Source organism: Rahnella sp. WP5, from assembly GCF_000745615.1.
Lineage (GTDB): Bacteria > Pseudomonadota > Gammaproteobacteria > Enterobacterales > Enterobacteriaceae > Rahnella > Rahnella aceris.
On record NZ_JQJR01000005.1, the window covers coordinates 115,344 to 230,686 of the forward strand.

General features: G+C 52.2%; 105 protein-coding genes and 2 pseudogenes (2 of these 107 cut by a window edge). 58 read left to right on the top strand and 49 right to left on the bottom strand.

Features of this window, described 5'->3' with window-relative positions; genetic code table 11:
* A protein-coding gene (locus EX31_RS00530; RefSeq protein ID WP_013578096.1) for a ParD-like family protein crosses the window boundary here: on the bottom strand, nucleotides 1–225 show its 5' portion. Its footprint begins 30 nt before the window's first position; 225 of the gene's 255 nt are visible here — the first part of the coding sequence; it begins with the start codon at nucleotides 223–225; the stop codon falls past the left edge of the window.
* Nucleotides 226–384: 159 nt separating this feature from the next.
* Between EX31_RS00530 and EX31_RS00535 the strand changes: the two genes are divergently transcribed.
* On the top strand, nucleotides 385–774 hold the full coding sequence (locus EX31_RS00535; protein ID WP_013578097.1) for a hypothetical protein: 390 nt from the start codon (nucleotides 385–387) through the stop codon (nucleotides 772–774).
* 100 nt (nucleotides 775–874) lie between these two features.
* On the opposite strand, the gene EX31_RS00540 is transcribed toward EX31_RS00535, so the two are convergent.
* Genes EX31_RS00540 through EX31_RS00550 form a run of 3 tightly spaced genes read right to left on the bottom strand, consistent with a single transcriptional unit; the run spans nucleotide 875 to nucleotide 2,633 of the window.
* A complete protein-coding gene (locus EX31_RS00540) occupies nucleotides 875–1,141 on the bottom strand; it encodes a pentapeptide MXKDX repeat protein (protein WP_013578098.1) in 267 nt (88 codons plus the stop codon).
* A 51-nt stretch (nucleotides 1,142–1,192) separates the two neighbouring features.
* A complete protein-coding gene (locus EX31_RS00545; RefSeq protein ID WP_051930968.1) occupies nucleotides 1,193–1,996 on the bottom strand; it encodes a molybdopterin-dependent oxidoreductase in 804 nt (267 codons plus the stop codon).
* Nucleotides 1,997–2,006: 10 nt separating this feature from the next.
* Entirely contained in the window at nucleotides 2,007–2,633 is a 627-nt protein-coding gene (locus EX31_RS00550) for a cytochrome b/b6 domain-containing protein (protein ID WP_037032786.1), read from the bottom strand.
* A gap of 153 nt (nucleotides 2,634–2,786) precedes the next feature.
* Here EX31_RS00550 and EX31_RS00555 point away from each other — a divergent pair, with 153 nt between their 5' ends.
* The 7 genes from EX31_RS00555 to EX31_RS00585 all read left to right on the top strand — a co-directional run bounded on the left by EX31_RS00555 (nucleotide 2,787) and on the right by EX31_RS00585 (nucleotide 9,486).
* The gene (locus tag EX31_RS00555) at nucleotides 2,787–3,509 is read left to right on the top strand and encodes a response regulator transcription factor (protein ID WP_013578101.1); all 723 of its coding nucleotides are present in this window, start codon (nucleotides 2,787–2,789) and stop codon (nucleotides 3,507–3,509) included.
* Nucleotides 3,510–3,512: 3 nt separating this feature from the next.
* Nucleotides 3,513–4,979, top strand: a complete 1,467-nt coding sequence (locus tag EX31_RS00560) for a sensor histidine kinase (RefSeq protein ID WP_014416645.1) — start codon at nucleotides 3,513–3,515, stop codon at nucleotides 4,977–4,979.
* Nucleotides 4,980–5,226: 247 nt separating this feature from the next.
* On the top strand, nucleotides 5,227–6,726 hold the full coding sequence (locus EX31_RS00565) for a UbiD family decarboxylase (RefSeq protein WP_037032787.1): 1,500 nt from the start codon (nucleotides 5,227–5,229) through the stop codon (nucleotides 6,724–6,726).
* Between the two features lie 59 nt (nucleotides 6,727–6,785).
* Entirely contained in the window at nucleotides 6,786–7,355 is a 570-nt protein-coding gene (locus tag EX31_RS00570) for a UbiX family flavin prenyltransferase (RefSeq protein ID WP_037032789.1), read from the top strand.
* A 39-nt stretch (nucleotides 7,356–7,394) separates the two neighbouring features.
* Nucleotides 7,395–8,108 (top strand): DUF554 domain-containing protein, encoded by a 714-nt coding sequence (locus tag EX31_RS00575; RefSeq protein WP_037032790.1) that lies wholly within the window; start codon nucleotides 7,395–7,397, stop codon nucleotides 8,106–8,108.
* 87 nt (nucleotides 8,109–8,195) lie between these two features.
* Nucleotides 8,196–9,050, top strand: a complete 855-nt coding sequence (locus EX31_RS00580; RefSeq protein WP_037032792.1) for a LysR family transcriptional regulator — start codon at nucleotides 8,196–8,198, stop codon at nucleotides 9,048–9,050.
* Nucleotides 9,051–9,165: 115 nt separating this feature from the next.
* Nucleotides 9,166–9,486 carry a DMT family transporter gene (locus EX31_RS00585; RefSeq protein ID WP_037032793.1) on the top strand — a complete coding sequence of 107 codons (321 nt, stop codon included), beginning with the start codon at nucleotides 9,166–9,168 and terminating at the stop codon, nucleotides 9,484–9,486.
* Between the two features lie 60 nt (nucleotides 9,487–9,546).
* Here the strand turns inward: EX31_RS00585 and EX31_RS00590 are convergent, their stop codons facing one another.
* The 7 genes from EX31_RS00590 to EX31_RS24915 all read right to left on the bottom strand — a co-directional run bounded on the left by EX31_RS00590 (nucleotide 9,547) and on the right by EX31_RS24915 (nucleotide 14,882).
* Nucleotides 9,547–10,020 (bottom strand): helix-turn-helix transcriptional regulator, encoded by a 474-nt coding sequence (locus EX31_RS00590; RefSeq protein ID WP_013578106.1) that lies wholly within the window; start codon nucleotides 10,018–10,020, stop codon nucleotides 9,547–9,549.
* Nucleotides 10,017–11,366: a type II toxin-antitoxin system HipA family toxin gene (locus EX31_RS00595; RefSeq protein WP_013578107.1), complete on the bottom strand. Its 1,350-nt coding sequence runs from the start codon at nucleotides 11,364–11,366 to the stop codon at nucleotides 10,017–10,019. Before EX31_RS00595 ends, EX31_RS00590 begins: the two co-directional genes overlap by 4 nt.
* A 195-nt stretch (nucleotides 11,367–11,561) precedes the next feature.
* The gene (locus tag EX31_RS00600) at nucleotides 11,562–11,783 is read right to left on the bottom strand and encodes a YdgH/BhsA/McbA-like domain containing protein (protein WP_014416648.1); all 222 of its coding nucleotides are present in this window, start codon (nucleotides 11,781–11,783) and stop codon (nucleotides 11,562–11,564) included.
* Nucleotides 11,784–11,950: 167 nt separating this feature from the next.
* Nucleotides 11,951–12,574, bottom strand: a complete 624-nt coding sequence (locus tag EX31_RS00605; RefSeq protein ID WP_134705339.1) for an NAD(P)H-binding protein — start codon at nucleotides 12,572–12,574, stop codon at nucleotides 11,951–11,953.
* Nucleotides 12,571–13,083, bottom strand: coding sequence for a heme utilization cystosolic carrier protein HutX (gene hutX / locus EX31_RS00610; protein ID WP_156106948.1), 513 nt, complete (start codon nucleotides 13,081–13,083; stop codon nucleotides 12,571–12,573). Before hutX ends, EX31_RS00605 begins: the two co-directional genes overlap by 4 nt.
* Nucleotides 13,070–14,395: a heme anaerobic degradation radical SAM methyltransferase ChuW/HutW gene (gene hutW / locus EX31_RS00615; RefSeq protein ID WP_037032795.1), complete on the bottom strand. Its 1,326-nt coding sequence runs from the start codon at nucleotides 14,393–14,395 to the stop codon at nucleotides 13,070–13,072. Before hutW ends, hutX begins: the two co-directional genes overlap by 14 nt.
* A 112-nt stretch (nucleotides 14,396–14,507) precedes the next feature.
* Nucleotides 14,508–14,882 carry a hypothetical protein gene (locus tag EX31_RS24915; RefSeq protein WP_051930969.1) on the bottom strand — a complete coding sequence of 125 codons (375 nt, stop codon included), beginning with the start codon at nucleotides 14,880–14,882 and terminating at the stop codon, nucleotides 14,508–14,510.
* A 378-nt stretch (nucleotides 14,883–15,260) separates the two neighbouring features.
* On the opposite strand from EX31_RS24915, the gene EX31_RS00625 reads away from it, so the two are divergent.
* The 5 genes and pseudogenes from EX31_RS00625 to lldD all read left to right on the top strand — a co-directional run bounded on the left by EX31_RS00625 (nucleotide 15,261) and on the right by lldD (nucleotide 17,878).
* A complete protein-coding gene (locus EX31_RS00625; protein ID WP_013578112.1) occupies nucleotides 15,261–15,479 on the top strand; it encodes a YgdI/YgdR family lipoprotein in 219 nt (72 codons plus the stop codon).
* 274 nt (nucleotides 15,480–15,753) lie between these two features.
* Nucleotides 15,754–15,963 (top strand): annotated as a pseudogene (locus EX31_RS00630) (iron dicitrate ABC transporter ATP-binding protein); the annotation flags it as partial.
* Nucleotides 15,964–16,058: 95 nt separating this feature from the next.
* Nucleotides 16,059–16,277, top strand: coding sequence for a hypothetical protein (locus tag EX31_RS00635; RefSeq protein ID WP_037032799.1), 219 nt, complete (start codon nucleotides 16,059–16,061; stop codon nucleotides 16,275–16,277).
* The gene (locus tag EX31_RS25035; protein ID WP_072012245.1) at nucleotides 16,246–16,512 is read left to right on the top strand and encodes a hypothetical protein; all 267 of its coding nucleotides are present in this window, start codon (nucleotides 16,246–16,248) and stop codon (nucleotides 16,510–16,512) included. The genes EX31_RS00635 and EX31_RS25035 overlap by 32 nt, the downstream gene beginning before the upstream one ends.
* Nucleotides 16,513–16,714: 202 nt before the next feature.
* Nucleotides 16,715–17,878: an FMN-dependent L-lactate dehydrogenase LldD gene (lldD, locus tag EX31_RS00640; protein ID WP_013578113.1), complete on the top strand. Its 1,164-nt coding sequence runs from the start codon at nucleotides 16,715–16,717 to the stop codon at nucleotides 17,876–17,878.
* A 44-nt stretch (nucleotides 17,879–17,922) separates the two neighbouring features.
* Here the strand turns inward: lldD and EX31_RS00645 are convergent, their stop codons facing one another.
* From EX31_RS00645 to fhuE, 9 genes are all read right to left on the bottom strand, one after another.
* A complete protein-coding gene (locus tag EX31_RS00645; protein ID WP_037032800.1) occupies nucleotides 17,923–19,050 on the bottom strand; it encodes a GGDEF domain-containing protein in 1,128 nt (375 codons plus the stop codon).
* 112 nt (nucleotides 19,051–19,162) lie between these two features.
* Nucleotides 19,163–21,355: a pyrroloquinoline quinone biosynthesis protein PqqF gene (gene pqqF, locus EX31_RS00650; protein WP_037032801.1), complete on the bottom strand. Its 2,193-nt coding sequence runs from the start codon at nucleotides 21,353–21,355 to the stop codon at nucleotides 19,163–19,165.
* Nucleotides 21,356–21,362: 7 nt separating this feature from the next.
* Nucleotides 21,363–22,496, bottom strand: coding sequence for a pyrroloquinoline quinone biosynthesis protein PqqE (gene pqqE, locus EX31_RS00655; protein ID WP_037032803.1), 1,134 nt, complete (start codon nucleotides 22,494–22,496; stop codon nucleotides 21,363–21,365).
* Nucleotides 22,483–22,740, bottom strand: coding sequence for a pyrroloquinoline quinone biosynthesis peptide chaperone PqqD (gene pqqD, locus EX31_RS00660; RefSeq protein WP_037033221.1), 258 nt, complete (start codon nucleotides 22,738–22,740; stop codon nucleotides 22,483–22,485). Before pqqD ends, pqqE begins: the two co-directional genes overlap by 14 nt.
* 26 nt (nucleotides 22,741–22,766) lie before the next feature.
* Nucleotides 22,767–23,534, bottom strand: coding sequence for a pyrroloquinoline-quinone synthase PqqC (gene pqqC / locus EX31_RS00665; RefSeq protein ID WP_037032804.1), 768 nt, complete (start codon nucleotides 23,532–23,534; stop codon nucleotides 22,767–22,769).
* Nucleotides 23,535–23,545: 11 nt separating this feature from the next.
* Nucleotides 23,546–24,457: a pyrroloquinoline quinone biosynthesis protein PqqB gene (pqqB, locus tag EX31_RS00670; protein ID WP_037032805.1), complete on the bottom strand. Its 912-nt coding sequence runs from the start codon at nucleotides 24,455–24,457 to the stop codon at nucleotides 23,546–23,548.
* A gap of 58 nt (nucleotides 24,458–24,515) precedes the next feature.
* Entirely contained in the window at nucleotides 24,516–24,587 is a 72-nt protein-coding gene (gene pqqA / locus EX31_RS25040) for a pyrroloquinoline quinone precursor peptide PqqA (protein ID WP_013578120.1), read from the bottom strand.
* A gap of 170 nt (nucleotides 24,588–24,757) precedes the next feature.
* The gene (locus tag EX31_RS00675; protein ID WP_081925096.1) at nucleotides 24,758–25,795 is read right to left on the bottom strand and encodes a dipeptidase; all 1,038 of its coding nucleotides are present in this window, start codon (nucleotides 25,793–25,795) and stop codon (nucleotides 24,758–24,760) included.
* A gap of 746 nt (nucleotides 25,796–26,541) precedes the next feature.
* Nucleotides 26,542–28,767, bottom strand: a complete 2,226-nt coding sequence (fhuE, locus tag EX31_RS00680) for a ferric-rhodotorulic acid/ferric-coprogen receptor FhuE (protein ID WP_156106949.1) — start codon at nucleotides 28,765–28,767, stop codon at nucleotides 26,542–26,544.
* 645 nt (nucleotides 28,768–29,412) lie between these two features.
* Between fhuE and EX31_RS00685 the strand changes: the two genes are divergently transcribed.
* From EX31_RS00685 to EX31_RS00735, 11 genes are all read left to right on the top strand, one after another.
* Nucleotides 29,413–30,315 carry a homocysteine S-methyltransferase family protein gene (locus tag EX31_RS00685; RefSeq protein ID WP_014416664.1) on the top strand — a complete coding sequence of 301 codons (903 nt, stop codon included), beginning with the start codon at nucleotides 29,413–29,415 and terminating at the stop codon, nucleotides 30,313–30,315.
* A 69-nt stretch (nucleotides 30,316–30,384) separates the two neighbouring features.
* Nucleotides 30,385–31,926, top strand: a complete 1,542-nt coding sequence (locus EX31_RS00690; protein ID WP_173362124.1) for an ABC transporter substrate-binding protein — start codon at nucleotides 30,385–30,387, stop codon at nucleotides 31,924–31,926.
* Between the two features lie 94 nt (nucleotides 31,927–32,020).
* Nucleotides 32,021–32,959, top strand: a complete 939-nt coding sequence (locus EX31_RS00695; RefSeq protein WP_051930984.1) for an ABC transporter permease — start codon at nucleotides 32,021–32,023, stop codon at nucleotides 32,957–32,959.
* Nucleotides 32,960–32,977: 18 nt separating this feature from the next.
* Nucleotides 32,978–33,793 (top strand): ABC transporter permease, encoded by an 816-nt coding sequence (locus tag EX31_RS00700; protein WP_013578126.1) that lies wholly within the window; start codon nucleotides 32,978–32,980, stop codon nucleotides 33,791–33,793.
* Nucleotides 33,790–35,379 (top strand): ABC transporter ATP-binding protein, encoded by a 1,590-nt coding sequence (locus tag EX31_RS00705; RefSeq protein WP_037032809.1) that lies wholly within the window; start codon nucleotides 33,790–33,792, stop codon nucleotides 35,377–35,379. The genes EX31_RS00700 and EX31_RS00705 overlap by 4 nt, the downstream gene beginning before the upstream one ends.
* A gap of 236 nt (nucleotides 35,380–35,615) precedes the next feature.
* Nucleotides 35,616–37,280: a methyl-accepting chemotaxis protein gene (locus EX31_RS00710; protein ID WP_013578128.1), complete on the top strand. Its 1,665-nt coding sequence runs from the start codon at nucleotides 35,616–35,618 to the stop codon at nucleotides 37,278–37,280.
* Between the two features lie 125 nt (nucleotides 37,281–37,405).
* Complete coding sequence (gene blaRAHN / locus EX31_RS00715) at nucleotides 37,406–38,293, top strand: RAHN family extended-spectrum class A beta-lactamase (RefSeq protein WP_037032810.1); 888 nt, start codon at nucleotides 37,406–37,408, stop codon at nucleotides 38,291–38,293.
* Nucleotides 38,294–38,434: 141 nt separating this feature from the next.
* Complete coding sequence (locus tag EX31_RS00720; RefSeq protein WP_231576009.1) at nucleotides 38,435–38,809, top strand: hypothetical protein; 375 nt, start codon at nucleotides 38,435–38,437, stop codon at nucleotides 38,807–38,809.
* Nucleotides 38,810–39,363: 554 nt separating this feature from the next.
* On the top strand, nucleotides 39,364–40,749 hold the full coding sequence (locus EX31_RS00725) for a diaminobutyrate--2-oxoglutarate transaminase (protein WP_037032812.1): 1,386 nt from the start codon (nucleotides 39,364–39,366) through the stop codon (nucleotides 40,747–40,749).
* Between the two features lie 18 nt (nucleotides 40,750–40,767).
* Nucleotides 40,768–42,240 (top strand): pyridoxal phosphate-dependent decarboxylase family protein, encoded by a 1,473-nt coding sequence (locus EX31_RS00730; RefSeq protein ID WP_037032813.1) that lies wholly within the window; start codon nucleotides 40,768–40,770, stop codon nucleotides 42,238–42,240.
* A 655-nt stretch (nucleotides 42,241–42,895) separates the two neighbouring features.
* The gene (locus tag EX31_RS00735) at nucleotides 42,896–43,972 is read left to right on the top strand and encodes a mechanosensitive ion channel family protein (RefSeq protein ID WP_037032814.1); all 1,077 of its coding nucleotides are present in this window, start codon (nucleotides 42,896–42,898) and stop codon (nucleotides 43,970–43,972) included.
* Here the strand turns inward: EX31_RS00735 and treY are convergent.
* A complete protein-coding gene (gene treY / locus EX31_RS00740; RefSeq protein WP_037032815.1) occupies nucleotides 43,969–46,479 on the bottom strand; it encodes a malto-oligosyltrehalose synthase in 2,511 nt (836 codons plus the stop codon). The two genes, EX31_RS00735 and treY, sit on opposite strands and share 4 nt — an antisense overlap.
* Complete coding sequence (gene treZ / locus EX31_RS00745; protein WP_037032817.1) at nucleotides 46,476–48,263, bottom strand: malto-oligosyltrehalose trehalohydrolase; 1,788 nt, start codon at nucleotides 48,261–48,263, stop codon at nucleotides 46,476–46,478. Before treZ ends, treY begins: the two co-directional genes overlap by 4 nt.
* 135 nt (nucleotides 48,264–48,398) lie before the next feature.
* Here treZ and EX31_RS26490 point away from each other — a divergent pair, with 135 nt between their 5' ends.
* Together EX31_RS26490 and EX31_RS00755 are read left to right on the top strand one after the other, a co-directional pair.
* Nucleotides 48,399–48,530 (top strand): hypothetical protein, encoded by a 132-nt coding sequence (locus EX31_RS26490; protein ID WP_255347777.1) that lies wholly within the window; start codon nucleotides 48,399–48,401, stop codon nucleotides 48,528–48,530.
* A 372-nt stretch (nucleotides 48,531–48,902) separates the two neighbouring features.
* Nucleotides 48,903–50,009, top strand: coding sequence for an ABC transporter substrate-binding protein (locus EX31_RS00755; RefSeq protein ID WP_013578137.1), 1,107 nt, complete (start codon nucleotides 48,903–48,905; stop codon nucleotides 50,007–50,009).
* Nucleotides 50,010–50,075: 66 nt separating this feature from the next.
* Here the strand turns inward: EX31_RS00755 and EX31_RS00760 are convergent, their stop codons facing one another.
* Together EX31_RS00760 and EX31_RS00765 are read right to left on the bottom strand one after the other, a co-directional pair.
* Nucleotides 50,076–50,678 carry a glutathione S-transferase gene (locus EX31_RS00760; RefSeq protein WP_037032819.1) on the bottom strand — a complete coding sequence of 201 codons (603 nt, stop codon included), beginning with the start codon at nucleotides 50,676–50,678 and terminating at the stop codon, nucleotides 50,076–50,078.
* 4 nt (nucleotides 50,679–50,682) lie between these two features.
* Nucleotides 50,683–51,534 carry an alpha/beta fold hydrolase gene (locus tag EX31_RS00765; RefSeq protein ID WP_037032822.1) on the bottom strand — a complete coding sequence of 284 codons (852 nt, stop codon included), beginning with the start codon at nucleotides 51,532–51,534 and terminating at the stop codon, nucleotides 50,683–50,685.
* A gap of 101 nt (nucleotides 51,535–51,635) precedes the next feature.
* Between EX31_RS00765 and EX31_RS00770 the strand changes: the two genes are divergently transcribed.
* The 3 genes from EX31_RS00770 to btsR all read left to right on the top strand — a co-directional run bounded on the left by EX31_RS00770 (nucleotide 51,636) and on the right by btsR (nucleotide 55,167).
* Nucleotides 51,636–52,532, top strand: a complete 897-nt coding sequence (locus EX31_RS00770; protein ID WP_037032824.1) for a LysR family transcriptional regulator — start codon at nucleotides 51,636–51,638, stop codon at nucleotides 52,530–52,532.
* A 233-nt stretch (nucleotides 52,533–52,765) separates the two neighbouring features.
* A complete protein-coding gene (locus tag EX31_RS00775; protein WP_037032826.1) occupies nucleotides 52,766–54,454 on the top strand; it encodes a sensor histidine kinase in 1,689 nt (562 codons plus the stop codon).
* Nucleotides 54,448–55,167, top strand: a complete 720-nt coding sequence (gene btsR / locus EX31_RS00780) for a two-component system response regulator BtsR (protein ID WP_013578142.1) — start codon at nucleotides 54,448–54,450, stop codon at nucleotides 55,165–55,167. The genes EX31_RS00775 and btsR overlap by 7 nt, the downstream gene beginning before the upstream one ends.
* 30 nt (nucleotides 55,168–55,197) lie before the next feature.
* On the opposite strand, the gene yjiA is transcribed toward btsR, so the two are convergent.
* The 3 genes from yjiA to EX31_RS00795 are packed head-to-tail and all read right to left on the bottom strand — an operon-like array spanning nucleotide 55,198 to nucleotide 58,600.
* On the bottom strand, nucleotides 55,198–56,169 hold the full coding sequence (gene yjiA / locus EX31_RS00785; protein WP_037032827.1) for a GTPase: 972 nt from the start codon (nucleotides 56,167–56,169) through the stop codon (nucleotides 55,198–55,200).
* Nucleotides 56,170–56,182: 13 nt separating this feature from the next.
* Complete coding sequence (locus tag EX31_RS00790) at nucleotides 56,183–56,386, bottom strand: YbdD/YjiX family protein (RefSeq protein WP_013578144.1); 204 nt, start codon at nucleotides 56,384–56,386, stop codon at nucleotides 56,183–56,185.
* 60 nt (nucleotides 56,387–56,446) lie between these two features.
* Nucleotides 56,447–58,600: a carbon starvation CstA family protein gene (locus EX31_RS00795; RefSeq protein WP_014416675.1), complete on the bottom strand. Its 2,154-nt coding sequence runs from the start codon at nucleotides 58,598–58,600 to the stop codon at nucleotides 56,447–56,449.
* Nucleotides 58,601–58,967: 367 nt separating this feature from the next.
* Here EX31_RS00795 and EX31_RS00800 point away from each other — a divergent pair, with 367 nt between their 5' ends.
* Nucleotides 58,968–60,404, top strand: coding sequence for a glycoside hydrolase family 1 protein (locus tag EX31_RS00800; protein ID WP_037032829.1), 1,437 nt, complete (start codon nucleotides 58,968–58,970; stop codon nucleotides 60,402–60,404).
* A gap of 168 nt (nucleotides 60,405–60,572) precedes the next feature.
* Here the strand turns inward: EX31_RS00800 and umuC are convergent, their stop codons facing one another.
* The 9 genes from umuC to EX31_RS00845 form a co-directional block, all read right to left on the bottom strand.
* Nucleotides 60,573–61,835: a translesion error-prone DNA polymerase V subunit UmuC gene (gene umuC, locus EX31_RS00805; RefSeq protein WP_037032831.1), complete on the bottom strand. Its 1,263-nt coding sequence runs from the start codon at nucleotides 61,833–61,835 to the stop codon at nucleotides 60,573–60,575.
* A 2-nt stretch (nucleotides 61,836–61,837) separates the two neighbouring features.
* On the bottom strand, nucleotides 61,838–62,257 hold the full coding sequence (umuD, locus tag EX31_RS00810; protein ID WP_013578148.1) for a translesion error-prone DNA polymerase V autoproteolytic subunit: 420 nt from the start codon (nucleotides 62,255–62,257) through the stop codon (nucleotides 61,838–61,840).
* Between the two features lie 246 nt (nucleotides 62,258–62,503).
* A complete protein-coding gene (locus EX31_RS00815) occupies nucleotides 62,504–63,517 on the bottom strand; it encodes an alpha/beta hydrolase family protein (RefSeq protein ID WP_037032833.1) in 1,014 nt (337 codons plus the stop codon).
* 199 nt (nucleotides 63,518–63,716) lie between these two features.
* Nucleotides 63,717–64,556, bottom strand: coding sequence for a VOC family protein (locus EX31_RS00820; RefSeq protein WP_014416678.1), 840 nt, complete (start codon nucleotides 64,554–64,556; stop codon nucleotides 63,717–63,719).
* Nucleotides 64,557–64,589: 33 nt separating this feature from the next.
* Nucleotides 64,590–65,309, bottom strand: a complete 720-nt coding sequence (locus EX31_RS00825) for an ABC transporter ATP-binding protein (protein ID WP_014416679.1) — start codon at nucleotides 65,307–65,309, stop codon at nucleotides 64,590–64,592.
* Nucleotides 65,306–66,085: an ABC transporter ATP-binding protein gene (locus tag EX31_RS00830; RefSeq protein WP_014416680.1), complete on the bottom strand. Its 780-nt coding sequence runs from the start codon at nucleotides 66,083–66,085 to the stop codon at nucleotides 65,306–65,308. The genes EX31_RS00825 and EX31_RS00830 overlap by 4 nt, the downstream gene beginning before the upstream one ends.
* On the bottom strand, nucleotides 66,082–66,969 hold the full coding sequence (locus EX31_RS00835) for a branched-chain amino acid ABC transporter permease (protein WP_037032835.1): 888 nt from the start codon (nucleotides 66,967–66,969) through the stop codon (nucleotides 66,082–66,084). Before EX31_RS00835 ends, EX31_RS00830 begins: the two co-directional genes overlap by 4 nt.
* A complete protein-coding gene (locus EX31_RS00840; protein WP_013578154.1) occupies nucleotides 66,962–67,855 on the bottom strand; it encodes a branched-chain amino acid ABC transporter permease in 894 nt (297 codons plus the stop codon). Before EX31_RS00840 ends, EX31_RS00835 begins: the two co-directional genes overlap by 8 nt.
* Before the next feature lie 48 nt (nucleotides 67,856–67,903).
* A complete protein-coding gene (locus EX31_RS00845; protein ID WP_037032837.1) occupies nucleotides 67,904–69,031 on the bottom strand; it encodes an ABC transporter substrate-binding protein in 1,128 nt (375 codons plus the stop codon).
* Nucleotides 69,032–69,565: 534 nt separating this feature from the next.
* Here EX31_RS00845 and EX31_RS00850 point away from each other — a divergent pair.
* The 3 genes from EX31_RS00850 to EX31_RS00860 all read left to right on the top strand — a co-directional run bounded on the left by EX31_RS00850 (nucleotide 69,566) and on the right by EX31_RS00860 (nucleotide 72,373).
* The gene (locus tag EX31_RS00850; protein ID WP_013578156.1) at nucleotides 69,566–70,267 is read left to right on the top strand and encodes a GntR family transcriptional regulator; all 702 of its coding nucleotides are present in this window, start codon (nucleotides 69,566–69,568) and stop codon (nucleotides 70,265–70,267) included.
* Between the two features lie 121 nt (nucleotides 70,268–70,388).
* Nucleotides 70,389–71,567, top strand: coding sequence for a M20 aminoacylase family protein (locus EX31_RS00855; RefSeq protein ID WP_037032838.1), 1,179 nt, complete (start codon nucleotides 70,389–70,391; stop codon nucleotides 71,565–71,567).
* A 2-nt stretch (nucleotides 71,568–71,569) separates the two neighbouring features.
* Nucleotides 71,570–72,373: a pyrroline-5-carboxylate reductase family protein gene (locus EX31_RS00860; RefSeq protein WP_037032840.1), complete on the top strand. Its 804-nt coding sequence runs from the start codon at nucleotides 71,570–71,572 to the stop codon at nucleotides 72,371–72,373.
* A 136-nt stretch (nucleotides 72,374–72,509) separates the two neighbouring features.
* On the opposite strand, the gene EX31_RS00865 is transcribed toward EX31_RS00860, so the two are convergent.
* The 5 genes from EX31_RS00865 to cecR are packed head-to-tail and all read right to left on the bottom strand — an operon-like array spanning nucleotide 72,510 to nucleotide 78,176.
* Complete coding sequence (locus EX31_RS00865; RefSeq protein WP_037032842.1) at nucleotides 72,510–73,616, bottom strand: ABC transporter permease; 1,107 nt, start codon at nucleotides 73,614–73,616, stop codon at nucleotides 72,510–72,512.
* 9 nt (nucleotides 73,617–73,625) lie between these two features.
* Nucleotides 73,626–74,762, bottom strand: a complete 1,137-nt coding sequence (locus EX31_RS00870; protein WP_037032844.1) for an ABC transporter permease — start codon at nucleotides 74,760–74,762, stop codon at nucleotides 73,626–73,628.
* The gene (locus EX31_RS00875) at nucleotides 74,755–76,500 is read right to left on the bottom strand and encodes an ATP-binding cassette domain-containing protein (protein ID WP_037033222.1); all 1,746 of its coding nucleotides are present in this window, start codon (nucleotides 76,498–76,500) and stop codon (nucleotides 74,755–74,757) included. The genes EX31_RS00870 and EX31_RS00875 overlap by 8 nt, the downstream gene beginning before the upstream one ends.
* Nucleotides 76,487–77,491 (bottom strand): secretion protein HlyD, encoded by a 1,005-nt coding sequence (gene hlyD, locus EX31_RS00880; RefSeq protein ID WP_037032846.1) that lies wholly within the window; start codon nucleotides 77,489–77,491, stop codon nucleotides 76,487–76,489. Before hlyD ends, EX31_RS00875 begins: the two co-directional genes overlap by 14 nt.
* 13 nt (nucleotides 77,492–77,504) lie before the next feature.
* Nucleotides 77,505–78,176, bottom strand: coding sequence for a transcriptional regulator CecR (cecR, locus tag EX31_RS00885; RefSeq protein ID WP_037032847.1), 672 nt, complete (start codon nucleotides 78,174–78,176; stop codon nucleotides 77,505–77,507).
* 523 nt (nucleotides 78,177–78,699) lie between these two features.
* Between cecR and EX31_RS00895 the strand changes: the two genes are divergently transcribed.
* From EX31_RS00895 to EX31_RS00900, 3 genes and pseudogenes are all read left to right on the top strand, one after another.
* On the top strand, nucleotides 78,700–79,860 hold the full coding sequence (locus EX31_RS00895) for an iron-containing alcohol dehydrogenase (protein ID WP_037032850.1): 1,161 nt from the start codon (nucleotides 78,700–78,702) through the stop codon (nucleotides 79,858–79,860).
* Between the two features lie 141 nt (nucleotides 79,861–80,001).
* A pseudogene (locus EX31_RS25045) lies at nucleotides 80,002–80,439 on the top strand (IS5 family transposase); the annotation flags it as partial.
* A 304-nt stretch (nucleotides 80,440–80,743) separates the two neighbouring features.
* Nucleotides 80,744–82,366 carry a mechanosensitive ion channel family protein gene (locus tag EX31_RS00900; RefSeq protein ID WP_037032851.1) on the top strand — a complete coding sequence of 541 codons (1,623 nt, stop codon included), beginning with the start codon at nucleotides 80,744–80,746 and terminating at the stop codon, nucleotides 82,364–82,366.
* 46 nt (nucleotides 82,367–82,412) lie between these two features.
* Here the strand turns inward: EX31_RS00900 and EX31_RS00905 are convergent, their stop codons facing one another.
* The gene (locus tag EX31_RS00905) at nucleotides 82,413–82,859 is read right to left on the bottom strand and encodes an ester cyclase (RefSeq protein ID WP_037032852.1); all 447 of its coding nucleotides are present in this window, start codon (nucleotides 82,857–82,859) and stop codon (nucleotides 82,413–82,415) included.
* Nucleotides 82,860–82,977: 118 nt separating this feature from the next.
* Here EX31_RS00905 and EX31_RS00910 point away from each other — a divergent pair, with 118 nt between their 5' ends.
* Nucleotides 82,978–83,892, top strand: a complete 915-nt coding sequence (locus EX31_RS00910) for a LysR family transcriptional regulator (RefSeq protein WP_037032853.1) — start codon at nucleotides 82,978–82,980, stop codon at nucleotides 83,890–83,892.
* Nucleotides 83,893–83,981: 89 nt separating this feature from the next.
* Here the strand turns inward: EX31_RS00910 and EX31_RS00915 are convergent, their stop codons facing one another.
* The 4 genes from EX31_RS00915 to EX31_RS00930 all read right to left on the bottom strand — a co-directional run bounded on the left by EX31_RS00915 (nucleotide 83,982) and on the right by EX31_RS00930 (nucleotide 87,501).
* A complete protein-coding gene (locus tag EX31_RS00915; protein WP_037032854.1) occupies nucleotides 83,982–84,842 on the bottom strand; it encodes an aldo/keto reductase family oxidoreductase in 861 nt (286 codons plus the stop codon).
* 136 nt (nucleotides 84,843–84,978) lie between these two features.
* Nucleotides 84,979–85,335 carry a DUF1493 family protein gene (locus EX31_RS00920; RefSeq protein WP_037032855.1) on the bottom strand — a complete coding sequence of 119 codons (357 nt, stop codon included), beginning with the start codon at nucleotides 85,333–85,335 and terminating at the stop codon, nucleotides 84,979–84,981.
* The gene (locus tag EX31_RS00925) at nucleotides 85,322–86,404 is read right to left on the bottom strand and encodes a glycosyltransferase family 9 protein (protein WP_037032857.1); all 1,083 of its coding nucleotides are present in this window, start codon (nucleotides 86,402–86,404) and stop codon (nucleotides 85,322–85,324) included. The genes EX31_RS00920 and EX31_RS00925 overlap by 14 nt, the downstream gene beginning before the upstream one ends.
* Nucleotides 86,405–86,481: 77 nt before the next feature.
* A complete protein-coding gene (locus EX31_RS00930) occupies nucleotides 86,482–87,501 on the bottom strand; it encodes a glycosyltransferase family 9 protein (RefSeq protein ID WP_037032860.1) in 1,020 nt (339 codons plus the stop codon).
* Between the two features lie 351 nt (nucleotides 87,502–87,852).
* Between EX31_RS00930 and EX31_RS00935 the strand changes: the two genes are divergently transcribed.
* Complete coding sequence (locus EX31_RS00935; RefSeq protein WP_013578171.1) at nucleotides 87,853–88,824, top strand: LysR family transcriptional regulator; 972 nt, start codon at nucleotides 87,853–87,855, stop codon at nucleotides 88,822–88,824.
* 4 nt (nucleotides 88,825–88,828) lie between these two features.
* Here EX31_RS00935 and mntP read toward each other — a convergent pair whose 3' ends face one another.
* Nucleotides 88,829–89,404, bottom strand: a complete 576-nt coding sequence (mntP, locus tag EX31_RS00940; protein WP_013578172.1) for a manganese efflux pump MntP — start codon at nucleotides 89,402–89,404, stop codon at nucleotides 88,829–88,831.
* Between the two features lie 724 nt (nucleotides 89,405–90,128).
* Between mntP and tssB the strand changes: the two genes are divergently transcribed.
* From tssB to kup, 18 genes are all read left to right on the top strand, one after another.
* Complete coding sequence (gene tssB / locus EX31_RS00945) at nucleotides 90,129–90,608, top strand: type VI secretion system contractile sheath small subunit (RefSeq protein WP_013578173.1); 480 nt, start codon at nucleotides 90,129–90,131, stop codon at nucleotides 90,606–90,608.
* Nucleotides 90,605–92,086 carry a type VI secretion system contractile sheath large subunit gene (gene tssC / locus EX31_RS00950; RefSeq protein WP_013578174.1) on the top strand — a complete coding sequence of 494 codons (1,482 nt, stop codon included), beginning with the start codon at nucleotides 90,605–90,607 and terminating at the stop codon, nucleotides 92,084–92,086. Before tssB ends, tssC begins: the two co-directional genes overlap by 4 nt.
* Before the next feature lie 29 nt (nucleotides 92,087–92,115).
* Nucleotides 92,116–92,607, top strand: coding sequence for an Hcp family type VI secretion system effector (locus EX31_RS00955; protein WP_013578175.1), 492 nt, complete (start codon nucleotides 92,116–92,118; stop codon nucleotides 92,605–92,607).
* Between the two features lie 52 nt (nucleotides 92,608–92,659).
* On the top strand, nucleotides 92,660–93,076 hold the full coding sequence (locus EX31_RS00960; protein ID WP_013578176.1) for a GPW/gp25 family protein: 417 nt from the start codon (nucleotides 92,660–92,662) through the stop codon (nucleotides 93,074–93,076).
* A gap of 12 nt (nucleotides 93,077–93,088) precedes the next feature.
* Complete coding sequence (gene tssF, locus EX31_RS00965) at nucleotides 93,089–94,891, top strand: type VI secretion system baseplate subunit TssF (protein ID WP_037032864.1); 1,803 nt, start codon at nucleotides 93,089–93,091, stop codon at nucleotides 94,889–94,891.
* Complete coding sequence (gene tssG / locus EX31_RS00970) at nucleotides 94,882–95,829, top strand: type VI secretion system baseplate subunit TssG (RefSeq protein WP_037032866.1); 948 nt, start codon at nucleotides 94,882–94,884, stop codon at nucleotides 95,827–95,829. The genes tssF and tssG overlap by 10 nt, the downstream gene beginning before the upstream one ends.
* A 3-nt stretch (nucleotides 95,830–95,832) precedes the next feature.
* Nucleotides 95,833–97,746, top strand: coding sequence for a type VI secretion system Vgr family protein (locus EX31_RS00975; protein ID WP_037032869.1), 1,914 nt, complete (start codon nucleotides 95,833–95,835; stop codon nucleotides 97,744–97,746).
* Nucleotides 97,747–97,759: 13 nt separating this feature from the next.
* A complete protein-coding gene (locus EX31_RS00980; protein WP_037032872.1) occupies nucleotides 97,760–98,275 on the top strand; it encodes a DUF6931 family protein in 516 nt (171 codons plus the stop codon).
* Nucleotides 98,275–98,574, top strand: coding sequence for a PAAR domain-containing protein (locus tag EX31_RS00985; protein ID WP_013578181.1), 300 nt, complete (start codon nucleotides 98,275–98,277; stop codon nucleotides 98,572–98,574). Before EX31_RS00980 ends, EX31_RS00985 begins: the two co-directional genes overlap by 1 nt.
* A gap of 11 nt (nucleotides 98,575–98,585) precedes the next feature.
* Nucleotides 98,586–99,650, top strand: a complete 1,065-nt coding sequence (tssA, locus tag EX31_RS00990; protein WP_037032874.1) for a type VI secretion system protein TssA — start codon at nucleotides 98,586–98,588, stop codon at nucleotides 99,648–99,650.
* Nucleotides 99,647–100,222 carry a type VI secretion lipoprotein TssJ gene (locus tag EX31_RS00995; protein WP_037032877.1) on the top strand — a complete coding sequence of 192 codons (576 nt, stop codon included), beginning with the start codon at nucleotides 99,647–99,649 and terminating at the stop codon, nucleotides 100,220–100,222. Before tssA ends, EX31_RS00995 begins: the two co-directional genes overlap by 4 nt.
* Complete coding sequence (gene tssK, locus EX31_RS01000; RefSeq protein WP_037032883.1) at nucleotides 100,222–101,616, top strand: type VI secretion system baseplate subunit TssK; 1,395 nt, start codon at nucleotides 100,222–100,224, stop codon at nucleotides 101,614–101,616. Before EX31_RS00995 ends, tssK begins: the two co-directional genes overlap by 1 nt.
* On the top strand, nucleotides 101,613–102,239 hold the full coding sequence (locus EX31_RS01005) for a DotU family type IV/VI secretion system protein (RefSeq protein ID WP_013578185.1): 627 nt from the start codon (nucleotides 101,613–101,615) through the stop codon (nucleotides 102,237–102,239). The genes tssK and EX31_RS01005 overlap by 4 nt, the downstream gene beginning before the upstream one ends.
* Before the next feature lie 6 nt (nucleotides 102,240–102,245).
* Nucleotides 102,246–105,683: a type VI secretion protein IcmF/TssM N-terminal domain-containing protein gene (locus EX31_RS01010; protein ID WP_037032885.1), complete on the top strand. Its 3,438-nt coding sequence runs from the start codon at nucleotides 102,246–102,248 to the stop codon at nucleotides 105,681–105,683.
* Nucleotides 105,684–105,728: 45 nt separating this feature from the next.
* The gene (gene tssH, locus EX31_RS01015; RefSeq protein ID WP_037032886.1) at nucleotides 105,729–108,299 is read left to right on the top strand and encodes a type VI secretion system ATPase TssH; all 2,571 of its coding nucleotides are present in this window, start codon (nucleotides 105,729–105,731) and stop codon (nucleotides 108,297–108,299) included.
* 31 nt (nucleotides 108,300–108,330) lie between these two features.
* Nucleotides 108,331–109,668 (top strand): VasL domain-containing protein, encoded by a 1,338-nt coding sequence (locus EX31_RS01020; RefSeq protein WP_037032887.1) that lies wholly within the window; start codon nucleotides 108,331–108,333, stop codon nucleotides 109,666–109,668.
* A gap of 38 nt (nucleotides 109,669–109,706) precedes the next feature.
* On the top strand, nucleotides 109,707–110,420 hold the full coding sequence (locus EX31_RS01025; RefSeq protein ID WP_037032888.1) for a hypothetical protein: 714 nt from the start codon (nucleotides 109,707–109,709) through the stop codon (nucleotides 110,418–110,420).
* Nucleotides 110,421–110,615: 195 nt separating this feature from the next.
* Nucleotides 110,616–112,490, top strand: a complete 1,875-nt coding sequence (gene kup / locus EX31_RS01030) for a low affinity potassium transporter Kup (protein WP_037032889.1) — start codon at nucleotides 110,616–110,618, stop codon at nucleotides 112,488–112,490.
* Nucleotides 112,491–112,542: 52 nt separating this feature from the next.
* Here the strand turns inward: kup and EX31_RS01035 are convergent, their stop codons facing one another.
* Entirely contained in the window at nucleotides 112,543–113,352 is an 810-nt protein-coding gene (locus tag EX31_RS01035; RefSeq protein ID WP_037032890.1) for a hypothetical protein, read from the bottom strand.
* 154 nt (nucleotides 113,353–113,506) lie between these two features.
* On the opposite strand from EX31_RS01035, the gene EX31_RS01040 reads away from it, so the two are divergent.
* On the top strand, nucleotides 113,507–114,394 hold the full coding sequence (locus EX31_RS01040; RefSeq protein ID WP_037032892.1) for a serine hydrolase domain-containing protein: 888 nt from the start codon (nucleotides 113,507–113,509) through the stop codon (nucleotides 114,392–114,394).
* A 13-nt stretch (nucleotides 114,395–114,407) separates the two neighbouring features.
* On the opposite strand, the gene EX31_RS01045 is transcribed toward EX31_RS01040, so the two are convergent.
* Nucleotides 114,408–114,803, bottom strand: a complete 396-nt coding sequence (locus EX31_RS01045; RefSeq protein ID WP_037032896.1) for a VOC family protein — start codon at nucleotides 114,801–114,803, stop codon at nucleotides 114,408–114,410.
* A 138-nt stretch (nucleotides 114,804–114,941) separates the two neighbouring features.
* Between EX31_RS01045 and EX31_RS01050 the strand changes: the two genes are divergently transcribed.
* Nucleotides 114,942–115,343: the beginning of an ROK family protein gene (locus EX31_RS01050; RefSeq protein ID WP_037032899.1), read on the top strand. It continues 597 nt past the right edge of the window; the window shows 402 of its 999 coding nt (coding positions 1–402); it begins with the start codon at nucleotides 114,942–114,944; its stop codon lies beyond the right edge, outside the window.

Below are 115,343 nucleotides of genomic sequence, written 5' to 3' on the forward strand. Positions count from 1 at the left end.
ACCCACGTTTAACAGCGTGCGGATACTTCCGGTGTTTTCTTCAGATTCCATGCTGCACTGCACCAGCAATTGCGAAATCTGGCTGTGCGTCATATCAGGATGGGTTTCCATCAGCATGCCAATCTTCATCCAGTGCTCGGCCTGTGCGTTCATCGAACGCGTATAAGCCATGCTGGCAATACGCAAATTCTCGTGCATCAGTTCTGAAATCTTAATGATACCCATGGGCTTGCCTCGGCAGTATACGAATCATATATGTTTTATATACTACGCAAAGCGAAAACGAAACTCAACCGGCGAGTTTCATGACACCTTTCGGAAAATGGCGTATATTGTGTTGATTTTTCAAGCTCTTATCCCAAATTTTAAATCCAAAAGGTTCACATGAAATCTACAAGTAAGTTACTTATCGGCCTTGTCTGTGTCATGGCGCTTTCTGGCTGCGCGCGTACCGAGCCGGTAACGACGCCGCATACCACGCTGGCAACCCATAATTCAGAAAGTCAGATCAGAACCGCTATTATCGACGCAGGGCAAAAACGTGGCTGGATAATGACGGATGGCGCACCGGGCGTGATTAACGGTCATCTGAATAACCGTGAACACAAAGCAGATATCCGTATTACCTATGACACCCGCGGCTACACCATTAATTATGTCGGCAGCACCAATCTGCTGGCCGGGAAAGGCGAGATTCACCGCAGTTACAACCATTGGGTGAATAATCTCGACAATGATATTCAGATTCGCCTGGCGTCCAGTGCCACAAAATAATTAAGTGTTAAGGGGCGGGTTATTGGCTCTTAACAGAAAGTAAAACGCCCCCGCTGAACAGACGGGGGCGTTTTCGCTATATGGCCGGGTTTAGTGGCGCTTACTGGCCCGAGGACTCTTTTTTCATCGCGTCTTTGGACATGGAATCTTTCGACATGCTGTCTTTCTTCATGTGATCTTTCGACATGCAGTCTTTGCCCATACTGTCTTTCGCCATGGTGTCTTTGCTCATACTGTCTTTTTTCATGCAGTCTTTTGACATATGGCCCATGGTGTCTTTCTTCGCCATTGCGTCAGCGGCATAGGTGGTGCTCACTGCGCCCATCATCAGACAAGCAGACATCATCATTATGGTTAACTTTTTCATGGTAAATCCTTCTCTATAGGTTTGATGTACAAAGGGTGTTGTGGAGAGTGTTCAGCTTCCGCCGAACCAGTTGTAGCCCTGATCTTCCCAGTAGCCACCGGTAAATTTATTGGTAATTTCAATCACTTCGATGTGTTTCGGATTCTTGTAGCCGAGTTTGGTCGGCATTCTCAGCTTCATCGGGAAGCCGTATTGTCGCGGCAAAATCTGGCCGTCGTAGGTCAGCGCCAGCAGGGTTTGCGGATGCAGTGCCGTCGCCATATCGATACTGGTGTAATACGCGTCGGCGCATTTAAAACTGACATATTCCGCCGTGAGATCTGCCCCGATCAGGCGCAGAAAATCACCGAACGGCACACCGCCCCATTTACCAATCGCGCTCCAGCCTTCGACACAAATGTGTCGCGTCACCTGACTGACCTGCGCCATTTTGTACAGCGTCGGCAATGACCATTCGCGTTTATCCAGTGCCAGACCGGCGATTTTCAGGCGGTAAGCGTCGCCGTCGACTTGTGGCGCGTCGTCTTCGGCGTAAAAAGCGTTAAACGGAAACGGACGGGTGATCATCGATTCGGCATACACCGGCGCGAGGCGTGTTGAACCGAACAGCCAGCCCTGCACGCGGTCATTGAAACCGGAGATTTTGCCCAGCGCATTTTCCACGCTGGCGTTATCGCTGATATCGCAACCGGTCAGCATCGCCACGCCGCCGAGTGTCAGTCCGCGTTGTAAAAACAGGCGGCGGGAGGGCGCATCCAGTTCGCGAATAATCTGTTTTTTCGCTTCCTGTAAAATCGCTTCGCTGTCGGAAGGACTGAAAATCTGGCTGAGGGTTCTTTTAACGATGTTTTTCATCATGTCTTCCTTAACGCCCGCGGATCATGGCAATCAGGGTTTTCGGCACCAGCGCCACCATCACGATATGCAGCACCACGAATCCCACCAGTGAAGCCATCGCCAGAAAATGCACATAACGCGCGGTATCAAAGCCGCCCATCAGTTCGCGCAGCAGCGGGAATTGCACCGATTTCCACACCACCAGCCCGGAAAGCACCAGCACGATGCCGTCGAACATCACGAACACATACGCCGCACGTTGCACCATGTTGTAGTGCCGTAAATCGTCGTGTTTCAGCTTGCCACGCAGGGCAGCCCGCAAATCATTGAAGATGCCGCGTGGCGTCAGCGGCCAGAATTTCTGTTTCATCCGGCCGGTAAAAATGTTCATCAGCAGATAAAACAGACCGTTAAAACCGAACAACCACATACCGGCGAAATGCCACTGAATACCACCGCCGAGCCAGCCACCCAGTGTCACCGCTGGCGGGAAATCAAAATCAAACAGGGGTGATGCGTTATAAATCTGCCAGCCGCTGGTCACCATAATCAGCACCGCCAGCGCATTCAGCCAGTGGGTCAGCCGCAGCCACAAAGGGTGCACCGTGGCCGGTTTGGATTTTGCCTGATGAGGTAATTCCGTGTGTATTGTCATAATGAAGTCCGGCTGTCCGCCCTGTGAGGTAGCGAGTATTGAGCGGATTTGTTCCCCGAGACCTCACGCAAAGTTAAATAAAATGTGATAACTCGCAGACGGTTGCTTGTGTAGACTCAAACCATTAGGAAACGCCACGTTTTGGGATAACACATGGATAAGACGAAGAAGATCCTGATCGTTGAAGATGACGGGGATATCGCAGAACTGCTCAGCCTGCATCTGCGTGATGAAGGTTATGAGATTACCCACGCCGCCGACGGCAATCTGGGGGTGGCACATCTGGAGAAGGGCGGCTGGGACGCGCTGATCCTCGATCTGATGCTGCCGGGCGTCGATGGTCTGGAAATCTGCCGCCGCGCACGCAACATGACGCGGTATACGCCGATCATTATTATCAGCGCGCGTTCCAGCGAAGTGCATCGCGTGCTCGGGCTGGAACTGGGGGCGGACGATTATCTGGCGAAACCGTTCTCTATGCTGGAACTGGTGGCGCGGGTCAAGGCGCTGTTCCGGCGGCAGGAAGCGATGAGCCGTAATCTGAAAATGGATGCCGGAACGCTGAGCTTTTCCGGGCTGGTGATCGACCCGATTGCGCGTGACGTGATGCTCAATCATCAGTCTGTCGAGCTGACGCCCCGCGAGTTTGACCTGTTGTATTTCTTTGCCAAAAATCCCGGCAAAGTGTTCTCGCGACTCAGCCTGTTAAATCAGGTCTGGGGCTATGAACACGAAGGGTATGAACATACGGTGAACACCCATATCAACCGGCTGCGCATCAAGATAGAAACCAATCCGGCCGAGCCGGAACGGATTCTGACCGTGTGGGGAAAAGGCTATAAATTCGTGTCCTCTTCTGAGGCGTCACAAGGGTAAATCATGAAAAATCTCACGCTGGCGCAAAGACTGACTCTGGTGTTTATGGTGCTGCTGATCGCCTGCTGCGCGCTTTCCGGCTATATGCAGGTGCGTTCCAGCAACCAGTACAGCCAGTCGGTGATCCAGCGTCTGTCGGCCAATCTGGCGACGCAGATCGCGGCGAATAATCCGCTGCTCAGCCAGGGCGACTGGGATCCGAAAGCGGTCCATACGCTGTTTGATCAGCTGATGGCGGTGAATCCGAGCGTTGAGGTGTATCTGCTCGACAAAGACGGCAATATCGTCGGCAATGCGGCGCCTCCGGGACGCTTGCAACAGCAGAAAATCGATTTAGCACCGGTGAATGCGCTGCTACACGGCGCGAAAATGCCGGTATATGGCGACAATCCGCGTGACCCGCAAACCCCTCAGGTATTCAGCGCCGCGCCGTTGCAGGTAGACGGTGTGACCAAAGGCTATGTGTATATCGTGCTTCTCGGTGATGAATACACCGCACTGACCAGCGACGCGCAGTATCAGTCGGCGATTTCTCTGGCGCTGCGGTCTATGGGGCTGGTGGCACTGTTTGGCCTGCTGGCCGGTGCGCTGGCGTTCCGTTGGGTGACGCGCCCGGTGCGTAAACTCACGGCGCAGATTGCACAACTCGATTCCGGCGGCATGGACGCAATTCAGGCGCTGGCGAAAACGGATACACCGGCCGGTGCCGCCCGCGATGAAGTCACGCAGTTACAGCAGGCGTTTGTCGCGCTGGCAAAACGTATCGACCAGCAATGGCAAAGTCTGATGGTGCAGGATCAACAGCGGCGGGAATTTATCGCCAATATTTCTCATGACCTGCGCACGCCGCTGACCTCCCTGCATGGCTATCTGGAAACCTTGTCGGTGAAAGCTGAACATCTGACCAACGAAGACCGGCAGCGTTATCTGAATATTGCCCTGACGCAAAGTAAAAAAGTCGGGCGGCTGGCGCAGGAGTTATTTGAACTGGCGCGGCTGGAATATGGCGTGGTGAAACCGCAGAAAGAACCGTTCTCGCTGAGTGAACTGGTGCAGGATGTTTTCCAGAAATTTGAACTGGCGACTGAAACGCGCGGGCAAAAATTACTGGCGGATATCACACCGGGTATTCCGCTGGTGAATGCCGATTTAGGCATGATTGAACGGGTGCTGACCAATCTGCTGGATAATGCGATTCGTTTTACCCCGGAAGGCGGCGTAATCGAAATAAAACTGTGGAAACAGGAAGGGCAGGTGATGGTACAACTGAAAGACAGCGGACCGGGCATTGCGCCGGAGCTGAAAGACAGCCTGTTTGTGCGTCCGTCAATCCTCAGTACCAATAAACACCGTGCCGGCGGGCTGGGGCTGATGATCGTGCGCCGCATTCTGCAACTCCACGGCAGCGATATCCGGCTGATTGAACAACCGAAACACGGTGCCTGTTTTCAGTTTTCCGTACCTGTTTAAATTCCTGATTTTTAATTTCCGTCAGGGTATGAATGCCGTGGCGGAAATAACGTAATGTTTCGTCATTAAGTTATTGTGATGTATTCATTAGTGTTAAATAATTATTATTTTTTTTGATATAAACCAAAAAGGTTTAGCGCGTGAATTTAAACGGTACTTTTTGATCTTCGGCAGTAAATATATATTCAATCCGGCGATGAAAATAATTTTCTCATTATGTGGAATATTTATTTACCTGGATAAAAATATGTCTAAGAAAGAAAGCCACCCTCAAAATAATAACGTGCATGACCTCCGGTCTGCGATTGCATTTTTAGAAAGCCTGCCAGGCGAAATGGTCAGTACCGATGTGGAAGTGGATCCGCATGCGGAACTCTCCGGCGTGTACCGCTATGTCGGTGCCGGGGGAACCTGTGAACGTCCGACCCGTAAAGGCCCGGCGATGATGTTTAACACCATCAAAGGTTTTCCGGGGGTGCGTGTGGTCACCGGTCTGATGTCTACCCGCGAACGTGTGGGCTATCTGCTGAACTGTGCGCCGGAAAAACTCGGTTTCCTGCTGAAAGATTCGGTGAAAAACGCCATCGCGCCCGTGGTTGTGGATCGCGGCACGGCACCCTGTCAGGAAGTGACGTACCTGGCGGATGATCCGAATTTTGACCTGCGCACCTTGCTGCCTGCACCGACCAATACCGAAGAAGATGCCGGTCCGTATTTCACCATGGGCATGTGCTATGCCTCTGATCCTGAAACCAAAGAATCCGACATTACCATTCACCGCCTGTGCATTCAGAGCCGCGACGAACTGTCGATGTGGCTGACCCCGGGTCGCCATATTGATGCTTTCCGCGAAAAAGCCGAGCGTGCGGGTAAACCGCTGCCGATTTCCATCAGCATCGGCGTTGATCCGGCGATTGAGATTGCCGCCTGCTTCGAGCCACCAACCACGCCGCTGGGCTTCAACGAACTGAGCATTGCCGGTGCATTGCGCGGGAAAGCGGTGGAACTGACGCACTGTGTTTCCATCGACGAAAAAGCCATTGCCCACGCCGAAATCGTGATTGAAGGCGAACTGCTGCCGGACGTGCGTGTCCGTGAAGATCAGAACACCAACACCGGCAAAGCGATGCCTGAATTCCCGGGCTATACCGGTGAAGCCAAAGCTGCGCTGCCGGTGATTAAGGTGAAAGCGGTGACGCATCGCCGCAATCCTATCCTGCAAACCACGCTTGGCCCGAGCGGTGAACACGTCAGCATGGCCGGTATTCCGACCGAAGCCAGTATTCTGGATATGATCGACCGCGCCATGCCGGGACGTGTGCTGAATGTGCATGCGCACACCTCCGGTGGCGGTAAGTTACTGGCGGTGCTGCAATTTAAAAAATCCTCACCGGTGGATAAAGGCCGTCAGAGACAAGCCGCGCTGCTGGCGTTTGCAGCCTTTTCCGAGCTGAAACACGTGATTCTGGTGGATGAAGATGTGGATATTTTCGATACCGATGACATCCTGTGGGCGATGCAAACCCGCTATCAGGGCGACGTGGATACCGTCACTATTCCGGGTGTGCGTTGCCATCCGCTGGATCCTTCGCAACATCCAGCCTACAGCCCAGGTATTTTGCAGGAAGGTATGTCATGCAAAACTATTTTCGACTGCACAGTGCCGTTTCATCTGAAAGCCCATTTCGAACGTTCCAAATTTAAAGACGTCGATGTGAAGAAATTCCTGCCTGATTTTAAATATTAATATTATGTGCCCTTCATACTTCGCATTGCAGTGCAAAGTATGAAGGGCGGAGAGGTGAAATGAAGAGAAGGCGGATAATTGTCGGCATCAGCGGGGCTTCGGGATTTCAGTATGGAATGAAGGCACTGGAAATATTGCGCGATATCGATATCGACGTGCACCTGATTATCAGTAAAGGTGCCGAAGTGACACGTAGTCTCGAAACCGATATCGGGCGGCAGGATGTGATCCGGTTGGCCGATGACGTGCATTCCATTAATAATCTTGGGGCGTCGGTATCCAGTGGCTCTTTTAAAACCATCGGGATGATTATCGCGCCGTGTTCGATGAACACTCTGGGGTCTGTTGCTCACGGACTCACCAGTAATTTACTGACACGCGCCGCAGATGTCGTATTAAAAGAGCGGCGCAGGTTAGTATTAATGGTCAGAGAAACGCCGCTGAATCTGTCGCATCTGAAAAATATGCAGGCGGTGACGGAAATGGGCGGGATTATTTTCCCGCCGGTTCCCGCCCTGTACCATAAACCTGAAAGCGTGGATGATATTATTCACCACAGCGTGGCACGTGCTCTGGATTTATTTGACCTGAATGTTGGCAATATTAAGCGCTGGGGCGAAGACCGATAAACAGCACAGAGCGAAATACCTTAAATTTGTGGAGTTAACATGTTAATTGGACCTATTGTTAACAGCGGTGCCATTATTCTTGGCGGCCTGTTAGGGGGCTTTCTTGGCGTAAAAATGCCAGAGCGCTTGCGAACCTCGCTGCCCCAGACCTTCGGTTTGTGCTCAATGGCGCTCGGCGTCGTACTGCTGGTGAAAATGCACAGCATGCCGGTGGTGATTTTATCGGTGATCCTCGGTGCGGCTATCGGTGAACTGTTTTATCTCGAACGCTATATTGCCCGTCTTGGGAATATGGCACGCGGTATCGCTTCGAAATTTGCGCCGGATACCGGCATGGACCATAACGTTTTTACCGAGAAATTCGTGGCGATTATTGTGCTGTTTTGCGCCAGTGGCACCGGGATTATCGGGGCGATGACCGAAGGCATGACGCATGATCCGAACATCCTGTTCGTAAAAGCCATCATGGATTTATTCACAGCTGCGATTTTTGCTACGGTGCTGGGTTATGCCGTTGCACTAATTTTTATTCCGCAGTGGATTGTGCAGTTTCTTATCGCCTCGGCAGCGGTGTCTATTTTGCCGCTGACCAATGCTGAAATGATGGGTGATTTCACCGCAGCAGGCGGTTTTATTATGCTGGCGGCCGGTTTTCGCATCAGCGGAATTAAATCTATCGCAGTAGGAAATTTATTACCGGCGTTAATTCTGGTCATGCCCATTTCCCACTACTGGAGCCTGCTTATCCACTGACGGATGTCCGCACAAGCCACTTCCCCGTGAAGTGGCTTTTTGTATACTGGGCGTCACGCGGCCAGACTGACAGGAAGGGAAAGAAAGATGGATCTCAAAAGAATGCGCTATTTCTGTACCATCGCTGAGCAGGGCTCGATCAGCAAAGCGGCGAAAGTGCTGAATATCGCACAGCCCCCGCTCGGAAAACGCCTGCATGAGCTGGAAGAAGAAATCGGTTCGCCGCTGTTTATCCGCACCAGCAAACAAATGGTACTCACTGAAGCCGGACGCTTTCTGTATCGCAAAACCAGCGATATCCTCAATCAGGTTAACAGCGTCACCAGACAAGCCATCGATATCGCCTCGCAAAAAAAACGCCCGGTGCGTATCGGCGTTTCTTACCTTTATCTGCGCTATTTCAACACCGTTTTTCTCGAGCTGTACCGCAAAAACCCGGACTGGGATCCGAACATTTTAGTGTCCGAATCGACCAGTCTGGAAGAGCTGGTGATGAACAAAACGCTGGATATGGCGATGATCCAGACGCCCGCTGACGTGCGTTCTTTCTACGTGCGTGAATTCGAGCCGATAAAACTGGTCGCGGTGGTGTCCGGCGAACTGGCGAACACGCTGCCGGAACGCACGCTTTCTTTCGCTGATCTCTCCGGTTTCCCGCTGGTGATGCTGCACCGCATGGGCGGCGAGGGGACGTATGAAGTGCTGCTCAACCGACTGTATGAAGAAGTGAAAGACGTGAATGTGATCATGAAAGTGTCCGAACCCCGGATGGTGATCGAGATGTTCCGCGACGGTCTGGTCGGTGCGGCGCTGATGCCGGAATCTGAAGTGGGTGAGAGCCGTCACTTCCGCAGCTTTGAAATCGAACAGAAGGGGAAACTTTTCCGTCCGGCCATTATTACCCTGCACACTGAAAAAGATTCTTTTTTGCCCGAGGCGTAGATTTTGTAAAGTCAGGAAAGAGTGAACTATAATCCCCACTCTTCATGCTGACTGGACGACCAGAGACTCAGCCATACTGATGCAGGGACGACCTTGCGTGTTTTAAGGACATTTTATGGCCTGGGTTTATCTGCTTTTCGCCGGTATTTTCGAAGTGGTCTGGTCGACCGCGATGAAAGAATCTCACGGTTTCACCCGTCTCATTCCCAGTATGCTTACGGTCTTCTTCATGATACTCAGCGTCGTTTTGCTGGCGATTTCCATGAAAACGCTGCCCCTCGGCACGTCTTACACCATCTGGGTCGGCATCGGCGCTATCGGCGCTTTCATTCTCGGTGTTGTGATGTTTGGCGAAAGCCTTAATCCGCTGCGCGTCATCGCCGTCCTGCTGATTTTTTCAGGCGTGATTTTGCTGAAAGTGGCGACGAAAGGATAGAAGCGGCAACGCGGAACATGACAAAGCCGCTCTGTAAAAGGAGCGGCTTTTTTTTACATCTTACTCACTGCGCTCAAAGAGAGTCCTGAATATCTGCTGAGAAACCGGCACCAGCCCGACTTTCAGGCCAAATGGTCTAAACAGTTTGTTGATGATGTCAGGCGTGTAATTTCCCTTATCATTTTCCACTTCTGATAGCGTTTTACGTGACACTGTCACTAATTTCCCAAAGGCGTCTTGTTTTAACCCCAGCACCGTAATCCTCAGTGCTTTTAGTGCTTGTCCCTGCGTGATTTCACCCAAAAGTAACGCCCGCATGATGTCGAGCCGGGCTTGATTTCGGTCATTGGTGCTGACGGGTTTCGTCAGGTTCGACACTCTTCGCTGGGCTTGTTTTTTTCCCGTGGAAGATGTTTCTTCCTGAGCCAGCATTTGTCCGGCGTCACGCCGCACATGATTCGCCTCATTTTGTTTAGCCCGTATTTTATCAATGGTATTTCTCGCAGAGTTTGCGGCAATCTCTGGTTCTTTCATAACAACCCCCAGCGGCGTAACTTTTCAGGAATAAAACTGAAACTTATCGCGGGCATGTTCAAAATTTGCTGCGGTATGCCACGGGCTTCCAGCCGCTCTTTCAGTCCCGATAGTTGATGTGACGTGTTTTTAAGTGCCGAAAGTAATGTTTCTGCCGGGACAAGATCATCGAGTGATTGTGCAATGCCGGGATAATCGTATTCACCGCCGATTTCCAGCGGAGCCTTCCATTTCGTCGTTCTGGCAATACCTTCCGGATCGGCTTTCATCGGCGCAAAATCGTAGATTGGTGCAAGCCGGATGCTGCGTTCATCTTTCAGGAAAGAGGTGTTACGCCCATGATTATCGCTGTTACCAAAAATAATATTGAGCAGATCTCGTCGTACCCATTCAGTCACAAACCCCGGGATATCAAAATCAAAACCTTGTTCTGTCACCATATGACTGTGTGAAATCTTATCGATCAGTGCACGGAGGGTTTCTTCATGATACAGCGTCACACCGGGCGCTTTGCGCAGGAGTGAATAGACTGATTCCATTCCGAAACGTCTGATAAGTCCTTCCTCTTCAAAAGAAATATCAAAACGCGGAAGCCAGAGTGACGGATAAGTCAGCCCTTCTTCCAGCCGCATGTTTTGCGTCGGGATCGTGTCAAACCCCATGGCTTCAAGCTCATGGTAGAAATAGAATTCTGCCCGAAGAATATTGCAGTCTACCTCTGTTCTTGCGCCACGGGGATATTTGACCAAATAGGGAATGTCCCGGTTGGCAGTGTCATTCTGGTAGGTATCAATCCAGATTTGCTGTTCCTGACTACAACGCAGCAACAGCTTTGGTGCTTCGCCCCCGGCGCCTGTCGCGCCACCGGCAGCCGCACCGCGTTGTTGTGCGTAGTCCAGAAAGTCACCCGCCCGGTTTTTAACATCTTCTATAGTGAAGAAAAGTTTTTCAGCCAGTGGATTATATTCCGGTAATGATTCTTTTATGCGCAGATTGCCAACAGGGGACAAGGTGCCATGTTTGAGCAAAATGAAATTTTGCTGATCGGCTGTCAGTCCTTCGAGATCGAGATAGTTTGCCCAATAGCGGCGACTTGAACCGCTGGGAATAATATCATCAAGAAACTTCAGCCAACCTCGCTCATCGTCACCATCAAAAAACAAAGAGACGGGGTGATTCAACGATGCGGCATGGTTATCGTCACGATCAAGGTTATCAATAGCGTAATCCGAATGATAATTCAGTTCTGTCAGACGATAGTTATTCTGCTCACTGCCGGGAAAAGTGATGTTAGCAATATCAACCCAGGTATTATTGAGGAAAGCTTGTAACGTTAAAAATTCCATATGGGCTCCCATTAGTGTATGAGTAGTATATTACTCATTATCCAATGAGAGTCCATTTAATGTTACCTAAATCACTCATTAAAGGTTTTTTAAAGCAATAATGAGTGATATCCCACTCATTATGTTTTTTACCTCAATGACAAAGCCGCTCTGTAAAAGGAGCGGCTTTTGTTTTTATCTCAGGACTTCAGCAAATCATTTGTACAACACGGCAGTGCCGTGAAGACGGTTCTGACCACCGGCTTCGATGATTTTATAAGAGGTTGCACCGGCGGCAGCGGCTTTGGCTGCGAAGGTGGATTCCAGACCCTCTAACGTATTGCCAGAAGCAGATACGGTGCCGATTTCAGCGGCGAAGCTACCGAAAGAAACCGTGGCGAGTGCAGCAGCAACAACGAAAGTTTTGATAGATTTCATGATGTCATTCCTTCTCAATGTTTGTTTGGGGAAGGCCATGTGCCTTCGATGAGAAGAAGAATAACGCCGTGGGATTAGAATGAATAGCGAAGTGATTTGCTGATATTGGTTAAAATTTCTGAATAACATGTCAGGGGGCGAAATACCCCGTTTCCGGGGCATTTAATTCAGAACCGTTCTCCCTCCAGCGTCGCATCACACAGCGCAAACACTTTGCCCCAGCCATCGCCTGAGGCCAGCAGTTGCTGGATGTGCAGGGCGACATCGCTCCTGCGCACGCGGCCGTGAGCTTCGGTTTGGATCAGGTGCGCTTTGCCGGTCGCCTCACCGTTCATCAGGCCACCGGGACGAAGGATACATCCTTCGAGCGAGCTGGTTTGCAGCCAGCTTTCCGCCAGTGATTTCTCACGAACTGCCTGGCCGAACGCCTGTTTTGCCCGTGCGGATAACGTTGGCCAACTGTCGCCGCAACCGATAGACGTCACCAGCAACATCTGGCGGATGCCGGCTTGTTCTGCGGTATCAATGATCAGCCGGTTGGCAGTGTAATCGGCAAGTTTGCCACCCAGCGTTGACACGATTTGCGCGTCCGGACCGGCCATCTGGCAGGCCTGCAATACATCTGCGGAATTGAGTGCATCGCCTTCAATGACGGTCACGCCCTGTTCACGCAATACTGCGGCTTGTTCAGGGTTGCGGATCAGTGCCACTACCGGGCGATCCTGCGCCGTGAGCTTAACCAGTTCTGCGCCGACACCGCTGCCTGCGCCAAAAATCAGCAAAGTATTCAAGGTTGTTTCTCTCTCTCAGCCAGCATGGCGGGAAGGGCACGAAAAGCATTCAGCTGATCGGCAAGAAGCTGGCGATGGCTGTCGCGCCCGACGAAAACCTTGAGCATGGCATAACCACAAGCGTTTAAAAACCAGACACTTGCTGTGCTCATTCCCATAAATGGCCGTTCAACCAGGGCAATATGCTGGCAGTGTGTGGCACGGATATGGCCGCTCATTCCGTGTTTACCGCGCAAATTAAAGTAGCCGTGACGATGCGTGCCGGTCGGCAATTCGCCGTGGAATTCAAGGATCAGATCCTCGTTATTCACCAGCGTCGTCACCTCGCCCCATGCCGTGATGTTGTCCCAGACCGCATCAAAATGCGTGCCTGCAAACAGATAACTTCCCGGCAGATTGCGGATCACCTCCAGCGGCGTGATGGCATATTCCCGGGCGATATCTTCGACAGTGCCTTCGGGCTGCGTGGCTAAAAAGTCGATCAGGGACTGAAGGTTATCCGTGTGCATGTGCGTCATTCCGTAAGGTCAGTTGAGGGATCAGTGTTTGTAAGGCCTGCAACATATTGCTGGCCCAGAACCGCCCGGCAGGCGTGAGATTAAAGCGCGGGCCTTCGCTGTGCATCAGGCCGCACTGTTGCCATTGTTGCAACAGGGGTTCAAGCGGGAAGGGGTCTTCAACAATACGGCTGAGATCATAACGGCCCGCTTCGATGCCGCCCTGCAAATCCAGCCGCCAGCGGTGCTCGCGGGTCGTTGACGCCGTCATCATCATGATAGGTTTCAACCCGGCGTCCAGTTGCTGGTAATACGCTTCCAGACTGCGCGCCGTCATATACGACTGACCATCCAGATTGCCGCCCGCCCCGCTGCCAAAGGCCAGACAATCCGCGCCTTTTTTGATCAGCAAATTGTAGAGATTGCGCTCGCGGGTGTTGCGCGCCCAGTGACTGTTGCTGATCTGATGCCAGCCATCACGCGCCAGAAACGCCTCGCCTTCGAGATAAAAATCGCGGCGCATGCTGACATCCGGCAGTGTAGTGCGTTTATTCCCGACCGCTTTGCCCAGCGGCGTGGAAGGCAGCAGGTTCAGCGCGTAAAGATCAACGCCATCCAGCGGCAGGTCGCGGATAATCTGCAAATCTTCCCGCCAGCTCTCAGGCGTCTGCTCCGGCAATCCGAACATCAGGTCGCAGACCACGGCAGCCCGGTCACGTTCGCCGAGTTTACGCAGGAAACTGATGGCTTCGTCACGGTTCGCGCGGCGCCCCATTCGCTGGCGGATGCGCGTGTCAAAGGTCTGAATACCGATGGAAAAGCGGTTCGCACCGGCATCCAGACAGGCATCAATCCGTTCATCATCAAAGTTAAGAATGCGTCCTTCGACGGTGATTTCGCAGTCCGGCGCCAGGGGTAAACTGCGGCGCAGCGTGGTGATAATCCGGTGCAGTTGTTTCGCGCTGAGCGCGGTCGGCGTGCCGCCACCAAAGTACACGGCGTGGACAGGGGCGGACTGATGCAGCGGCGAACCGGCTTCCTGCTCAATTTCGCGGATCAGATAATCGCAGTATTGTTCTGTGGCTTGCGCTTCCAGCTTGTTCTGGTAGAACCCGCAGAATGTGCAGTGCGTGGCACAAAAAGGGATGTGCAGATAGACCAGGCGCTTATTGGCCGCAAGTGTGCGCATGCAGAGCGCCTGCCACTGAGCAGGGACATCCTGCGGGGCGACGGGCTGCTGAGGTCGCCATGGCATCACTGCCCGCCGGTCGGGAAATGGCAGCCCCTGATCAGCGGCATAAAAACGCGAGAGGTCTAAGCTCATAGGGTTCTTCTTCTCCTGAAGAATCAATCATTCCCGAGCATTAAACGATAATGATTATCATTCGATCAAACCTAACCCACGTTTTAGATGATCTGTATCAAGTTAAAAAGGATTACTGATCCAGTTCTGACTTACATTGATGCAACGCGGCATCCATATCCCGATACGCCCAGTCCTGAACGTTATGTGTACTTACTGAGCGGCCAATAGACCCCACAGTGGCTTTATCAATCCAGTAGATACCCGCTGTTTCTCCATTCTTACTTACGGTCATTTCTTTCATTATATTGGCTGCATCATTTTCGGGTGTTCCGGTTTGATAGCCTTTTTGATTCAGGTTCTGACGTAAACAATAAGCAATGTCCCAGGGATGATTATTAATATAATCCACTGAAAAATTCTTTTCACCCGCACATGCTGATATCAGAAATATCAGCGTGAGTAATATTGGTTTCCTGAGCATAGTTATTCTCATCTCATTTTGCATTAGAGCTATTCCGGTTATTGATTCTCTCTTTTACCGGGCATGATGATATTGCTGTGCATATACCTCTGCGGACGCCCGATAATGAATATTATCGCGTTCCGGTACGAACACCAACAATTTAAAATTAGAAAATATGTGCATGGATTCAGCGTAATGTACGCATAAAAAATTCTTTATCCGGATGTTAAAATATTAACATCATCCTTATTTTTCAGCATCCCGTTGTCAAAGCGTTGAATTTAAGGACAGTATGAACCCATAACATGAGCCACCAGAATACGCTTATGTGAAAGCGGGTGGTTAGAAAATAATGATATATTTATTAGCCTGATAGCGTGTTTTTCGGATATTTAGCGTTAAAATTCAACAGGAGTTATGATGAAAAAAGTATTAAGCGTAGTGGCTGTTATGGGCATCATGTTTGCTGTCAGTGCCTGTTCCAGTGATTATGTCATTTCAACCAATGACGGGCATATGATTACAACACATGGCAAGCCGGTGAAAGACAAAGATACCGGTCTGATCTCTTATAAAGATACTGATGGCAGTGTTCACCAGGTTCATCAGGGTGACGTAAAAGAGATTGTCGAAAAATAAGTGCGCTGGCACAGGAACCGCCATTAATATTATTAATGGCGTCATCTGCGGGGTAAAAATATATATCTCTTTCTCAGAAAGTTATAGCCGATTGCCAGCCCGAAACGTATAAATTTCCTTTTAGGGTCTGGTTTAAGGGGAAATAGAGCACGTTTGCTGACACCGGCTGGCGGCATATTGCGTCTCGGCCACGAGGATTTATCAACTTTGCATGGCCGCCAGCTCGCCCGCAAACTGGCGTTACTGCAGCAGCATATTGCGCAGTCAGAATCAGCAGGGGAAAACGCGGGTGGCGGTGCTGCACGATTTGAATCAGGCCAGCCGCTATTGTGATTATCTGGTGATGATGGCAGCGGGCAAGATTATCGCGCAGGGCACGCCGGGAGAGGTGATGACACCCGAATTACTGGCGCAGGTTTTTGATATCGATGCGCAAATCTACCCTGAACCGGCGTCGGGCAGGCCGATGTGTATTGTGCGGTGAAATGGGGTGTTATAGATTGTGGCGCGAGCGTCATGCTTTTTTGTCATTCAAACTTGTAAAATCTCGTGTTAAGTTAAATTTAAGGATGATGCTTCATGACCTTGCATGGAAAATTTGTCGTTAATGATGTGTGTTTTTTACCACTGAAGAGGTTCGGCGCAGGTACTTTCACCCTTCAGCATCGCAGTGATTTTATGGCTATTCGTCAGGCCTTGATGTCTACCCGGCAGACAGAATTACCCAATGGTTTAATGAGTTATGGAATGATAGAGGTGATCCTGAATGGGCAGGCGTCGTGTGACAACGGGATTTAGAATATTAATTGCAGTGGGCATTTACGTTCTGGTTTTTCTTATTCTGCGGCCTTCATACCCTGTGACTAAAGAACAATATATCTTCTGGAATGACACAGCCGCGTTATTTGGAGAACCAGACGTTGAAGGCTTTATCGGATTGACGCTATTTATTATTTGTCCTGTTATCACAGTTATTTTGTATCAGGTGATCGTCAGGCTTTTACACTGGCATCTCAACAAACCCGATAAATGATGAATCCGTGGACATCATCAACGCGGCGAGATTAAACCCGCCGCGCATTTTCAAGATTTCTCCTTCTTTCTACTCCCATGCTCTGCCGCGTAAAAATATGGTTTTTCGTTGCCATTGTTTTCTCTCAGGTTGTGTTTATCAGCTACACTTTTGACACCCCTACAGCGCCAATCAAAAGAGCGCAAGATAACGAGAAAACATCATGATCATTTCTGCATCAACGGATTACCGCGCCGCGGCAAAAAGTAAACTGCCGCCATTCCTGTTTCATTACATCGACGGCGGCGCTTACAACGAGCATACGCTCAGACGTAATACCGCCGATCTGGCCGACATCGCCTTGCGTCAGCGCATCCTCAAAAACATGTCCGATCTCAGTCTTGAGACACAACTGTTTGGCGAAAAACTGGCGATGCCCGTCGTGCTGGCACCGGTCGGTCTGACCGGTATGTACGCACGACGCGGCGAAGTGCAGGCTGCCCGCGCGGCGGCGAAAAAAGGCATTCCTTTCACGCTTTCCACCGTCTCTGTCTGTCCGATTGAAGAGGTTGCACCGGCCATCGACCGGCCGATGTGGTTCCAGCTTTATGTGTTGAAAGACCGGGGTTTCATGCGCAATGCGCTGGAACGCGCGCAGGCGGCGGGGGTTAAAACACTGGTGTTTACCGTGGATATGCCGACGCCCGGCGCACGTTATCGCGATGCGCATTCCGGCATGAGCGGCCCGAACGCCGCTGCACGCCGCATGTTGCAGGCGGTCATGCATCCGCAATGGGCGTGGGATGTCGGCCTGAACGGCAAACCGCATGATCTGGGTAATGTTTCCGCTTATCGCGGCAAGCCCACCACGCTGGAGGATTATATCGGCTGGCTGGGCGCGAACTTCGACCCGTCGATTTCATGGAAAGATCTGGAATGGATCCGTGAGTTCTGGAAAGGCCCGATGATTATCAAAGGGATTCTGGATCCGGAAGATGCAAAAGACGCGGTGAAATTTGGTGCTGATGGCATTGTGGTCTCCAACCACGGCGGCCGTCAGCTTGACGGTGTGTTGTCCACCGCCCACGCACTGCCGGCTATTGCAGACGCGGTGAAAGGTGACATCACCATTCTCGCCGATTCCGGCATTCGCACCGGTCTGGACGTGGTCCGCATGATTGCGCTCGGTGCAGACAGCGTGCTGCTGGGCAGGGCGTTTGTGTATGCGCTGGCGGCGGCGGGCGAGGCTGGGGTCATTAATCTGCTGAACCTGATCGAAAAAGAAATGCGGGTAGCGATGACATTGACCGGGGCGAAATCCATTGCTGATATCAGTGGCGATTCGCTGGTTTACGGACGGAATCAGGTGCATCGCGCGACCTTGTAAAATGCAGAGGGCGCAACTTCCGTTTGAAGCCACGCCCTGTTTCATTACCCCACGCAATAGCCGTTTCTGCCCGCATGTTTGGCGTCATACAGTGCACCGTCGGCACGTTTGAGTAATTCCAGCGAAGTCATGCCCGGCGACCATTGCATAATGCCCTGGCTGACCGTCACCGTGTCTGCCACCTGTGATAAGGCGTGCGGGATAGCCGCCTGCGTTACGCTTTGCCTGATGCGTTCCGCGACGACCTCCGCATCGTCGGCGGTGGCGCTGTGCAGCAGGATCACAAACTCCTCACCGCCATAACGGGCCACCAGATCGGCCGGTTGTCTTACGACCTGTTTGAAACACTCCGCGATGCCCACCAGACAAGTATCTCCGGCCTGATGGCCGTAATGGTCGTTGTATTTTTTGAAATAATCCACGTCAATCATGATCAGGGAAAAGGTGCCGCCCTGACGTTCCGTTTGCGCAATCAGTTGTTCAAGCTGATTATCAAGCTGGCGGCGGTTCGCTACGCCCGTCAGCGGATCATAATGCGCCAGATTATCCAGCTTGCTGACCAGCAACTGGTTGTCGCATTCCCGCCTGACAGAAAGGACAAACCAGCGGCTGAGCATAATACGCGCGCTTTCAAACAGGGCGCTGACGACAATCATCGCAGCGATTTCCAGAATCGGAATATCCTCTTTCAGCAGTACCAGATGAAAAAATAATGAAAACCACAGCGGTAATGTGAAGCTGTAAAGGATCGGCATGGTCGGGTACAGCGCAATCAGCGCCGTAAAAATCAGCATACAGAACAGCGGGAAGACCAGTTGTTGCTGCGTGTCACTGGCCAGCATGAAATGAAACACCACGGCCCAGAATAAACCGACCAGAAACGCCAGTATCATCGCGGGCGTACGTGAGCGTATGAAGCGCAGCACGGGCAAAAGAATGATAAAAAATACCAGGAAAATCAGGGCTAAATTATCCAGCACCGGACCGGAAACCGCCACGTCGGCGTTCGGATCCAGTAATACCCTGAACTGATGACGTCCGAATAAAAAAAGCACAAAACCAAGATTGGCGAGCAGCAACCAGATAGCGCTGATGCGCAGTGACGCTTTTTTATAGTGATCCAGCAGGGCGTTAAACGCTGTGTCTTGCAGCGTGTGAGTGGTTTTTTGCATGGTTTTCCTTAACGTCGTCTTCGTGGATAGTGTAGACGAAGAAGAGTTTTTACTCCTCCCCCTGCGGAGGCCGGGAGGGGTTTTAAGGACGAAACGATGGCCAAAGCAGACATCAACTTCTTGATTTTTTGGTAATACCCCAACCCTCCCCTTCGCAGGGGAAGGCGTTGTCCGGTGTTCGTAGACAGTCAGCCAGTTGTTCCGCAGTTACTCCCGCGATGACCATCTCATTCGCGGGGGGCGCAAAGGCAAACTCCCTTAACCATTGCTGCCTCGCCGCTTCCAGCCTGTCAGCGGGCCGTGCGCTAAGCGATTCGCGCAACACGCAGCGCTTTTCTTCCAGTGCCTCCGGAGTGATGCCGTCAATGATGGCCGGGATCTGCGCGATAAACGTATGGATAAACCCCAGCAGTGTTTCTGCGCTATACGTAGGCGATTGTAATGCAAACAAAATGCCGGACTGGCGGGCGGTCTGATGGAAACGGCAACTCACTACGTATCCGACATTTTTTTCGACGCGCAATTGCTGGAAGAATTTGGGTTCGAGAAACGACGCTAAAATCTGCGTGGCGGCCAGGCATTCAGCGGTGTTTTCCGCCAGCGGACAGAATAGCAATACCGCAGCATCGTCTCCGGCGGTCGTGAATTCATGCACTCCGCCTGACGAGCTGCTGACCACTTCCGGCAGTTTTGCCAGCAGGGTGCGTATCGCGATATCCGATGCCAGCTGATGCTGTTCCTGCTCAAACAGCCGTTTGCCTTGTGCCAGCGCGGCGGGAGAAGGCGTGCGCAGCAGTTCGAGCGCCGTGGCGAGCGTGCGCGTCGCCCATGCCTGAGAGCCGCTAAGTTGTAATAATCCGTTGCCCTGCGCACAGGTAAACACCAGAGAATGACCTGCATGGGCAGATTGCGCGCAAAGGGCGCGCAGGCTGGCGCGGGCGATACACGCCTGAAGTAAGGTCAGCGGGGCACCGGTTGTCTGGACACTTTCATTCGTTTTTAACGAGGTTTTGGCAGCCGGGAGGTAAAACCTAAAAGGTGATTTCGTGACGTTGTCACATTGTGATTGCCATTCTTTAAAACTGACCGGCAGGGTGAAGCCTTTTACCGGGGTGTTTTGACCAGACACATCCGGCGCAATCCACAGCCGCGTCATGTTTTCCGGCTTTAACTCACTGAGCAATATCTGCCAGCCGTTATGCGCGGCGGGCGGGAAATCCAGGGTGCGGGCGCGCAGTTGATCCAGCGGCGTCAGGCGGCTGAAATCGCGATGCGCGAGGGCAGTGTAATGTTGCAAATGCCCGGTGCGTAAAGCATGAATCTGTTGCAGCCAGTGGCAGAACAGTGTTTCCACACGTGCACATAAAGCAGGCGTGGTATCGCAGACGAGAAATTCAATACTGAGAATAGCGTCACGGGCGGATGCGTACGGCAGCGAAACCTGCACGCTGTCTGCCAGCGCCTGGGTTCGAAGTTGATCCAGCAAACTGCCCGGCGCTTCATCCGCCAGGAGCTGACGCAATAACGTCAGCGCGGGCGAGGGCGTGACCGGGAAAGAAAAACGCAGTCGTGGTGACCCGTCAAGACGCAATTGCAGATGGCGTTCGTCGCGCAATACCAGAGGCTGAGCAGGCGCTGGCTGAGAACCGTTGCAGGCAACAAAGGCATTGCCGTAACGCTCTGCCAGCGTGGTCAGTTCAGCGACAGATTGCGGCCCCTGTAACCACAACGTGAGCTGCCCTGCGGTGAAGAATTGCTGATGATAGTCCGTCAGTGCCTGTTGCAGAGCGGAAATATCCTCTCCGAAAGCGGTACGGTTACCGACGTGAAAATCATGCAGTTGTGCCGGAGCCGCAAAGGCCAGACTCAGCGCCGCATCACAAAGGGAATCCGCATGACCGGTCAGCATGCGGTATTCGGCGTCGATCACCGCCACTTCCTGCTGCACGGCCTCCGTTGCCAGCAAAGGTTGCGCCAGCATGTCCGTCAGACGCGCCAGACCGTCTGCAAACTTTGCCGGTGTCATATCGAAAAACCACGCCGTCGAGGTGGCGTGCGTGCTGGCGTTGAGTCGCGCCCCTTCGGACTGCGCCCACATCATCAGCCGGTCATCGCCCTGAAACTCACGGCTTCCGGCAAACACCACATGCTCAAACAGATGCGCCAGCCCGGGAAAGTGCTGCGGTTCGTGATGGCTTCCGGCATTGAGATGAACCAGCGCGGCGGCGCGGGAAGCCTGCGGGTCATGAAGAATATTGGCCCGCAATCCGTTAGCCAGTGTCAGGGTGTGTACGGCTGGCAGCATCAGACCCTCAGCCTTTAAAAATCAACTGCGAGTTCGCGCGGTTGCGGAACTGCAACTGATTGATCTGAATGTTGGTGCAGTTGGCCTGTTCGCGAGCTGCCAGAATTTTGCCATGATGTTCGGATTTGGAGCACACCGGATCGGCGTTGTCGGCGTTGCCGGTGAGCATAAACGCCTGACAGCGGCAGCCGCCAAAGTCTTTCTCTTTTTCAGAACAGGAACGGCAGGGTTCCGGCATCCAGTCGAAGCCGCGGTATTTGTTAAAGCCGAACGAGTCGTACCAGATTTCCTGCAAGGTATTTTCCAGTACAGACGGGAATTCGACCGGCAACTGACGCGCGCTGTGGCACGGCAGCGCCATACCTTCCGGCGTCACACTGAGGAATATCGCTCCCCAGCCGCCCATGCAGCCTTTCGGACGTTCTTCGTAATAATCGGGCGTCACAAACAGCAGGTTGGCCAGATTACCGGTGCCCGCCATTTTCTCGCGATACTGATGCACCACATTTTCGGCGCGGGCGATCTGCTCGCGGGTCGGCAATAGTCCTTCGCGGTTAAGCTGCGCCCAGCCGTAAAACTGACAGGTCGCCAGCTCCACGTCATCGGCTTCCAGCTCGATACTCAGGTCGATAATCTTGTCGATCTGGTCGATGTTATGGCGGTGCAGCACAAAGTTCAGCACCATCGGATAACCGTGGGCTTTCACCGCTTTTGCCATCTCCAGTTTTTGCCGGAAGGCTTTGGCGTTACCCGCCAGTGCGGCGTTCAGCGTTTCGTCGCTGGCCTGAAAACTGATCTGAATATGATCCAGTCCGGCTTCGGCAAACGCATCGATTTTCTTCTCGGTCAGCCCGATACCGGACGTGATCAGGTTGGTGTAAAAACCGAGATCGCGGGCAGCGCGGATAAGCTCAGGCAAATCTTTACGCACCAATGGCTCGCCGCCGGAGAAACCGATTTGCACTGCGCCCATTTCCCGCGCTTCTTCGAACACTTTGATCCACTGTGCGGTGGTCAGCTCTTTTTCCTGTTTGGCGAAATCGAGCGGGTTCGAGCAATACGGACATTGCAACGGGCAGCGGTAGGTCAGTTCGGCCAGCAGCCACAACGGTGGTTTGACCGCAGGTTTAAGCAGGTTCACGGAAGGTAATCCACTTTTGAGCATGGGCCTGAGCGAAGAAATCTTTGACGTCATCATTCACGCCACCGGCTTCCGGGAAGCGGGCATTCAGCTCATCGATGATATTGGCAATCGTCCGCTCGCCGTCGACCAGTTGCAAAATGAAGGTCGCGCTGTCGTTAAGTTTCGCCATCCCTTCCGGATACAGAATCACGTGGCAGTCCTGCGTTTTCTCAAACTGCATGCGGTAGCCGCGACGGAACATCGGCGTGTAGTGTTCGGTAATGGTGATCACAGAAGTCGTCCTTTATGCCAGACCGCCTGTTGCGTCACGCTGTGGTACGGCGGGCGGTTCAGTTCGTAAGCCATGCTCATGGCATCGAGCATGCTCCACAGAATGTCGAGTTTGAATTGCAGGATTTCCAGCATGCGCTGCTGTTTTTCGACGGTATCGCAGTATTCCAGCGCCAGTTGCAGGCCGTGTTCCACGTCGCGATTCGCCTGGCTCAGACGGCTGCGGAAATAGCCATAACCTTCTTCCTCAATCCATTTGTAATGCTGCGGCCAGGTATCGAGACGAGCCTGATGGATTTGCGGGGCAAACAGTTCGGTCAGTGAGCTGCAGGCGGCTTCCTGCCAGACGGCGCGGCGGGCAAAGTTAACGTAAGCATCGACCGCAAAACGCACGCCCGGTAACACCCTTTCTTCTGAAAGCAGCACATCACGATCCAGACCGACCGCTTCCCCCAGTCGCAGCCAGGCTTCGATACCGCCTTCACTGCCGCCGTATCCGTCGTGATCGAGAATACGCTGTACCCATTTGCGTCGGGTTTGCGCATCCGGGCAATTGGCCATAATGGCCGCGTCTTTCAGCGGAATGCTGGTCTGATAATAGAACCGGTTCGCTACCCAGCCCTGAATTTGCTCGCGCGTCGCCTGACCGTTATGCATCGCAATATGGTACGGATGATGGATGTGATAAAACGCGCCTTTGGCCCGCAGCGCCTGTTCAAAAGCTTCCGGCGTCATCGGTGACGTCCGGTTTGAAGATGTCGTCATAATCGTTTTACCTAAAGTTCGATGCGCATCCCGTCCCAGCTGACTTCGATGTTTTGCTGCGTCAGTGCCTGCCGCTCGGCAGAGGCTTCATTGAGGATCGGGTTGGTATTATTAATATGGATGAGAATTTTGCGTTCTGCCGGAAGGGAAGACAGCAGGGCAATCAGCCCTTGTTCTTCGGCAAGGGCCAGATGGCCCATGTCTTTGCCGGTATTGCGGCCGACGCCGGTGGTCGCCAGCTCGTTGTCCTGCCACAGCGTGCCGTCAATCAGCAGGCAATCGGCTTTATGCAGCCACTTCAGCAGTTCATCATCTGGCTCGCCCAGACCCGGTGCGTACAGCAGCGAGGTGCCGGTTTTCGTGTCTTCAATAAACAGCGCGATATTGTGGCCGGGGAGCGGTTTGCCGCGGTATTTCGAATAAGGCGGCGCGTTACTCAGCAGCGGAATGGCCGTGAATGTCAGATTCGGGCACACGGCCACGGAGAAGCGCTTCTCCGGCGCGATAGCGTGGTGTTGCAGGCCGCCATTCCAGTGCGAAAGCATGGTGAAAATCGGGAAGCCGGTGGTGAGATCTTCATGCACTTCCGGCGTGCACCACACCTGATGCGGACAGCCTTCGCGTAAATTCAGCAGGCCGGTGCAGTGATCAATCTGGCTGTCGGTCAGGATGATGGAGCCGATGGCGGTGCCGCGTAAAACGTCGTGTTTTATCAGTTCCGGCGTGGCGGCAATCTGGTGGCAAATGTCCGGCGAGGCGTTACACAGCACCCAGTCGGTGCCATTGTCGCTGACGGCAATTGACGACTGGGTCCGCGGAGAGGTTTTCATGGTGCCGTTGCGAACGCCCTGACAGTTGCTGCAATTGCAGTTCCACTGAGGGAAGCCGCCGCCTGCCGCGGAACCAAGTACGATAATCTGCATGTGAGAACCAGGGGGAAAGGGAAGGAAGATGCCCACAGTTAACCGTGGGCACAAGGGCTTAGCGGTTAGAAATGTACAGCGTCACTTCTAAGCCTAAACGCAGGTCTTCGAAAGAAGGTTTAGTCCACATAATTACGTCCTCTTGGTGATTACAGTTTTAAGTTCACTGCCGCTTTAATTGCGGCAGGTGATCGGCTTATTGTCAAATATCGCTGGTTTGGCTAAGAAAATGTTGCGATGAGCTCAAACCGATATTGCCCTGTAAGCCACAGGGATTAGCGCAAAATGCCGGATGAAAAACTATTCACCCCACGTTTGCTTTAATACTTTCAGCCAGTTACGGCAGGCGATTTTTTCGATCAATACGTCGCCGTAACCCGCATCAGACATGGCCTGAATCAGTAACGGCAATCCAGCGACATCGCCGAGGACATCCGGCACATTGATGCCGTCGAAATCCGAACCAAAACCGACATTTTCTTCGCCCAGTTTACCAAGAAGGTTATCAAGATGTTTAACAATTTCGGTGATTGGGGTGTCACCGTTACGTTTTCCATCTGCCCGCAGAAACGCTGTGCCGAAATTAACGCCAACAAAGCCGTCGCTTTCCGCAATGGCAGCCAGTTGTTTATCGGTCAGGTTGCGCGGTTGCGGGCATAGCGCATGCACATTTGAATGGGTGGCAACCAGCGGTGCATCGCTGAATTTTGCCGTCTGCCAGAAGGCCTTTTCGTTCATGTGCGAGACATCGAACAAGATCCTTTTCCGGTTACACTCACGCAGCAATCCAAGCCCGGCGGGCGTCAGGCCTTCACCGGTATCCGGCGAACCCGGAAAATCGCCTTTCACGCCGGTCCCAAACTGATTGGGTAAATTCCACAGAGGCCCGATACTGCGCAGCCCTTTTTCATACCAGAGTTCCAGCCGCGAGAAGTCAACTCCCAGCGCTTCCGCGCCTTCAATATGCATCACCATTGCCAGCACGTCGTGAGCGATACACTGTTCAATTTCGGCGACCGTCCGGCAGATTTTTGCCCGCCCGGATGACTGTGTTTCGATACGTTCCAGCAGTGAAATCTGTGCCTGTGTGATGGCTAACGCGTCATGAGGCACAGCCGGAGAATTTGGCTTCAGTTGTGGCATATACGAATCAGGTGGTACGAAAATGGCAAATAAGCCACCCGCGAAGCCACCGAGGCGACAACGCCTGAGATCGAGATGTCCTTCCAGTGAGCCATCAAGAAACAGGGCAGCAGGATCTGCTGCATCATGCAGCCACAGGCGCAGTAACAGGTCGTTATGACCGTCGAAGACAGGGGGATGTGGAATGGTGTTCATGATGTTAATGGTACTTTATAAAGTCATGTTGAAACATGGAGAATTATGTAAGTTTTGGTTATTTTGCACAGATCGGTGCAAAGGGGCGATTTTAAAATCAATTTCCAGGTCAAGGTCAAGACCGTGGGCGTCGGCCCACACCGACTTGGGGGGCGGCCTATCGCCGCCACCCCCCAAGACCCCCCGGGCTCTTTTACTGCGCGCTACCGCTGGGACGATGGACATGTTTCGTGGCTATTGTAAGTGGCGCAAAATGTCATCGCTGCGCGATTCCCGAATTTCAGGTTTCGAGCCATAGGTCTCGAACCGTTCATTCGGTGCCATTTTTGATCACGCCAATCAACATTTTTAAAAGATGAAACAGCTCTGCTTTTGAATTTAAGATCGTGTGGGCGATTCAGAAATCTTGCTGAACGGAGCGGCCTGAAGACCTCAGGCTTCAGGACCGAGAGAAGGCACCGCGAAGCGGCAAGATTTCCAGCCTGTCGCGGAGATACCTGAAACATAGCCAGCGAGCGGAGCGCGTATTGAAAAAGCGAGGGGAGTTCAGAGGGGAAAAGCCTTTCCCCTCTGGTCGGTTTGGGCGCAGCGCATCATGTGACCGCGGCACTTGAGAAACCGAAATATTCTCGATCCAGTCCTCACGGCGAGTGAGAAACCGAAATATACCCGTTCTGCCCTCACGGCGAGTGAGAAACCAGCCCTCACTGCAAGTGAAAAGCCGCAATTGCTGCGGCCTCAGCAAATCAGAAACTATAGCTCGCCGTCACCGACACATTCCTTGGTTCGCCGTAGACCACATACTGGTTCACGCTGGTGTCATATTCTTTGTCAAACAGATTATTCACGTTGGCCTGCACCGCCAGTTGTCTGGTGACCTGATAACGACTGAACAGGTTAACCAGCGCGTAGCTGCCTTGTTCTGCATAACGGGTGCCGTTGCCGCTTGGCCCCGGAACGGTATCCCAGACGTGGGTCTGCCAGTTCACGCCACCGCCGACGGTCAGATCCTGCAACATCGGCAGACGGTAGCTGGAGAACAGTTTTAGCTGGGTGCGCGGCAGTTGCGGATTAACTGCATCGCCATTTTCATCTTCTGCAATGTAACGGGTACCGCCGAACGTCATCTGCCAGTTATCGGTCAGCGCGCCGTTCACTTCAAATTCCACGCCGCGGCTGACGGTGCCGTTTTTGCCTTCATAGGCGGTATCGGTTGTGCCAGGAATAATGCGGCCGGTGCTTTGTGCCACGTTATCCAGCTCCGCGCGGAAGATAGAAACCGACGCGGTCAGACGGCTGTTAAACCAGTCAGATTTTACGCCCGCTTCGTAGTTTTTGCCGATGACCGGTGAAAGGTAGCCGCCGTTGATATCGCGGTAAGTTTGCGGCTGGAACACTGAGGTGTAGCTCGCATAGGTCGACCAGGTATCGTTGATGTCGAACACCAGACCGGCGTACGGCGTGATGTTGTTCTTTTCGATCTGGTCGGTGAGCGTGTGAGAATTCCAGTTGGTGTAGCGTGCGCCAACGATCAGGTGCAGCGGATCCGCCAGTGAAAGACGCGTAGCCACGTAAGCCGATTTCTGACGAATAACATTTTCTTCCGCCAGCGCGCGCGGACCCCAGTCAGTTTCAGGGAACTGACCGTTGAAATCGTTAAAATTGCCCAGTTCTTCGGTTGAGATATTGGCAAATGAACTGTAATAGGTGTTCTGCTGTTTGCTGTAGCTCACACCGGTCATCAGTTCATGCTGACGGCCAAACAGTTCATACGGGCCGCTGGCAAAGGCATCCGCACCATCGACTTTACGTTTACCGGTGTTATAACCGGTTCCCGCCACCACCGGATAACCGGCATAAGCGGATTCGCCGACGCCGGTGGTTTTATCGAATGTCCCGTCGATATACATCATCTTACTGTCGATACGGGATTCGGTATGGGTGCCGTTTAGTGTGGCCTGCCAGCCGTTATCGAACGACTGCTTCAGGGTGGTGAACAGCTTAGTCGTTTCTTTATCGCTGTACGCCCAGTCCGGTGCGGAGTTAAAGCCGCGACGATAATCGGTTTTGCTGCCGTCCAGATACCAGCGCGGCATACCGCCCCAGGTCGGGCTGTCGGTGTTGGTTTGCTGGAATTCGTAGCCTGCGGAAAGCAGGGTGGAATCGGTGAGGTCGGCATCCACGGTGGCATAGACGAATTTTTTGGTGGCGCCGTAGCGTTCAACGTAGCTGTTTTTGTCCTGATAACCGGTGATCAGGCGGCCACGTACGCTGCCGGATTCGTTCAGCGGTGTGGATAAATCCGCCACGTAACGTTGTTTATTCCAGCTACCGTAAGTAGCAGAAACATTGCCGGTGAATTCTTTGCTGTCGGCGTGTTTACGCACCTGATTGACGGATGCTGACGGGTTGCCGGGGCCGGTCATCAGACCGGTTGCACCGCGCACCACTTCGATACGTTCATAAATCGCCGTGTCAGACTGGGAATCACCCAGATCCCAGCGCGGGTCGAAGGTGGTCGGAATGTTATCGACCATGTAGTTGTCGATCAGAAAGCCACGCGCGTAATAAGTACGGCGGTCGAGATCCGAGACGCTTTCCTGAATACCGGTGGTGTTTCTCAGCACATCACCCAGAGATTGCAGTTGCTGATCCTGCATACGTTGCTTGCTGATGATACTGACGGACTGCGGAATATCGCGCGCCGTCAGGGCCATTTTTGTGCCCGCGGTGGTGACCGGAACACTGTAATCGGTGGCGGCAGTCTCCGCTGCGCTGGCGCTATTGTTTTCGCCGGTCACGACAACGGTATCGCCCGCCGTTTTTTTAGCGGGAGTTTCTGCGGCATAAGCAGAATGCAAAGACGACGAAATTAACAATGCGATCACTGAAAGTGAAAGTTTCTTTCCTGAATTATTATGAATATTTTGCTTATTGTTCCTGACAACGCAATTCCCTGAAAAAGCAGACATAACTATTCTCCACACGGTTATTTTTTTATTTTTTAGGCCACGGCATTTTTGTATGAATACGGCTTTATCTGCATGAGCAAATCCCGCCAGAATCCCCGGGAACAAGGGCTGGACAAGATAAAATGGTCATGGTTAATAAAGCGAATGAGAATAATACGCATTGGGTTTAACGATGTAAATAAATATTACAGACGGGGGGAGGAGCAAAGATAAAACACTCTGTTGTTGAATTTAAGATCCTGCGGGCGATTCAGAAAGCTTGCTGAATGAGTGGTTGCAGACCTGAGGCTGCAATCCCGAAATGAAGGCACCGCGCAGCGGCAAGATTTCCAGCCTGTCGCTGTGCTACCTGAAACATAGCCAGCGAGCGATAGCGCGTGTTGAAAAAGCGAAGGGAGATCCAAGAGGGAAAAAGCACTTTTCCCTCTTGGGCGGTTTCGGCGCAGCGCGTTAAGTGATCGCCGCACTTGAGAAACCGAAATTGTCCCGGTCCGGACCTCACGGCGAGTGAGACCAATTTGCCATTAAAAACCCACCATTTAGCCATTAAGAAATCTAGACATCTAAACGTTCGTTTTGTAGAGTGTCACTACCTGTCGGATTAACGTTTGATTCGGCTAAGAAAAATACAACGGCGGTGACACAATGTTCAGTAACGTTAAAATCCTCGACGGCGGCATGGGGCGCGAACTGGCCCGGATGGGTGCTCCTTTTCGTCAGCCTGAATGGTCTGCGCTGGCACTGATGGAGGCTCCGGAGTTTGTGCGAGCCGCTCACGATGCTTTTATTGCTGCCGGTTCTCAGGTCATCACCACCAACAGTTACGCCGTGGTGCCGTTCCATATTAGTGAAGATGTTTTTGTGGAGCAGGGCGCGGCGCTGATTGCGCTTTCCGGCAAGCTGGCGCGGGAAGCAGCGGATGCAGCACCGGCTGATGTGCTGGTCGCGGGTTCACTTCCTCCGGTTCTCGGGTCTTATCGTCCGGATCTGTTCGAACCGGTGGCAGCCAAAAAATTACTGCAAGTGCTGGTGAATAATCTGACGGACAGCGTCGATGTCTGGCTGGCCGAAACGCAAAGCTCTGTGGCGGAAGTCGAAGCCGTGCGTGAGGTGCTCGGCGATGACCCGCGTCCGCTATGGCTGTCTTTTACCTTGCAGGACAATCTTGATGAAAATGGCAATGCGCTGCTGCGCTCCGGCGAATCAGTTGATGATGCCGTAAACGGCGCATTACGGATTTCTGCCGGTGCGGTGCTGTTCAATTGCAGCCGGCCTGAAGTGATGGCGACGGCGGTGAAAACCGCGCGTGCCGCACTGACGGCGCAGGGATCTGCGCTTGATATCGGCGTGTATGCCAATGCTTTCGAACCTTCTGATAATCAGCGCGGTGCCAACGAAGGGTTGAGCAAAATGCGTCAGGACACTGATCCTGCCGGATATCTTGATTTCGCGAAAGACTGGGTGGCGCAGGGTGCCACCATGGTCGGGGGATGTTGCGGGATCGGGCCGGAACACATCGCCGCGCTTAAGCAGGCCTTCGCTAAATAACATCCATAAAAAGAATAAAACGCACATTAATTCTGAAGATGCATTCTTCGCAGACAGGGGAAAAACATGATTGATCGTCGTTCGTTTATCAAAAGTGCGGGGGCACTTTCCGTTGCTGCGGCTACCCACTCTTTGTGGCTGGGCAATGCCTTTGCTGCGGAGGCAGAAAAGCCGAAAAAAGGCGGGCATCTGGTTGTCGGTGTGGATAACGCTTCCAGCACTGACCGTCTGGATCCGGCATTCTGGTTCGAAACTTACATGTATTTCGTCGGTTCTCAGATGTTTAACAATCTGGTGGAAATCGACGAAAACGCCAGACTGGCCCCATCACTGGCTGAAGCCTGGGCCTCAACCGACGGCAGCAAAACCTGGGTGCTGAAAATTCGTCAGGGCGTGCAGTTCCACGATGGCCGCTCGCTGGGCGCGAAAGATGTGGTGTACTCCCTGAATCACCATCGTGGTGAGAAATCCACCTCGCCGGTGAAAGGTTATCTCGATACCGTCAGTTCAATTGAAGCCACCGGCGACCATGAAGTCACGATTAAACTGACCGCGCCGGACGTTGAATTCGTCTGGCTGCTGAGCGCGGTGCATTTCGCCATTACCGCTGAAAATGAAAACTTTGACAAAGGCATCGGTACCGGCGCATTTATCCTTGAGAAATTCCAGCCGGGCGTCTCTACGCTGACTAAACGCAATCCGAACTACTGGAACAGCGAACGCGGGCATGTCGATTCTGTCGAAACGCTGGCGATGAATGATTCAACGGCCCGTGTGGCGGCACTGGTCAGTGGTTCGGCACAATTGATTAACCGTGTGAATCCGCGCATCGTCAGCCGCATCGAACGTATGCCGAACCTGAAACTGGTGCGCGCCAAAGACAGTATGATTTATACCTTCCCGGGGCTGTCGAATCTGGCGCCGTTCGATAATGTTGATGGCCGTCTGGCGCTGAAATACGCCATCGATCGTCAGAAAATTATCGATACCGTGCTCGGCGGCTACGCCAGCGTGGCGAACGATAACCCGATTTTCCCGTCGAACCGTTACTTCGCGAAAGACATTCCGCAGCGGCCGTACGACCCTGAAAAAGCCCAGTTCCACTGGAAGAAATCCGGGTTCAGCGGCCCGCTGACCCTGAACGTTGCCGATGCCGGTTTCCCTGGTGCGGTTGATGCCGGTCAGCTTTATCAGCAATCCGCCGCCAAAGCTGGCATTAATCTGAATGTGGTGCGCGTGCCGGACGATGCGTTCTGGAATGATATCTGGCAGAAGAAAGCCTTCGTGTCGTCGAACTGGGCGAACCGTCCGACCGCCGATGCGCTGCTCTCGCTGGTGTTCACCAGCCAGTCTTCATGGAACGAATCCGCGTGGCACGTACCGGCTTTCGATGCGATGGTCAAAGCCGCGCGCGGTGAAGCGGACGAAGCGCGCCGCAAACAGATTTACCATGACATTCAGGTGATGCTGGTTGATCAGGGCAGCGAGATCATTCCGCTGTATGCCGATGCACTCGACGGTTGTTCCGCCAAAATCAAAGGGTTCACGTCCGTTCCGGGGATGCCGCTGAGCGGTAACCGTGCGGCAGAGAAAGTCTGGATCGAAGGCTGAACCGGGTAAAAATATGTCTGACTTATCTGCACAACAGAAAGCGACTCAACGGCCTGCGGGCCGTTTTTCGCAACCTCATTCCAGCTTGCTGAACATGGTGCTGATACGCCTGTTTTATGGCGTGCTGGTGGTGCTGGCAGTTTCCGTGCTGATTTTTGCCGGTGTGCAACTGCTGCCGGGCAATGCTGCGACGGCGATCCTCGGCCAGAGCGCCACGCCGGATGCCATCCGCGAACTGAACTTGCAACTGGGGCTGGATAAACCGGCAGTCAGCCGTTATCTGAGCTGGTTGGCCGGTGTGTTGCACGGCGATTTTGGCACCAGTTTCTCCACCCGTGAAGCCATCAGCGGCCCGCTGTTTACCCGCCTGGGCAACACGTTGTTTCTGGCCGGATGTACCGCCGCGATTGCGGTTCCGCTGGCGCTGCTGATCGGATTTATTTCCGTTCGTTATCAGGGCAGCGTAATTGATACGCTGCTCAACGCCATCACCCGCGCAACCGTCGCGCTGCCGGAATTTTTCTCCGGCTATCTGCTGATCCTGATTTTTGCCATCACGCTGGCATGGGCGCCGAGCAACAGCAGTATTACGGCGGATATGCCGCTGGCAGCTAAACTCTCCGCCATTTCCCTGCCGTGTGCCACGCTGGTGCTGGCGATCCTCGGCCATATGAGCAACATGACCCGCGCCGCGCTGATTGCTGCGCAAAGTTCGGCGTATGTCGATACCGCGTTGCTCAAAGGGCTGTCGCCGTCGCGCATTTTGTGGCGTCACGTATTGCCCAATGCCGTGGGGCCGATCATCAACGTCGTGGCGATCAATCTGGCGTATCTGATGGTCGGTGTGGTGATTGTTGAGAACGTATTTGTTTATCCGGGACTCGGGCAGTACATGGTCGACAGCATCAGCAAACGTGATATTCCGGTGATGCAGGATTGCGCGTTGCTGCTGGCTGGCATTTATATCCTGCTGAATTTGCTGGCGGATGTGATGGCACTGGTCGCCAATCCGCGTTTACGCCACAACCGCTGAATCTTAGGAATTGCTGTAATGCCTGCATTAAAACCTGCTTCGATACTTGGCCTGTTGGTGCTGAGTCTGTTTATTCTGATCGCCATTTTTGCGCCGTGGCTGGCGCCTCACGCGCCGGATCAAACGCTCGGGATGTCCTGGGATTTACCGGGACCGGATTCCATTCTCGGCACGGATAATCTCGGACGTGATTTGCTCTCCCGCCTGATCTGGGGCACCCGCGTTTCCCTTGGGGTGACCGCGCTGGCGGCGCTGGTGGCGTTTATCGTCGGTTGTACGTTCGGGTTTATTGCCGGACTGCGCGGCGGCTGGCTGGATCAGGTGATTTCCCGCTGCAACGATATCGTCATGGCTATCCCGACGCTGATCCTGGCGCTGATTGTGCTGGCCGTCTTGCCAAAAACCATTCTGGTGCTGACGCTGGTGCTCGGCTTGCTGGAATCGACCCGTGTGCTGCGCGTGGCACGATCCCTCGCGGTGGATATCGGCGTGATGGAATTTGTTGATGTGGCGCGGCTGCGCGGCGAAAGCCTCGGCTGGATCCTCTGGCATGTGATCTTACCCAATGCGCTTCAGACCCTGATTGCCGAATTCGGCCTGCGTTTTATTTTTATTCTGCTGTTTCTCTCTGCGCTGTCATTCCTCGGGCTGGGTATTCAGCCACCCACCGCCGACTGGGGTGGACTGGCGCGCGATAACAAAGACGGTATTTTGTTTGGCGTCTGGGCGGCGCTGGTGCCGGGTGGCGCCATCGCGGTACTGGCGCTGGCGGTCAACGCCGTGGCGGACTGGCTGATGAGCGGTGAGCGTCGTGTGTGGGGGAAAAAAGCATGAATGAGCACTTACTGCATGTCGAAAACCTGTACGTGGTGTCGCAGGGTAAAAATCCGCGCACGCTGGTGGATGACGTCTCTTTCACGGTGAAGCAAGGCGAAGTGCTGGGGCTGATCGGCGAATCAGGCGCAGGTAAATCCACCATCGGACTGGCCATTCTCGGGCACTGTCGTCAGGGGATGCGTATTCAGTCCGGCAGAATTACATTCAGCGGGCAGGAACTGACACAACTTTCTGACCGCCAGTTGCGGCAGGTGCGCGGCCGGCAGATTGCTTATGTCGCGCAGTCTGCCGGAGCAGCGTTTAACCCGGCGATCACGCTCGGTGAGCAGGTTATTGAAGCGGCGCTGAAACATAAAGTTTATCCCCGCCAGCAAGCGCAGGCCAAAGCCATTGCGCTGTTTGAACAACTCGGCCTGCCGGATCCACAGGCATTTTATCAGCGTTATCCGCATCAGGTTTCCGGCGGTCAGTTACAGCGCGCGATGATTGCGATGGCACTGTGCGCCGGTCCTGAGTTGTTGATTTTCGATGAGCCGACCACCGCGCTGGATGTCACCACGCAGCTCGGTGTGCTGAAAGCCATCAGCGATGTGATCCGCTTTTCCGGCGTCGCGGCGATTTACATCAGCCATGATCTGGCGGTCGTTGCGCAGATAAGCGATCACATCATGGTATTGCAGCACGGTAAAACGGTTGAACAGGCGGAAACGGCGCAACTGCTGAGCCAGCCGCAACAGGATTACACCCGCCGTTTGCTGCATGCGCAGGGCGGGAGCAAAACGCCGCAAACCGGCGATGCGCCGGTGGCGCTGGATATCCGCAACATCAGTGCGCGCTATCATGCGCAGCCGGTGCTGCAAAACATTTCACTGAGCTTGCCGCGCGGGCGCACGCTGGCGGTGATCGGCGAATCTGGCTCGGGAAAATCTACGCTCGGCAAAGTGATTTGCGGACTGCTCACGCCGCAAACCGGTGAAGTCAGTCTGAATCAGCAAGTATTACCTGCCAGTTTGCGCCAGCGCAGCCGCGTTCAGTTGCGCGATGTGCAACTCATTCATCAGATCCCCGACACGGCGCTGAATCCTAAAGAGCGTATTGGCAGCCAGATTTCCCGTGTGCTGGCCTGCTTTACGTCGCTGAACCGCAGCCAGCGTGAGGCGCGGGTCAGTGAATTGCTGGCACAGGTCGGATTACACGCTGAACTTGCGATGCGTTTCCCTGCCGCACTTTCCGGCGGGCAGAAACAGCGTGTGTGTATTGCGCGGGCGCTGGCGGCTGAGCCAAAAATTATCGTTTGTGACGAGCCAACGTCGGCACTCGACCCGTTAGTCGCCCGCGATGTCCTCGCGTTACTGCGCCAGATCCAGCAGGAAACTGGCATTGCTTACCTGTTTATCACCCACGATTTACAGGTGGTACGTGAAGTGGCGGACGAAGTCGCGGTGCTCAGGCAAGGCGTGATTGTGCGCCACGGCCCGGTGGCATCTGCACTCGCTGAACCTCTGGACGATTACACCCGCGAGTTACTGCGTTCGGTGCCTGAAATGCGGGTGGGCTGGCTGGAGGAAATGTTTGCTAATTAATACTTGTCCTCCTGCCCGGCGGTTTTGTTGTGCTCCTCCCCTTCGCAGGGGAGGAAGCAAAATGGTCATCCTTATTTACACTTTCGCAATATTAACGTCACTAAAGATTCCCTTATTTATACCGATAACCCTTTTGAATTAAATAAATCATTAGAAAGTCGTTCCGCTATGTAACCAATATTTTGAATTTTTTTTCATGGTATTTGTTTTATTGGCCAGGAAATAAGGGAAATAAAATGTTTAAACTGATCAACAATATGCGTGTCGGCGCCCGTTTAGGGGCCGCATTCAGCCTTGTCATTTTGCTTTTAGTCATTGTCAGCGGGATTGCAATCACCAAAATAAGCAGCATTAACACCAGTATTGAACAAATAATCAGCGACCGGTACGTGAAAGTCCGGCTGGCATTTGATGTTCGCGACGGCGTAAACGATCAGATTAAATATCTGCGGGGTATCGTTATCGATACTAAAAATCCTGAGCAGAATAAAAAGCGTTATTTACAACTGGATGACACGGTCAAAAAAACCAATTTAGCGATGGATAAAATCGCCGCGATCCAATCCACCGTGACGGGCAAGCAGAAAATTAAAACGTTGCAGGAAGCAGGTGAAACCTTCGAAACGGCGAAAGAGCAACTGATTGCCTTAGCCCGTGCCGGTGACATGGACGGTGCGACCGAATTTGTTCTGCGCAAACTCACCACCTCGCAAAATGCGTATCTGGATCTGGCAACCGCATTTGCCAACTCTCAGGATCAGCAGTTGCAGGCTGAAGGTAAAACAGCGATAGCAGATGGCGCCACCGCCATTCAGCTGACGCTGATTTTCTCCGCGCTGGCGATTTTAATGGCGGCGGCGCTGGGCTATTTCCTGACGCGTTCGATCACCCGTCCATTGCATACCGCAGTCAAAGTGGCAGAAAACGTGGCGGCAGGGGATCTGACCACACAAATCCAGGTGATGTCGCAGGATGAAACCGGGCAGCTCATGCAGGGGCTGAAAAACATGAATGAAAACCTGCTGAAAATTGTGACCGAAGTGCGTGCCGGCACCAATGCCATCACCAGCGCGTCCAGCGAAATTGCAGCCGGAAACCTCGATTTGTCTTCCCGCACTGAACAGCAGGCCAGTTCGCTGGAAGAAACTGCGTCGGCGATGGAGCAGATGACCGCCACCGTGAAGCAGAACGCTGATAACGCGCGTCAGGCTAATCTGCTGGCCGCGCAGGCTTCCCGCGTGGCGGTGCAGGGTGGCGAAGTGGTGGGCGAAGTGGTGAATACAATGGAAGGTATCAACACTTCCTCGCGTAAAATCGTCGATATCATTGCAGTGATTGACGGCATTGCTTTCCAGACCAACATTCTGGCGCTGAACGCTGCCGTTGAAGCAGCGCGTGCCGGTGAGCAGGGCCGTGGATTTGCTGTCGTGGCTTCCGAAGTGCGCAACCTGGCGCAACGTTCTGCCAGTGCCGCGAAAGAGATCAAAGTGCTGATCGACGATTCGGTGGCGAAAGTGGATAACGGCACGCAACTGGTTGCCAAAGCCGGGGCTACCATGGCGGAAGTGGTGTCCAGCGTAAAAAATGTGACTGACATCGTGGGCGAAATTGCGATTGCCAGTAACGAACAAAGCACCGGCATTGAAGAGATCAACAAAGCCATCACTCAGATGGATGAAGTCACCCAGCAGAACGCCGCATTAGTGCAGGAAGCTTCGTCGGCGGCATATTCGCTCAATGAGCAGGCTGAGCGTTTATCCCAGGCGATCAGTATCTTTAAAGTCAGCGCCGGTTCGGCAACGGCGGCGGTGCGTAAAGCCGGGCAGACAAAATCTCCCGCCTTGCTGTCAAACCGTCAGCCGGTTCCGGCCGCTGACCAGGGCAACTGGGAAACGTTCTAAATCTCCTGTTAGTTTCTCAAAGTTTTCCGTTTCATGTTTAAAACCTGACAATTTCTGTCGGGTTTTTTACTTTCTGCCTCAGCTTTTGCCATAATCCCTTCGCCAATATAAAGGAGAAGGCTTTGATGATGAAAAATACCCTGCGTAAAACCGTGCTGATGGCGGCGGCTGTAGTGCCAATGCTCGCATTCAGTGCGGTGTCATGGGCGCAAACGGCGACAAAAATGACGTCTGTGCAGCAGCAACTTGCGGCGCTGGAAAAAGACAGCGGCGGTCGTCTTGGTGTGATGCTGATTAATACTGAAGACAATTCCCAGATTGCTTACCGCGCCGATGAACGTTTTGCCATGTGCAGCACCAGCAAGTTCATGGCCGCGTCAGCCATTCTTAAACAGAGCGAAACGCAAACGGAGTTGCTGAACCGCCGCGTCAGCCTCAAAAAATCTGATCTGGTAAATTATAACCCGATCACCGAAAAGCATCTCGATACCGGCATGACGGTAGGCGAACTGGCTGCCGCCGCCTTGCAGTACAGCGATAATACCGCCATGAATAAACTGATTGAGCAGCTTGGTGGCCCGCAGAAAGTCACGGAATACGCCCGTACGCTCGGCGATAAAACGTTCCGGCTGGACCGCACTGAACCAACGCTGAACACCGCCATTCCGGGGGATGACCGCGACACCACTTCACCGCGTGCGATGGCTCTGAGTCTGCAACACGTCTCGCTGGGCAGCGCGCTGGCTGAACCGCAACGCGCGCAACTGGTGGAATGGATGAAAGGCAACACGACCGGCGCGATGAGTATCCGTGCGGGGCTGCCTGCGACCTGGGTGGTCGGCGATAAAACCGGCAGCGGCGATTACGGCACAACCAATGATATTGCGGTGATCTGGCCGGATAATAAGGCCCCGCTGATCCTGATTACCTATTTCACCCAGCCGCAGAAAGACGCGAAATCCCGCCGCGATGTGCTGGCTTCTGCCGCGAAGATTGTGACGCAGGGTTATTGATTTACGTTGAAAAGGACAAAGAGAAGGGCCCGCAAGAGCCCTTTTTGATTGCCGTGTAACGGGCAGATATGGGTTATTTTAGAAACAAGAGAAGGGAATAGAATGTCCAGGCCGTTTTCAGGATCTGCGCAGGCGCTCATGATGTCATTGCTGACGGGACAGGCTACGCACTGGCAGCGCGCGTGGGTTCCGCTACCGTTGACCTCTTCGGTCTGGCAATCAGTCAGCGGGGTTTTATTTTCCAAAATACTGCAACCGGTCTGGTGGTGCTGCTGTTGCCCTGAGCCTGTGGTGACGGTGAAGAAAAACACGGTGTACTGGCTGGCCCATCTGGTTCAGGAACCGGGTCCGGCGGCTGATAAACTGTGGATTGATGCGGTGCGAACGCGCTATCAGATGCAGACCAGCAGCATCCTTCCGCCGGAAACCGATGCGATTCTGTCGCAGGTGTTCCAGGATTACGTCACCTTATATGAGTTCTACCGCAAAGGTCGGGTTAATGAGCTGAATAATTAGGGAAATATCCGAAGGGATTGTTTATATACGCGGCGGACATTATTCTCTGTATTATTTCTGTAATAACCGCACCGATATCGCGGTGTAATATATTTCAAAATTTATATCTGACGGCTATTCAGCCAGTTACTGCACCGTACTTTAATATTATCGCCCATATAACAGCCGCAGGCTATAATTAAACAACTTTCCTGAAAGACTGTTCACCGGGCATCAACCCCCGGTGCGACGTCGTAGCCGCAGGGGTATTGATGCCTGACAACGGTGTGATTTTAAGCCTGATATGTCGCGTGTTGACCCGTCGTTCCGCAAGACGGATGTGCTTTTTAGTGCTTTATTAATGACCGTGTAACGGAGTTAAGTCAGCACGATCGTTCATTAAATCATCAACATATTGATTCCTATAGGAAAGAATAAACAAATCTATACAAAATAAATTATTGAGGTGGGGGCAAAAAAGCCATATATTGGCCGCGTTTTTCATACGCTTGTAATTTTCTTAATCAAATTTATTCAATTGTGGCGTTCTAATAACACACGGTTGTAGGAGAGATATGATGACGGATAAAGTCCGTATTGACAGTTTTGGTGCGAATTCATTAAACGGAAACAATGAAACCTATTTGGCAAGACAAGCTGAATTTGAATCGAATGTTCGGAGCTATCCACGTAAGTTGCCTCTGGCAATTGCGAAGGCCAATGGCGTTTGGATCACGGATGTTGAGAATAATCAATATCTTGATTGCCTGGCCGGTGCGGGTACGCTTGCTCTTGGACATAATCATCCTGACGTGCTGCAAAGCATCCAAAATGTCATTACCAGCGGCTTGCCGTTACATACACTGGATCTGACAACACCGTTGAAAGATCAGTTCTCTGAATATCTGCTTTCTTTATTGCCACAACAGGGCAAAGAGTATTGCCTGCAGTTCACCGGACCGTCGGGTGCTGACGCTGTTGAAGCTGCCATGAAACTGGCTAAAAAAGTCACCGGCCGTAGCGGTATCATCAGCTTCTCGGGTGGCTACCACGGTATGACGCACGCCACACTGGCGGTGACCGGTAACCTGTCTCCGAAAGAAGCTGTTAATGGCATGATGCCGGAAGTGCAGTTTATGCCTTACCCACACCAGTACCGCTGCCCGCTGGGCATTGGCGGTGACGCTGGCGTTAAAGCATTAACCTGTTACTTCGAAAACCTGATCAACGACGTTGAGAGCGGCGTTCGCAAACCTGCGGCTGTCATTCTGGAAGCGGTTCAGGGCGAAGGCGGCGTGAACCCGGCTCCGGCTGAGTGGTTGCAGCGCATCCGTAAAGTGACTCAGGAACACGGCATTCTGTTGATCCTCGACGAAGTGCAGGCGGGTTTCTGCCGTACCGGCAAACAGTTCGCCTTCGAACATGCGGGCATTGAGCCGGATATTATCGTGATGTCCAAAGCGGTCGGCGGCGGTCTGCCACTGGCGGTTCTGGGTATTAAGAAAGAGTTCGATGCCTGGGCTCCGGGTCACCATACCGGCACCTTCCGCGGTAACCAGCTGGCGATGGCCACCGGCCTGACCACGCTGAAAATCCTGAAAGAAGAAAAAATCGCCGAGAAAGTGGCAGCGCAGGGTGAATGGCTGAAAGCCAAACTGGCTGACATGCAGAAACGCTATCCGGTTATCGGTCACGTGCGTGGTCTGGGCCTGATGATCGGTATTGAGATCGTCAAACCAGACGAAGCGCAGGATCACATGGGTTGCTATCCGGCTGACGGCGAATTGTCTGCATTGCTGCAGAAAAAATGCTTCCAGGCTGGCCTGATCCTCGAACGCGGTGGCCGTAATGGTTGCGTGCTGCGCCTGTTGCCTTCCCTGCTGATCACCAACGATGAGCTGGGTATTTTCCTCGATAAGTTTGAGCAGGCGCTGTTAGCGGCTGGCATCAAACCTGTCTGAGCGGAGTAAGAGATTCTGATGTCCGAGTTAAATCCGATTCTGGCAGGCTCAGCGCAAAGCACTGAAGCCTACCAGCAGGCCATTGCGCAGAGCAGTGAAGCTGTTGTGCAGTGGCTGAAACAACCTGAGATGTATCAGGGCAAAACCGTTGCTGAGCTGCGTGAACGTATCAGGCTGGACTTCAATCCAAACGGTCTGGGTAACCAGGCCGCGATTGAACGTGCGATTGAGTACTTTTTAAAAGACAGCCTGTCTGTGCATCACCCGCAATGTGTGGCGCATTTGCATTGCCCGAGTCTGGTGGTCAGCCAGGCGGCGGAAGTGCTGATCAACGCCACGAACCAGAGTATGGACTCCTGGGATCAAAGCCCGTCAGCAACCATCATTGAGATGAAGCTGGTCGAATGGCTGCGTACTCAGGTGGGCTACCAGGCTGGCGATGCAGGCGTGTTCACCAGCGGCGGCACCCAGAGCAATCTGATGGGGCTGATGCTGGCACGCGATGCCTTCTTCGCGCGTCAGGGGCATTCCATTCAGCAGGATGGGCTGGTCGGCAATCTGCGCAAAATTAAAGTGTTATGTTCTGAAAACGCGCATTTCTCTGTGCAGAAGAACATGGCGCTGCTCGGTCTGGGCTATCAGTGTGTCACGCTGGTGAAAACCGATGAGTTTGCCCGTATGGATCTCAACGATTTGCGCGAGAAAGTGGCACAGGCGCAAGCCAGTGGCGATCAGATCCTGGCCATTGTGGCGACAGCCGGTACCACCGATGCGGGGGCTATCGACCCGCTGCGTGCTATTGCTGAACTGGCGGCAGAGCATCAGATTTGGGTGCATGTGGATGCGGCATGGGGCGGTGCATTATTGCTGTCCGAAAAATACCGCAATTATCTGGACGGCATCGAGTTAGTGGATTCCATCACGCTGGACTTCCACAAACAGTTCTTCCAGACCATCAGCTGCGGCGCATTCCTGCTCAAAGAAGAGCGTCATTACGAGCTGATGCGTTATCAGGCGGCTTACCTGAACTCTGAGTTCGACGAAGCGGCTGGCGTACCGAATCTGGTGTCCAAATCCCTGCAAACCACCCGTCGTTTCGATGCACTGAAACTGTGGATGGGGCTTGAAGCATTAGGGCAGAAACAATACGCCGCGATTATCGATCACGGTGTGACGCTGGCTCAGGAAGTCGCGCAATATGTGACTTCTGAAGCCGCGCTGGAACTGGTGATGAAGCCGCAACTGGCGAGTGTTCTGTTCCGTTATCGTCCTGAGCAACTGGCTGGCAGCAGCGATGCGGCTATTGCACTGCTGAACCAGAAAATCGGCGATGCGCTGCTGGAATCTGGCCGTGCTAACGTCGGTGTGACCGAGCATAATGGCGTCACCTGTCTGAAGCTGACCTTGCTGAACCCGACAGTAACGCTGGAAGACGTGAAAGTCCTGCTGGCGCTGGTTGAGAAAACCGCACAGCAATTGCTGAACGCATAAGTCATTACTGAAGCATAAGTGTCGTTCTGCGTTAACCCGCAGCAAAAAGCCGGTGATACAAAAGTATCACCGGCTTTTTTACGTCTGAATGATTTTCTGACCAGGATGATTCTTAATGCTGAGCGACAGGCAAAAAAGAACCCACCTCATGGGTGGGCTATTTAAGGGTATGGTGCTTACGATCCGCTGCTCTTGCGTCAGCTGATCTAAGAGTAATCCCAGACCCCTGTCCTGTTCAAGTCATTGACAAAAAAGTGCCACAAAGAGTGCATATTTTGGGGTGGCCGAACGCTTTTCGCATCATGCCCCGCACTCACCCAGACGTTATCACTCACCTTACCGGGCCTTTGTTATCCGTTTCGGGCACCGATTATCAGCGCGGCGACCAATGCAATTGAAACGAACGACATATAACCAATCACTAAAGCTCTTTTCATATCAAGCACCTCAGTTGAACGTTTTTTCAGAACATCGGGCTCACGCCAGAAATCATAGTAAACCGGACAGAACGTAATATAAATACCGATGACGCTAAGACGTCTGCAAAGTTTTACCTCTGCGACAACGCCGGTTGTCTACCGAACTTTCCTATTCCTGACCCCTGCGCTGACCTGTTTCCTATACTGGAGGTTTGTGATTAATTCCGGGAGGGAAGATGAATTTTCTATCACGCTTTGATTTTATCGCGCTGGTGATGGCGCCGGTGTTCTGGATAGGTGTCGCGACGATGTGTGTCGTCACGCTTGTCACATACTGGCTGCTGAGCTGGCTGGTCTCGTTTTTGCGCAAGGGCGTAAAACGCTGGGGGGAAGTTAATGAGGCCAGCCACCGGATTCGTTTTATTCTGGGCGAGATCCTCAACCGGACGAGTAATTTACTCATTTTCATTGCGGCTTTTTTGTTCAGTCTGCGGTTCGTTAATCTGCCCGATAATCTCTACAACACCATCAGTCACGCGTGGTTTCTGGTGCTGGCGTTCCAGATGGCATTGTGGCTGGATCAGGCGGTGGTCTCGTGGTTACGTCATATTATGCGTCAGCCCGGTATGAACAAAAATCCGGTAACGCTGGTGATCACCGGGCTGATTTTCCGGGCGGTAGTGTGGTCGGTGATGCTGCTGTCGATACTGGCGAATGTGGGCGTAAACATTACCGCGCTGGTCGCCAGTCTGGGCGTGGGCGGTATCGCTATCGCGCTGGCGATCCAGACCATTCTCAGCGATGTGTTCGCGTCATTATCTATCGGCTTTGATAAGCCTTTCGAAATTGGCGATTTCGTCGTTTTCAATGATGTTGCCGGTACTGTCGAACATATTGGCCTGAAGACGACCCGGATACGCAGCCTGAGCGGGGAACAAATTGTTTGCGGTAATGCCATTCTGCTCCAGCAAACGCTGCATAACTACAAACGCATGCAAACCCGCCGCATTGTTTTCAATTTTGGTGTTGCGATTAATACGCTGCCGGAAAAGCTGCGCAATATCGGTGACATGGTAAAGGAAATTATTATTGATGTCGGCGAAACGAAATTCGACCGCGCACATTTGCTGGGTTTTGGTACCGATCGCCTGAATATCGAAGTGGTCCATATCGTCAATACTGCCGATTACAATAAATACATGGATATTCAGCAGGAAATTAATATTCGTATTATTGAAAAGCTGATCGAGCAGGGGATCGAAATGGCATTGCCGAATATGATTGTTAAAACCCAGGCAGAACGTGACCGTTAAGATGGCGAGGACGCTATCAGGATGACCGGGGAGAAGCCCGGCCAGACAGCCATGTCTAGCTGGTCGCTCAGCGTAATTTCTTTATCGCTGAACAGATCCCGGTAGTGCCGGTAAGCAAGGTGGGGCGGCAGTACAATTTCCGCCTGCGGGAACCCCCGGGCTGGCAAACCCAGCACCAGACGCGGTGCCGCAACAATCACCGCATCGTCATTGTGCACCCGCGCAAACGCGATGATGTTTTCGGCGTGCTGGCCGGTCACACTGAGCGGAACATAGTCCCCCTGCTGAAACAGCGCAGGTTTTTGCTGGCGAAGCCCGGCGAGCGTCGCCACGAGGTATTGTTTCAGCTGGCCGTTCAGCTTTCTTTCTGCCTGGCCCCGGCCCGTTTTATCATCCTGTCGTAACAACCGCGCCAGCCCGGTGAAATCCGGCAGACGACGGTTATCCGGATCAACAAGACTGAAATTCAGCGCCTCGCTGCCCTGATAGATGTCCGGTACGCCCGGCGCCATCAGTTTGATTACCGTCTGGGTCAGGCTGTTCACCAGTCCGGCATGGATAAATGGCTGGATCGACGCGTGGAAATCTTGCAGGAATAGCCGGTTTTCCGCTGAAAGCAGATGATGCGCGTAATCCAGCACGGCCTTTTCATAGTCTTCGTTGTTGTTATCCCAGTTGGTGCGCAGCTTGGCTTCCCGCAGCGCTTTTTCGACGAAACTCTGAAATCTTTCGTCGAGTTCCTGCAAACCCTGTTCATCTTCCGGCGTCAGCGTGACCGGCCACGCGCCCGCCAGCGCCTGATACAGCATCCATGTCAGCGCAGGGCGTGGTGCCGGGCCATCGGGAAGCATAATCACCTTTGACTCGTTCATCCGGTGCCAGCGTTTTACACAGGCGGCCCAGTCTTGTGGCGCTTCGGTCAGCGTAAACAGTCTGGCGCGGGCATCTTCACCCCGTTTGGTGTCATGCGTGGATGTCGCGGAAAGCGCCGCCGGTTGCTCTTCGCGGCGTTTTATCATCTCCGTATGGAAGCGGCTGAGGGAGAAGGTGCGAATTAACGGTTCAGCGCCGACTTCGTTCAGCGCCAGTTCCATGTTCTGGCGGAAGAAAAGTGTGTCTTCCACCGATTTAGCCATCAGCGGTCCGGTCAGTTGCTGAAAGCGGGTACGGAATAAACCGGCCTGCGATGCCGCCGCCGCAGAGGTTTCTCCACAAAGAATACGCGCCAGAAACGCAAGGATTTCAGGCTGAACGGCAAGGGCCGGGGCGCTGACCTTGCGCAGGATCTTGTGCAAAAGCGCGGTGTCTTCTGCGGGCATACCCTGTTCCGTGCCGTAAGTGCGGTACACCGGAAACGCGATCAGTAATTCGCGCAGCGCGGTACGGATATCATTTTCGTCATACATCGCGCCCCCGGTCCCGGCGATGCTGTTCGCCAGTTTCCACAGCGTGGTGTACTCGCCTTCGAAATTCTTTTCCACCATCATAAGCTTGGCCGCACGCAGCTCGTTGCGCATGTCCACCGGCTTGCCGACCACGCTGTCGTAAAGCTCACTAAACACCGCGATATTTTCATCGTTGACCAGCACATCCGAAAGCGAGGCAATGAACTCATAGCCGGTGGTGCCGGAGACCGGCCAGTCCGGCGGCAGGCGCTCGCCTTTGCCCAGAATTTTCTCCACCGTGATATAGCAGTCCGGCCCGGCCTTCTCCCGCAGGCGTTCAAGATAGGCTTTGGGATCGGCAAGACCATCCACATGATCGACCCGCAGGCCATCGGCCACACCGGAGCGGACCAGCTCGAGGATCAGCCGGTGCGTATCATCGAAAACTACCTCGTCTTCCACGCGCACACCCGCGAGGCCGGTGATTTCGAAAAAGCGCCGGTACGAGAGTTCACGGGGCGCGTCACGCCAGCACATCAGGCGGTAGGGCTGGCGCTCATGTAATTCAGTCAGTTCTGTTTTGCTCAGGCCGTCTGTTTTAGACGCCGTGAGAGTGCCGGGCGCAACGGGATAATAGGTATCGAAATAGGCGAAAGCGGGCTGACCGGTTTTGGGATCAGGCGTCAGCACAATGTCGCCTTTTTCCAGCGCATCCTCAAAAGCGTCCCCGAGGAAAGGCAGCGTCAGGCGACGCGACCAGTCGATATCAAAATGGCGTGCATAACGGCTCTTTTTGCCATGTTCAATGACGTCACGCCACCAGATATTCTCAAGTGAAGCCGCCATATGATTGGGCACAATGTCGAGGATCAGCCCGATCCCCGCCGCTTTCAGCGCCTGTGCCATACGGTCGAAACCTTCGCGCCCGCCAATCGCCGGGTCAATTTCGTTGGCGTCGGTAACATCGTAGCCGTGCGTGGAACCAGACGTCGCTGTAAACACCGGGGAAGCATAAAGATGGCTGATCCCAAGCTGTTTTAAATAGGGGATAAGCCCTGTCGCGGTGTCAAAGTTCAGTCCATTACGGAACTGAATGCGGTAAGTCGCGGTGGGGATTTTCACAGTAAGACTCCTGGCGCAAAACGGACAATAAGGGAAGCGGGCACTGACGTCGCGGCATCCTGCGGCCAGGCAAAGATCGTTTCTCCTGGCAGTTCAGGAAGCGGGTGCGTGTCCTGGCCAACATTGAGTACCAGCGAAAGCGTGCCACGGGGGAATGTCCATTTAACAGCGAGAAAACCGGTTGAGGTTTCGACAATCTGGCCGACTTCTCCTTTCGCAGGCGTCAGTAAGGGCACGATGTATTTCCGGCGCAGCGCCAGCAGCTTGCGGGTCAGCGCCAGGGTGTTTTCGCCTTCGGGATGTGTCAGTTTCTGCCAGTCAAGTTTCGAATTTTCGAACGTACTGAGAGCGTTAGGATCGGGGACCGCGTCGTTGCCGTAACCGTTGTGTCCTTCAAATTCACGGGCGCGCCCCTCGCGAACCGCCTGCGCCAGCTCCCCTTCAAAATCGGTGAAGAACAGAAACGGATTGGTTTCGCCGTATTCTTCGCCCATAAACATCAGCGGAATATGCGGCGATAACAATAAGGCGGCGAACAGAACGCGCGTACGTTCAGCGCCAGCCAGCGTGATCAGCCGGTCGCCGTGCGCACGGTTACCAATCTGGTCGTGATTTTGAATGAAATCGACAAAGGCTACCGGCGGCTGTCTGCGACTGACCGTACCGCGCGGTTTAGCGGTTTGCGGCGATTTTTCGCCCTGATACGCGAAACCTTCCGCTAACGCGCGTGCCGCCAGTTTCTCAGGGTTCTGCGCGAAATCCTGATAGTAGGCATGCGTTTCACCGGTGCTGAGAACGTGAATGGCGTTATGGAAATCGTCATTCCATTCGGCGGTAAACAGTGGCACGGTGCCGTCGGCATTACGCGGGTGTAAAAAGATGACGTTGCGGCTGTCTTCGGTGGTCAGATGCACCGGGCGATCGGTGATGGCTTCGCGAATTCGTTCGGCGATTTCAATCAGAATATGCGGGGAAGAGGTGTCTTTCATCTGATCGATGGCGTCAAAGCGCAGACCGTCAAGCCGGTATTCTTTTAGCCAGTACAGCGGTGCTTCCACGATATAGCAGCGGGCCGCTTCGTTTCGATAATCGATGCCCGCACCCCAGGCCGTCATGCGTTGAGCATCGAAGAAATCCGGCGCGAGCAGTGGCAGATAATTGCCTTCCGGACCAAAGTGGTTGAGCACGATGTCCAGCACCACGGAGATGCCGACACCGTGCGCCGCATCGACAAACGCCTTGAAATCATCCGGCGAACCATAAGCGGAGTGAGGCGCATACAGCAAGACACCGTCATAACCCCAGCCGCGTTGCCCCCCAAATTGTGAGAGCGGCAGCACTTCAATCATGGTGATGCCGGATTCTGCCAGATAAGCGAGTTTTGCCTGCGCGGCGCTGAAAGTGCCTTCGGGTGTGAAGGTGCCGATATGCATTTCATAGACGACGGTTTCTTCCCACGGGCGGCCTTTCCAGTGGTGATTTCGCCATGCATAGCCCGATGATGAGGTGACCAGGGAAGGGCCGTTGACGCCGGCCAGCTGGGCGCGCGAGGCAGGATCAGGAACCTGCGTGCCATCGGCCAGAATATACTGGTATTGCTGGCCAGCAGAAACACCGGCTGCCACAAACTCGAACCAGCCGTTTTCCGTCGGCTGCATTTCTCTGTCTTCGCCGGAAAGTCTCAGCGTCATTTTGGCCTGACCCGGCGCCCGGACCCGAAAGCGAACTGTCCCGGCGGAAATGAAACTGGCCCCCCAGCTTGTCGTCAATGCATCGCGTTGCATCACTTTACCTCGCAAAATAGTCGCGTTAACCGGCCGTTAGCCAACGAATAATAATCATAGTCGAGGATGAAAAAGAGGGCGATCCTGTCGGATATTAAACCCCGGCACAGAGGCCGGGGCATTCACGGAAAAATTATGCTGGCATCAGGAAGAGGAGGTGAAAAAAACCAGGGAGATAATGAAAGAGACGAGGGTCCCGATGAGCAGCATGCATTTGCTCGGCGTGAAGAACTTCTTGTTCTGATTGGCTTTATAAGCCTTGATTAATAACCACAGCATCACGATGCCAATGATAATAAATATTACGCCACCTGATATACTCGCGACTGGAGCCATATAAGTATCCTTCTCATCGGTAAATTTTAATTATAGCTCAGCATCTGAGAAGCGTTTTCCGCTTCATATTAACGGTTATCACCCGAACTCACCTCAGGCGCTCCCTTTTGCCCGATCTGCGGCAACATGCAGTTGTGACTGTACTGATGCAGCCGACCAAACGTATAATATCCCGCCGCGATGAGGGCATGGCGGTATTACCGGATTCGGCGACTTAAGTTAAATAAACCGTGCAATAAACCGGTTGCTATAAAAATAATTTTCAGCCTCAGATAATAATCACACAATACCTAAGGGAATTAAATGAAGTTACTTCATGGTTTGCTTTTTATGCTGTCAGTCGTCATAACCGGACAGTCCGGTGCCGCAACAACGACACTGACTGATGTTCTGGGAAATAAAATAACCTTAGAAACCCCGGTGAAAAGAGCGGTATTAGGTTTCTATTTTGAAGATTATATGGCGGTCGGTGGTGAACAGGCATTTGATCATATTGTCGGTATCTCCCGCGAAGCCTGGCATGGCAAAGTCCCTGCGAACTGGGATATGTATATTAAATACCGTCCGTCCATCGCCAACATTCCGGATATCGGCGAAATCGACCTGCACAACGTGTCGCTGGAAAAAGTGATTAGCCTGAAACCGGATGTGGTCATTTTAGCCAGCTGGCAGTACGCCGCCCTGAAGTATGAAGTCACGCAGCTTCAGAGCCTGAATATCCCGGTTGTCGTGCTCGATTACAATGATCAGACGGTGGAAAATCATGTGAAATCCACGGAAATTATCGGGATATTAACCGGCCAGACTGATCGTGCGAATGAGCTTGCTCGGCTTTATAAAAATAACATCACGCTGATTGAAGACAGGATCAGACAGGCGAATCTGCCGAAGCCAAAAGTCTATATTGAGTTTGGCAATAAAGGTCCGGCGGAGTATTCATTTACCTATGGTGAAAATATGTGGGGGGTGATGCTGCGTCTTGCCGGTGGTGAAAATATTGCGGCACCTTTCGTTAAACAGTGGGGCGAAATTAACCCTGAGCAGTTGCTGGTTGCCAAACCGGATGTCATTTTTATTTCCGGCAGGGAGAACAATAAAGTCGATACGGCGTTAGAAATGGGCATCGGGGTCAATGAAGCCACGGCAAGAGCAAAACTCAACGGATTTGCTCACCGTGACGGCTGGAGTTCATTACCGGCAATTAAAAACGACAAACTCTTCGGGGTTTATCAGGGCGCATCACGGACGCTGGTGGATTTCACCATGGTGCAGTTTATCGCCAAGTCCCTTTATCCTGATTTATTCAGGGATATTGATCCGGTGAAAAACTATCACGATTATTATAAAAAATACCTGCCTGTCATGCCGGTGGGAACCTTTGCGTTATCGGCCAGTGAGAAACCACACTGATCGTGGATTTTCCTGTTAATCGGTCCCTTTCAATCCATTTGCTCTCTTTGAAAGGGATCGGTGTACTTACCCCCTGGGTGTTGCCAGAAATTGCGGTCGCTGTTCGGCCCGCTGTGTGAAGCTGTTCGCTTGCGCATACTGGTCGGCGTTCATGATATCTGGCAGCATCGATACTGTAAAACTCCAGGCAACGGCGATGCTGATACCGGCTACAGTCAGTATATCAGGGGCGCTTTCCTGCAGGCTGTCATCAAGCATTTGCCATGTCCCCCGGAGCTGTCGGGTCACCCGATCAACCCAGGGCTGATGTTGCTTTTCCTCCGGCCTGAGGCGTCGTTCGTAAACGAGTTGCACCGCTTTTTCACAGGCTGTCAGAGCAAGTCCCGTGAGGCATAATTCCCGCAGGCCTTCCGGCCCGGACTCGGGGGGATTGCCAAGAGAGCGGGTGGACAGTTTCTCCAGATAGCTGATGATTAAGGTTGAGTCCATCAGTACCTGATTGTCTTGCGTGATAAGCGTGGGGACTTTGACCGCCGGGTTAATTTTCACCAGTGTCTCAAAATCGGCAAACACCGAGAGCGGACGATGTTCGAAATCAATACCCAACACTTTCATACAGATAGCCACGCGTCTGACATAGGGCGAATCCAGCATTCCGATCAGGACCATAGTGTTACCTCACCTCATTTTTGTTAATAAATTCGACTACCTGTCTGGCTACAGGCAGTGGAGCATCTTCCATCAAAAAGTGTCCGGCCTGCTCATAGATATGCAGCGTGGAAGACGAAATATCGCGTTGCAGACGCTGGCTATATTCAACGGGCTGCCATTCATCTTCTTTCCCCCATAAGATCTGTACGGGCAGATTCAGAAGAGGGAGCTTCTCCGCAAAGTCTGCCGTGTAACAGGAATTATAGTGAGCGACCTGATGCTGATAAAATGAGGCCTGCTCCACCACGCCACAAAGTGGCGCGAGATAACTCTCCAGCCGTTCCCCTGTCATCACTTCCTTTTTAAAAACGGCCATCTTTAGCTGGCGTGACATCGCAATACAATGTTCGCTGGCCGGTATCAATGCATATTCCGCATAATTATCCCGCATGTCTTTCCATGTAGGCGATGGCCAGGAGTCGTAGCTTGGAATATCGGCGAGGGTGAGTGTCTGGAGGCGGTCCGGGTAATCGAATGCCAGCCGAAGTGAAATTGCCCCACCGATGTCATGACCCAAAAAGTGTGCTTTATCCAGTTGCCAGTATTCAAGCAGTCGTAGCAGAAAAGTCACCTGTGAGGCTACCGATGTATCCGTTTTCACCGGGCGTTCGGATGCGCCGAACCCTGGAAGGTCATACAGATGAACACGAAAGCCTGCGTCGACAAATATCGGGACGAGTGTCTGCCAGATGACAGAATGCGCAGGCGTGCCATGAACCAGAATCAGTGGCGTGCCTGAGCCGTGGACCCCCGTCGCAATGCGACAACCCTTTATCACAACGTGTTGAGTCAGTAATGGATTACAACCTGGCATAGTTTGCTCCGCTTTTATTCAGTCTGAGCAGGCTATCCGTTGACTGAATATGACGCCAGTGACATTCTTTCCCTCTGGTAACCCACTTTTGTCATAATAAAATGAACAAACGCCTCTCCGTTGATTCGCTCAGGGTGTTCAGAACCGTCGTTCAAACCGGCAGTATGAGCAAAACGGCTTCACTCCTCAGCCTGAGTCAGTCTGCTGTGAGCTGGAAACTCAGGCGACTTGAAGATCAGCTTCAGTGTCAGCTCCTGACACGTCACGCAGGGAAAGCCTGCCCGACTGAAAAGGGCAGCGTGTTACTCCAGCATGCGGTGAAAATACTCAGCGAACACGATAACGCTGTGGCCTATTTTTCACCTTCGGCATTGCGCGGAAAGCTCCGTGTTGGGGTAACTGAACACATTTCTCTGACAGAAGTATGTTCAGTTATTGCTCTGTTCACTCACCATCATCCTGAGGTGGATGTCCAGATGGTTGTTGAGCAAAGCCATCTCCTGCGTCAGCATTTTTCTGAGGGGGGACTGGACATCATTTTACACCAGGATTTCACGGGCATGGCCAGCGGCGAAGACAAGGTACTCTGGACAGAAAAATTATACTGGTGTGCACCTCCTTCGTGGCGGTATGCATCCGGTAATCGCCTTAAACTGATCACCTGGGGGACAGATTGTTTTTATCGCCGTATGGCTGAGGAGAAACTGAATCAGGCTGATATTACCTTTATGGTGATGCTGGAGTGCCCTTCAGTGGCAGGTATGCTTGCGGCGATAAATGCAGGCCTTGGGGTGGGAATAATGAATGAATTCAGCATCGCAAAACCGGTTAGCGCTCTTTGCGAACTTGAACAGAGGATGCCGTTGCCGTCGGTGGATTGTCTGCTACGTGTGAACGAACACCGCTATAACCCTGCAAGTGAGGCTTTCTGTCTGATACTGAGCCGGCTGATGCACAGATCTGCTAAGGCGGGGGATATCAATAGCAGTCAGTCATGATTTTATCGAAGAGGCATGCGACTTTCTGATTCATTAATAGCGGGTCGCGGTGGCTGCATAATACATATTACCGTTAACTGAACGGCATCTTTAAATAGTCTCCTGATATTTCATTTAGAAGAATATTAAATTTAATTCGTCAATAAAAATATTCCCATTCTTCGTGCGGGTTCAAGGTAAATTTTATCTGAGCACGATATATTTTCAGCTTGTCGTATTTTGGATGCCCGGGAATGTACGAATTCAATTTGATATTGCTGCTGTTACAACAAATGTGCGTGTTTTTGGTGATTGCCTGGCTGATGAGTAAAACGCGGTTATTTATTCCGCTGGTTCAGGTGTCGGTTCGGCTGCCACATAAGTTATTGTGTTACATCACGTTTTCCATTTTTTGCATTATGGGAACCTACTTTGGCCTGCATATCGAGGACTCTATTGCCAATACCCGTGCGATTGGCGCCGTGATGGGCGGGTTGCTCGGCGGCCCGGTGGTCGGGGGGTTAGTGGGGCTGACCGGCGGGATCCACCGTTATTCGATGGGCGGTATGACAGCGCTGAGCTGCATGATTTCAACCATCGCCGAGGGATTATTAGGGGGTCTGGTACACAGCGTTTTGATCAAACGTGGACGTATCGATAAGTTATTTAATCCGCTGGTAGCGGCCGGTGTCACCTTTGTTGCAGAAATACTGCAAATGCTAATCATCCTGCTTATTGCCCGCCCGTTTCACGATGCGCTTAATCTGGTTGGCAGCATTGCCGCACCGATGATGGTGACGAATACCCTCGGGGCCGCGATGTTTATGCGTATCCTGCTGGATAAGCGGGCAATGTTCGAAAAATATACCTCGGCGTTTTCGGCCACCGCGCTGAAAGTGGCCGCCTCGACGGAAGGCATTTTGCGACGCGGGTTCAACGAAGAGAACAGCATGAAAGTGGCACAGGTGCTGCTGAAAGAGCTGGATATCGGGGCTGTGGCGATTACCGATCGTGAGAAATTGCTGGCCTTTACCGGTATCGGCGACGATCACCATCTGGTGGGCAAACCCATCTCATCACAATATACCTGGCGTGCTATCGAGAACGATGAAGTGGTGTATGCCGACGGCAACGAGATGCCTTATCGCTGTTCGCTGCATCCCAGCTGCAAGCTGGGTTCAACCCTGGTGATCCCGCTGCGGGGCGAAAATCAGCGGGTGATTGGCACGATCAAATTGTATGAAGTTCGCAACCGTCTGTTCAGCTCCATCAACCGCACATTGGGCGAGGGGATTGCCCAGTTGCTGTCGGCGCAGATCCTCGCCGGTAAATTTGAGCAACAAAAAGCGTTGCTGGCGCAGTCTGAAATCAAGCTGTTGCATGCTCAGGTTAATCCGCATTTCTTATTCAACGCCCTCAATACGTTAATGGCGGTGATCCGCCACGACAGTGATAAAGCCGGTCAACTGGTGCAGTACCTGTCGACCTTCTTTCGCAAGAATCTCAAACGCTCTTCTGAAGTCGTGACGCTGGCGGATGAACTGGAGCATGTGAATGCCTATCTGCAAATCGAGCTGGCAAGATTTCCGTCGCAACTGAAGGTGGATTTACAGGTGCCGGAGGCCTTTTCTGATCAGAGCCTGCCTGCTTTCACCCTGCAACCGTTAGTGGAAAATGCCATCAAACATGGCACTTCTCAGTTGCTGAGCAATGGCAATATTGTGATCCGCGCTTACAGTGAGGGCGAAATGGTGATCATCGAAGTGGAAGATAACGCCGGGTTATATCAGCCGGAAGAAAGCAGCGACGGGTTAGGTATGAGCCTGGTCGATAAACGTCTGCGGGCGCGCTTTGGCGATGATTATGGCATTACGGTCAGTTGTAAACCGGATGATTTCACCCGCGTCACGTTACGGCTGCCTGCGGAGGGTGCGCCATGTTAAGAGTGCTGATTGTCGATGATGAGCCGCTGGCGCTGGAAAATTTACGTTTACAGCTTCAGGATGAAAGCGATATTGAAATTGTCGGTGAATGTACCAACGCCATTGAAGCGATCGGCGTGATCCACAAAATCCGCCCTGACATTGTTTTTCTCGATATTCAGATGCCGCGCATCAGCGGGCTGGAAATGGTCGGTATGCTCGATCAGCAACATCGCCCGCACATCGTTTTCCTCACCGCGTTCGAGGAATATGCGGTACAGGCGTTTGAACAGTGCGCGTTTGACTACTTACTCAAACCCATCCAGGCGGCGCGGCTTCAGAAAACGCTGGCGAGATTACGACTGGGCTATCAGGAGCAGGATGTCTCACAGTTACCGCAATATCAGCAGCCGCTGAAGTTTATCCCCTGTATCAGCAGTAACCGTATCTGGTTGTTGCAGCTTGAAGATGTGGCTTTTGTCAGCAGCCGGGTCGGCGGGGTGTATGTCACCGGACAGGACGGCAAAGAAACATTCACCGAACTGACCCTGCGCACGCTGGAAGTTCGTACGCCGTTGTTACGTTGTCACCGGCAATATCTGGTGAATATGGATTATCTGAAGGAGATCCGTCTGGAGGATAAGAACCAGGCGGAACTGCTGCTGCGTGATGGTCAGATTGTGCCGGTCAGCCGCCGCTATCTGAAATCACTGAAAGAGACGGTGGGGCTGTAAACCCCGCCGCTTTTCTTTTGGACACATGGGTCAGACAGGGCTGGCCGGACGCAGCCGGGCAAAGGCCGCGCGGATTTCGGTTTCGGGCAACTGCATGCCAATGAAAACTAACGCACTGCGCGGCGTTTCCTCCGGCAGCCACTCGCGATCCCAGTCGGCGCTGTAGAGGCGCTGTACGCCCTGAAACAGCAGGCGGCACGGGTGATCGGCTATCCATAACATCCCTTTATAACGCATCAGGTTATCGGCAAAACTGGCCAGCAGTTCTTCCATCACCTTCGATATCGCGGTCAGCGCCACCGGATAATCCAGTTCCACCACAATCGAGGAAACGGTGTTTTGCTGTGGCGCGAGGCGATGGAACAGCGGTCTGGCAGCGACCACGTCTTCCTCCAGCATAAATCCGCGGGTATCAAACAGCAGCGCCGGATCGATATCTCCCTGAACTGTTTTATAAACCGGTGCACGGGCATTAATCCGTTGCAGCCGCTCCGTCAGCTCAGAACATTCACCGGACACATCAGTTTTAGTCAGCAGGATGCGGTCGGCATAACCAATCTGCGACTGCGCCAGCGGGAACTGATCCAACTGAGACATGGCATGCACGGCATCCACCAGCGTGATAACGCCATCTAACACATATCTTTCACAGATGACTTCATGCGCGAAAAACGCCTGAAGGATCGGTCCGGGGTCGGCCATGCCGGTGCATTCGATTATCAGCCGGTCAAACTGCACCTCGCCTTTATCTACGCTGTCGAGCAAATCCAGCAGCGCCGATTCCAGCTCGCCCGAACGGGTACAGCAGATGCAGCCGTTGGATAAAGTGGTGATACGTGTGGCACGGTCGCCAATCAGCTGGTTATCGATGGGCATCTCGCCAAATTCATTCTCGATCACCGCAATTTTCATCTCGTGCTGGGTATGCAAGATCTGGCGTAAAAGCGTGGTTTTCCCGGCACCCAGGAAGCCTGTTAATACTGTCACTGCAATTGGCGTCATAATTTTATTCCCCTTAACAACAGCGCATTCCGCCTTTACCATCTCCGCCGTAACGCGCCTGCTGGCGCTCGCGGAAAAATTCCTCGTAGGTCATTGGCGGCGTATCCGGGTGGTTGGTCTGCATATGCAGGACGTAGGTGTCGTAATCCGGTATGCCTACCAGCATACGTGCGGCCTGACCGAGGTATTTCTTCGCCGCACCTAAGTTGTCAAACATACGTACTCCTTTGTATTTATGCTGAAAAGCCCCGCGGGTGCGGGGCTTTGAGGTAAACGGTCAGTGCCCGGAGGAGATTTTTATCCCTTCCGCAGGAACCGGCACATAAGGCGTTTCCTTATCGGTACGTTTGTCGGTTTTACGTGCCTGCAGGCAGGCGCGGATACCGTAGAAAATGATGCTGTACACCACAATCAGGAACAGAACACTCAGCCCGGCGTTGGTGTAGTTGTTGATGACAATATGGTGCATATTGCTGACTTGTTCTGGTGTCAGGTTCGCGCCGCCAGTGGCAATGCGTTCTTTATACTGACCGGCCATGTAGAAGAAGCCTTCCATCTGTGCATTGGTGCTGAACAGTTTCAGACCCAGCGCCCAGGTGGTGCAGATAAGCAGCCAGATGGCTGGCAGCATGGTGACCCAGATGTACTTCGTGCGTTTCATTTTCACCAGCACGACGGTGGCGAGGATCAGCGCGACGGCGGCCAGCATCTGGTTTGAGATACCGAACAGCGGCCACAGGCTTTTTACGCCACCCAGCGGATCGACCACGCCCTGATACAGCAGATAACCCCACAGCCCGACGCAGCCTGCAGTGCCGATAATCCCGGCGACCAGCGAATCGGTTTTTTTCAGGAACGGGATAAAGTTACCCAGCAGATCCTGCAACATAAAGCGGCCGGAACGGGTGCCCGCATCCAGTGCGGTCAGGATGAACAGCGCTTCAAACAGAATGCCGAAGTGATACCAGAAGCCCATATCGGCCAGCGGCATAATTTTGTGGAACACATGCGCAATCCCGACGGCCAGCGTGGGTGCACCACCTGCGCGGTTCAGCACTGAGGGTTCGCCGATGTCTTTCGCCGTTTGCATAATCTGCTCAGGCGAGATCACAAATCCCCATGAACTGACGGTTGCTGCGGCGTGCGCCGTGACGTCTTTCAGTTGCGCCAGAATCATCGGCGCATGATCACCGCCCAGTTCGTGCAGGTTTGGCATGGTGATGCCCAGACCGGCTGGCGGGGTATTCATGGCGAAGTACAAACCCGGCTCGATGATTGATGCCGCGACCAGCGCCATCACCGCCACGAAGGATTCCATCAGCATTGCGCCGTAACCGATAAACCGTGCATCGGTTTCGCAGGCCAGCAGTTTAGGCGTGGTGCCGGAGGCGATCAGTGCGTGGAAACCAGACACCGCACCGCAGGCGATGGTAATAAACAGGAACGGGAACAGCGCGCCTTTCCACAACGGACCTGTGCCGTCGATGTACTGGGTCAGGGCAGGCATTTTCAGTTCCGGATTGAGGATCACGATACCGATCGCCAGCCCGACGATAACGCCGATTTTCAGGAATGTTGCCAGATAATCACGCGGCGCCAGAATCAGCCACACCGGCAACAGAGCGGAGACAAACGCATAACCAATCAGGGTAAAGGTAATGGTGGTGTCTTTGAAGGTCAGCGCCGGACCCCAGTAAGGATCGCTGGCGATAACGCCACCGAACCAGATAGCCGCGACAAGCAGGATCACGCCAATCACCGAGATCTCACCCACGCGACCCGGGCGGATAAAGCGCATATAGATGCCCATAAACAGGGCAATCGGCACCGTAGAACACACGGTAAACACGCCCCACGGGCTTTCAGCCAGTGCTTTCACCACGATTAAGGCCAGCACCGCCAGAATAATAATCATGATCAGGAAACAGCCGAACAGGGCGATAGTGCCCGGCACCGGCCCCATCTCTTCCTTGATCATCTCGCCCAGGGACGCACCGTTCCGGCGTGAAGAGATGAACAGCACCATGAAGTCCTGCACCGCACCGGCCAGAACCACACCGGCCAGCAACCACAGAACGCCCGGCAGATACCCCATTTGCGCGGCGAGCACAGGCCCGACTAACGGACCCGCCCCGGCGATAGCGGCAAAATGGTGGCCGAACAGTACGTTGCGGTTGGTCGGCACATAGTTCAGGCCGTCATTGTTGATTACCGCAGGCGTCGAGCGCGAAGGGTCGAGTTTCATGACCTTTTGCGCGATATACAGGCTGTAATAGCGATAGGCCACCAGATAAACCGAGACAGAGGCCACGACTATCCATAAGGCGCTGATATGTTCACCCCGCCGCAGGGCAACCACACCCAGACAGCAGGCACCGAGGAGAGCCACAATCATCCACGGTATGTGCTTGAATAATGCTTTTTTATTCATAAATAACCCGGTTATTTTAAAAGACTCACGAAATACCCGTCTCTGTTTTCTTTATTAAGGACCGCTTTCAGAGAGGCAGGGACCTGTTTTGTTACACACTTTACTGCCCGCATAGGGTGCCAAATTCGCAGGCGCGCAGGGGGGAAACTTGGTAAGCGGTCACAGAGGGAGATAAGCGGTTATTACGCGGAATAAGCGGTTCAGGGAGCGATTAATGCAGCAAAATCTGTGATTTAGATCACTGGGCCGGTTATGCCTGAAAGCCCGGGCATCGGCGTAACTTTTGTGGCAGAGCCGTGTTTTGACAGGTAAATTATTCATTTGCTAAATGATCCGAGGGATCAATCAACACATTCAGGGAGTTTTTATGAAAGGTAAGTTTCCGCAAGGCTTTATGTGGGGCGGGGCAACGGCGGCCAATCAGGTTGAAGGTGCTTACGATCAGGATGGCAAAGGGCTGTCCATCGTCGATGCGATTCCGGGTGGCAAAGCGCGTCTGAACATCGTTTCCTCACCGGAATTTGATTTCACCCTTGATCCTGCAAACTACACGTATCCCAATCATAAAGGCATCGATCACTATCATCGCTTTCAGGAAGATATCGCGCTGTTCGCGGAAATGGGATTCAAATGTTACCGCTTTTCTATCGCCTGGACCCGCATCTACCCGAACGGTGTTGAACAGGAGCCTAACGAAGCCGGGCTGAAGCATTACGATCAGGTGATTGACGCCTGTATTGCACACGGTATCGAACCGGTGATCACCATTTCCCATTATGAGATGCCGCTCCATCTGGCCACTGCGTTTGGCGGCTGGAAAAACCGTGAACTGATTGGTCACTTCGAGCGTTTTGCCCGCACGGTGCTGACCCGCTTTGGGCATAAAGTGAAGTACTGGATGACTTTCAACGAGATCAACAGCGCGGCACATTTCCCGATCATGAGTCAGGGGCTGACGGTGAAAACCGGCGCACTTGAGGCGCAGGCGAAATTCCAGGCGTGGCATAACCAGTTTGTCGCCAGCAGTCTGGCGGTCAAAATCGCCCATGAAACCAACGCACAGATTCAGATTGGTTGCATGATCCTGTTTGCCACCAACTACGCTTATGACTGTAATCCGGTCAATCAACTGGAAACCCTGAAAGAGACGCAGGCGTTTAATTTCTACTGCGCCGACGTGCAGGCCGGTGGTAAATATCCGTATTACGCCAAAAGTTTATGGAAGTCTCAGGGTGTTGAACTGGATATTCAGCCGGGTGATTTAGCGCTGATTAAAGAACATACGGTGGATTACATTGGTTTCAGCTACTACATGTCTTCAACCATCAACAAAACCAATCCTGATGCGGTTTCGGCGCAGGGCAACTTGCTTGGCGGCGCGCGCAATCCGTTCCTCGAAGCCAGTGAATGGGGCTGGGAAATCGATCCGGTCGGCCTGCGTATTGCCCTCAATCAACTGTACGATCGCTATGAAAAGCCGTTGTTTATTGTCGAGAACGGGCTGGGCGCCGTCGATAAGCCGGATGAAAACCACTTTATTGCCGATGATTACCGTATCAACTATCTGCGCCAGCATATTCAGGCGATGGCTGAAGCCATTGACGACGGCGTGGAACTGATGGGATATACCCCGTGGGGATGTATTGATCTGGTGAGTATGTCTACCGGTGAGATGAGTAAACGCTACGGTCTGATTTATGTCGACCTCGACGATAAGATTTCCGGCACCGGTAACCGTTACAGGAAGAAATCGTTCCACTGGTATCAGAAAGTGATCGAGACGAACGGCGCAGATATCAGCTGATATTCCCCCGCCAGGTTTGAAAACAGTCCGGGTGATAGCCGGACTGTTTTCACCAACCTTAAGTCAGCAAGTCATCGAAGACGCTGGCGCTGATTTTCGTGAGCGTGGCGAACGTGAGTGGCATTCATCAGAGGCTGTTTCCTTTCCTCGTGGCTTGCATGAATAATTTCACCTCGCCACTGGTAAGTCTGAATATCGGGTTGTGTAAGCGGGAGAAAGCATCTCTCGTTTCATCGCCCAGTTTTTTTCAATACCCTGTCCTGCAAACCAGATCTTTCCTTTCCCGGAGTTATTTAATTTATCGATAGCCTCCATTAACGCTGCACTGTTTTTTCGTGGAGCATTATCGTCAAATAAATTTAGCTGCGCTACTCCATTACTGAAAAAATCAGCCAACATAACGCCAGCCTTCATATATTGATGGCCATCAACCCATATTCTCTTCAGGGAGTTCGTGGCCGAATTTATAATGTCACGAGTATCATTAGAAGGGGGCAGTAGCTTCATGGATGCTTGATTTCCATAGTATGTTTCATTATGTGCGTGTGGGCTGGTATGAAGGAAAACACTAACGAAACGGCAGAACTGGCGCTCACTACGTAGTTTTTCTGATGCTCGCTCAGCATAGTCACAAATGGCTTGATGCATATCCGAATACTGAGTTATGCGGTTGCCAAAAGATCTACTGCAGATGATCTGTTGTTTTTTTGGTGCAAACTCTTCCGGTTCAAAACATTGTTCACCTCGAAGTTCACGAACAGTCCTTTCGAGAACAACACTGAAGTGTTTTCTTATTACCCATAATGAGCTTTCAGCCAGGTCAAGTGCTGTATTAATACCCATTGAATTAAGTTTCTTACTAATTCTCCGACCAATGCCCCAGACATCCTCAACAGAGATAATTGCCAGTAGCCTGCGCTGACGTTCAATATTCGATAAGTCGACAATGCCACCAGTGCCACGCCATTTCTTGGCTGCATGGTTAGCTAACTTTGCTAATGTCTTTGTTTGTGCAATACCAACCCCCACAGTTAATCCTGTATTTTTAAATACTCTATTTTTCATTTCATGACCGAAGCAATTTAGGGGCATGCAATTTATTACCCCAGATAAATTAACGAAGGCTTCGTCTATTGAGTAAACTTCGATCGAAGGAGACATTTCAGTTAGCGTCTGCATAACTCGCTCACTTAGATCGGCATAAAGTGCATAATTAGAACTGAATACATAAACCCTGGAGCTATATGCATTGTTTTTTATTTTAAAAAATGGCTCACCCATTTTAATACCAAGGGATTTTGCCTCGGCTGAGCGAGAAATAATACAGCCATCGTTATTGGAAACGACGACAACAGGCTTCCCCTGCAAGTCTGGCCGAAAAACAGTTTCGCAAGAAGTATAAAAACTATTTACGTCGATGAGAGCGAACATAATTATTTATGCGCCTTAATACTAAAAATGACCACTCCGAATATTTCTAATTCTTCTGCATTTTGAAATGAAATCGAAGAATAATCATCGTTGTGAGGTACTAGCTGTAGATAAGGATGAGTACGAAGTTCTTTCACGGTGAATTCACCTGAAACAGCAGCAATAACAATATCGCCATGTACGGCTGAAAGCGAGCGATCCACCACTAAAAGATCCCCATCACTGATGCCGGCGCCATGCATAGACTCCCCGCTAACTTTTATGAAGTAAGTGGCACTCGGATGTCTTATCAGCAATTTGTTGAGATCCAGTCTGTCCTCGACATAGTCCTGCGCTGGGCTCGGAAAGCCACAGGGCACTTTCTCAGAGAAGAGAGGAAGCATGACTGGTTGAGAAGCCTCAGTTGGTCGAATGAGCTGCATGATGTTGATCCCGATATACTGTGTTTATATACAGTATTGCTGAATGCAGCTAAGGATCAAGAAACTTGTGAAGCGATTCCTGAAAGTGCTTGAAGTGTCTGTTAATTTAGTTTGTGTGGTATCCAATATAGTTTTGTTGCCTGACTTAAACTCAGTTCAGCGAAACCGTAGCACTCTGACGGTAAGTCACCTCGGTCCCTGCTCTTCGATGAAGAACTGGCTTTCGGCACGTAATAAGAATGCAGTTCAGTCCACACAGTTCTGATTCAGGATCCATGATGAGACAGTCCTGAGCGCCCCGGCCGAATATGAGTATCTCCCTGACAGCAGAAAAAGTCCCTGTTTCCACAAAGGCCACTGAGAAGCAAGTTGATAATCAAACCATTCGCTTCGTAAAAGTCCGTGAGTTGCCTCCGGCAACTGCCTGATACAGCGGGGAGTGCCCGCTGGTAGTGCTTTGGCCCAGACCGCGGCTGTTTCATCAGCGTCTACATTTCGGTCATCCTGGCCCATCAGAATTAATACCGGAGTATGTGTACCGGAAATATCTTTCGTCGCATCAGCCAGGGAATTCCTGCGTTCGAAGTCCTGGCGCGTACATTGGGAGTGGCAGGGGAGAACCGCTGCTTCTTCTGTAAACTGGCGGTCAAAAACCACGGCTTCATGTTTTTTAGCATCCTGAATATCATTCAGGGAGCGACCTTCGACTTTAAGTCGTTGCCCTGTATAGTATATGCCCTGATTACGCCAGTTTATCGCCGCACCTATCAGCACAACAAACTCAGTTGTTGTCAGTTGGCTCGCCTGCGGTACAACCCAACCTGCCTGCGAGAATCCAAGATAACCTCCGCGACTTTTTTTCAGTTCCGGCTGCTCTCTCAGTTTTTTTAACGCCAAAACCGCCTCCTCTGCGCGATCTGACATTGTCTGTGCCAGCCAGTTACCTGTACTTTTATCCACACCAGGTTTATCCCATGAAAAAACGGCAATTCCCTGTGAGACAAGGAATTTAACCAATGGAATATATCCACCTTCTGACCAGCGGTCCTGAGGTCCGTCTCCATGAACTAAAAGCACAAACGGAGGAGAAACCTTACCTGGAGGCATAATCAACGTCCCCATCAGAACATCGTTATTATGCTTAAAAGATATAGAACGTTGTTGCCCGTACCCTGAAAGATCGAAATCATATAATCGGCTAAGCAAAAAAATAATGAGAACGACAATCATAATTGAAAATGACACAATATATTTAATCATGTATAGCTCTTTATAATTTATAAAATTAAATATCAGCCGACTTTTTTAATACTTTATAGAACAGGATGTCAATGACTTAAAATTCGAAGCTCCTGACAGTAATAATCTCAGTGCTGCTGTGGGCGTTAACTTCCACTTCAGGGATGAACAAATGGAAATTAAGTGAGATTTACCAACAGTAACTGGCGGAGCTTCACCGCTATTTATCCTTAAAGCGCATCGCCAGCCACTGAGCATGCTGCTGCGTCACCAACAGTTGATCATCTTGCTCGCGCCACTGAATATCCCCCTGGCTAAGACAGCGCCTGAGCTGCTCCAGTGATGCTACCTGGAAACAGAGCGCCACCATTTTCGCCGGTGCCTGCGCAGCGACAGGCGGAAGCGCGAATTCCAGACGTGCTTGTTGATGAGTGATAATACGCAGGCAGCAGGTCCCTGAATCAAGCACATAACCACCGTTGGCCTCCGCGCGGGCCTCCACACTGAACAACTGGTGATACAGCGCCAGCGTCTGTTCAGGTTGAGGCGAGGCAATAACGAAGGCAGACAGCGCTTGCACGCCATTAGGATGTACCCGCCAGGCGGGCTGCCAAACGGCCTGCGGCGTTTGATGTTCGCAGAAAAAACTGAAGCCGTATGCCAGGGCGCTGGCGCGGATCCGCGAGATGCAGAACCGGGCCTCAGTCTGGCTGCCGTCCGGCAATATCACCGGGCGTGAGAAGCGGGTCGGCGGTTCGCCATCGAGTTGACATTGCCGGAGGTGCTGCCATACCGCATGCGCATCCCGGGTTTTCCAGACCAGTCCGGCAAGGCCTGGCGCAACGTTCCACAAACCTCGCGAGTCTGTCTGACTGGCAGGCTCATAACCTAAAAGTTCCAGATAGTTATCTGCAAAGACGGCCAGATGGTTGCTGGAGCCCATCGAATGGTGCCCCCGTGTACTGAGCTGAAATCCCATCCGCTGGAACAGGCCTTGCGCCTGATCCAGTTCTTCATCGACATTAATCACCGCGTGATCGATAACCGGGGTAATCGGCATAGTGTCTTCCTTCTTTTCTTTTTACTGATCCTGTCAGGCGGCACGACCGCCAAAATAGAGTTCGCGCATACGGGGGTCGTGTAGCAGGTCCTGCGCGCAGCCCTCCATCGCCACTTTCCCCAGCGCCAGAACATAGACCCGGTCGGAAATGTGCAGTGCCTCCATAGCATTCTGCTCGACCATTAAAATGGTCACTTTTTCCTGGCGGCGAATGGTTTGTATGGCGCTAAAAACTTCCGTAAGCATTTTCGGTGACAGCCCGGCCGAAGGTTCATCGAGCAGCAGTACTGCGGGTTCAGGCATCAGAGCCCTTGCCAGCGCGAGGATTTGTCGCTCGCCGCCGGAAAGCGCTGACGCGGGTGATTGCCATTTTTTATGTAACACCGGGTAATTTTCCGCCAGTTGCGCCATTCGCTGCTTACGTTGGCCTGGCGGTAAAAATTGTCCCCCGGTTTGCAGATTTTCTGCCACGGTCAGATTGTTGAAGACGTTGTCCAGTTGTGGGACAAATCCGAGTGAGCATTCACGGATTTTCCGGTGCACCGGAATTTTTGCCGTTTCGCATCCATCGATTTCAACCCGTCCTTCGCGCGGGGAGACAAATCCGGCAATCGATTTCAGCAAGGTGGATTTGCCGCAGCCATTTGGCCCCAACAGCGTCACGATTTCCGCCTGTTCAACGTGCAATGAAATACCGTGCAGAATATCAATCCCCGGGGTATAACCGGCGACCACGTTTTCGAGGGTAATCATACGGCCTCCTGCAATGTTGCGGTGCTTTGCCCTAAATAGGCATCCAGTACTTGCTGGTTCTGCGCCAGTTCATCCGGGCGGCAACTGGCGACAATCTGTCCGCGATCCAGCACGATGCAGCGCTGGCACAGGGTGTTTATAAAATGCATATCGTGTTCAATAACCAAAAGTGAAATACCCTGACGGCTCAGGTTGACCAACGTTTCCACCAGTTCCTGGCGTAATTTCGGGTGCACACCGGCCATAGGCTCATCCAGCATCAGCAGCGTCGGTTTACCCATCAGCGCACAGGCAATACCCAGTAATTTTTTCTGTCCGCCGGAAAGCGCCGCAGCAGGCAGATCTTTAACTTTGGTTAACAGCAAGGTATCCAGTAATTCGCTGGCGCGGGTTCTGTCTTCCTGTTCGGCTTTACGCCCGGAAGCCAGTCCCAGCAGACCGTTGAATAACCCGTGCTGACGAGTACCGGCAGTCATCACGACTTCCATCACGCTCATCTTTTCCGGCATGACGGGGAGCTGGAAGGTGCGTGCAATGCCAGCCTGGATGATCCGGTGGCTGGGCTGACGAGTAATGGACTGTCCATCAAATGTGATGCTGCCGCCATCCGGCCGGTTAAACCCGGAAATGGTGTTGAGCAGCGTACTTTTACCGGAACCATTCGGCCCGAGCAGGCCAAGAATCTCCCCCTTTTCCAGCGTAAATGATACGGATGTCAGTACCTGGTTGCCGCCAAAGGATTTGCTGATGTCAGCCACTTCAAGCAAACGGCTCATGAGAAAGTCCTTAATTTTTCCGGTAACAGACCACCTGGCCGTGTGAGCAGACACAGTAATAAAGCCAGACCCACCAACCCCAGGCGTAGCGCGCCAGTCAGGTCTGAACTGATGTGGAAATAGTCTTTTGCAAAGGGGATAAAGTTATACAGCCCTTCCACCAGCAACACGCCCAGCAACACGCCGCGCACATTGCCAATACCACCGATCATCACCATGCTCCAGATAAGAAAGGTTTCCGACGAAAGCAGGTAATCCGGGCTGACATAATCGGTGTACCAGGCCAGTAACATACCGGCCAGACAGCACATCACAGCACTGCTCATCAACGCCCGGCATTTCAGCCACGGCAGCGCATAGCCCATGCAGATCGCTAACTGAGGTTGTTCGCGCATCAGGCGCAGCGCCCGCCCAAACCGGCTGGCGCCGATACGCAGGCTGGCGAGCGTGGCGACGATGACGCTGAACAGAATAATGATCGCGAAGATACGCGTATCGGTGACGGTATCACCGGTCGACCAGGGCGAAGACAGGCCGCCAATCCCCTGCGCGCCGCCCGTCAGTGCGTCTTCATTGACGACGGCAATGCGGATGATTTCAGCCAGCGCCAACGTGGCAATGCCCCAGTAGTCCGCCGTTAGCTGACGCCCCAGCAACGCCATCAGCGCGCTGATAACAATGGCACACAGTAACCCGGCTGGGATCACCACCCACAGCGGCAACCCAAAATTGTTTCCCAGACCGACGGCATAAGCGCCGGTTCCGACAAACACAATGTGACCGAAATTCAGCAAACCGGCGTAACCTGCCTGTAAATTCAGGGCAAGCGCGATAATGGCATAGATCCCGGCAAGGCAAAGGATATGCAGTAAAAACTCAGACACGGCGGACCTCCCGGTTAAACAGGCCATAAGGACGCAGTAACAGCGCCAGCAGCAGAATGACAAACGATGAGGCGTTCACCCAGGTCACCGGGATAAACAATAAGTCGCCGCCGAACAGCCAGCTCCAGTCGATATTGGTCACGAGGGTTTCGGTTGCAGCGATAAGAAGTGCACCAAAAATGGCACCCATTGGATTTCCCAGCCCGCCGAGAATGGCGGCAGCGAGCACCGGCAACATCAGATCATTGCCCTGGTTGACCCATGCGCTGGCATTCATCGCCAGCATACTGCCTCCCACAGCGGCCAGCATTCCAGCCAACAAGTTGACGGTGTGGATAATTGCGCTGGCATTTAACCCGGAGGCTGCTGCCAGATCCCGGTTACTTGCCAGCGCACGGATAGCGCGACCTTGCGGCGTACGAAACAGCAACAGGCTGAACACCACCACCAGCGAAATCGTGACGCCAAGACCCCAGAGTTCGTCAGAGGAGATTCGGGTGTCCCCAACCTGCAAGAGCGCACCCACAGGCAGGGAATAATTCACCGGGGCCGATCCCTCAACCCCGAGAACCAGTGCGATCAGCACCATCGATACTGCAAGCGATCCGATCATGGCGTTAGCGGTACCGCTTTTCAGCAGTGGCTGATAAACCCAGTGATGCAAAATCATGGACAGCATGCCGCAGACCAATGCAGAAAACACGATTGCCAGAGCCAACGGCATGCCAAGACGAAGCCCGGCGGCGGTGATAAATGAACCGACCATGGCATATTGCATATGAGCGATGTTGGCGAACCGTACCAGCCCGTAAACCAGGCTTAATCCCAGCGCGACCAGCGACAAATCCGCAGTGCGAATCAATGTATCAATCAAAAACTGCAGCATGGTTTTTCCCCGATGATGTAGCGTGAACTGGCAAGATAAAGCGGCTCGTTACCGGGGAACCGGTACGCCATTAAACGCTTTCACTTTCAGGTAGGGCTGAGACATACGCTGGTTATCGGCATCCAGATTTAATGTACCGGTAATGCCGGTAAAACCAGGCGCAACGGTTTTCATTGCCGCGATCATGGCTGCCGGATCGGCACTGTGCGCTTTGTCGATAGCTGCCGCCGCCAGCATTACGCTATCCCAGGCATAGCTACCGTACACAGAGCGAGGTTTCTCATGGAATTTTTTCTGGTACAGCTCAGCATAATTTACGCCGTGACCACCCGACGTTTTCTGGTCAATACCTGCGACTTCCATACCAACCTGCCCGTTGGTGTACTGCGCCGGGGAACCTTCAACGGCCATGGTTAAATACATGCCATACCAGGGCGTTTTATTCAGACCCAGCTCCCAGGCCTCACGGTTCAGCACAATGGCATCCTGGCCGTAGCTGGTGTAAACGTAGGCTTGCGGATGAGCGCGAGAAATTTGTTCCAGCTCGCGGCGATAAGAAGGCTGACCGCTGGCATAGAGCACTTTGGCGACCACTTTGCCCCCGGCTTTTTCAAACGCGTTGGTGAACTGCTTCGCCATACCCTGACCGTAAGCACCATCCGGGGCGATAAAGGCCACTTTGCTGTAACCGAGCTGGCGCACATCTTCTGCCGAGAAGCTTGCGGAAAGAGAATCCAGGCCAATAACGCTCCAGGAGGTAGCGCCGATTTTGCGGATATCGGTGCTGGTACCGGAAATATTGATGTGCAGCAGATTGTTCTTCACCAGATATTGCCCAACCGGAATGGTGACACCAGAGGAAAAACTGCCCATCACTAAAGGGACATGGTTAACCTGAGTTAACTTACGTACGGCATTCAGGCCTGTAACCGGGCTTTCGGCGGAATCTTCCACGATCACATGTAATGGCTGACCATTAACGCCGCCCTGGGCATTAACCTGTTCAACCGCCAGTTCAATACCACGACGCTGATCTTCACCAATGCTGGCGCTGGTGCCGGTTAAGGGCAAAATTGCACCAATGTTCACATCGGCCTGCGCCGTGCGCGCCAGACCAAACAACGTCATACCTGCCAGTGTTGACAGCATCATGCCTTGCCCGAAACGATTTTTCATGTTGGTTCTCCGGTTTGCTGTTGCCGGCTTCTGAGGCCGGTGTTTTGTCGCCTGCGCAAATGTGCACAAGTCTGCCTGGTAATGCCGAAAAAGAGCGCACTAAAGTGAATATATAAGTGCATACACTTGTGTATTAAGCAAAGACGATGCCAGATAACAGGACGTTCCCGGTATCAAGTGCTTATTTCAGGTTAAACGAATGCAAATTCATGAATAAATACAATGGAATCGAAAATATCTAAAAAACTTTCGTTTTCATTTTTATCAGGGTCAATAAAAATATCTGTGTGCACAAGTGAATACACTTTGAATCATTTTAGTGCAATGCTGCCGTAAAATGGTGCGGGGAAAATACATAAGAATAAATAAGATGAAAAATGCTTATGAATGAGTAATTTTTTAATTAAAGAAAAGTGTATTCACTTTTGTGTTGAGTTGTTTTTTTTGCTGTGCTATCTATAAAAACATTACGTGAAATAATCTTTGCCGCATTTTTATTTTCGTGCTGAGCATGCGGTAAATTAAGGGGTTAATGTGGTTATCATAAAAAAGAAATCCCGTAGCGCTGACAGTGTGGAAAAGGTCTACGAGAAAGTGAAAGGCATGGCGATTGATTACTACTTTCGTCCCGGCGAACGGGTGAATGAAGTTGAGCTTGCGGCACAACTGGGGGTCTCGCGTACACCAGTGCGGGAAGCGCTGAACCGTCTGGCAAAAGACGGCTTTATGAATTTTGTACCCAACCGGGGTTTTTACTCCCGTGACCTGACGCCGGAAGGTGTCCGCGAACTTTATGAGGTGCGAATGGTTATAGAGCAATCGACCTTTCGTTTCGCCTGCCTGCGGGCAACAGATGAAGAGATCGCTACGACCACGGCTATCTGGGAAGAAGTGAGCCAGCATCGCCCGGCGCAAACCGAACAGGATTGGGCGAAGATTGCGGAAATTGATGAGCGTTTCCACATGGAAATAGCCCGTATTTCCCATAATAGTCGGCTCTATGAAATGCTCGATAGTCTGAATTCGCTGAGCCGCTTTTTCCGGCGTATCGATCTCGAAACGCCCGTGCGCAGGAACAATGCCTATGACGAGCATGTCGAAATTATCGCAGCATTACGCCAGCGGAATATCGAAAAAGGCGTGGTGCTGATTGAGCAACATATTTCATTGAGTGCCGAGCACGCGGTTGAAGTCACAAAAGAAGGGCTTGCCAGGATTTATTTTGGGAAGCCCTGAGCCACTCTTTTCATTAGGTCCAAAACGATAATTTAATCAGCTACCAGAGGGCATTACGCGTTCCGGTAATTCATTCACAGCGTCATGCTGCGGCATTGTGCCGGGAAAATGTAGAGGATATATGCGCTCCATTCCCGAAGAGATTATTCAACAGGCGATTATCTGGCGACGTGAGATCCACACGCGCCCGGAGATTGGCTTACAAGAATTTCATACTTCCGCGAAAATCAGCAGCCTGCTGCGCCAATATGATCTTGAAGTGCATACCGGCATTGCGGGTACCGGCGTGATGGGTGTTCTTCGCAATGGCGAGGGGCCGTCAATAGCCCTTCGCGCTGATATTGATGCATTACCCATCCAGGAAAACAACGCTGTTGCATGGTGCTCTTCCTCGCCAGGCATGATGCACGCCTGTGGACATGACGGGCATACCGCCATTTTACTGGGGGCGGCGCGCTATCTCAGCCAGACCAGAGCGTTCAACGGGACGGTGTACTTTATTTTTCAGCCTGCGGAAGAGAATGCCGGCGGCGGGCGTTTAATGGTGGAAGAAGGGATCTTTACGCGCTTTCCCGTTTCTGCGGTTTATGCGCTGCACAACTGGCCGGGGCTGCCGGTGGGGGAAGTGGCCGTTAGCACAGGCCCAATGATGGCTTCGCAGGACAATTTTTTTATCACGCTGACTGGCGTGGGATGCCATGCGGCGATGCCGGAAAAAGGGGCCGATCCGGTGCTGGCCGGCGCACACCTGATTACCGCGTTGCAAACGATCATGACGCGCCGACTCTCTCCGCTGGACAGCGCCGTGATCAGCGTGACGCAACTCCAGGCCGGGGAAGCAATAAATGTCGTCCCGCAAACAATGCAATTGTCCGGCACGCTGCGTTGCCTGAGCCAGACGGCCAGAGCGCGCTGCCAGATTCTGCTGGCGGAGTATGTCGAACAGCTCGTCGGGCCATTTGGCGTCAGTGGCAGCATTCGCTGGGAATACGGTTACCCGGTAACCGTCAACCATGCGCAACAGGCAAAAATTCTGGCGGATGCCGCACGCCACGTCCAGGGGATCACGCAGGTCCACACACAGTTATCACCCTCAATGGCGGCAGAAGATTTCGCCTATTTTCTGGAAGCCTGTCCGGGCGCTTATTTGTGGCTGGGGGCCGATGGCCCAACGCCGGGCGCGGCATTACATAACCCGCATTACGATTTTAATGACCAACTTATCGCACCTGGCATCGGTCTTTGGGTATCGCTGGTGGAGAGGTCATTGGGTCCTGTTTCTGTTACTTCTGAGGATTAACTATGAGCCATATCCACTTTATTGGTGCTGGTCAAATGACCGAAGCGATTCTGCGCGCCGCCTTAAAACGCGGCGCATTAAACCCGGACGAGGTCAGCTTATCGGATATTGATCCAGAGCGAATTGAAACGCTGAAAGCGCGCTATGAGTTGAGTAATACACAAGATTTGCCAAACGCGCTGGCCGCAGCGGATCACATCGTGATTGGGGTACGTCCGCAGGATAATATTGCTGATGTCGCACAACTGATTAAGCAGCATGCCGCGCCACAGACGTCAGTCATTTCTATTATTGCTGGCGTAACGCTGACCCAGTTGTCTTTGATGCTGGGCGAGTCACGCCCGATTACGCGTATCATCCCGAATACGCTGACGGATACCGGGCTGGGCTACAGCGGCGTGGCGTTTAATGCTTATGTTAACAGCGCGTCTGTAATGCCGTTTCTGGAAAGTTTCGGCAAGGTGATGGTGCTGGAAGAACGGTTGATTGACGTCTTCACCGGTTTTGCTGTCGCTGGTGTCAACTATGTCTATTATTTTGTCGAAGCGCTGGCGGACGCCGGTGTCCTTGCCGGATTAACCCGGACTCAGTCAACGCAAGTGGTGTGGGAAAACCTGGTTGGCGCGGTTGAAATGCTTAAGTTATCCGGGCGCCATCCGCGCCAGTTGATGGATATTAATAACTCTCCGGCAGGGGTTGGCATTAATGGTTTATATGAGTTGAATAAAATTAATTTCGCCGCTGGTCTGCAAAGCAGCGTTCTGGCTGCGGTACGTCGTACAACGGAGCTTTCTGGTCAAAAATAACACTATTTTTTAACAAGGGTGGTCTATGACAGCAATTTCAACTTCAACGTGTGGCTGCCATGCTGAAGGATGTAGCTCATCTGCGTAAAGTCATCAATGTGCGTGACAGCCCCCGGCGAAGAATTTGATTGACAGATCAGGCCACTTTGCGGCGAAACATCCAGTACGCCGCTGAGCCTGTTATCGCTGCAATCACCAGTAGCGGCCACAGGCTTCCCCATACAATGTCCAGACTCGCATCTTTCAGGTAAATTTGTTTTGTGATGTCCGTGAAGTGCCGGATAGGATTTATCCACGTCAGATTTTGCAACCACACGGGCATGTTCTCTACCGGTGAGACATAGCCGGAAAGCAGAATCGCCGGCATCATAAAGACAAATACGCCAATAAATGCCTGCTGCTGCGTCGAACTAAGTGCAGAAATCAGCAGCCCGAATCCCACCAGCGAAAGCCCGTAAATCAACATGGTGAAGTAGAACAGTAAGACCGAACCAGAGAAGGGGATTTGATAACCCCATATTCCCACACCGAGCACAATAGTGGCCTGCGCAATGGCGACAATCTGCGCGGGTACGGCTTTACCAACAAATATCTGCCAGGTGGCAAGCGGCGACACCAGGAGCTGGTCGAGCGTGCCTTGTTCACGTTCACGAGCAACGGACAGTGAAGTCACAATCATTACGCCGATGGTCGTTATCATGGCGATAAGCGACGGCACCACAAACCATTTGTAGTTCAGGTTTGGGTTATACCAATTGCGTATTACCAGCTCACTGTTATTCGACTTCGGTTGACCAGTCATGAGTTCTAGTTGGTAGTTTTTCACGATTTGCTGCAGGTAATTGGCGGCAATCTGCGCACTGTTCGAGTTACGACCGTCAAGAATAATTTGCAGTTTAGCTGGCTGATTGCTTGCCAAATTTCGCGAGAAATCTGCAGGGAAGCGGATCAGCAGCAGCGCTTTTTGTTTATCGAGGGTTGGCTGGATTTCCTGCGGGCTTTTTAACAGCAGCAGATGGCTAAAAGCTTTGGCGTGTGCAAAACGTTGCGTCAGTTCCACGGAATGGCTGCCATTGTCTTGGTTGTAAATCGCGATGGTGGCGTTAGTGACCTCAAGCGTGGCGGCAAACGGGAACAGAATCACCTGCAACACCACCGGCAAAATCAAAATGGTACGGGTTTGCGGCTCGCGCAGCAGGGATTGCAGTTCTTTGCGAATTAATGTCCAGAGTCGATGATACATAACTTTCCCTTAATCCAGACGACGTTTGGTCTTCAACGCCGTCAGGCCGATAAACATCACCGCCGAGACAATGAGACACAGTACGTTAACTATCAGCACCGTGGAGATATTTCCCGCGAGAAACAGGGTTTGCAGGGTATTCACGAAGTAGCGCGCCGGTATGATATAAGTCACTGCGCGGATAATCGCTGGCATGCTGTCGATCTGGAAGATAAAGCCCGAGAGCATGATGGAAGGTAAAAATGCAGCGTTCAGCGCCACTTGAGCGGCGTTAAACTGGTTGCGAGTGATAGTCGAAATCAGCAGACCCATACCAAGCGTACTGAGCAAAAACAGACTGGTAATCAAAAATAACAGTAGCAGCGAACCGCGATAGGGTACGCCGAGAATAAATACCGAAACCACCATACACAGTAGCATTGCCAGCATGCCGAGCACATAGTAGGGGAGCAACTTGCACAGCAACAACTCGGTACGTGTTATCTGCGTTGAAAGCAGGGCTTCCATAGTGCCTCGTTCCCACTCACGCGCCACGACCAGCGATGTCAGAATGGCACCGATAACCGTCATAATGATGGTTATCGCCCCCGGAATAATGAAATGCTGACTGATAGCAGCAGGGTTAAACCAGTAACGCAGTTGCACATCAATCAGTGGCTCGACGCTTTCACCCCGGCTCTTCGCGCGCTGCTGTTGCCATACCTGCCAGATCCCTTCGACATAGCCCTGCACAAAGTTTGCGGTGTTCGGTTCGCTGCCGTCGGTAATCACCTGAACCGGCGCTGTAGCCCCGGCGCGCGCCATGTTCTGCGCAAAGTCTGTAGGGATAATCACTATGCCGCGGATTTTTCCCGCCTGCATGAGCTGAATCAGTTCGTGGCGGTTATCGCTGATGGTCGGCTGAATGTAGGGCGAAGCGCTGATGGTATGAGCGAAACTCAGCGCTTCTTCGCTTTGCTGTTCCAGCAGAATCCCCACGTGCAGGCGGCTTGAATCCAGGTTGATGCCAAAGCCGAAAATAAAAAGCAGCAGCAGGGGGATCACCACAGCAATCAACCAACTGCTCGGGTCACGCGCAATCTGGCGCGTTTCCTTCACGCAGAGGGCGCGTACTCGCCTCCATGAGACTATTTTATGCTCACTCATGCGTGTGCTCCTTATCCCACTTGTTTATCAGCGTGATAAATGCCTGTTCCATGGTTGGGTCGACCTGCTCGTCGTCTGCCGCCTGCTGTTTGAGATCGTCCGGCGTGCCGCTGGCGATAAGCTTGCCACGATATACCAGCCCGATACGGTCGCAATATTCCGCCTCGTCCATAAAGTGTGTGGTGACCATCACGGTTACGCCTTTTTCAACCATGTCGTTGATGTGCATCCAAAATTCGCGCCGTGTAATCGGGTCAACACCAGACGTGGGTTCATCAAGGAACAGAATATCCGGCTCGTGCATCAGTGAGCAGGCCAACGCCAGGCGCTGCTTGAAGCCGAGTGGCAGGGAATCTGTCGGGCTGTTAAATATCGGCTGGAGGTTAAACGCTTCGCTCATACGGGAAATTTTGTCGTCCTGCGCCTTGCCGTGCAGCCCGTACACACCTGAGAAGAAACGCAGATTTTGTGCAACCGTCAGGTTGCCGTACAACGAAAACTTCTGTGCCATATATCCCAGATGCTGACGGGCCTTACCGGAGCTGGTTTTCAGATCCATATCCAACACCAGCGCCTTGCCAGAGGTCGGCACTAGCAGCCCGCACATCAATTTAAACGTCGTGGATTTACCCGCGCCGTTCGGCCCAAGCAGCCCGAAGATCTCGCCGCGCTGTACGGTAAAATTGACCTGGTCAGTCGCTGTGAAATCACCAAATTTCTTTGTGAGCTGTTTGGCTTCAATCACCGTTTCTTCGGAACTGCCTTCCACCGTATGCAGTATTTTTCCTAGCGGTGATTCCTTCGTGCCGGTGCCCCCCAGCAGTTCGATAAACGCATCTTCAAAACGCGGGACGGTACGCGTTATTTGCTCCAGAGACAGATCCAATGCTTGTGCCAGCTCTTCTATAGTGGCGTCTTTTGCCAGTATCAGACGTACGGAACGCCCCTGAATCACACCGTCGCTGACCTGCGGCAATTTCAGCGCCCGCTGAAGCAGCTTGCGGTTATTTTCTCCCCCATGACTCACCAGCAGCGAACGCCCGGCCATTTTCTGCGTCAGCTCTTTTGGTGCTCCGTGATACAGCAGCTCGCCTTCGTTCAGCAGTAGCACCTCGCGGCACTGTTCAGCTTCGTCGAGGTACGAAGTACTCCATAGGATCAGCATCCCTTCACCTGCCAGTTCGTGCACCATCTGCCACAGCTCGCGTCGCGAAATGGGGTCTACGCCGACACCGGGCTCATCGAGCAGCAGAACCTTAGGCTGGCCGACCAGTGTACAGGCGAGGCCTAGCTTCTGCTTCATACCGCCGGAAAGTTTGCCGGCGAGGCGCGAGGTAAAGGGAGCGAGGGAAGTAAATTCTAGCAGCCGCGCAAATGTTTTTTTACGTTCCTCGGCCGTCACTCCACGCAGGTCTGCGTACAGAGTGAGATTTTCCATTACCGTCAGGTCTTCATACAGCCCGAATTTTTGCGGCATGTACCCTACTACGGCGTGTAGGGCACTGCCATCTTTGATTGGGTCGAGGCCTATGACCTGTGCACTTCCCCCGCTAGGTTTCATCAAGCCTGCCAGCATACGTATTAGCGTGGTTTTCCCTGCGCCGTCAGGCCCCACCAACCCGGTGACTTCCCCCGGGTGGATTTCACATTCAAGGCTTGCTACCGCGGGTTTACCCAGTTCAGGGAAGTTTTTCATCAGCCCCTGCAAGCGGATGATGCCGCTGTCATAGCGGGTCATGCTGGGCACCATTGTTAAAACTTACGGTGACCGGCATACCCTGACGCAGCGAATCGTCGGCATCGGTCACGATAATGCGCAGGCGATAGACCAAATCGGTGCGCAGATCGGGCGTCTCAACCGTTTTAGGGGTGAACTCCGCGGTAGGAGAAACAAAGCCAATTTTGCCGTGATAGGGCTTTTCGGGACGCCCGTCGGTATAAATCTGCACTTCCGTACCCGGCTGTACATTGTAAAGACTCACTTCATTCACATAAGCGCGTACCCACACCGGGCGCGTAAGGGAAAGTGTTAATACCGTGTTACCCGCGTTGAGCATGCTCCCTGGTTCAACGGCGCGAGTAAGCAATGTGCCGGCGGATGGGGCGGTAAGCGTGGTGTCCTGTAAATCCAGCTGCGCCTGGGAGAGCTGTGCTTTAGCCTGTTGCAGACTGGCCTGTGCCTGGGCAATCTCTTGTGGACGGTTACCGTTGCGGTACTGACTGAGCTTATCGCGCGCGGCTTTCAGCGTAGCTTTTGCCTGATCGCTTGATGAACGGGAATTTTCCAGCTCATTTGCAGCAATCATGCGTCTGGCCCACAGCCCCTGTTGGCGCTGGTAAAAATTCTGGGCATAGTCATAGGCAGCTTGCGCCTGATTCACCTGCGCGGCCACCTGGGCAATTTCTTCGTCACGGTAGCCGGCAATAATCAAATCAAATTTCGCTTGTGTCGCTGCAACGTTTGCTTCCGCCTGTTGCAAGGCGTTTTGATACGGGCCTTTGTCCAGTTCCCCGAGCGTTTCCCCAGCCTTGATTGAATCGCCTTCATCGACCTGCAACGTAGCGAGGCGACCACCGACGCGAAAGCTCATGTTCACTGTGCGAATATCCACATTCCCGTAGAGCGTTAATGGTTTTTCCTGCTCGCTTTGATACCACATCCAGCCGCCAAAACAGCTGACCAGCAACGCAATAACAACGAGCACAACCATGGGCTTTTTATTTTTCATGGCACGATCTTCCTTAATTAACAGACAATCCCAGCAGGATGAAATCGACGTGGGTTAACACAACGCTACTGATTTGCTGCCGGTTGGCCTTATCAAAGTTTGTCCAACCGGCGCGTAGTAAAATAGTTTCCCGCCCCAGTCGGAAGGCCAGAATCTGTCCGAGCAAAGCGTGAGTATGCAAAATGGTTTCGGTATCCAGGGGATCACGTCCAGTGTAACGGCCCACAAGGGAAGTCAGGTGGCTGTGCATCGGTGCTATCACACGATCGTGGATGAGCTGATAAGCGGGTGTTGGCGAAAGCTGTTCGCGAGAGATAAATTTGCTGAGATTCAGAGTTTCATCGGAGGTGAGCAGCCTTATCATTTGCTCACATGCCGTATGAATTAGCTGGCGGATTTGCGCTTTGTCTGATGGCGACTGACTCATAACCTCTTCGGCGCACTGCATGTGCTCAAGAAAGTTGTCGTTGATAAAATCAGCAATCCACCCAGCAGAAGCAATATACAGCTCTTCTTTTGAGCCGAAATAATAGGTGATAGCCGCAATATTTTGCCCGGCAAGAGCCGCGATATCACGGGTGGTCGCCTGCAAGCCATATTCACCAAACTGAGCGATGGCAGCTTTAATAAGGCTATTTTTAGCCTGTTCGCCACGAGAAGTTATGGGAGGTTGAGAGGTCGGCATATTGCCTCATAAAAAAGTTAATCAATCGATTGATTAAAAATAGGCCGAAACAAATAGGCTGTCCAGCGATGTGTTTGTATCCTGCGAGGTGGTGCGGACGATTATTGGACTGTCAGGAAATTGTTTATGTATTCGTACGAAGATCGGAGACAGGCCCCTTCACCGCCGCCGTGTATGGCTCACCCGATTATTTTCGCCGCTTCCCTCTGCCGCAGACGTCGCAAGATTTGCAACAACATTTGTGTATTGGCCGGCGTGAAATCTCCAGCGGTAACCTGAATCGACCAGGTCAACGACCCACCAGACATGCAATGTGAAAAAAGATAATTCTTTTTGTTATAAAGACCCTTCCTTCTGTGAGGTTGTTCTCTGTTCTTTACCAGTAATCCCTTACCATTGTCGTGGATATGTTCGGTCCGCGCTTTTGTTCGCATCACCCGCTCCGCGCTTGATGCATTTTGTCTACCGCTCAAAAGCAGTCATGGACACATTAACAATCACATTTATGAACAGGGGAAGCTCAATGTCGACATATTATTTTCTGCCAACACGAAATGTATTTGGCGAAGGCAGTGTTCAGGAAGCCGGTACACTGGCAAAAACGTTAGATGTAAAAAAAATCATGATTGTCACGGACGCTTTCCTGGCAAAAAGCGGTATGGCGGACAAAGTCGCTAAAATTTATGAAGAAGCCGGTATTGAAGCGCGTATATTTGGTGGCGCGGAACCTAACCCCACAGATAAAAACGTAGAGGCGGGGATTAGTTTTTACCGGGAACATGGCTGCAATGGTATTGTTTCACTCGGTGGCGGTTCCTCCCATGACTGTGCGAAAGGTATTGGATTAGTCGCAGCCAATGGAGGAAATATTCACGACTTTGAGGGTATTGATAAATCCCGCAACGATATGATCCCATTAATGGCCATCAACACCACCGCAGGTACCGCTTCAGAAATTACCCGTTTCTGCATCATCACTGATACAGCACGTAAAGTTAAAATGGCGATTGTTGACTGGCGCGTGACGCCTCAAATCTCGATTAACGACCCGGTACTCATGGTCGGGATGCCACCTTCACTGACCGCCGCGACCGGCATGGATGCGTTAACTCACGCCATCGAAGCGTATGTGTCTACCATGGCGAATCCGCTGACTGATGCCGCCGCGCTGCAAGCGATCAGGATGATCACCCAGTACCTTCCCAAAGCTGTGGCAAACGGCGAATATATGAAGGCAAGGGATAATATGGCCTACGCGCAGTACCTCGCCGGGATTGCCTTTAACAACGCTTCTCTGGGCTATGTCCATGCGATGGCGCATCAGTTGGGCGGGTTCTATAACCTTCCCCATGGGGTATGTAATGCCATTCTGCTGCCTTATGTTGAGTACTTTAACTTGATTGGCAACCTTAATCGCTTCCGCGATATTGCAGAGGCCATGGGGGAAAACGTGGCCGGGCTCTCTACCGATGAGGCTGCGGTTAAAGCCATTAACGCCATCCGCCGCCTGAGCAGGCAGGTTGGCATTCCTCGCGATCTGAAAAGCCTGGGCGTCAAACCTGAAGATTTTGCCATCATGGCCGAGAATGCGAAAAAAGATGTCTGCCAGTTAACGAACCCGCGCAAAGCGACTAAAGAGCAGGTCATTGAACTCTATCGTCAGGCTTATGAAGGCGAAGAGTAACGTTAGATAACTGTGCGACAATGGGCCCGAAAAACCTTCACCGTAAATGAATTAAGGCCTGCTGCAGGTGACCTGCAGCCAGGCTGTGTCCCTTAATCATCCGGGCTATAGTAACTATCTGTTTTCAAGACATAGTAAACTATGCCTCGCTACGACCTTCCCGGCGAAGCATGGACCATCATCCACTCCTTGTTGCCTCTTGAGCCTGCTACGTCACGGGTCGGACGGCCATGGGCACAGCACCGCATGATCTTCAACGGCATGTTCTGGGTGTTGTGTTCAGGTGCCCTATGGCGCGATTTATCTAAACGATAGGGGCCGTGGAAAAACGTTTATCCGCTTTAACCAATGGTCAAAATCGGCAGTGATTAACCTTATTTTCAACAGGTTGCTTTATGGCCTTGCTGACTGGTCTGCCACAGCGATGGATGGCAGTAATATCCGGGCGCTGAAATGTGCTGCCGGCGCTCAAAAAAACATCCCAATATAACCGGAGATAATGGGTTGGGTCGCTCTCGCGGTGGTTTTGGCATCAAAATCCATCGGGTGACAGACGCAAGCGGTCTCCCGCTAAAGGTTCACAAAAACATGTCCGGTTGCTAGCAAAAATTTCACTTAGTAACTAGCATTTATTCAAGTTTCCCCTCAATGAAAATGCTTATTTTAGGGGCTTTTACTGTGCTTTTTTAAGTCAGTTTCTTTATTCCAACGTGATTGTCTCTGAATGATATTATTTTTATGGATTCATTCATCAGGGCACAACAGCCACTGATCGTTCTGTGTTCAGGCCGGGGATTCCGACGCTGATGCCTTACGAAAAAGCGAAGTATACCGATCAAACCCGGTGGCAGAAATGACATCAATAACGCAGGGGAGTCTGTAAATGGGTGACAGCAGGTTGAAGGTGATGGCGTTGTTGGCCTGGCTGGCGTTTTTTGCATCCTTTCCTCTGCAGGCAGCTGAACCCCGGCAGATGCCGTCTGATCAGGAAAAAGCCCGCACTGTTTATATTTTTCACCAGCCGGTGGTGATGTTGCAGGCCACGTTCGGCTTGTCCACGCCGGAAGAGCGTGTGCTGCGCATCCGTAATACGCTGCGTTCGCTGAGCAGGGAAGATATACGCCATCCGGTTCAGATCCTGCCTGTGCAACGTTATGGTCAGCAGGGACGGATATTTGTGATCAACGGTAAGCCGCTGATGCTGCTGGCAGAAAGTGATCTGGATGAAGGCGATGATCTGACGCTCGATCAGGCCGCGCAGCGGGTGCTGGCGCGTTTCAATGCACAGCGTACCTCTCTGACAGAGCAGTATTCTTCCTCCTATCTGGCGATCGCAACACTAAAAGTGGTGGCGGGCACCGCGGTGTTGATCCTGTTGTATTACTCCGCGTTTAAATCCTGGGCCAAAGTGAAAGCGTATTTCACGGCAAAGATTTTGCTGAAGAAGGGGTGGATCCCGTACCGGTGGCGCAGCTTACTGGGTGCGGTTGAAGTGCGTTTATACGCTATGTTGATGATTCTACTCAGTATCGTTGCATTCTATCTGTGGCTGAGCTGGCTGTTCCGTTTATATCCGTGGACACGTATCTGGGGCGAATCGCTGGGCGACTGGTCAGTAAATGTGGTGCAGAAAATCGCATTAGCGATTGTGTCGGCGTTTCCCGGACTGATGATCGTGGCAATCATTTTCCTCATTACGGCGTTTATTCTCAAGCTGCTGAAAGTAATGTTAAAACGGGTTGAAACCCGAAAACTTAAGATACCCGGTCTGCATCCTGAAACGGTGGGCGCGACGCGAAAACTGATTTCCGTGATGGTCTGGCTGTTTGCGCTGTCGGCGGCGTATCCGTTTTTGCCAGGGGCAAATTCACTGGCCTTCAAAGGTGTCAGCGTATTCTTTGGTCTGATGCTGACGCTGGGTTCTGCAGGCGTGATGAACCATGCGATGAGCGGACTGGTGCTGATTTATTCCCGGGCACTGCGTAAAGGCGATGTGATCCGCATCGGCGATAACGAAGGGCTGGTGAGTGAAATCGGCATGCTGGCGACTAAAATTATCACCCGCGAAAGTTACGTTGTCACGGTGCCGAATGCTGTGGTGGTTAGCGGCAAAATCACCAATCTCAGCGCACAAAACCCGGGAGGTGGCGTTAATCTGACGACCAGCGTCACCATCGGTTATGACACGCCGTGGCGGCAGGTTCATGCCATGCTGGAACTGGCCGCCAGTCGCACGCGAGGTATTGATCTTCAGCAGAAGCCGCTGGTGCGCCAGCTCAGCCTGATGGACTGGTACATCGCTTATGAACTGCAGGTGCATCTCCAGCCGGGTGAATCTCTTGCCACAGTGAGAAGCGAATTGCACAGTCACATTCAGGACGTATTCAACGAATTTAATGTGCAGATCATGTCGCCGAATTTTGTGAATCAGCCGGAAACGGCGGTCATGGTAACTCAGGATAACTGGTTCGCCGCACCCGCCTCACCGCCAGACAATCCGAAATGAAATCTATCAGACGGGTCAGCTCTTGCCTTTAATTGTTGTCCGGCTGTTAACCCTGCGGCGGGAACTGACCGAGTTGCATGAACGCGCCAAACCAGTCTTCCAGATGCCAGGTGGTGGTGACGCGTTCGCCATTCAGCTCATGAAATTCATGCAGCCGGATGCTGACAAATTTGCCGGTCGGTTCGATGCCCATAAAGCTGCCGTGATGGGTACCGGTAATTTCTGCGCGCACGGCAATCTTCCCCGGGGTCTGAAGAAGGTCGTGGATGGTGATCTTCACATCCGGAAAAGCCTCAATGAACCCCCGGATGATCGGTTTCAACCCTTCGGGGCCGGATGCCTGACCGGGCGCGAGGGGAATATCTTTCCAGTCCTGCGTGACTGCCTCATCCATTAAGTCCGGATCATGCAGGCTAAAAGCCTGATAGATTTTTTCAACGGCATTACGTTCCGCGATAAGACGATTTGCCATCTCGCTATTGTTGTCTGACATCGTGAAATTCCTCTGGCTGATTGCATTTTTATAGGGTTAATGTGGTGCACGCAGCGAGTATCACATTCATATCAGTAATAATTGAAATAAGAAAAGCATATAGAGGAATATACGTTTTATGGATTTTAAGGGTCTCGATTTGAATCTGCTGGTCGCGTTTGATGCGCTGATGGAAGAGCGGAATGTGACCCGTGCCGCCAGCAAAGCGGTGGTCAGTCAGCCCGCGATGAGCGCGGCATTGTCGCGCCTGCGAACGCATTTTGCGGATCCGCTGTTTATCCGCAGTGCTTCCGGTTTGCTGCCTACCGCCAGGGCAAAAGAGATCGGTTTGCATGTGTCAAAAGCGCTTAACGAACTGAGTCATCTGTTGGCTCCGGACGACAATTTTGCGCCGGAAAACAGAAAAATGTCTTTTACGCTTGGCACGTCCGAATACCCGCTGATGGTGTTACTGCCCGGCATTATGCGGGCGATCAGCGAACAGGCGCCCGGAGTGACACTGCATGTGAGGACATTCACCGACCGCGATGCATCCGTGTCGATGCTGGATGCCGGTGAGGTTGATGTGGTGATCGGTATTCCCCCGACCCGGCCGGAAAACCGCATCTTATCGCAGCCCTTGTTCAGTGATGAATTTGTCACGCTTATCCGCCGCGACAGTGATGCGGCACGCAACGGCATGACGTTAGAAACCTATCTCGGGATGAGCCATATTCTGGTCTCGCCGGAAGGAAATCATTATGGTCTGGTCGATGAACAACTCAGGGAGATGGGGCTGGTTCGTGAACTTCGTCTGACATTGCCGACCATGGCTGGCGTTGCCGGTGTGGTGCAGCAGACGGGGTATGTCGCGACGGTGCTCAAACGCAGCGTGGTAGTGAGCGAGAAACACCCCAATATCTTGATGACCCTGTCGCCGGTGGCATTGCCGGAGATCCCGTTTTATCTGTTGTGGCACCGGCGTTCTGATGACAGCAATGCGCAGAAATGGCTGAGACAACTGATCTGCGCGCAGGCCCATGAATTGCTGTGAGTGACCAGGCTCCGTTAATACCACGGGGCGAAGATTCAGCCACCGGGGAAACCATTCCCCCGCATGATGTGCCGGGGGATGTGTGAGCGCTAACCCGCTATTCCGTTCAGTTTTTCCATCACTTCATCGGACAAAATCACCTTCGCACTGGCCAGATTTTCCTGTAGATGCTGCGGCGATGACGTGCCGGGGATCAACAAGATATTCGGCGAGCGTTTGAGCAGCCAGGCCAGCGCGACCTGCATCGGCGTCGCCTGCAATTGTGCCGCCACTTCATCAAGCTGCGTTGACTGCAATGGCGAAAAACCGCCCAGCGGGAAGAACGGCACATACGCGATTTCCTGTTCAGCCAGGCTATCCACCAGCGCGTCGTCGTGACGGTTCGCCAGGTTATACATGTTCTGAACGCAGGCGATCGTCGTCAGTTTCTGTGCATCGGCGACCTGTTTTGCAGTCACATTGCTCAGACCTATATGACGGATCAGGCCGCGCTCCTTCAGCGTAATCAGCGCTTCCAGCTGCGGTGCCAGTGACCCTTCTTTTGGCTGACGTTCATCGAGCATGCTGCGCAAATTTACCACTTCCAGCGTCTCCAGCCCGAGATTGCGCAGGTTATCTTCCACCGCCTGCGTCAGTTCCTGCGGGCTGAAAGCCGGTAACCAGCCGCCTTTTTCATCACGTCGTGCGCCGACTTTTGTCACGATGCACAGATTATCGGGATACGGATGCAGGGCTTTTTTGATCAGCTTATTGGTTTCATGCGGACCATAAAAATCGCTGGTGTCGATGTGATTAACACCAGATGCCAGGGCATCACGCAGCACCTGAATGCCCCGTGCTTCATCGCTGATCGGGCCAAAAACGCCGGGGCCAGCCAATTGCATCGCGCCATAACCTAAGCGCGCCACTTCTCTGTCGCCGAGGGGGTAAGTCATTGAGGGTTGTGACATGGGATTCTCCTGTGTGATTGTTCACTGATTGTAGCCGCGGGCAGGTTGTGCAACTATCCGGTGAAATCAGGACAAACTGTACGGACTGGCGCACAATGGCGAAGGTTATCGCGCTGAATTCTGTACAGGACACTGTTTATTGATTTTTGCGCTGAAGATAATCAGGCCAGACGCCCATAAGAGCCGCATCATGCAGCGCTCTGACGGTTATGGGTGTCACTTTTCCCTGCATCCGGTTTAGGGTAAAAATCAATGAACCGAGAACACCCGTTTTTTCGGGGAAATGGTTGGATGTGCGATAGTTTTTGGGTTTTACCTTGAACTGGATGAAAAAATCGTTCATCAGGATATCCGTCTGTATTTCACTCAGCGAAAGCTTTAACAATGAAAAATCACTCCCGCAGATCTTATTGTAAAAACCAAACACGGTGGGGTGGTTATGTTGTTCAAGAAAATCAATGATTTTCCCTTCCAGCACATCATTCACTGTCATATGTCCTCCCCAGCAATTCCCTGACCGCGTGGTAAACCTCAACAGGCAGAATCGCCATCATGGGATGTTCTGTTTTTTCACCATCAGGACGGTGCAAAATAATATGCTTGTCCGGATCCTGACACGGACCGGTATAGGCTGGGTTGGCTGTGGCAAAAAGACTGACTGTATTTACGCCAGCGGCCACTGCGATATGTAACGGCCCGGTGTCACCCGTAACAAGAACATCCAGGCTTTTCAACAGTGTGACTAATTCTGTCAACTGCGTATGACCAGACATTACGCATATATTGTTCTGATAGTGAGCGGGTAATTGTTTTAAGAAATCATTTGCCAGATTCTTTTCGGATGTTGTGCCTGTGATAATGATTTCCAGATCCCGATCGTTGTCTAATAACATACAGGCGAGTGTACTGAAAAAACATACCGGCCAGCGACGGGTCTCATTGGATGCCCCTAACTGAAATCCAATGCGCTGGCGTAAATACTGACGCGGTAAAAGAGTATTGATCACGGGAAGATGCATTGTCGTGTCGCCAGTATTTTCTCCCAGTGTTTCGAGTAACTTCAATTTGCGCCGGATAGTATGTCCGTCATAGTAACCGGAATAGTGATCTAAATAACGATTAAGTTCGGGAGACTCACTGCCATAGTGGTCGCGTAAAATCATTTTACTGCCGGATAAAACAGCACAAAATATGTCATAAGGAAAGTGTGCGTGTAAAATAACGGAAATATCAGGTTTGTGTTTTCTGAGTTTACATAACAAAGGTAATATTCTGACAACCTTATTATCCCATATATAAATATGGTCAAACCAATCATATTGCACAACCAGGCTGTGATTTTTCTTACTGGTAACCAGTATTATTTTGCTGGCTGGAAATCTATTCTTTAAATGCATGATTGCTGGTGTGTTCATGAGGTAGTCCCCCAGCGCGGTAGTGGAGTAAATGACAATATTACCCGGTGATGTTTCACGCTCTTTCAGCGAATATTTTTTTCTTCTCGTTAAAAAACAATAAATATGCAATATCGTCTTTATTACTTTTATCTTGATGGCTTTCATTTCTGTTCAGGTTACCCGCAACGCGATGATAGGGACTATTTTTCAATTAAATTACAAATAGAGTTTTAGGCTGTTACTCATTTTTTTGTATTTTCAGTAAGCACTTCATCTCTCAGTGCAACGAAATTGTTATAAACTTCATCGGTTGAAATATGAGAAACCTCTTCGTCTGCAGCAGCAATGATTCTGCACGGCACTTTCCATGGCCCCCAGACCTGCGGATCGCTGTTACCAAAAAGCGCCACCACTGGTTTTCCCACACCCGCTGCAATGTGCAATGCACCGCCATCGCTGGTGATTATCTGGTGGCACAGAGACATTCCGGCCATAAGTTCACGAATATTTACGGTATCGAAAGGAACCATAATAATATCTTTGCAGGCGTTGATGATGTACTGCGCTTTCTGGTCATCCCCGGGATGATACAAGTTATCTTCCGAACCCGGCGACCAGAAAAGAATAATTTTGCAAGGTTCGTCACGCGCCAGCCTGTGCGCGATTTCGATATAATTCTCAACGGGCCAGCGTTGTTTTTCTTTTCGGGCGCTGATCTGCAAACCATATAAGGGCATATTGTAAGTATTTTTTATTTTGTGAGCTGCCCGTTCTTTTTCAGATTTTGTCACCCATAAAGCCAGTTTCCCCGGTTTGGCGTGACAATTTAAAGGCCTGGCGAGTTCAGCCATCTGTTCAACCATATGCATGCCATCGCGCATATAAGGTATTTTATCGGTGACAGAGTCTGGCGAATCACTTCCTATCGCGATGATTCGTTTGGCCCGCGATAATGTTGCCCATCGCAAAGGTCTTTTATTCCAGTTCCCTGCCACAATAGCCACATCGTAACCTTCTTTCCGAATAGCCAAAGTGGTGACCACACGGCGTAAAATGGCTTTTATCTTTTGAGTGTAAGATCCTTCATGATGCAGTTTAGTATAATGATGAACTTTACTGACGCCGGGATTACCTTCAAGAACCTGTTTGTTGTAAGAATTAACCAGCACATCGACGTGATGATTTTTCGCCAGCATAGAAATCAGCGGGGTTGTAAGGATAAGATCACCAATGTTTTCCCGTCTGATTATTAATATTTTCATTTCTTTCCTCATTAAATACACTGTCATCAAGAATGTAACTTTATGCCTGACTCTTATCATTATATATAAACTTCATTATCATCATGTGGGTGTTCTATTAAAGGGCCGTCATAAAGACATAATGAAATTTACTGCTAAGGTAGACTTAATCCTAAAAAGTTAGTTCCACGCATAACGTCAGCGTAAAGGAAAGATTGTGTTAAAGATCGTTAGTATTTCGTGAGGGGCTTTCGGTTTAATTAATACCGCGATTCTCTGTGTGTCACCCGGGATCAATCAAATGATTGTCGCGATGTTGTGAGTGTGCAACTATCCGGTTAAATCAGAAGTAACTGTACAGGGTGACGCACAATGCCGATGGATATCGCGCTGTTGCACGCAGTGGTAGAAGTGGCCAAAGCCGGAGGATTTCGTGAAGCGGCACGCGTCACAGGCAGTAATGCATCCCGGCTGAGCGATGCTGTGCGCCGGGCCGAACAACAACTGGGCATTCGCTTATTTCACCGCACAACGCGGGCGGTGGTGTTGACCGAAGCGGGCAGGGCGCTGCTCGAGCGGTTGCTCCCGGCCATGAATGAAGTGGATGCGGCACTCGATGCTCTCAACCGTTATCGCAATACGCCCGGCGGTACACTGCGGCTGAATGTGCCGGTCAGCGCAACCCGGCTGGTTTTGCCTGCACTTGTGCCCGAATTTCTCCGGCGTTACCCCGATATCCAGCTGGAAATCATTGCTGAAAGTAACGTGCAGGATGTGTTTCGTGATGGCTGCGATGCCGGTATTCGTTACGACGAACGTCTCGAGCAGGACATGGTGGCGATCCCCATCGGACCGCGCCGTCAGCGTTATGCGGCGGCGGCCTCCCCTGATTATCTCAATGTGCATGGACGGCCATCGCATCCGCGGGATCTGATACAACACCGATGCCTGCGTGGTCGCTATGCCAGCGGGATTATGCCGGACTGGGAGTTCGAACATGAGGGCGAAAGCCTCAGCGTTCAGGTCAGCGGCCCGCTGGTGGTGAGTGTAGGGGGCGCGGTGGATCTGGCGGTAGAAACGGCGGTGGCGGGTGCGGGTATTATCTATCTGTTCGAAGAATGGCTGCGGCCTGCCATTGCCAGCGGCAAACTGGAGGCTATCTTGCAACCATGGTGGCTGTCGTTTTCCGGGCCATATCTGTACTACAATGACCGGCGTCTGATCCCCGCGCCATTACAGGCGTTTATCGATTTTGTGCGCGAAGATAATCTCAAACATAAATTATCTGAGGAATCGAAAAGTAGCCTGCTAGTCGGCACTATAAAAAATAGCTTCGCTGGATGAAGACTCAACCGAGCAGACCAAGATGCTCGATGAGAATTGACGTACCGATACCAATCAGCACCACGCCACCCAGAATTTCAGCCCATTTGCCCATCGCGGCACCGAGAAACCGGCCAAGCAACATACCGGATGTCGCCATGATGGTGGTGGCGGCACCAATAGTCAGCGCCATCACCAGAATATTCACCTGAAGAAAGGCCAGACCGACGCCCACAGCCATTGCATCCAGACTGGTCGCGACAGCTGCAGTGACCAGTACCCAGAAACCGTGACGACGTGGTGCCTGCGTATCTTCTTCCAATTTATCTTTCCTGAAGGCTTCCGCAATCATGCGGATACCAAGGATCAGCAGCAGGGTGAATGCCACCCAGTGATCCCAGCTCATAATAAACTGGCTGGCCGCCAGACCAATTCCCCATCCGATCACCGGTGTAATCGCTTCAATTACGCCAAAAATAAGCCCTGTGCGTAACGCCTCTTTTAGCGGTGGCCGGTGCAGAGAGGCACCTTTGCCAATAGCGGCTGCGAAGGCATCCATGGACATACCGAACGCCAGAATGAGGATGGTATAAAGTTGCATAAAACGGACCAGTCAGGCCTTCGGTAATCCCAAAGGCTATTTATTAATTGAGATGCGCAGTCTGCCACAAAAAACAAAATAGAAAAACCTTTATTTTCAGTGTGTTATAGTGTTGGTTAAGAATGTTAGCACGGGCTATATTTGTTCAAAATGCCCGCAAAGTGATGAAAATTACGATGAGAAACATCAAAAACATCAATCATCATAACGATGTAGAGTGAGTATGATTTATTCAGAAAATCTTACTGTTTCAGGACAGTATAGAACGTCACCAGGCCGAAGATCTCCAGTGACGCCGCATTCTGAATGTGATGATGAAGGTACAGGTACAGGTTGTGAAGTTATGCGTACCCTTGTATGGCGTGAAAACAATTATCATTGCAGGTCCTATCACATACTATTTCTTTAAAAAAGAGTTGAATGGGGAATGTCAAAAATGAAATGTAAAAATAATTATCATTTAATATTTGTGGTATTTCTTGTTTTTATAAAAAATTCAAGCATTCCTTATTATAAATATTAAAATCTAATCTCGATAGATTCTATTTTTTCATTTACAAATAATTAAAATAACCCTGTATATTGTTATTTTTTATGAAAAAAATAAAATACTTTAGCAAAGGTAAATGTATTAGTAAGCAATCGGATATGTGAAAATCTATAATTACTGTTTATTATCACGGCCATATTAATTCTCTCTTTTAAACATTATGGTGATTTATCCGTGAGTAATACACAATATAAATTGAGCAAAGCGCGTCCCCCTCGCGTTCAAATTACGTACGACGTTGAAGTTGGCGGTGCTGAATCCAAAAAAGAATTACCTCTGGTGATGGGGGTTATCGGGAATTTTGCTAAAGATGATTTGCCACTGCGCGACCGTCGTTTTACGCACATTGATAAAGACAACTTTAATAATGTCATGGAAGGAATGAAGCCTGCTGTGGACATGCTGGTGGAAAGTACGTTGCCAGAAAAAGAAGGCCAGATGGCTATTGCACTGGAATTCAACTCTATGGATGACTTCTCTCCTGAAAACGTGGCGATGCAGGTGGAACCGTTGCGCAAACTTCTTGAATTACGCGAGCAACTGAGTGATTTGCGCAACAGAACTGCGAGCAATGACCGTCTGAAAGAGCAACTGGTTGAATTATTAGAGGGTATGGCGAAAGACGCAGAACCTGCCAAAGGGGAAGTAGAATGAGCGATATCCAGGTCATGAATGCTTCAGCTCAAGCTGAGCAGTCCGGTGATTATCTCGATCAGATTATCGATAATACCCAGGCCATCCGCCGGGAATCCGATCGTAATAAAGTAAAAAGCCAGTTGGATAACTTCCTGTCGGAAGTGGCATCAGGTGCGGTCATTGTTTCCAATGATCTGGTGGGTAGCATCGAAGCACGCATTGCCGCCATCGATGAACTGCTGTCTTCTCAGGTCAGCAAAATTATTCAGGCACCTGAATTCCAGCGTATGGAATCTTCCTGGCGTGGTTTGCACAAACTGGTGCAAAGCAGCGTCACGGAAAACACCAAAGTGCGTGTCTTTAACTGCACGAAGAAAGAGCTGCTGCGTGATTTTAAATCCGCCTCTGACTTTGATCAGTCTTCATTATTCAAAAGCATTTATGAAAGCGAATACGGTACCTTTGGCGGTGACCCTTACTCTGCTTTTGTGGGTGATTTTGAATTCGACTGTATGCCGGAAGATGTGCAACTGCTGGAACAGATTTCACATGTTGCCGCCGCCGCCCACGCGCCATTCCTGAGTGCTGCGAACCCTGGCATGTTTGCGATGGGATCGTTCTCCGAAATGCCGCGTCCGCGTGATCTGGGCAAACTGTTTGAAACCTCTGACTACGCCCGCTGGAAATCCTTCCGTCAGAGTGACGACTCACGTTATGTCGGCTTAACGCTGCCACGTGTTATCGGCCGTCTGCCTTACGGTGCAAAAACTGTATCCGTAGACGCGTTTAATTTCGAAGAAAAAATTGATGAAAATAATGAAGGAGCCAGCTATTTATGGGTCAACGCGGCTTATGATTTAGCGGGCCGTATGGTCGAGGCGTTTGAGGAGCACGGCTGGTGTGCGGCGATCCGTGGTGTTGAAGGCGGCGGTTTGGTGAAGTCTCTGCCGACCTACAATTACATTTCGCAGACCGGCGAAAAGGTCATGCAATGCCCGACAGAAGTGGCAATTTCTGACCGTCGCGAAAAAGAGTTAGCTGAGCTTGGTTTTATTCCGCTCATTTATTGCAAAGGTACAGATTACGCGGCGTTCTTCGCTGTGCAGTCGACCAATAAACCGCGTAAATACGATTCTGAGCTGGCGAATGCTAACGCCAAATTGTCAAGTCAGTTGCAATATATTATGACAACGTCGCGCTTTGCTCATTATCTAAAATCCATCGTGCGCGATAAAGTGGGCAGCTTCATGTCCAAATCTGAATGCCAGAATTTCCTGCAGAACTGGATCAACCAATATGTTGTGGGTTCAGATAATGTAGGACCAACGATTAAAGCAAGCCATCCGTTACGTGAGGCTGTGGTCGAAGTTGTTGATGTACCAGGTTCTCCGGGCAGTTATCGCGCCGTTGCGTATTTAAAACCGCATTTCCAGCTTGAAGGACTCAGCATGTCGCTGCGTCTGGTAGCGGAACTTCCTGCATCGACGGGTGCATAAATACTTAATCGTAAAAATAAGGATATAAAATGGCCACTGAATCGCTTTTCATGCAAATTGATGGTATTAAAGGCACTGTAAGTAATAAAGGTTATGAAGGTTGGATTGCCGTTGAGAATATGAATTTCGGTGTTTACTGCTCAGCTAAAATTGATAATGCTAGCGGTCAGGTAAACAGCGATGGCGTCAACTTTGATGCAATTTCATTTTCAAAAGTAATGGATACTACCTCTACTCAGTTATCCAATATGGTTGCGCAAGGCAGCAATGTTAAGCAAATTGTTATTGTTAAAGCATTGTTCCAGGGTGAGAAACTGGTTGAAGCACTCAAGCTGACCTATAAAAACTGTGTACTGAACAGCTACAATTTCAACGCTTATTCAGAAGGGGATGTTCCGAGTGAAAATCTGAGCTTTGTATTTGGTCAGATGACATTCGAAACTAATATGGTTGAGCCAGACGGTAAAACCAGCAAACAAGGTCCTGTGGGCTGGAATCTGGTTGAGAACACTAAGCTGTAATTTTTAAAACAACAGTGCACGCTGTAAGCGTGCACTGTATTAAGGCTTATTGATGAAGAGCTTATTACAGCAATTATCTGACAATAACCCAAAAGATCAAAATGACCTTATTGAGGAAGAAGACAAAAGCAGCACACTCATTGATGAAATATTGCTGCTTTTGTCTTCGCGCCCCCGAAGTTACCGCATTGATAATATTCCACTGATTAATGAGTCGATACTTAATTATGGAGTCAGTGACGTTTTTTCCAGTGATACGCCTCGTCTTGAGCGCAATGCCATTATGCAATCACGTATTGAAATGGCATTACAACGCTTTGAACCAAGATTGAAAAACGTCTGCGTGACCCCCGGTGAAGAACTGGGAAGTCTTTGTTCATTCATTATTAATGCTGAAACATTCAATGGTGAAGTTCGCTACCGTCTAATGTGGGACGATGTCATCAGTCAATTTTCTCTGCGTGATTAACGAGTATTTATAATGTTGGCGAAAAAATTAATTTCTTATTATCAGAATGAACTCGCTTACCTCAAAACGCAGGGAAAGGCGTTTGCCCGCCATTTTCCAAAAGTCGCCAGACGCTTAGGAATGTCAGAAGGTACGTCAGAAGATCCGCATATTGAGCGAATTATTGAATCCTTTGCGCTGGTCACGGCGCAGATTCAGCAACGTCTCGATGAGGATATGCCGGAAGTGACTGATGCATTACTGACGGTGTTGGCTCCACAATTTTTGCGTCCTTTTCCTTCGGTTTGCGTCGTACAAATGCAGCCAGATATCAAAGTCAGTGCGCTGACAGCCAGTAACCGCATTGACGCCGGAACAGCATTATATTCCCGTCCGGTGAACGGACAGGTCTGCCGTTTTCGCACCACTTATCCGGTTACGCTTCAACCTGTCAGTCTGCATAACGTCAGCCTGCATCTGGATGCCGATGACATGAGCTGGAGTCTGAAAATACAATTATCGGTCTGGCCCGGTGCCACACTGGCGGCGGATTCCCTGAGGTTGCATCTCAGCGGCGCCAGTCGCATCGTCAACATCCTTTATACCTTGCTGTGCAGCGAAGTTGAGTCACTGACAGTTTTCCAGCAAGGGCAGAGTCATACGCTGTCACCGCAAACTATACGCGCAGTAGGCTTCGGTGAAAATGAAGGCTTGCTTGCGGGTGATTCACGGGTTTCGCCCACTCACAGCCTGTTGCAGGACTATTTTTACTTCCCGCAAAAGTTTCATTTTGTTGATATGCCGTTGCCCGCTGGCATGGTGGCGGGTAGTCAAAGCGAGCTTTCACTGGTGGTGAAATTCAACCGCTGCATGATAGCGCGCCAGCTGGAGAAAATAGCTGGTGCGGTGAACGAAAACCTGTTTCTGCTCAACTGCACGCCTGCTGTTAATCTTTTCGCCCATCGGGCCGAACCGATTTCACCTGATCACGAAACGGCGGAATATCCGGTTATCCCTGACATTCGTCACCAGGATGCGATGGAAGTCTGGTCTGTAGACGGCGTTTCGGCGATGCGCAAACTGGGCAATGAAACACAGTCCCGGCCTGTTTATCCATTGTTTGGTTTGGACCATTCCGCCAGTGACGGTGAAACCGGTTTGTTCTGGCAATGTATGCGCCGCGAAACCATGCAAAATGACGGTGTCGCCACATCGTTATTTATCGCTTTTTCTGACCGGGGAGAAAGCCCGTTAGCGCCCGGTTGCGACATTGTCAGCATGAACCTGACCTGCACCAATCGTGAGATTCCCGCAGCCATGCGCAACGGCGCTCCTGAAGGCGATTTCGAATCAGAGCTGCCGATTGCGGGCATGAAAATTATTGCGCTGACACGCCCGACGCTGCCGGTCAGGCCACCGGCTAAGCAGGCTACGCGCTGGCGTTTGATTTCTCAGCTTTCGCTCAACCATATGTTGATCAGTGGGCCGGAAGGCGCCCGTGTACTCAGGGAATCACTGGCGCTTTACAACTTTGTCGATAATCCGGGCATTACCCGCTTGATCAACCTGATCCTGCATGTCGAGTCTGGCCCGGTTGTTACCCGGCTGGCGCCTTTGGATCCCCGTTCCATGGCGCGGGGGATGGAGATCCGCATAACCTTTGCCAGCGAAGCGGCCGAAGAAGTTGAGTACTTCCTGCTGTGTCGCTTTATTGATTGTTTCCTGGCGTTGTACGCACCGGTCAACAGTTTCACCCGTGTAATCACCTGCATTGACTCACCGGGTGAAACTCCACGGACATGGCCTGTGCGGGCAGGAAGGCTGTCATGGATCTAAGCAAAATCCTCAGTCCGCATAACTTTTTCCAACAGGTGCGGCTGATGTTACGCAGTCTGACCAGAGCACAGGGAAAAGACAGCATACAGGTGCTCGAAGCGCAACTTGATTTCATTTCACCGCTCTCGCTGGATGCGCCGAAAGGTGACATTACGTCGGTAACTCCGCTGGATCAGCAGCGCTGGCAAGTTGAAGTGGCCGCCCAGGGACTGACGGGGGCGCTGGGCGCGTTACCCACGGTATACACCGAGTGGATGATCGACCGCTATTATCGCCATGGGGACAAAACTGCCAAAGCTTTTTTGGACATTTTTAACCACCGGCTACATAGCCTGCGCTATCTCGCCTGGCAGAAATATCACTATTACGCCATGGCAGAATTCAGTGCAACACGGCCGCTGAGTCAGGCCATCCGTGCGTTATCCGGCGTGGCAAACAGTGCGCCATCTCTGCAGCAGGAGCAGTTTGCTGATTTATTTGCGCATTCAGTGCGCTCAATGCTCAACGTTGAAACCTGGTTAAAACACCGCTTTTCCGTGGCGGCGAAAGTCACGCCTTTTACCGGCGGATGGCAGGTCATGGACCCGGCCCAGTGTTGCCGGCTGGGAGAACCGTCACATACGCTGGCCGCTGCTCCCATGCTGGGCAGCGTGTACTGGGATCGGCAATCACATTTTACGGTGACACTGGGACCGGTGCCGATGAAAAACGCCGGTCTTTTTTTGCCAAAGGGCAAGCACTACCAAAATCTGTGGTCGCATCTGCGTGAATACGTTGGTCCGGGTCTGGATTTTGATATTGATCTGCTGATCGAAAATACCACGAACGTCGTTACCTCGTTGGGGTGCGGGCAACTCGGGCTGGATATTTGTCTCGGGGCCTCCGAGGGAGCAGGCCAGCATAAAATTCGTTTACCCGTCTGCCGGGAAGGAAAATAAAAAATGTCGAAAGTAGCAGGACAAGACAACCGGTTTATCCGTTTCGTTGGCGATGCCGCTGATTCACTGACGCTGATGTATATCGAGGGCGATGAACAATTCTCTGACACCTTCAGCTATCAGGTCCAGTTTCGCACGTCGTTAATAACTCCGCAGATGGGGCGTTTTCTGGGGCATGAAATGGCCTGTGAGATTGGCCGTGGCAACCAAAAGCGCTACGTGCATGGTGTGCTGACACAGATTAAAGAAGACAATAATGTCGATGGCATCAGTACCTTCACCGGTACGCTGGAACCGCGCATGGCATTGTTGCGTCTCGGACGTAACCTGGCGGTTTTCCAGAATATTACCGTACCGGATTTAGTGTGCAAGCTGCTGCGCCAGCAGAATATCAGCCACATTGATTTGCGCCTGCGTGCGACTTATCAGCCGCGTGAATACTGCATTCAGTATCGCGAATCCGATTTTGACTTCATTAGCCGCCTTCTTGAGCAGGAAGGGATCTATTACTTCTTCCAGCATGATGCCGGGCAACACACGCTGGTACTGGCCGATCATCCGTCCAGCCATCAGTCTGGCAAAACGGCGGAATTACCCTTTATGCCGCTGCAGGGGCGAGGCGATGGCGTCGGTATCCTGAACTGGGTGGCCAGTTCTTCACTGGCGGCCTCTTCCGTGATGCTCAAAGGTTTTAACATTGTGCAGGCAGCCAGTGTGGAGGGCGAATCGAAAGCCGTGGAAGCGGAATATTCCGTGCCGGGTGTCAGCTACGTGGACGCGCACGGCCATGAAAAACGCGAATTACTGCAATCAGAAGCCCGGCTGAAGATGGAACAGCTTGAGGCCGATAACCAGCAGTTTTACGCCGAAGCCAGCGTGTGGTGGCTAGGCTGTGGCGATAAATTCCTTCTGAGCGGGCATCCTTCCTGTCGGGGAAACTACCGAATCAAGTCGGTTCATATGCATGCATCAAGCAACATTGATGACGGGCAGCCTGATTTTGGCTACGCGCTCACTGTGTTGAAAGACAGCCTTTCCTGGCGTCCGCCGTGCCTCACCAGACAACCTGAAATCGCCGGTATTCTGACTGCCATCGTTGTCGGGCCAAAATCAGAAGAAGTCCACACGGACGAATATGGCCGCATCAAAATTCAGTTCCCGTGGGATCGCGAAAACAAACATGACGACGGCAGTTCCTGCTGGGTGCGGGTTTCGCAGCCGTGGGCGGGTGGCCGTTTCGGCGCCATGTTCCTGCCTCGCGTCAACAGCGAAGTTACGGTCAGCTTTGTGCATGGCAACCCTGATTATCCTCTGGTGACCGGCTCAGTATACAACGGGCAAAACAAACCGCCGCTGAGCCTGCCTGAGGAGAAAAATCACGCCGGATTCGTTTCACGCAGTTCCCTCAACGGCAATGTTGAAGAAGGCCATGAGTTGCGCTTCGACGATAAAAAAGGCGAAGAGCGTCTGGTCATCACCTCGCAAAAAGATCTGCTGCTGACGGTGAAAAACGACGTCACCACCCGTATTACCAAAAACGTCACTGAAACCATTGGTGAGAACCGCACGACCGAGTTAACCAAAGGTAATGAAAGCCTGACGCTCAAACAGGGCGATTATGCCCTGGATATTAAAGGCAATTTGCAGGAAAGCCTGACCAGCGGTAACCATCAGCTAAACATCAGCGGTGGCGGTAGCACGGTCAAAGCGGACAAAGCCTGCGTTATTGAATCTACCCAGTCTATCGAATTAAAAGTCGGTAGCAGCAAAATTACTCTTTCTCCTTCCGGCATTACGCTGAGCGGCACCACGATCAAAATTGAAGGGAAGGGCACGGCAGAACTTAAAGGTGCGATGGTCACTGTTCAGGGTAGCGGTATGACCCAGATCAAGGGCGGCGTGACGATGATTGGCTGAGGAAATGAATAACATGAAAGAAAAACTACTCACGCCGGAAGCGCTTGCTGCTTACAACCCGCTGCAAAACGGCGCTGAAAACGCAGCGCAACTGATGATCGCAGAACGCTGGGAAGATGCGCTGGCAAGCGTGGCGGCTGATTCTGTGCAGGAGAAACTGCTGGCATGGACGCTGCAAAAGGCGCTGACCCGCCCTGAATCACAGGAACCCGCGATGCAGCAATGTGCCAGTGAAATCCATCAGTGGCTGGCAAATCCTGATGATGACCGGCGTTTCCGTATTTTCCAGCAGGCAGAACAGCTCGGGTTTGATACCCCCGTTGGCGCGCTCGGCCTGTCACTGTTCTGGATGCAAGGCAGCATGACACCCGCAGAGTTCGATGCGGTGTACCCAGAACCCCATTTGTCCCGTCTGATGCTCCATTGTGCGTTGAAATTGCTCAGCGTGGCGATCGCGGCGGAAGACGCGCCACTTAAGGGAGCACAGACATTGCTTTCTGAGTGGCACGCTGCCGGGGGAGGTTACTGATGGGACAGCCCGCTGCTCGCGTTGGCGATATGCATGTTTGCCCGATGGTGACACCCGGCTTACCCCCGATTCCCCACGTTGGCGGACCGGTGACCACTCCCGGTACGCCGACCGTACTTATCGGAGGTATGCCTGCCGCGACTATGGGCTCGATGGCAGTGTGCGTCGGACCACCGGATTCGGTCATCATGGGCAGCACGAAAGTGCTGATTGGCGGTAAACCCGCAGCGCGGATGGGCGACAGCACGGCGCATGGCGGAACCATTGTTGCGGGTTGTCCGACCGTACTGATTTCATAGAGTGTATTGAAATGATAATGAATGTTGAGTCTTTGCTCGCCCCGGTCAGTGACGATCGGCCCGCTGGCCGCAATATGGAATATGAGCAGGTCTATAACGAGATCCGTGAGGCGCGGGAAAGCGATCCTGACTATTTGCCGCAGGGCGAATGGGCCACGGAATTACGGAAAGCCGACTGGAGCAAAGTTGTTCGCTTAAGCGCGAAGGTGTTGCAGGCGGAAAGCAAAGATTTTCAGGTTGCCTGCTGGCTGATTGAAGGGTTGAGCCAGCAACACGGCATCGCGGGGCTGCTGGAGGGCGTCGGTTTTCTGACGCCGTTTATCCAGACTTACTGGCAAAACGGCTGGCCGGAACAGGATGAGGACGGCCTGGTGATCCGCCATGGCATGATCAATCGTCTGGACCGCCAGCTGGCGCAACTGCTGCATTGTCATCCGTTGTTTGGTCAGCCGGAAAGCACGCTGGATCACTGGCGCAAGGTGCTCGCTTATGAGCACCGGGTGACGATGAAACCTGACAGCGCTGCGGAACGGGGCAGTGACGATGATTTCTCGATGGATACCTTCAACCGTTGGGCTGCCACACTGGATCCGCAGAAAGTTGCGGCACAGAACGAGGCGTTAACTCAACTGATGACTATGCTGGATACGCTTGAAACCCTCTATGGTCAGCTGAATCCGCAGGCTGATTCTCTGGCAATGGGGCAGATGCGTAGTGCCGTCGCCGAAATGCAGGAATTTGTGAAACGCCTGTTTGACCGTGCGGCACCGGCTTATGACGACGTGATGACCCTTAACGTATTAATGCCTGACGAAGATGAGCAAGCCAATGACGTCAGTTCACTGATGAATAACACCAAAAAACAAACGATGTCACGGGATCTGGCCATCAGCCAGATGCTGACCATTGCCCATTTTTTCCGCCAGACCGAACCGTCAAGCCCCGTCCCTTTTCTGATGGAGCGTGCGGCGCGCTGGGCGGCTATGACGTTGACCGAATGGCTGGAAGAGATGTTGCAGGATGACAGCAGTATGCGCGATATCAACAAAGTATTGAAAGGACACGGCAGAGAATGAGGGGGAAAAGGGGACTGACCGGGCTGATACTGAGTGTCATGCTGCTGGCAGGTTGCGCGTCAGATGATGGGCAAAGCCGTCAGAAGGCGATCAGCGAAGTGGCTGCGCCTTTCGCGAATGGGGCTATCACTCTGCAACTGCGGGCTGAGCCGGGGCTGAACAGCCTGAACGACATGCCCAACAGCTGTACAGTATTACTGCTACAAGCCAAGGATAAACCGACGCTGGATAAAATACTGGATAATCCCGCGACGCTGAAAAGCTTGTTTGCCGGTGCCGGCAGCGAAGGAGACGTTTTGCAGGTGGATCGTTACGTCATGATGCCGGGACAAACCAACACGGTGCATATTGATCGCGCCCGAGATACCCGCAATGTGGCGCTGGTCGCAGGCTACTATCCGTTCCCGGTAAAGAAACACATGGTCAGCGCACTGGTGCCGGTAGAGTCTGAGAGCACTGGCTGGTGGGAGCCTGTCTGGCAGGCGCATTTAGCGCCGGTCACTCTTTCTGTGACCTTAGGCAGTGAAAGCATTGTCAGTGCAGATGTCCCTGTTGCCGGAGAGAAAAAATAATGTATCCAGAACAACAGCAAATTTACTGGCATTCCGGGCTTTATCTGCAACCGCAGCACTTTCAGTCACTTGACCTGCATTATGAATGGAACCTCGCGCAGCATTTGCGGCTGGCGCAGCCCTATAATCACGGGCTGATTGAGGTCAGTATTAATGAAGCAGCACTGAGCGACTACGTGATCAGCGTTGAGCAGATCCGTTGTATTTTGCCCGGCGGTACCTTGCTCTCGCTGCCCGGCAACAGCCGTGTTGAACAACGCAACTTCCGTGACCTCTGGAAACAGCGCGATCAGCCGCTGACCATCTGGCTGGCTTTACGTCGCTTTGATCCGCTGCACAGTAATGTCACCACGCTGGAAAAAGAGCATGATCGCGCCGTCACGCGCTGGATCAACACCAGCGAAGAGCGGGTGATGAAAGATGTCTATGATCATGCGCCGGATGCTGCAGTGGCACGCCTGTGCTACAACGTCAGGTTGCTGACGGACGTTGAAAAAGACGATGCGGTTGACTGCGAATGCATTCCACTCACCCGACTGCGTTATGAAAACGAACGGGTGATCCTCGATCCGACATTCTCGCCACCTTCCGTGACGCTTTTTGGATCATTCAGCCTCGGCAAGCTGATTGACACTATTTATTTTGAACTGAGTGCGCGGGCCAGGAAGCTTGAAGAATACAAACGCTCAGAGCGACTGGTCAGTGATGCCGACCGTGGCGACCAGGTGACACAGTTGTTAGCGATGCGTTCTCTCAACCGGATGTTGCCACAACTGAAAAATTTCTGTCAGGCGCGCCAGGTTCATCCGTGGCAGGTCTACAACGTGTTGTGCCAGCTGGTGGGCGATCTTTCCTCATTCAATGACAGCTGCACCTTCCTTGGTGAGTGGCACGACGGTGAAAATTCACTGCAAACCTACAACCACAATGAATTGCTGAGTTGTTTCGAAAGCGCCCGTAAGACGCTGATTACCTTGTTGAACAGTCTGGTGCTTGAGGACAATACGTATATCACGCTGGAAAACGATCTTCAGGGCGTGTTCACCGGAAGCTTTGACAGCGCGCAGAGTAAAAATCCCGAAACGGTACTGCTGCTGTTACGTTCCGCCAGCATGCCGATGGAAAATCGTCAGATAAAAAATCCGGGGGGCATCAAACTGGCCTCACCAAGAATGATTGAACCGCTGATCCAGCATGCTCTGCCGGGCATTCCGGTAGTTCGTTGTCCACAGCCACCGCGGGGTGTACCAAACCGCAGAGATTCGCATTATTTCCTTGTCGAGCAGGATAGCGAGTTGTGGAACAAAGCCCGGCAGCACAGCAGCATTTCCTTCTACTGGCCAGACATGCCGGAAGATCTTCAGGTGCAGATTATATTTGTGGTGCCTTCATGATGAGTTTGCTCAATTGTTATTTACCGCTGTTTCGCTATGTGACGGCGTTTTTTATTAATCCGCAGGAATATTCTGATTACAGAGAGTTTCGCGAAAAAATTATTACTTTATTACAGCAGGCCCTGCTTGAGTCAGAACGTCATCATGAAAAAGCAGAGTGCGATGATGCTTATTTCGCGGTGGTGCTGTGGGTAGATGAGCGGGTATTAAGATCCCGCGCGGAGTGGGTGAAAGAATGGCGAAGTAATCTGTTGCAGAAATATTATTTTGATATTTCTGTCGGCGGCGAAGCGTTTTTCGACCGGCTGGATCAAACCGATAAAACCAATACACAACTGAGAATGGTATATCTGTTCTGTCTGCTGATGGGCTTCCACGGAAAATATACCTCACAGGATGCGCAGCTTTTGCAACAGCGCATCGAGGATGAGCGGCAGTGCTTGCCACAAGCCTGGCGTCAGTGGCCGAACAATGCCTTGCTGGTTGAACAGGACGCAGGCGGCGGCGAAAAAAATAAAACGGTGGTGAAAAAACTACGCCAGCGTAAAGGGCTGTTACTGGCACTGCCTGTTGTCGTCTATTTAGTGATTTTGTCCACCGGCTTAGGGATATTTTTCAGGTAACCTATCATGTTTAAAAAATTACTTTCCTTTGTCGCATGGACACTATTTCTGTGCCTGTTACTTATTGTTTGTGTTGTCATGTCTGTTGTTTTCGAACAAACACTCCTTCATGCATTAATTTTGTGGCTGATATTGATCATTGCCGTTTTATTTTCCCGGTTTGTCTGGGGATCTGTTTCCGGTATGGCGCAGGCGAAATATCTCTCCTCCCTGAAGGCAAGATTTAAACTCACCCGGCTGGAATATGTTTTATTCGAACACTGGAAAACCGGGGCTGCGGTAATTAAGCGCATCAGAAGACGCAAACAGCCAATACCCTGGTTTATACTCACTGGCGGGCGAAGTGGTAAAACGACGCTGATGGCCGGTGCAGGATTACCGCTGTTTTCCAATGAACCGGAAAGTTCTCTGGTTGTGCCGACCCGCACCTTACGCTGGTGGTTTTTTCGCTCCGCAGGTTTTCTCGACCTCTCCAGCCATTTTCTGAATAAAACCCCGGCCTTCGAGCGCGGCTGGTTGCGTCTGGTGAACTGGTGTGCCCGTCTGCCTGCGCCGGGTGGCATCGTGGTGTGCGTATCGGTCAGTGAGTTGCTCGAAAAAGATGACGCGGAACTGCATCTGCATGCGCGGCATATCCGCACGCAGATCGAACCGCTGGTCAGTAAAGTCAAACGCCGTCTGCCGGTGTATCTGTTTATCACTTGTTGTGACCGGGTGCCCGGTTTCAGCCACTGGGCCAATAATCTCTCCGCCGAACAGCGCCAGCAACCGCTGGGTTACTACTGGCGCCGTTCGCCTGTCGTCGACGGGAAAGATCCGGCCTTGCTGGATCCGCTGTTTACGTGCGTGAAAGACGGACTGGATAAAGTGCGGGTCAGCATGCTTTCGGGCGGCGAACCGGATGGCGACACGCTGGCGTTGATGGATTTCCCTGAACAGCTACCGAAGTTGCAACCTGCACTGCAACGTTATCTGGCCGCCCTGTGTGAGCCGGACGCTTACTTTCAGCCCGCAGCACTGGGTGGTATCTGGTTTACCGCCACTGAACCTGTCAGCAAAAACAGTGCTTCGCGTCAGGCTTTCTTTATCCATGACCTGATGGCCCGATTACTGCCTGAACTAAGCCGCCAGCGTGAAATTGAGCCTGTTGGGTTTGGCCGTCGCTATCTGCATAAATGGGGGGCGATGACCTTCAGTGTGCTGGCAATAACCTATGTGCTGGTGTCCGGTTATTTCACCAACCGCCTCACCGGGGGCTCGCCCGCGAAAATGGATGTCACGGCGCAGGTTCAGCAGCTTGAGAGCATTGAGCACTGGAATGCACATCCGCTGAAATATTTACCTTTTGTTCCCGTTCTCAACCATCGCCATACGCAGCTTGAGGCCAGCATTCTTGCTGCATCCCCACGCGATAAGGTGAACCTGCGGGAGATAGCAGATAACTACCAGCAGCTGTTCACCGACGCCGATCCACAGCAAAAACGCGAGTTGATTCTGAACCTGGCAAGCACGCTTATCACTAAACAGGCCATGTGGGAAAAGCAGCCGGTCAGTGAGCTGATAAAACAGGCGCCGGTTCCCGCGGCGCTGAGCATGACCGGGGCCACCGTGTCCTTACCCTATCAACAGGATGTGGTGTTGCAACGCGCGCTGTTACAGTTGCCGGAAGGCGGCAAGCAACTTGTGGTACTGCGCGAATTGCTCGGACGTTTGGTCAACAGTGATCCGCAGATGGCATGGCTGGTGGCTCCTTCAGGCGATCTGACGCCAGTGAATCTGACGGATTTCATGCCCTCGTCTGAGGATAAAACGCAGGTCAGTGGTCTGTGGACGCTACAGGGCACCGCACAAATTCAGGGCTGGTTGAAGGAAATCCGTCGCGCAGGAGGTGAACAGGTCCCGATGCCTGCGCTAGTGGCTTTTGAACAGCACTGGCCTGCGCTGCGCCAGACGCAATGGATGACGATGATGCTGGCGATGAACCAGCAACCCGCCCCGGAGCTGACCAGCGAAGAGTGGCAAACCGCGCTGATTACGCTCGATCAGGGTAACAGCCCATCAATGAAATTTTCCCGTTACGTCAATGAACAACTAGAAGACATCCGTGCTCAGGATGCCGAGCCCTGGTTGCGTGAGCTGCGCCGGTTGAATCAGTTACAGGCTATGTCGGTACCCGGTGCGCTGATACCGCGTATCAGCAAGGTCCAGCAGTCTTTTCAGAAGAAAATTTCAGCACTGCTGAAAATCGACAGCAAAACCCTGACACCCGTGCTTTCCGATCTCAATGTGAAAAACTGGAATGCCTGGAAAAACAGTCTGCATGCGGCGGTTTCGGACGTGTTTGCTACGCCGAAAAGCAGCGATCGTCTGACGCGCGGACTGTTCCAGACCGGAGCGGCGGGCGACAGCAATCCACTGCAGTTACTCGACAGCCGTTTTAACGTGCTGCGTAAGAGCCTGTCGGCGGAACGCGATGATTTTGCCACCAACGCGGTGTGGGCGTTGTATCAGAATGATGCGCACTGGCTGGTGGCACATGCCATGCAGCGTTCTGCCTGCTGGCTTGAACAGCAATGGCAGAGCCGGGTGCTGTGGCCAATGGAAAATAATGCCAGCCGTCTGGAGTACGACGACCAACAGGATCTGGCGTGGCAATACCTGTCTGACTTTATCCGTGGACCGGCAAAAAGTGTGCTGGTGGTTGAAGATAACGGGCCAAAAGCGGGCGAATTCAACGGGCAGACACCGGGCCTGACACCGGAATTTCTGCGAATGGTCAATCACGTGTTGCGTCCGGATGACGTGCTGGCGATGCCGGAACGTGAAAATACCCGCAATGACGATGCGCTGGCCGCCCTGAAAGATGAGCAGGCCGATCTGGAGGCTCAAATGGCGGCACTGGAAGCAAAACCGCTGGAACTGACGCTTAAAAGCCTGCCTGCCACCATTCCCGGCGGTGCGCGGCTGATGCCGGTGGGCACTCAGTTGACGCTGTTCTGCGATGAGCAACAGTGGAAGCTCAATAGCATGAACTTCAGCGAACAGGCGGCATTCCGCTGGCGTCCGGGGCATTGCAGCCGTGCCACGCTGGTGATCAAGTTCCCTGGTTTTGATCTGACGTACGAATACTTCGGCGACGCCGCATGGCCTGATTTCCTGCAGGACATTTCCGACGGGCAGCATCGTTTCAAAGCGGAAGATTTCCCGGATGATGCCGCTCAGCTGACGGCACTGGGCATCAAAGAAGTCATGGTGCGTTATCAGAGCGGCTCACAGAACGCGTTGCAGGATCGCTGGCATCAGTGGCAGGAACTCAATCAGGCACTGAATGACAACGCTGAGGCGCAGCAGGAAACCGGCCTTAAAAAAGCGGAAAAACAACGACCGACAGCGCTGAAGAGTGCGTTCTCGCAACTGCCTGTCCGCATTACCGGATGTCACTGAGCGTCTGGTCAGGACGCCTTTTGAAAAATTTAGAAAGGATAATTTATGGGTAATTACCTGAAGAAAATTGTAGAGAAAATGAATGTCGAGGCACGTGAGTGCCTTGATGCCGCGATCAGTCTGGCCGTCAGCCGTACGCATCACGAAGTGGACATCGAGCATTTACTGCTCGCACTGGTGACCCGTCAGCCTGCGCTGATTGAGCAACTCTGTCTGAATGCCGGATTGCGGGGTGATGCGTTAGTCGATGCGCTGAAAGTCAGCCTCAACCACCTGCGCAGCGGCAATACGCGTAGCCCGGTATTATCGGAGCTGCTGGTCGAACACCTGGAGAAATCCTGGTTGCACGCCAGTGCCTGCTGGCAGCAAACACAACTGCCGGTACAGGCCTTTCTGGGTAGCCTGCTTGCCAGTGAAAAAGACAATCAGATCCACCTGTCGTCAGCCTTACAGCAGGCGCTGCTGTGTCAGGTTGATCGCGCTGACCGGTTGCTGCACGATGCCTGCGCACCGGCACAGGCCACGAATCATCCTGCTGCAACCCGCCACAATACGGATTCCGCGGTGATGAAATTTACCCGTAACCTGACTGAACAGGCGCGTGATGCGGCACTGGATCCCGCGCTGGGTCGCGAGCCTGAAATTCGTCAATTGATCGACGTGCTATTACGCCGCCGTCAGAACAACCCGGTGCTGACCGGTGAACCGGGAGTGGGGAAAACCGCGCTGGTTGAAGGGCTGGCACAGCGAATTGCGGATGGCACTGTACCGGAAGCGCTGAAGTCAATGGAGATTCTGTCGCTGGATATGGGGTTGCTTCAGGCCGGTGCCAGCGTGAAAGGCGAATTTGAAAACCGCCTGCAAACCCTGTTGCGTGAAGTGAAAGAATACCCGTCTCCGGTCATTCTGTTCATTGATGAGGCGCATACACTGATTGGCGCGGGGGGGCAGGCCGGTCAGAACGACGCTGCTAACCTGCTTAAACCAGCGCTGGCTCGCGGGGAAATGCGCGTGGTGGCAGCCACCACCTGGGCTGAATACAAAAAATATTTTGAGAAAGATGCTGCCCTGGCACGACGTTTTCAGGTGATCAAAGTGGCGGAGCCTGATGAAGAGACCGCCATCGCCATGCTGCGATCCCTGAAACCGGCTCTCAGTAAACATCATGGCGTGCAAATCCTCGAAAGCGCGCTCGTGGCCGCTGTCCGCCTCTCCAGCCGCTATATTTCTGGCCGCCAGTTGCCGGACAAATCCATCAGCTTGCTGGACACCGCCTGCGCTCGGGTGGCGATTTCACAGTGCCATGAGCCCAAAGAGATCGAAGATCTTAATGCGATGATCAGCAACATTCACACTGAGCGGGAAAGTCTGCTGAAAGAGGGCGAGAATCCCTCCCGGGTGAAATGGCTGGACCAGCGTGAAAGCGAACTGAAGCAAAGTTTAGAGGCACTGCTGCCGGTCTGGCGTCAGCAACAGCAGATCGTGGCGCAAATTAATAGTATCGAGGATGTGGCGCAGATTGCCGCATTGCGTGCGCAACTGGCTGAGATGCATAAAGATCAAGCTCTGGTATATGACTGCGTGGATGCGACCTGTGTCGCAGACGTGATTGCTGGCTGGACCGGTATTCCGCTGGGCCGGATGATGGAAAAAGAGCAGCAACAGCTTGGCGATCTGGTTGCACGTCTGGAAAGCCGGGTGATCGGGCAATCCCACGCATTAGCGGACATTGCGCAGCAAATCCGCATCGGGCGCGCCAATCTGGCGGATCCGGTTAAGCCGACCGGCGTCTTTATGCTGGCCGGGCCCTCCGGAGTTGGGAAAACAGAAACGGCGCTGGCCTTGTCTGAGCTGCTTTTCGGTGGCGAGCAAAGTTTAATTACCATCAATATGTCCGAATATCAGGAAGCACATTCTGTATCAGGCCTGAAAGGTTCCCCGCCCGGGTATGTGGGGTATGGGCAGGGCGGTGTGCTGACCGAGGCGGTGCGTCGTCGTCCATACAGCGTAGTGCTGCTCGATGAAGTTGAGAAAGCCCATCCGGATGTGATGGAAATTTTCTATCAGGTATTTGATAAAGGCGTGATGGAAGACGCTGAAGGCCAACTGATCAATTTCCGCAATACCCTGATTATTCTGACCAGCAATCTGGCCAGCGATCGCGTGATGACCGCCTGTGCCGCCGGAAATACGGATCAGAAAGCGTTGACAGCACTCCTGCGGCCTGAATTCGATCAGTACTTCCGTCCGGCGCTGATGGGACGTTTACAGCTGATCCCTTATCTGCCGGTCGTGGGCGAAACACTGGCAAAAATCATCCGTCTCAAAATCGATAAAGTGTGCAAACGCTTTAGCGGTGCCGGTGAAGGTAATTCCTCCCTGAGCTACAGCGAAAAAGTGGTGGAGTTCATGGCCAGCCGCTGTCAGGTCGAACAAAGCGGGGCGCGCGAAATTGATGCCGTCCTGAATCGGGAATTGCTGCCGTTGCTGACCGATCGTCTGCTGGCGGTCGAAAGCAAAGCCGATATCCGCCTGCAGGTTGGTGTCAGTAAAGATCAGCTCACTCTGACGAAACAGCCAGCGTCAAAACGCTCTGCCGCGAAACAACCCGTCTGAGTGACAGGAAAAGGATAACCATGAAAAACCGGTGAATTTGCGCGCACTGAAAATTAACGGGCACGATCCGAGGCTCAGCAAATCCTTTCTGTTGCTCAGCAGTGAGCTAAGCCCGCTGAACGGCACCATTCCCGCCAGACTGGACTGGAATGCGCTGGAAGAACGGTGTTTTCAGCTGTTCCATGAATATGGCTACGACCTGCAGAGTGGCATGTGGTTTTGTCTCATCAATCTGCGGCTTAAGAGCTGGAAAGGGCTGGCGCTGGCACTCGATCTGCTTTCGACGGCATTTACCCACAACAGCCAGCGCTGCTGGCCGCCGGTGGCCGCCGTTCAGCAGCGACAGCAGTTGATCGACTGGTTCAATGCCAATGTGGCGACGCATATTTATACGCTGGAGTACGGGCCGGAAAACAGCGCGGAAATGCGACAGGTAGAAAGAAGTATCGGTGTGCTGTGCACACAGTCCAAAAACCTGCAATCACGCAGCCATGACTCGCTGAACAATCTGCATTATTTCCTGCAGGTTCGCTGTCGTTCCGTGCCGTATCCGGTCCACGCCAAAGTGACGAAAGCGATACGTGAGCCCGTAGATAAGACTCCTCAGGTATTGAGTGAGAAAAATGTCGCTGCACTGCTGACTGACATCGTACCTGATGTAGAACCGGTTGAAATCCAGCTTGCTGAGACACATCACCCGCGCCCGTTATTGTGGGGGCTCGGTGGAATGGCTGCTGGCATAGCGGTTTGCGCCGTCGCTGCGGCGTTCTGGTTCTCATCACAGACGTTGAGTTTTAGTGAAAAGTTGAGCGTCCCGTTACTGACATTGCAACACAGTGAGCGTCAAATAAATGACGCCTGGAACAAAGCGCCTGAAGCCGATCTGAATGCGCAAAAAGAGGCAGTGCTAGCGCAGGCGGCGCCGGTGCTGACATGGCTGAGCGAACAACCCTCTGATGTATTGCTGCGTCAGGGTGAAATATTGTCTGATCATCTGGAAAAAGCCTATCCGGGAAATCAGTACAGTGCTCAATGGCAGCGCACAGTAGATGAAAAGGCGGGAGATATTCCGGCGCTGGACGGTTTAGTGCTTGCTAATAAACATCTTGATGAGCTTGAAGCCCGGTTGCTGAACGCTGAAAAGAAACACAGCCAATATATGACCGTGTCAGAATTGAAAACAGCGGTATATCAGATACGGCAGGACCTGCAGCGCAATGGTGTGCCCGCTGAAACCCTACTCTGGCAACTCAGTCAGCAAAATGAAAATACCGATCAGTTTAATTCGGCATTATTAAAGCAGGTCTCACAAAGAATCGAAGCGTTAAATTCAATCTATTTTATGTATTTATTTGAAAAGCACATCTGAAGAATTTATTAATAGTAATCATGTAATGGAGTTACATTATGTTTGGTAAAAAACAGTTAAAGTCTCCCGATGCAGATAAAGTCAAAGCGTTGAAGAAATGGGCCGCTCGTGATAAAAAAAGGCAACTGCTGATTCACACGGTTTCTGCTAACTATGTGAATACACCACTGCTCATGAAACCGGGCAGAGATGTTTTTAAAACCTGGGATATTATTTCAAGTTCATTCATTGATCTGGATAACGTGCTGGCCGGTTTCCGGCTGGGGGCCGGACTCACGGTCAGATCGCAATCAGGATTATTTTTTGAAGCAGGCTTTATTCTCGATGTGCCGGTGCAAAATATAATGGGAACATTCAGCGGTGATGTATGGTTCCCTAATCATGCGGGTGTCAGTAATGGTATGGTCTATAACCGTTTTGCCCTTGCTGACAATATTTTCGCGGGCAGATCTAAAAAGAAAGAAATCATTGCTCCCGGTGGTTACAATCAAATTCAGCCACCCCAAAAGATACTCAAGAACACTAATTACCAATGGCATAATGAGATCCTGCTTATTGGTCGTCCGGATATTAATACTTATCAGGGATTACCTCCGACGCGTGAGATTAAAATAGCGGGGATTTTTGTAGCACCTAAGACTATACGTCCGACTCGGCAAGCGACCCTAGAGATTAACGAAAGGTTGTACAAGTTAGTTGAACGGATGAAAAAATGTAATCCTGGCGTTCCGGTTATTGACATTTCTCGTTAAAGATCCCTTTCACAGAGATGAGCGTCATGTGTAAGCCCCCTTAAACCGGTTCGCTTTACGCATGACTATCATGCCCTTAATGTCAAAAGTTAGCCTTGAATAATAAAGCGTTCATCTATACCCGATGGCGTACGAGTGTATCTATACTCTTTCTGTGGGACGACCAACGTCGTCCCGGAAATTGTGAAGCCACTCATGAAGCAAACTAAAAATAAATCATCGCTGCTTACTGTGACCGTGGCCTGTATCGGTGTTGTCTATGGTGACATCGGTACCAGCCCGTTGTATACCCTGCGTGAATGCCTGACCGGACAGGCGGGCATCACCGTGACGCAAAGCGCGCTGTTCGGCTTTCTGTCATTGATTTTCTGGCTTCTCATGCTGGTCGTCTCCGTTAAATACATCAGTTTCGTCATGCGGGCTGATAACGACGGGGAGGGCGGCATTCTCACCCTGATGGCGCTGGCTATCCGCAATCTGAATCCGCGCTGGATCCCGTGCATTATGTTTATCGGCCTGGTCGGCGGCAGCTTCTTCTATGGTGACGGCGTTATCACGCCTGCCATCTCGGTGCTTTCGGCGATTGAAGGGCTGGAAATTATCGAGCCATCGCTCGACCGCTTTATCATTCCGTTTTCTATTGCTGTTCTGACGCTGCTGTTTTTTATTCAGAAGAACGGTACCGGTAGCGTGGGGAAAATTTTCGCCCCGGTGATGGTGGTATGGTTTATCACGATTGGCGCGCTGGGCATCGGCGGCATCGTGCGTAATCCTGACGTATTACAGGCGCTCAACCCTTACTGGGCGGTGCATTTCTTTGTGGAATTCAAAACCGTGTCGTTTTTCGCACTCGGTATGGTGGTGCTTTCAGTCACCGGTGGCGAAGCGCTATATGCAGATATGGGGCATTTTGGTAAGAAACCCATCCGCATCGCCTGGTTTGTGCTGGTCGGGCCTTCGCTGGTGATGAATTATTTCGGGCAGGGCGCGTTGTTACTCAGCCAGCCTGCGGCCATTAAGAATCCGTTTTTCCTGCTGGCACCTGACTGGGCGCTGGTTCCGTTGCTGGTGCTGGCCACGCTGGCGACCGTCATTGCTTCGCAGGCGGTGATTTCCGGCGTGTTCTCTCTGACGCGTCAGGCCGTGCGTATGGGCTATTTGCCGCCGATGCGCATTATTTACACCTCCGATGTGGAGTCGGGGCAAATCTACATTCCGGTCGTCAACTGGCTGCTGTATTTTGCCGTGCTGATTGCGATCGTCAGCTTCAAACATTCCAGCAATCTGGCCTCGGCGTACGGTATTGTGGTCACCGGTACGATGGTGATCACGTCTGTGCTGATCGGCATTGTGATGATTAAAAACTGGGGATGGAAAAGCTGGGCTGGCGGCCTGGTGATCACGGCCATGTTGCTGATTGATGTACCGTTGTTTGCCGCCAACCTGAGCAAAATTTTCTCGGGCGGCTGGTTGCCAGTGGCAATCGGGCTGACCATTCTGGTGATCATGCTGACCTGGAAAACGGAACGTTCGCGGTTGCTGCGCCGCTTGCGTCAGGATCCGGAAGCGCTGGAGGCTCTGATTACCTCGCTTGAAAAAGCGCCGCCACAAAGGGTGCCGGGAACGGCCGTGGTGATGTCGCGCGGGCAATATGAAGTGCCGCTGGTGTTGTTGCATAACCTCAAGCACAACAAGATATTGCATGAGCGCGTGGTGTTACTGACTATCGTCACCGAGGATGTGCCGTATGTGCATAACGTACAGCGGGTGATTATCGAACAGCTTTCACCGGCATTCTGGCGGGTTATCGCCCGTTATGGCTGGCGGGAAAAGCCGAATGTGACGGATATCCTTTATCGTTGCGGGCTGGAAGGCCTGCAAAGCAACATGAATGAAACCTCATTTTTTATGTCGCGCGACACCTTTATTCTCGGCGAGCCGCGCCCGTGGTACCTGAAGGCACGCGGAAAACTATTCCAGGTGTTGCAGCGAAATTCTCTGCGTGCGCCGGAACATTATCATATTCCACCAAACCGGGTGATTGAGCTGGGTGCGGTGGTGAAATTCTGAGGAAGGCCACAGGTCAACCGCCGGTGCATCAGGCACCAGCGGTAAAGGCGGATTAAGTTTGCGGAGCGGAGGAGGTTAAATCTGTGATAACAGACGCTGCTGAATCCTGCGTCGCTTGTGATGCTGGCGACTGAGTGACGGGCGTCAGTTCGGTGATGTTCGGCGTCTGCGTCCCCTGCGTGGTTACCGGTGCGGCAGGTGTTGCAGTTTGCGTTTGCGGAGTCGTTACCGGTGCGGCAGGTGTTGCAGTTTGCGTTTGCGGAGTCGTTACCGGCGCGGCAGGTGTTACAGTCTGCGTTTGCTGAGTTGCTACCGGCGCGGCAGGTGTGGCAGTCTGCGTTTGCTGAGTTGCTACCGGCGCGGCAGGCGCTACAGTTTGCGTCTGTTCAGCTGCGGCAGGATCTTCAATTTGCGCTGGCATGCTCGGAATGCTCGGAACGGGTTCTGCCGGAATTGATTCTGACTTCGGTTTCGGAACCGGCGTTGACGCGCGAACGAGGAATGTCGGTTTGAGGTTCGCAACCGAATAGGTTACATGACTGATCACATCGCGCGAAGTGGCCACTTCGACAGGGGATATGGTCACGCGGCCAACAAGTGAACGGGCATAGCCGCCGACTTTATGTTTGCCCTCCGGAAGTTGTAATTCCATACTCTCGCCAATCCCCAGCGCACCGGCATCTTTACCATCAATGGTCACATACAGCTTGGTGCCGTCGTCGGTTTTGGTCGGGACGTGCGTTACGGTCACCCGCGTGGAGCCAAAATCGAAAGCCGGTGCCTGGTCGGCGGTTTTCGATTTTGCGCATCCTGTCAGGGCTAAAACGGCTGCTACGGCAGCCAGGGTGAAACGATAACTCATAGTGCGACGTCTTCCTTTAAGGGATTTTTGTGATCTGCGTACCAATATACCCGATCTCCGGTGAGAGATGAATGCGCATTCCGGGAACTCAGAGCAGTCTGTTATCAGCTATTCTTCGGCCTTGCCCGTTTTCTTTCATGCGATGAGGTTAGTCATGCATCAATTCCATTCTTATTGTATTTCAGCCTCAGGGGAAGAAAGGGGGCAAGGGGATTTCGAGGCCCGTTTTCCTTACTGGAGTTTCACCAAAACCACGATAGCGATTTGCGCGCTGAAGCTCAGTGAACGTGGCGTTTTGCAGCCCGACAGCCGCATTGACGGCGCGGCTTATACACTGCGGCAGCTGCTCAACCACACCGCCGGATTGCCGGATTACGGCTCGCTGAAAATCTATCACGACGCTGTCGCTGCCGGTGAGCAACCCTGGGAGCGCCAAAAATTACTCAATGCCGCCTTAGCCAAAGGCATGCTGTTTGCACCCGGTGAAGGCTGGTCCTATTCCAATGTCGGCTACATGCTGGCCCGCGAGCAGATTGAAGCCGCGTCCGGACAAAGTTTTGCGCAACTGGTGGCAGACATCATCACCACACCGCTCGGGCTCACCAGCATTTCTCTTGCCACCACGCGCGAAGAGTTCGCGCAACTTCACTGTGAAGCCGCCGGAAAGTACGATCCGGGCTGGGTGTATCACGGCTGTCTGGCAGGCAATGTGCGGGACGCCGCCAGACTGTTGCACGGTTTATTCACCGGCAAACTCCTCAGCCCGGCGTCGCTGGCTGAAATGCGGGTGACATACCCGCTCGGCGGAGCCCTTGAAGGGCGACCGTGGACCGAATGCGGTTACGCGCTCGGGCTGATGAGCGGCGCAATGGGAAAAGCCGGACGCTCGGCAGGTCACTCAGGCGGCGGTCCGTCGTGCGTGAATGCGGTCTATCACTTCCCTGATCTCAGCGAACCCGTGACCGGAGCCTGCTTTACTGACGGATATCACGAAGGGGAAGCCGAGACTGAACTCGGCAGACTTGTGCAAAACGTCGAATAATGCGGAAAGGGGTTCAGACCTGCGGTTCATGACAACAAATACACAGTTTATTACCATCGGCGTCGCGGAAATACGCGCCGTAATAATCCGCATGATAATGCGGACGTAATCCCGGCTGGCCTTCGTCCCTTGCGCCATTGGCGATAGCGTATTCATAGATCCGATCAACCGTTTGACGTGTTTTTGCCAGCAATGCCACCATCTGGCCGTTACCGGCGCTGGCGGTATCGCCATCAAGAGGTTTGCCTATCAAAAATAACGGGCGGGGTGCATCAGGTGCCATCCACGCCGCCCAGGGTTTTTCATCGTCACAAAACTTCAGGATATGCCCCAGTTCAGCCATCACCGTGGCATAAAATTTGTAGGCGCGCTCAAAGTCGTTAACGCCGATACAGATGTGTGAAATCATGGGTGCCTCCATTGAAACTGAACACTTTTTATAGCCGGTTATGGCATTGCGTGCAGACTTTTGTCGTCAGACAACCGGAGCATTATTCCACTTTGTGCTAAATTAGCCCTCATTCTTACCCGTATTCCCCGAGGCAACATGTTCACTCCGCTCAACCGTACCACCCGTGAAATGAAGATCAACAATGTTGTGCTGGTCACTAATGCATTGAAATCACTGGGGTCGGCAACAAAAGCAGATTTAGCGGTTGCTACCGGGCTGAGCATTGCGACATGTGGTGCGGTGCTTAATGAACTGAGTCTGCGCCATGAGGTACTGGCGCTGGAACTGGAAGTTTCTCGTGGCGGGCGTCCGGCGCAGCGCTATGCATATAACCCGGACTTCTTCTCCGTACTGAGTTTGTATGCACAGGGCAGTGACGCGGCGGCGCAGATTATCTGGTCGGTGAATTCAGCCACGGGTGAAAGCCTGGCTCAGGGCGAAGTTCGTTTTTTGCCGCTGATGCTGGCAACGTTTTATCAGCAGATTGAATCGCTGCTG

Bases quoted from the DNA above. Each gene is read 5' to 3' on its own strand.
- EX31_RS00535 (WP_013578097.1), top strand. From the start codon at position 385: ATGAAATCTACAAGTAAGTTACTTATCGGCCTTGTCTGTGTCATGGCG.
- EX31_RS00540 (WP_013578098.1), bottom strand. From the start codon at position 1,141: ATGAAAAAGTTAACCATAATGATGATGTCTGCTTGTCTGATGATGGGC.
- EX31_RS00545 (WP_051930968.1), bottom strand. From the start codon at position 1,996: ATGAAAAACATCGTTAAAAGAACCCTCAGCCAGATTTTCAGTCCTTCC.
- EX31_RS00550 (WP_037032786.1), bottom strand. From the start codon at position 2,633: ATGACAATACACACGGAATTACCTCATCAGGCAAAATCCAAACCGGCC.
- EX31_RS00555 (WP_013578101.1), top strand. From the start codon at position 2,787: ATGGATAAGACGAAGAAGATCCTGATCGTTGAAGATGACGGGGATATC.
- EX31_RS00560 (WP_014416645.1), top strand. From the start codon at position 3,513: ATGAAAAATCTCACGCTGGCGCAAAGACTGACTCTGGTGTTTATGGTG.
- EX31_RS00565 (WP_037032787.1), top strand. From the start codon at position 5,227: ATGTCTAAGAAAGAAAGCCACCCTCAAAATAATAACGTGCATGACCTC.
- EX31_RS00570 (WP_037032789.1), top strand. From the start codon at position 6,786: ATGAAGAGAAGGCGGATAATTGTCGGCATCAGCGGGGCTTCGGGATTT.
- EX31_RS00575 (WP_037032790.1), top strand. From the start codon at position 7,395: ATGTTAATTGGACCTATTGTTAACAGCGGTGCCATTATTCTTGGCGGC.
- EX31_RS00580 (WP_037032792.1), top strand. From the start codon at position 8,196: ATGGATCTCAAAAGAATGCGCTATTTCTGTACCATCGCTGAGCAGGGC.
- EX31_RS00585 (WP_037032793.1), top strand. From the start codon at position 9,166: ATGGCCTGGGTTTATCTGCTTTTCGCCGGTATTTTCGAAGTGGTCTGG.
- EX31_RS00590 (WP_013578106.1), bottom strand. From the start codon at position 10,020: ATGAAAGAACCAGAGATTGCCGCAAACTCTGCGAGAAATACCATTGAT.
- EX31_RS00595 (WP_013578107.1), bottom strand. From the start codon at position 11,366: ATGGAATTTTTAACGTTACAAGCTTTCCTCAATAATACCTGGGTTGAT.
- EX31_RS00600 (WP_014416648.1), bottom strand. From the start codon at position 11,783: ATGAAATCTATCAAAACTTTCGTTGTTGCTGCTGCACTCGCCACGGTT.
- hutX (WP_156106948.1), bottom strand. From the start codon at position 13,083: ATGCACACGGATAACCTTCAGTCCCTGATCGACTTTTTAGCCACGCAG.
- hutW (WP_037032795.1), bottom strand. From the start codon at position 14,395: ATGAGCTTAGACCTCTCGCGTTTTTATGCCGCTGATCAGGGGCTGCCA.
- EX31_RS24915 (WP_051930969.1), bottom strand. From the start codon at position 14,882: ATGCAAAATGAGATGAGAATAACTATGCTCAGGAAACCAATATTACTC.
- EX31_RS00625 (WP_013578112.1), top strand. From the start codon at position 15,261: ATGAAAAAAGTATTAAGCGTAGTGGCTGTTATGGGCATCATGTTTGCT.
- EX31_RS00635 (WP_037032799.1), top strand. From the start codon at position 16,059: ATGACCTTGCATGGAAAATTTGTCGTTAATGATGTGTGTTTTTTACCA.
- EX31_RS25035 (WP_072012245.1), top strand. From the start codon at position 16,246: ATGGGCAGGCGTCGTGTGACAACGGGATTTAGAATATTAATTGCAGTG.
- lldD (WP_013578113.1), top strand. From the start codon at position 16,715: ATGATCATTTCTGCATCAACGGATTACCGCGCCGCGGCAAAAAGTAAA.
- EX31_RS00645 (WP_037032800.1), bottom strand. From the start codon at position 19,050: ATGCAAAAAACCACTCACACGCTGCAAGACACAGCGTTTAACGCCCTG.
- pqqF (WP_037032801.1), bottom strand. From the start codon at position 21,355: ATGCTGCCAGCCGTACACACCCTGACACTGGCTAACGGATTGCGGGCC.
- pqqD (WP_037033221.1), bottom strand. From the start codon at position 22,740: ATGTTCCGTCGCGGCTACCGCATGCAGTTTGAGAAAACGCAGGACTGC.
- pqqC (WP_037032804.1), bottom strand. From the start codon at position 23,534: ATGACGACATCTTCAAACCGGACGTCACCGATGACGCCGGAAGCTTTT.
- pqqB (WP_037032805.1), bottom strand. From the start codon at position 24,457: ATGCAGATTATCGTACTTGGTTCCGCGGCAGGCGGCGGCTTCCCTCAG.
- EX31_RS00675 (WP_081925096.1), bottom strand. From the start codon at position 25,795: ATGAACACCATTCCACATCCCCCTGTCTTCGACGGTCATAACGACCTG.
- fhuE (WP_156106949.1), bottom strand. From the start codon at position 28,767: ATGTCTGCTTTTTCAGGGAATTGCGTTGTCAGGAACAATAAGCAAAAT.
- EX31_RS00685 (WP_014416664.1), top strand. From the start codon at position 29,413: ATGTTCAGTAACGTTAAAATCCTCGACGGCGGCATGGGGCGCGAACTG.
- EX31_RS00695 (WP_051930984.1), top strand. From the start codon at position 32,021: ATGGTGCTGATACGCCTGTTTTATGGCGTGCTGGTGGTGCTGGCAGTT.
- EX31_RS00700 (WP_013578126.1), top strand. From the start codon at position 32,978: ATGCCTGCATTAAAACCTGCTTCGATACTTGGCCTGTTGGTGCTGAGT.
- EX31_RS00705 (WP_037032809.1), top strand. From the start codon at position 33,790: ATGAATGAGCACTTACTGCATGTCGAAAACCTGTACGTGGTGTCGCAG.
- EX31_RS00710 (WP_013578128.1), top strand. From the start codon at position 35,616: ATGTTTAAACTGATCAACAATATGCGTGTCGGCGCCCGTTTAGGGGCC.
- blaRAHN (WP_037032810.1), top strand. From the start codon at position 37,406: ATGATGAAAAATACCCTGCGTAAAACCGTGCTGATGGCGGCGGCTGTA.
- EX31_RS00720 (WP_231576009.1), top strand. From the start codon at position 38,435: ATGTCATTGCTGACGGGACAGGCTACGCACTGGCAGCGCGCGTGGGTT.
- EX31_RS00725 (WP_037032812.1), top strand. From the start codon at position 39,364: ATGATGACGGATAAAGTCCGTATTGACAGTTTTGGTGCGAATTCATTA.
- EX31_RS00730 (WP_037032813.1), top strand. From the start codon at position 40,768: ATGTCCGAGTTAAATCCGATTCTGGCAGGCTCAGCGCAAAGCACTGAA.
- EX31_RS00735 (WP_037032814.1), top strand. From the start codon at position 42,896: ATGAATTTTCTATCACGCTTTGATTTTATCGCGCTGGTGATGGCGCCG.
- treZ (WP_037032817.1), bottom strand. From the start codon at position 48,263: ATGCAACGCGATGCATTGACGACAAGCTGGGGGGCCAGTTTCATTTCC.
- EX31_RS26490 (WP_255347777.1), top strand. From the start codon at position 48,399: ATGCTGGCATCAGGAAGAGGAGGTGAAAAAAACCAGGGAGATAATGAA.
- EX31_RS00755 (WP_013578137.1), top strand. From the start codon at position 48,903: ATGAAGTTACTTCATGGTTTGCTTTTTATGCTGTCAGTCGTCATAACC.
- EX31_RS00760 (WP_037032819.1), bottom strand. From the start codon at position 50,678: ATGGTCCTGATCGGAATGCTGGATTCGCCCTATGTCAGACGCGTGGCT.
- EX31_RS00765 (WP_037032822.1), bottom strand. From the start codon at position 51,534: ATGCCAGGTTGTAATCCATTACTGACTCAACACGTTGTGATAAAGGGT.
- EX31_RS00770 (WP_037032824.1), top strand. From the start codon at position 51,636: ATGAACAAACGCCTCTCCGTTGATTCGCTCAGGGTGTTCAGAACCGTC.
- EX31_RS00775 (WP_037032826.1), top strand. From the start codon at position 52,766: ATGTACGAATTCAATTTGATATTGCTGCTGTTACAACAAATGTGCGTG.
- btsR (WP_013578142.1), top strand. From the start codon at position 54,448: ATGTTAAGAGTGCTGATTGTCGATGATGAGCCGCTGGCGCTGGAAAAT.
- yjiA (WP_037032827.1), bottom strand. From the start codon at position 56,169: ATGACGCCAATTGCAGTGACAGTATTAACAGGCTTCCTGGGTGCCGGG.
- EX31_RS00790 (WP_013578144.1), bottom strand. From the start codon at position 56,386: ATGTTTGACAACTTAGGTGCGGCGAAGAAATACCTCGGTCAGGCCGCA.
- EX31_RS00795 (WP_014416675.1), bottom strand. From the start codon at position 58,600: ATGAATAAAAAAGCATTATTCAAGCACATACCGTGGATGATTGTGGCT.
- EX31_RS00800 (WP_037032829.1), top strand. From the start codon at position 58,968: ATGAAAGGTAAGTTTCCGCAAGGCTTTATGTGGGGCGGGGCAACGGCG.
- umuC (WP_037032831.1), bottom strand. From the start codon at position 61,835: ATGTTCGCTCTCATCGACGTAAATAGTTTTTATACTTCTTGCGAAACT.
- umuD (WP_013578148.1), bottom strand. From the start codon at position 62,257: ATGCAGCTCATTCGACCAACTGAGGCTTCTCAACCAGTCATGCTTCCT.
- EX31_RS00815 (WP_037032833.1), bottom strand. From the start codon at position 63,517: ATGATTAAATATATTGTGTCATTTTCAATTATGATTGTCGTTCTCATT.
- EX31_RS00820 (WP_014416678.1), bottom strand. From the start codon at position 64,556: ATGCCGATTACCCCGGTTATCGATCACGCGGTGATTAATGTCGATGAA.
- EX31_RS00825 (WP_014416679.1), bottom strand. From the start codon at position 65,309: ATGATTACCCTCGAAAACGTGGTCGCCGGTTATACCCCGGGGATTGAT.
- EX31_RS00830 (WP_014416680.1), bottom strand. From the start codon at position 66,085: ATGAGCCGTTTGCTTGAAGTGGCTGACATCAGCAAATCCTTTGGCGGC.
- EX31_RS00840 (WP_013578154.1), bottom strand. From the start codon at position 67,855: ATGCTGCAGTTTTTGATTGATACATTGATTCGCACTGCGGATTTGTCG.
- EX31_RS00845 (WP_037032837.1), bottom strand. From the start codon at position 69,031: ATGAAAAATCGTTTCGGGCAAGGCATGATGCTGTCAACACTGGCAGGT.
- EX31_RS00855 (WP_037032838.1), top strand. From the start codon at position 70,389: ATGCGCTCCATTCCCGAAGAGATTATTCAACAGGCGATTATCTGGCGA.
- EX31_RS00860 (WP_037032840.1), top strand. From the start codon at position 71,570: ATGAGCCATATCCACTTTATTGGTGCTGGTCAAATGACCGAAGCGATT.
- EX31_RS00865 (WP_037032842.1), bottom strand. From the start codon at position 73,616: ATGTATCATCGACTCTGGACATTAATTCGCAAAGAACTGCAATCCCTG.
- EX31_RS00870 (WP_037032844.1), bottom strand. From the start codon at position 74,762: ATGAGTGAGCATAAAATAGTCTCATGGAGGCGAGTACGCGCCCTCTGC.
- EX31_RS00875 (WP_037033222.1), bottom strand. From the start codon at position 76,500: ATGACCCGCTATGACAGCGGCATCATCCGCTTGCAGGGGCTGATGAAA.
- hlyD (WP_037032846.1), bottom strand. From the start codon at position 77,491: ATGAAAAATAAAAAGCCCATGGTTGTGCTCGTTGTTATTGCGTTGCTG.
- cecR (WP_037032847.1), bottom strand. From the start codon at position 78,176: ATGCCGACCTCTCAACCTCCCATAACTTCTCGTGGCGAACAGGCTAAA.
- EX31_RS00895 (WP_037032850.1), top strand. From the start codon at position 78,700: ATGTCGACATATTATTTTCTGCCAACACGAAATGTATTTGGCGAAGGC.
- EX31_RS00900 (WP_037032851.1), top strand. From the start codon at position 80,744: ATGGGTGACAGCAGGTTGAAGGTGATGGCGTTGTTGGCCTGGCTGGCG.
- EX31_RS00905 (WP_037032852.1), bottom strand. From the start codon at position 82,859: ATGTCAGACAACAATAGCGAGATGGCAAATCGTCTTATCGCGGAACGT.
- EX31_RS00910 (WP_037032853.1), top strand. From the start codon at position 82,978: ATGGATTTTAAGGGTCTCGATTTGAATCTGCTGGTCGCGTTTGATGCG.
- EX31_RS00915 (WP_037032854.1), bottom strand. From the start codon at position 84,842: ATGTCACAACCCTCAATGACTTACCCCCTCGGCGACAGAGAAGTGGCG.
- EX31_RS00920 (WP_037032855.1), bottom strand. From the start codon at position 85,335: ATGACAGTGAATGATGTGCTGGAAGGGAAAATCATTGATTTTCTTGAA.
- EX31_RS00925 (WP_037032857.1), bottom strand. From the start codon at position 86,404: ATGAAAGCCATCAAGATAAAAGTAATAAAGACGATATTGCATATTTAT.
- EX31_RS00930 (WP_037032860.1), bottom strand. From the start codon at position 87,501: ATGAAAATATTAATAATCAGACGGGAAAACATTGGTGATCTTATCCTT.
- EX31_RS00935 (WP_013578171.1), top strand. From the start codon at position 87,853: ATGCCGATGGATATCGCGCTGTTGCACGCAGTGGTAGAAGTGGCCAAA.
- mntP (WP_013578172.1), bottom strand. From the start codon at position 89,404: ATGCAACTTTATACCATCCTCATTCTGGCGTTCGGTATGTCCATGGAT.
- tssC (WP_013578174.1), top strand. From the start codon at position 90,605: ATGAGCGATATCCAGGTCATGAATGCTTCAGCTCAAGCTGAGCAGTCC.
- EX31_RS00955 (WP_013578175.1), top strand. From the start codon at position 92,116: ATGGCCACTGAATCGCTTTTCATGCAAATTGATGGTATTAAAGGCACT.
- EX31_RS00960 (WP_013578176.1), top strand. From the start codon at position 92,660: ATGAAGAGCTTATTACAGCAATTATCTGACAATAACCCAAAAGATCAA.
- tssF (WP_037032864.1), top strand. From the start codon at position 93,089: ATGTTGGCGAAAAAATTAATTTCTTATTATCAGAATGAACTCGCTTAC.
- tssG (WP_037032866.1), top strand. From the start codon at position 94,882: ATGGATCTAAGCAAAATCCTCAGTCCGCATAACTTTTTCCAACAGGTG.
- EX31_RS00975 (WP_037032869.1), top strand. From the start codon at position 95,833: ATGTCGAAAGTAGCAGGACAAGACAACCGGTTTATCCGTTTCGTTGGC.
- EX31_RS00980 (WP_037032872.1), top strand. From the start codon at position 97,760: ATGAAAGAAAAACTACTCACGCCGGAAGCGCTTGCTGCTTACAACCCG.
- EX31_RS00985 (WP_013578181.1), top strand. From the start codon at position 98,275: ATGGGACAGCCCGCTGCTCGCGTTGGCGATATGCATGTTTGCCCGATG.
- tssA (WP_037032874.1), top strand. From the start codon at position 98,586: ATGATAATGAATGTTGAGTCTTTGCTCGCCCCGGTCAGTGACGATCGG.
- EX31_RS00995 (WP_037032877.1), top strand. From the start codon at position 99,647: ATGAGGGGGAAAAGGGGACTGACCGGGCTGATACTGAGTGTCATGCTG.
- tssK (WP_037032883.1), top strand. From the start codon at position 100,222: ATGTATCCAGAACAACAGCAAATTTACTGGCATTCCGGGCTTTATCTG.
- EX31_RS01005 (WP_013578185.1), top strand. From the start codon at position 101,613: ATGATGAGTTTGCTCAATTGTTATTTACCGCTGTTTCGCTATGTGACG.
- EX31_RS01010 (WP_037032885.1), top strand. From the start codon at position 102,246: ATGTTTAAAAAATTACTTTCCTTTGTCGCATGGACACTATTTCTGTGC.
- tssH (WP_037032886.1), top strand. From the start codon at position 105,729: ATGGGTAATTACCTGAAGAAAATTGTAGAGAAAATGAATGTCGAGGCA.
- EX31_RS01025 (WP_037032888.1), top strand. From the start codon at position 109,707: ATGTTTGGTAAAAAACAGTTAAAGTCTCCCGATGCAGATAAAGTCAAA.
- kup (WP_037032889.1), top strand. From the start codon at position 110,616: ATGAAGCAAACTAAAAATAAATCATCGCTGCTTACTGTGACCGTGGCC.
- EX31_RS01035 (WP_037032890.1), bottom strand. From the start codon at position 113,352: ATGAGTTATCGTTTCACCCTGGCTGCCGTAGCAGCCGTTTTAGCCCTG.
- EX31_RS01040 (WP_037032892.1), top strand. From the start codon at position 113,507: ATGCATCAATTCCATTCTTATTGTATTTCAGCCTCAGGGGAAGAAAGG.
- EX31_RS01045 (WP_037032896.1), bottom strand. From the start codon at position 114,803: ATGATTTCACACATCTGTATCGGCGTTAACGACTTTGAGCGCGCCTAC.